Source organism: Sphingobium sp. LMC3-1-1.1 (assembly GCF_040676285.1).
GTDB lineage: Bacteria > Pseudomonadota > Alphaproteobacteria > Sphingomonadales > Sphingomonadaceae > Sphingobium.
The window spans coordinates 57,672-171,500 of record NZ_JBEGHQ010000067.1 but is presented as its reverse complement, the minus strand read 5'-3'; the positions used below and the strand labels follow the sequence as shown (position 1 = coordinate 171,500).

Here is a 113,829-nt window from a genome sequence, read left to right as displayed (position 1 = left end):
GCGAATGACCTCGACCAGCGCCATCACCGGCACCGGGTTGAAGAAATGCACGCCGACGAACCGGCTTGCGTCGGGCGCCGCCTGCGCCAGCCGGGTGATCGGGATGGAGGAGGTGTTGGACGCCAGGATCGCGTCGGGCGCCAGCAGCGCGCCGACATTGCCGAAGATGGCGCGCTTGATCTCCTCCCGCTCGGTCGCGGCTTCGATCACCAGCTGACAGGCGGCCAGTGGCGTGATTTCGCCCGCCGGCGTGATCCGGGCGATGGCGGCGTCGGCATCGGCCTGCGCCAGCTTGCCCTTTTCGACCGCACGGCCAAGCTGGCGGATGATGCTGTCGCGGCCCTTCTGCGCGCGGGGCAGGTCGATGTCGGACAGGATGACCTCATAGCCTGCCTGCGCCGCCACCTGCGCGATGCCCGCGCCCATCTGGCCCGCGCCGATCACCCCCACGGTCCGAATATCCGTCATGGTCGAAAACCCTCCTGCACTGAATCCTCTTCGCCCGCCCCCGTAGCGCCATGACAGGCGGGCTGCCAGTGCTTCCGCGCAACGTCAAAGCGGACGGAAAGCCCCCTGCGGGAGGCGGAGCGCCGATCTTTCTGCGATTTCCCGCTTTGCGCAGCGCCTGCTTGATGGTTAAAAGCCCCGGCATGTCCGTTTCAGACCTGCTGCCCGCGCCGGCGACCGGAAGGTTCATCGCCGCCGTGCATCACTTTCCGCTGCGCGTCTATTTCGAGGACACCGATCTGTCCGGCCTTGTCTATCATGCCAATTATCTGCGCTATATGGAACGGGCCCGATCGGACATGCTGCGCATTGCCGGGATCGACCAGCGCGCCAATCTGGAGGGTGGAGAGGGCGTCTATGCCGTCACCGACCTTCAGCTCCACTATCGCCGCCCCGCCCGGCTGGACGATGAGCTGATGGTCGTGAGCCGCGTCACGAAAGTCGGCGCGGCTTCATGTTCCATTCATCAGACGGTCATGCGCGATGAGGAAATATTGACCCAGGGCGATGTTTCCGTCGCCTTCCTGACACCCCAGGGCCGCCCGCGCCGGCAACCAAAGCCCTGGACCGACATTTTCAGCCGTTTGATGAGAGGGGAAGACATCAACCCATGAGCCTTTCGATGCCCGACGTTGGCCTTGCGGTCGGCAATGCCGCGCAAGCCGCCACCATTTCGCCGCTGGCCCTGTTCCTTCAGGCCGACATCGTCGTGAAGGTGGTGATGCTGGGCCTGCTGCTGGCCAGCATCTGGACCTGGGCGATGATCATCGGCTTCAGCTTCACCCTGCGCAAGGCCAGCCGGCAAAGCCGCGCCTTCGAACAGGATTTCTGGAAGGCGGAGGATATCGACCGCTTCTATGAAGGCCGCGGCAAGGCGGAGTTCCCGGCCGCCAAGGTGATGGCCGCCGGCGTCACCGAATGGCGCCGGTCGACCGCGCAGAAGGTGATCGATCGCGAGGGGACGCGCGATCGGCTGTCCACCGCCATGTCGAGCACGATCGCTGCGGAAATGGACCGGCTGTCGGACCGGCTCAACATTCTCGCCACGATCGGTTCGGTCGCCCCCTTTGTCGGGCTGTTCGGCACGGTGTGGGGGATCATGCGGGCCTTCACCAGCATCGCGGCGGAACAGAACAGCAGCCTGGCGGTCGTTGCGCCCGGCATTGCCGAGGCGCTGTTCGCCACCGCCATCGGCCTGTTCGCGGCGATCCCGGCGGTGATCGCCTACAACCGCTTCAGCCATGGCATCAACCGCATGGAATCGGGGCTGACCCGCTTTGCCGACGGCTTCTATTCGACGCTGAGCCGCGAGCTGGAGACGCAGCGGTGACGAAGGCCGGCATGACGCAGGGGGTGATGTAATGGCGATGTCCGGGCCTCCTTCCAGCCGTAGTGGGCGTGGTCGCGCGCCGATGGCGGACATCAACGTGACGCCGCTGGTCGACGTCATGCTGGTGCTGCTGATCATCTTCATGGTCACAGCGCCCTTGCTGGTGACGGGCGTGCCGGTGAACCTGCCCGAAACCCGCGCCAAGGGGCTGGACCAGGATCAGAAGCCCACCGTGGTCTCGATCGACCGCGACGGCGGCGTCTTCATCGACGACGCGCAGATCAGCGACGCCGAACTGCCCGGCCGCCTGACCGAGATCATGTCCGCCAATGCCGGCAAGGCTGAACCGCCGCAGATCTTTCTGCGCGCCGACAAGGGGCTGGACTATGGCCGGGTGATGCTCGTCATGGGCGAGCTGAACCGCGCGGGACTCAACAAGGTCGCGCTGGTCAGCACCGGCACCGAGGACAGGTCCGCTGTCAGCAGCGGTTCAGAATAGGGGCCATAGGTCTTGGCGATGGATCGTGCGGAGAAAATCGGCCTTGGCGTGGCAACGGCGGGACATGTCCTGCTGTTCGGCCTGCTTTCGTCCGGCTTTCTGGCCACCCCTAACCCCCTGAAGCTCAATTCGCCGCCGATGGACGTCAGCCTGGTGGATGAGGTCGCGCTGAAATCGACGGCACCGCAGGTGTCGACCGCGCCCCCGCCCGCCAGCGTCGCGCCGGAACAGGGCCCGACCGAGGACGCCGCGCCCGCGCCGGAACCCGAACCGGCGCCACGACCCGAACCAAGCCCGGCGCCGCCGGCTCCCCGTCCGGCTCCACCCAAGCAGGCGGCCAAGCCTGCACCGCCCAAACCCGCGCCCGCACCCCCGAAGAAGGATGTGCCGGCCGCCAAGCCGAAGCCCAAGCCGGCGGCGGAAAAGCCCGCACCGGCCAAGGCATCGCAGAAGCCCGCGGCCAAGCCCAAGTCCGATGCGCCCGCGCGCGCCTCCGGCCAGGGCAAGGCGGACAAGCCCAAGGGATCGCTGCTGGGCAAGGACTTCCTGAAGGGCATCGACACCGAGGACGACGCCCCGCGCAAGCCCGCGCCGCCACCGGCGGCCGCCATGGGGCCGGCGCAGAAGGCCGCGCTGGACGCGGAAATCCGTCGCCAGCTCAAGCCCTATTGGAAATCCCCCAGCGGCGCGGACATCGAGCAGCTTCGCACCTTCGTCGACGTGCAGCTTTCCCGCGACGGTTCGCTCCTGGGGCAGCCGCAGGTCGTCAACACCACCGGCATCACCGCCAGCAACCGCACCCAGGTGACGTTGCATCAGGAACTGGCGGTCAAGGCGATCCGCCTCGCCGCGCCTTTCAAGCTGCCGCCCGCTTTGTATGATGGCTGGAAATCCCTCCGCATCTCCTTCGACAAGAGGCTATCGCAATGACCCCATCCTTCAGGACAGGAAAGGCCCGCGCCACGTTCGGGGCCATGCTGGGGGCGCTGCTGCTGGCGCTCGCGCCCGCCGCTTCGGCGCAGCTCAGCGTCGATGTGACGGACGAATCCTCCTCCAACCTCAAGATCGTGGTCCCTGCCCTGCCGGCGCAGGCGGAGGTTTCCACGCCCGCAGGCGGTTCGACCGAGCTGGGCCGCAAGATCGCCGAGGTGATCGCGGCCGACCTCAAGGGGTCGGGCCTGTTCGATCCCTCCGGCCCTGCCGGCATTCCGGCGATCGCCTTTCCCGAAGTGACCAATCCCGTCTATGACAAATGGCGCGCCTATCAGGCGCTGGTGCAGGGTTTCGTGCGCACGACGGGAGGCGAGGCGGACATCACCGTCGGCTGCTATCTCTACGACGTGGCGCTGAAGCAGGAACTGACCCGGCAGGGCTATGTCGTGGCGCCGCGGGACTGGCGGCGGGCCGCGCATAAATGCGCCGACGCCATCTATGCGCGCCTTTCGGGCGAGAGCCCCTTCTTCGACAGCCGCATCGCCTATATCGCGGAGAGCGGCCCCAAGGGGAACCGCACCAAGCGCCTCGCCATCATGGATTCGGACGGCGCGAACCACCGCTTCATCACCAATGGCCAGTCGATCGCGCTGACGCCGCGCTTTTCGCCCGACTACAAGTCGATCGTTTATGTGAGCTACCTCAACAACCGCGTGCGCATCTATATCTATGACATCGGCACGGGGCGGCAGCGGCTGGTGACGGAAAGCAACAATCCCACCTTCGCGCCGCGCTGGTCGCCGGATGGCCGCAACATCCTTTTCTCCATGGCGATCGCGGGTAACACCGACATCTATCGCATTTCCGCCAGTGGCGGCGCGCCGATGCGCCTGACCACGGCACCGGGCATCGATGTGGGCGGCAGCTATTCCCCCGACGGCCGCCAGATCGTGTTCGAAAGCGACCGTTCCGGCAGCCAGCAGATCTATGTGATGAACGCCGACGGTTCGGGCCAGCACCGGATCAGCCATGGCGGTGGCCGCTATGCGACGCCGGAATGGAGCCCGCGTGGCGACCTGATCGCCTTCACCAAGATTTCCGGCGACTTCAAGATCGCGGTCATGACGCCGACGGGTGACAATGAGCGCATCCTGACCAACGGATGGCAGGACGAGCAGCCGAGCTGGTCGCCCAATGGCCGCGTGCTGCAATTCTTCCGCACCACGCCCGGCCGGGAAGGCAGCAGCCAGGTGTGGCAGGTCGACCTGACCGGCGTGAACGAACGGCGCATACCCACGCCGCTTAGCGGGTCGGACCCGGCCTGGGGGCCCTTGCTGCCCTAGGACGCCGACATATGCTGATTCGCATCATGACGGAACCGAATCGTCCCGACTGCGTAACGACCTTCAGACCCTGTTGAGGAGCATCCGATGAAAATTTCCCGTCCTTTGCTGATGGCGACCGCCATCGTGGCCCTTGCCGCCTGCTCCAAGAAGCCGCCGCAGGAATTGCCCCCCGCGCCCGGCGGCGACAGTTCGGCGCAAACCGGCGCTCCTGCCGCCCCGACTGGCCCGGTCAAGGGCAGCCAGGAGGATTTCGTCGCATCGGTCGCATCCGATCGCATCCTGTTCGGCACCGACCAATATGATGTCGACCCGCAGGACCAGCAGATCCTGCAAAGTCAGGCCGCCTGGCTGCAACAGAACCCCAATGTCCGCGTGACCATCGAGGGGCATTGCGACGAGCGCGGCACCCGTGACTATAATATCGCGCTGGGCGAACGCCGCGCCAATGCGGCGAAGAATTATCTCGCTTCGCTGGGCATCGACGCCGGCCGCATCACCACCGTGAGCTATGGCAAGGAACGCCCCGCCGCGCTGGGTTCGGACGAGGCCGCCTGGGCGCAGAACCGTCGCGCGGTAACCGTCACGGTCCAATATTGATCATGTGAAGCTTTCGGGTCGCACCAGCTTCATGGCCCCCGGAATGGCGATCTGATCAGATCGCTGTTCCGGGGGTTTCCTTTCAGGACCAGCCGCCGCCGAGCGCCAGGAAGACGGCAATCTGGTCCTGCACCAACTGCACCCGCGCCGCCGCCGCCGAAGCCTCCGCATTGGCGAGCGAGCGCTGCGCGTCCAGCAGGGACAGGAAATCGCCCCGCCCGAAGCGGAACAGCTTGCTTGCCTGCGCGGCCGAAACCCCCGCGCTATCCCGCGCGCGGTCGAGAGCCGCCGCCTGATCGGCATGGCGACGATAGTTTTCCAGCGCCGTTTCCGTCTGGCGCAATGCCTCCAGCACCGTTCCGTCGAAGCGCGCCAGATCGGCCTGGACCTGCGCATCTGCCTGCGCGATCCGCGCCCTGACGACGGGACGGTTGGGAAAGCTCCAGCTTAACAGCGGTCCCAGGCTCATGCCGAAGCTGGCCCCTGAACCTGCACTTTTGAGCGGTCCAGACAGGCCCAGCGATCCACCAATGCTGATCTGCGGGTAGAGATCGGCGGTCGCCACTCCGACGCGGGCCGTGTCGGCGGCGATGCTGCGTTCCGCCTGCCGGATGTCCGGCCGTCGCCGGATCAGCGCAGCGCCATCGCCCACCAGCAGGGCCGCACCCAGCGCCGGCAGGGTCGCGCAGCTTTCCACATCCTTCGGATAATCGGCCGGCGGCCGGCCCAGCAAGGTTGCCAGCAGATACAATCCACCCTGCCGCTGCGCGTCGAAGGCGGGCAGGCTGGCCTCGCTTGCGTCGACCGCCGCCTGCGCACGGCTGACGTCGAAGGCCGTGCCCCGCCCTCCCCTGAACAGCCGCTGCGTGGCGCCCAGCGTTTCCCGCTGCAGCGCCACGACGCGCCGGTTGACGGCCAGCGAATAATTGGCGGCGCACACCTGCGCATAAGCGCGCGCCGTTGCCGCCGCCACGCTGACCCGTACATAGTCGCGCGCCGCCGCGACCGTTTCCAGATCGGCGGCGCTCGCCTCTATCGCGCGCCTGATCCGGCCGTTGAGGTCGAGCGGATAGGAGGCGGCAAGGCCCAGATCATAGCCGACCACGCCCGGCAGGCTTTCTGCCGTGCCCGAAGGCCGCGAAAGCGTCGCGCCCCCGCTGACCGTCGTGCCGATGGTGCGTGCGGCCTCCGCCTCGCGCAGGACGGCCTCCGCAGCGGTCAGGTTGGCGTCGGCGACGCGCAGGTCGCGATTGGCGACAAGGGCCTGTTCCACCAGCGCGTCCAGCCGGGGGTCGGCATAGAGCCGCCACCAATGATCGGGCAGATCGGCGTTGCTGAAGCGGGCATCCTGCGCCGACAGGAAGGCGCCCTGCGCGGCGGGAGCGGTTGCCGCCGAATTTTCGGATGGACGATAGTCCGGACCCGCCGTGGCGCAGGCGACCAGTGCAAGGGCGAGGACAGGCACCCCCATCCTTGCTCCGCGCCTTCGGCCGGAGGAAGAAAAGGCGCCACTGGCCCGCATCTCACGCATGACGGCACCCCCCGGCCTTCGCATCCTTGCGCGCCGGTTCGATCGTCACGGTGGCTGTACGCCCGGCGATGAGCTTTACCTCCGGGGGCACCTGCGTCAGCTTCACTCGCACCGGGATGCGCTGGGCCAGCCGCACCCAGGAGAAGGTCGGCTCGACCGTCGGCAGCAGATTGCCCGAATCCGATCGGCTGCTGTCATTGATGCCATAGGCGATGCTGTCGACCCGGCCGTGCAGATCCTGCGCCTCCCCCATCAGGCGCACCGTCACGGGCGCACCGATGCAGACCAGCGGCAGCTTGGTTTCCTCGAAATAGCCCTCCACGCGCAGGCTGTCGCGGTCGACCAGCGCCATGGCCTGCTGCCCCGCCGCCACGAAATCACCCGGATGAAGGTCGAGGTTCGTGACCACCCCATTGACCGACGCGACCACCCGTGTCCGCCGGAGGTTGAGGGCGGCGGCATCCCGCGCGCTCATCGCTTCGGCCAGCGCCGCCTCCGCCGTCGCGACGCGGGCGACATTCTGCTCATGCGCTTCCTTCGCCACCAGATCGCCCAGCGCCACGTCGCGGGCCGCCTCCCGCCGGGCCTGGCCGAGCGTCGCCCTGGCGCTGGCGATCTGCGCTTCGGCCTGCTCCACCGCCAGCGCGTAGCGGGGCCGGTCGATCACGAACAGCAGGTCGCCCGCCTTCACCGCCTGATTGTCATGCACCGCGACGGAGGTGACGAGTCCGCCAATGTCGGGCGTCACCCGCACGACGTCGGCCCGCACCCGCCCGTCGCGCGTCCAGGGGCTGCGCTCATAATGATTCCACATCCACAGCGCGACGAGCACGGCTGCGATGACGAGGACGATGGTGGCGGCGCTGCGGGTCAGCGTGGCGACAAAGCGGTTCATAGACGGATTCCAAGGGCGGGAACGAGGATGGCGAGCGCCCCCAGCATCAGCACGAAGATGCTGAGGTCGACCGCCGCGCGATAAGCGAGGAAACGATAGAGGCCGAAGGCGCCGATCAACCGGGTTACGCCCCAGCTCAGGATCAGCGCCGCCAGCGCCAGCAATAAAAGGGTCGGCACATAGACGCCCCCCAGGGCGATTTCTCCGGTCATGCCGGCTGTCCGATCGGCGAGGGTTTCCGATAGCCCTGACTGTCGGGGAAAAGATTGCGGCGCAGGCTGACCAGCGCAAGGATACCCTCCCGCCGGATCGCGGCGTCGGGATTATCGGACAGATGACTGATCGCGCCGTCGATATCGGTCAGCAGCGCCGGACGGGCCGGTTCCGGTGCATCCGGGTCCAGCCCGCGATAATGGGCGCTGACGCCCGTCAGCACATCGGCGAGCGGCGCGGCTTCATCGACGGGCAGGTCGAGCCGCAACTGCCGCAATTCGCCGATGGCGACGCCGGTCCGCAGGTCGCGCAGCGCGTCGTAGAGCGGCTGCCCGCTGTCGGACCGGACGGCGGCCAGCCGGGGCGCCAGCAGCGCGATGCGATCCAGCATCCGGTTGATCCAGCCGCGCAGGTCAGGCGGCGTCATCAGCGTGGCGCGATTGGCGATGTCGTTCCAGCCTGCGCGCACCGTGCGCCGGATCGCCCGCTCCACCCCCGCCGACTGCAGCAGCCCGGCCATGATGATCGCGTACCAAATGCCGACCAGCTGGGCCACGGTGCCATTGGCGTAGCTCGCGAAGGCGCCGACATACCGATCGGACAACAGCACCGGACTGCCCAGTCCCAGCAGCGTCGGCAAGGCGATGCCCATCCAGCGCGGCGAGGCCATCATGGTGCCCAGAAGCAGCAGCATCGGCGCATAGGCGGCGGCCAGCATGGCAAAGCCGTCAAGGCGCGGCATGATGGCATAGCCATAGACCGCGCCCAGCAGCGAAGCGGCGATGGTGCCGATCATGAAACCCTTTAGCGGCGCCAGCGGATTGTCCGACCCCGCGAAGAGCGAAAGGAACACGCCCGCCAGCATGACCGCGCTACCGCCGTCCTTCCATCCGCTGCCGATCCAGAGCGCGCAGCCCAGAGCCACGGTGACGAAGGCCGCGAATGCGCCGCGCGCCGCGCCGCCATAGTCCCTGTGCAGTTCCCGGTTGCGCCGCCCCTCCAGCAATTCGCCGACACGGGCGCTGACCGCCTCCCGCCTGTGGGTCACCATCTGGTCATAGAGGTCGCGGCAGTCGCGATGCGCGGCAATCAGTGCGGCGAGGCGGGCAAAAAGGCTGAGGCGCATCATGTCCGCCCAGCCCATCTCCGCCCGCGCCGCCGGTTCCAGCGCGGAACATTGGGCGATCAGCGCATCCGCCGCTGCATTGCGGACGGCGAGATCTTCGCCGGGGTTGACGATCCAGGCCCGGACATCCGCTATCAATGTTTCGACCTGCCGCGGCACGACGCCGCCGCTGGCCGCCTTCAACATGGCCAGGCGATCCTCCACCGCCGCGCCCAGCGGCAGCAGCAGCGAGAGTTGGTCCTGCATGGCGCGCACCGTTCGCACACGCGGCGCGAGGCGGCTTATGTCGAAGGGCAGATGCACCGACATCTGGTGCAGTTCGGTGATGTCCTGCGCCAGGCGGCGGCGTTCCTGCGCCAGCCCCTCCACCGGCTCCAGCGCGATGGCGTCATGCGACCAACGTTCCGCATCGCGCAGCATGGCCGCCGCGCGCGCGAGCAGCAGATCGGTTATGGAGCCGGGGAAGACGACGCCATGAACCAGGCTGCCGCACAGGATGCCGATGGTGATTTCCTGCACCCGCAGCGTCGCCACGGTGAAGATGGTCTGCGGCGTGTCGACGTCGGGAAAGACGATGAGGCAGGCGCTATAGCCCGCCAGCACGAACATATAGGATCGCGGCGTGCGGTCGAGCAGCGAGACGAAAACGCACAAGGCCAGCCACAGCGCCATGGCGAGCGACAGCAATTCCGGCGCATTGACCAGAGGCGGCACGACGGCAACGGAGAAGATCGCCCCGGTCAGCGTGCCGATGATGCGGAACACCGCCTTGGAAATCACCGCGCCGGCCAGCGGTTGCGCGACGATATAGCTGGTCAGGAATGCCCAATAGGGACGTTCCAGCCCGATGCTGAGCGCGACGTAGAGCGCCAGCATCGCCGCCGCGAAGCATTTGAGGGAAAACAGAGCCGCGGGCCAGCCGACGCGCTCGCCAAAGGCGTTCATGTCAGCGCTCGCATGTCGGACCATTCATGGCGGGTCGTCCCCGTTACGACTGACCCCGCCGCTCGGCCATGCGCCGCTCCAGCAGGTTCAGCAGGTTGACGATGATCTCGATGGCGGCGTCCGGCACACCCTCCAGCAATTCGCGCCGCAAATCCTCCAGCCGCGCCTCTATCCGGCCGATCAGTTCCCGGCCTTCCGGCGTGAAGGCGATTCGGTTGGAACGGCGATCATCGGGATTCGGCACGCGCCCGACAAGTCCCGCCGCCTGCAACTGGTCCAGGGTCCGCACCAGCGAAGGCTGGGTGATCCCCAGTTCCTCGGCGAGATCGGCCTGCCGCGCATCGGCGCCGAGCCGGTCGAGATAGATGAGGCACCAGGCCGCGCTGTTGGAAACGCCGAATTCGGCCAGCGCCAGATCGGCCAATTGCCGCCATTGCCGGGCCACCTGCGGCATTTTATGCGCCAGCGCGCGCTTCAACTCCGATCGGGACATTTTATTTAGATAGCTAACTAATCTCTTGCGTCAAGGGTTTCCGTTCCGCCCCGGCGCAATCGGGAGTATTTTCGGGCCAAGAAAATGGGGCTGGGAAGTCGCGCGCCCAGCCCCTTTCCCAGCCTTCCAACCTCAGCCTGCCGATCCTTCAGGCCCGACGCGTGCCCGAAAAACCCGCCGTGCCGAAGGCGCCAAGCTGCATGGTGCCGGTGATGCTGTCGCCGCTCACTTCCGCCTCGCATTCCAGCGTCATCGGCATGGGCAGCGTCATGTTCATCTTCCAGCTCAGCTTGTTGCCCTCGACCTTGCCTTCTGCCACGTCGAGCGAGCCCATCATGCCGGCGAAGGTACCGTGAAAGCCGTCGCCCGAGCTGATGACGGTCAGCACGCCGTTCTGGTCGCCCATCGGCGTCTTCGCCACGCAATCATAGGCGCCGTCCACTGCTGCCATAGCACTTCTCCTTTACGTAATCGTCAATCTGCCAATGTGCCCATTTCGACCGGAAGTCCGACCGCGTCAAGCTGTGGCTTCACTAGTTTCGCGTCGCCCACCACGACCCAGATCAGCCGGTCGGGATTGATCGCCTCCCGTGCTGCCTTGTCCATGTCCGCCGCCGTCATGGCGCGGTAGACGCCCGGAAGCGTCTCATAATAATCATCCGGCCGCCCGATCATCCGGTTCCGCATCATCGCCCCCAGCAGATCGGACGAGGTTTCGAAACTGCCCGGCAAGGACAGGATCTGGCTGTTGATCGTCTGGTTGCGTTCCGCCTCGGTCGTTCCCTTGGCGGTCAGGAAATCGCCGATGTCCTTCCGCGCGGCGACGATGGACTCGCCGGTCTTGTCGGTCTGCACCGGGGCATAGACCAGCAGCGGGATCGTCTCCTTGACGCCCGGCAGTGCGCTGCCCGCATAATAGGCCCAGCCCTTGGTCTCGCGCAGGTCCATGATCAGGCGGGATGTCGAGCTGCCGCCCAGCACTTCATTGGCGGTCAGCAACGTCACCGGATTGTCGGTGCCCGCCTTGTTGGTCAGCTGCCCGGCAAGGATCATCGACTGGGGGCTTTGCGGCTTGTCGACCAGGATGATCCGCGAAGGCCGCATCATGCGGTCCATGCGGAACAGCTTCGTCCCCTTTGCAACCCTGGGTGCCTTCCAGTCGCCGAAACGCTTTTCCAGCAGCGGCATCACGTCGGCCAGCGTCGTGTCGCCCGTCACGAAGATCGTCGCATTGTCCGGCCGAAGCCATTTGTCATGGAAGGCGACCAGATCGGGCCGCGTCGCCGCCTTCACCCCGCTTTCCGTGCCGGAGCCGGTGAAGGGAATGCCATAGGGGTGCGCCTGTCCATAGAGCAAGGGCGGCAGCAGGCGCTGCGCGATCGGCATGGGTTCGGTCTTTTCCGCCGCGATCCGGGTCAGCACCTGGCCGCGCAGGCGTTCGACCTCCGCCGGCGCGAAGGCCGGGTTGCGGATCACGTCCGCCAGCAGGCCGAGCGAGGCGTCCAGATTCGGCTTCAGCGCATAGAGGCCGACATTGGTCGCGTCCATGCCGTTGCCGGCGCTGATCGACGCGCCCAGCCGTTCCTGCTCCTCGGCGATCTGGATCGAACTGCGCGTTGTCGTGCCCTCGTCCAACAGCGCCGTGGTGAGGCCCGCCGTGCCCAGTTTCGCCTTGTCGTCGGCGGCATTGCCCGCGTCGAAGGACACGGACACCCGCACCACCGGCACCGTCGCCCGGCGCGCGAACACCACCGGGATGCCGTTCTTCAAGGTCGCATGTTCGACCGCCGGAAACTCCAGGTCCTTGACCGGCTCGATCCCCGGCTCCGCGATCCTGGTCGGCGGGGGCGGGGTCGCCGCGACCGGCGCGGGCTTCTTGGGATCGCGGAAATAGGCCGGATGATGGGTGGCGTTGCCGGCCAGCGCGTTGTCCTCCGCCGACCGCTCGCCCGGCGCCACGGTCAGCCGGAAGACCGGCCTTCCCAGCCATTTGCGCGCGGCGTCGCTGACCGACTGGGGCGTCGCCGCGGCATAGGCGGCCAGATCCTTCTTATATTTGCCCGGATCGTTCGAATAGACGGCGCCTTCGGCCAGGGTCACCGCCTTGCCGCTGAAGCCGCCGACCTTTTCCAGCCCGCCGATGGTGCCCGAAAGCTGCTGCGTCGCGGCGCGCTGCACCTCGTCCGCCGTCGGACCCTTGGCAAGATAGTCGGCCAGAAGCTGGTCGAGCCGCTTGCCGACCGCCACCGGGTCCTGTCCCGGCTTCACGTCCACGGTGATCTCCGCGATGGAGAGCTTCTCGAAGGGCTGGATGTTCGCCTTCACGCCCACCGCGACCTTCTCGTCACGCACCAGTATATTGTCGAGGCGGGAGGAATTGAGGCCGCCGAACACCGCCATTGCAAGGTTCAGCGGGACCAGGTCGTCCGAATTCACCCCAGGCACGATCCAGTTGCGGTAGAGCCGGGTGGCGGCGACATTGTCGTGCATCACCTTCTCGACATCCTTGTCGAGCGTGGGCACGGTCGCATCTACATCCTTGGGCGCGGGGCCGGCGGGGATGTTGCCGAACCATTTTTCGACCTTCGCCCTGGCCGTGGGCACGTCGATGTCGCCCGCCAGCACCAGCACGGCGTTGTTCGGGCCATAATGGGTCTTGAACCATGTCTGCACGTCGCCCAGGCTGGCGGCGTTCAGGTCCGCCATCGAACCGATGGTCGAATGGCGATAGGGGTGCCCTTCCGGCAGCATGGCTGCGAGCTGCGCATATTCGACCAGCCCATAGGGCTCATTCTCGCCCATCCGCTTTTCATTCTGCACGACGCCCCGCTGGGTATCGAGCTTGGCCTGCGTCACGGCGCCGAGCAAATGGCCCATGCGGTCGGATTCGAGGAACAGCGCCCGGTCGAGCGCCCCGGTCGGCACCGTCTCGAAATAATTGGTGCGGTCGAACCAGGTCGTGCCGTTCCAGTCGGTCGCGCCGATATCCTCCAGCCGCCCGAAAAAGGGTCCGTCGGCATTTTCCGAGCCATAGAACATCAGATGTTCGAACAGATGGGCGAAGCCCGTCTTGCCTGCCGGTTCAAAGCGCGATCCCACATGATACCAGATCGATACGCCGACCACGGGCGCCTTGCGGTCGGTGTGGACGATGACGCGGAGCCCGTTCTTCAACGTGAACTGCTCATAGGGAATGTTCACCGCCGCCACCAGGCTGGAGAGCGGCGCGGGCGCGCTGGCCGACGGCGCCACCGGAGCGGCCGCCGCCGGCATCGTGGGAACAAGCGCGAGCGAGGACAGGCCGATCATCAACATTATCCGGCGGGAAAAGGGGGAGAAGGTCATGAGCGCCTCATGATGGTCAGTGGATTGGCCGGCAGCATAGCGGGGCGCTTTAGCCGCGCAATACGCTTTCCGCTGGACAGGCGGGATGGGCGCGATAGGCTTTGCCTCCAACCATAAGAAGAGGTCTTCGCACCCGATGCGCCGTCATTCCCTCGCCTTCGTGTCCGCCCTCGGCCTTGTCCTCGCCACGCCCTACCCCTCCTCCGCTGAAACCGCGCCTGCCATCGGTGCGGACGCCATTCGCGCCGATATCGGTTTCCTGGCGGACGACCTGCTGGAGGGGCGCGACGCGGGCACGCGCGGTTATGACATCGCCGCCCGTTATATCGCCGCCCGGTTCGAGGCATTGGGCCTGCGGCAGGTCATTCCCGATAGCTGGTATCAGCCCGTGACGCTCGCCGTGGCACGGCTAGACAAGGCGTCCGCGCCCTCGATCAGCATCGGCGGCAGGCGCTTCGCCAATGGCGAGGATATCGCCATCGGCGCATTTGGACGCGAACCGCGGCAGAGCATGGAGACGCAGGCCGTGTTCGTCGGCTATGGCCTGCAATCCGATCGCGAGAAGATCAACGATTATGCTGGCCTCAACCTCAAGGGCAAGTTCGCGGTTGCGCTGTCCGGCGCCCCGGCCGGCATGCCGAGCGAGATCGGCGCGCATCTCGCCGCCGAAAAGTCCCTGGCCGCGCAGCAGGCAGGCGCCGTCGGCCTTATCACCATACCCACCGCCAGCTATCTGGGCCGCACGCCGTGGGAAAAGATACGCGACCGGGCGCAGCACCCTTCGGCAAGCTGGATCGCCAGGGACGGCCAGCCCTATGTCCGCACGCCTGCCATCCGGGGCACCGCGATGGTGACCGGCGCAGCAGCCGACGCACTGCTCGCAGGATCGGGCAAGAGCCTCGCCGCGATCCGCGCGCAGGCGGAAAGGAAGGGTGCCCGGCCCAGGGGATTCGCGCTGCGACCCACGGTCCGGATCGACCGCACCAGCATCGTCGAAACGGCACCCAGCCGCAATGTGCTGGCGGTCCTGCCCGGCGCCGACCCGGCGCTTTCGCATGAATATGTGCTGCTGATGGCGCATCTCGATCATCTGGGGATGGAGGAGAACGGCAAGGGACCGGACAAGGTCTATAACGGCGCGATGGACAATGCGTCGGGCATCGCCACCCTGCTTGCCGTGGCAAGGGCGTTCGCGGAGAGTGGGGAGCGCCCCAGGCGGTCCATCCTGTTCGCGGCCGTCACCGCGGAGGAAGACGGGCTGCTGGGGTCGCAATATCTGGCGAAGAACCCTGTCCTGCCGGCAGGCGGCAGGCTGGTCGGGGTGGTCAATCTCGACATGCCGATCCTGACCTATGATTTCCATGACGTGATCGCCTTTGGCGCCGATCATTCGACCCTTGGGCCCATTGCGGAGAAGGCGGCCAGGGCGCAGGGCATCTCGCTTTCGCCCGATCCGTTGCCGGCCGAAGGGCTGTTCACCCGGTCCGACCATTATCGCTTCGTCCAGGAAGGGGTGCCGGCGCTGTTCCTGATGACCGGCTTTGCGGGTCCGGGAAGGGAGGCGTTCGAACATTTCCTCAAGACCGATTATCACCAGCTTTCCGATCAGATGAGCCTGCCCTTCAACTGGGATGCGGCCGCGAAGTTCGCCAGGGTGAACTATGCCATTGCGCGGGAGATCGCGGACGAGCCGCAGGCGCCGCGCTGGTACAAGGGGGATTTCTTTGGGGATGCATTTGCGCCGGATGCGCCCAAGGCGACGAAACCATGAACGATCCGGTGAATTGATAGCGCATAAGGATATTTGCGTAGCGCCTCTTGTGTTGCTTTTATGCAACATTACATCGTGAGCAGCTTCACGAAGGGGATAGTATGAACCTCGAAAAATTCACTGACCGCGCCAAGGGCTTTCTCCAGTCGGCGCAGACCGTCGCGATCCGGATGAGCCATCAGCGCATCAGCCCGGAGCATTTGCTGAAGGCATTGCTGGAGGACCAGCAGGGCATGGCGTCCGGCCTGATCAAGGCGGCGGGCGGCGATGCGGGCGTGGCGTTGCGCGAAACCGATGCGGCGCTGGCCAAGGTTCCTGCCGTTTCCGGCAGCGGGGCGCAGCAGACACCCGGCCTCGACAACGACGCCGTGCGCGTGCTGGACAGCGCGGAACAGGTCGCGGCCAAGGCGGGCGACAGCTTCGTCACGGTCGAGCGGCTGTTGCTGGCCCTCACCCTGGCCACCACCACGGCGGCGGGCAAGGCGCTGAGCGCGGCAGGCGTGAAGGCGGAAGGCCTGAACGCCGCGATCAATAATCTGCGCGGCGGACGGACCGCCGACACGGCGGGGGCGGAGGATCGCTATGACGCGCTCAAGAAATTCGCCCGCGACCTGACCGAGGCGGCGCGCGAGGGCAAGCTCGACCCCGTGATCGGCCGCGACGAGGAAATCCGGCGGACGATCCAGATCCTGGCCCGCCGCACCAAGAACAATCCCGTCCTGATCGGCGATCCCGGCGTCGGCAAGACCGCCATCGCCGAAGGGCTGGCGCTGCGCATCGCCAATGGCGACGTGCCCGATACGCTGAAGGACCGCACGCTGATGGCGCTCGACATGGGCAGCCTGATCGCGGGCGCCAAATATCGCGGCGAGTTCGAGGAACGGCTGAAGGGCGTTCTCGACGAGGTGAAGGGCGCGGAGGGCCAGATCGTCCTGTTCATCGACGAGATGCACACGCTGATCGGTGCGGGCAAGTCCGAGGGGGCGATGGATGCGGGCAATCTGCTGAAGCCTGCCCTTGCGCGCGGCGAACTCCATTGCATCGGCGCGACGACGCTCGACGAATATCGCAAATATGTCGAGAAGGACCCCGCGCTCCAGCGGCGCTTCCAGCCCGTCTTCGTGGGCGAGCCGACGGTGGAGGACACCATCTCCATCCTGCGCGGCCTCAAGGAGAAATATGAGCTGCACCATGGCGTGCGGATCACCGACGGCGCGATCGTGTCGGCGGCGACGCTCGGCAATCGTTACATCACCGACCGTTTCCTGCCGGACAAGGCCATCGACCTGATGGACGAGGCCGCCAGCCGCCTGCGCATGGAGGTGGAATCCAAGCCGGAGGAGATCGAGACGCTCGACCGGCGGATCATCCAGCTCAAGATCGAGCGGGAGGCGCTGAAGAAGGAGACGGACAAGGCGTCGCAGGACCGTCTGGCGGCGCTGGAGGAAGACCTGGCCAATCTGGAGCAGCAGTCGGCCGAACTGACGCAGCGCTGGCAGGCGGAGAAGGACAAGATCGCGGGCGAGAGCAAGCTGAAGGAACAGTTGGACGCCGCTCGCGTCGAGCTGGACCAGGCGCAGCGGGCCGGTGATCTGGCAAAGGCGGGGGAACTGGCTTACGGCCGCATCCCCGACCTGGAACGCAAGCTGGAGGAGGCCCAGAACGTCACCCAGGGCGCGATGCTGCGCGAGGAGGTGACGAGCGAGGACATCGCCTCTGTCGTCAGCCGCTGGACCGGCATCCCCGTCGACCGCATGCTGGAGGGCGAGCGGGAGAAGCTGCTCGCCATGGAAGCGGAACTGGGCAAGCGCGTCATCGGGCAGGCCGATGCGGTGAAGGCCGTGGCGACCGCCGTGCGCCGATCCCGGGCCGGATTGCAGGACCCGAACCGGCCGCTGGGATCGTTCCTGTTCCTGGGGCCGACGGGCGTCGGCAAGACCGAGTTGACCAAGGCGCTTGCCGGCTTCCTGTTCGACGACGACAGCGCGATGGTGCGCATCGACATGAGCGAGTTCATGGAGAAGCATTCGGTCGCCAGGCTGATCGGTGCGCCTCCGGGCTATGTCGGCTATGAGGAAGGCGGCGTGTTGACCGAAGCCGTCCGCCGCCGCCCCTATCAGGTCGTGCTGTTCGACGAGGTGGAGAAGGCGCATGGCGACGTGTTCAACGTGCTGCTGCAGGTGCTGGACGACGGCCGCCTGACCGATGGGCAGGGCCGGACGGTGGACTTCACCAACACGATCATCGTGCTGACGTCGAACCTGGGCAGCCAGTTCATCGCTTCGCTGGCCGATGACGAACCGGTGGAGAAGGTCGAGGATCAGGTGATGGACATCGTCCGCGCCCATTTCCGGCCGGAATTCCTGAACCGGCTGGACGAGGTGATCCTGTTCCACCGCCTGGGCGCGAGCCATATGGCGCCGATCGTCGACATCCAGGTGGCGCGGATCGGCAAGCTGCTGAAGGACCGCAAGGTGACGCTGGACCTGACCGACGGCGCGCGGGCGTGGCTGGGGCGGGTCGGCTATGACCCGGTCTATGGCGCAAGGCCGCTGAAGCGGGCGGTGCAACGCTATTTGCAGGACCCGCTGGCCGACCTGATCCTGCGCGGCGAGGTGCCTGACGGGGCGACCGTGAAGGTCGATGAAGGCGATGGGGGGTTGAGGCTGGGGATTGGTTGAGCGTTTCAATCAGGACCGGATGAGACAAACAGAAAGGGCGCTTCCTGATGGAAGCGCCCTTTCCTTATACCCTTTCGGACCCGTGAAGATCAGTAGTTGAACTTCGCGCCGACGCGGAAGTAGCGACCAAGGATACCCTCGCCGCCCTGGACCGGGTTATAGGCATGGGCGCCATAGGTGACCGGATCGATCGGAGGCATCTTGTCGAACACGTTCAGCATGTTGGCATAGAAGGTGAACTGATCCGTCACCTTGACCTGCGCGTTGAGGTCGAAGGTGATGTAGTTCTTCACGCGGCAGGGCACGAAGCGGTCCGGATTCTGGCCGCAATCCTTGTAGCCGTCACCCTGGTCCATCGCCGACAGGTCGTACCCACCGAAGAAGTTGGTGGTGCCGCTGAGCGCGAATTTGCCGAAGTCCAACGTGTTGGTCCAGGTGCCGCGCCACTTGGGCGTGCCCGAACCGGCGGTCAGGTTGAAGTTGCCCAGCGTGCCATCATAGCGCTGCACCGAACCGTCGGGGAACTTGGTTTCCAGACGGATGATGTAGCTGGCCTCCAGCGAGCTGTTCCAGCGGATGCCGTCGCTGATCGGCAGGTCGAGATTGGCGCCGAAGTCCAGGCCTTCCGACTTGATCGTGTCGGCGTTGATGAAGCCGGACTGGACGAAGGCCACGCGCGGCTGACGCGGATCGCCCGGAGCGATGGGCACGTCCTCGATCACGTTGAAGCCCGCCGGGATCGGCAGACCGGCATAATAGGCCTGCAGTGCAGGCGTATTGTCCGCCGTGGTGATCGCGCCCGTCTTCTTGATGTTGTAATAGTCGACGGTGAAGGACAGGCCCCGCATCGGCTCGACCAGGATGCCGGCGGTGAAGCTGCGCGACTTTTCCGGCTTCAGATTGGGATTGGCCAGCGACGTCGCACCATAGGTGCCGCTGCGGATATATTGCGGACAGCTGCTGAAGGTCGCGACCGTACAGCCATATTGAGCCAGATAGGTGTCGTTGAACAGCGTCGCGCCATTGCCCACATAACCGGTCGTCGGGAAGGTCGCATTCGCCTCACCGAAGCTGGGGATGCGGAAGCCCTTCGAATAGGTACCGCGCAACAGCACCTGCCTGATCGGCTTCACCTTCACGCCGATCTTCGGCGAGAAATTGTCGATACCGCCGGAATAGCGGTCATAACGGCCCGACGCGTTGATTTCGACCTGGTCGATGATCGGCGCGTTCAATTCGGCATAGGCCGAATAGACGCGGCGATTGCCCTTCACGGCAAAGCCGTTCAGGCGATAATAGCGCTCCGTACCACCGTTGATATCCGAATTGATCGAGGGCGAATCGACCGCTTCGTAGCGGAACGACACGCCGAAGCCGAGCTGCAGCGGACCACCGGGCAGATCGAGCAGGTCGCCGCTGACATTCGCCTGCGCCTGCACCATGTCGGAGGTCGACGTCGCGATCGCCGTCGGCATCAGATAATCCAGGGTTGCCTGGCTGTTGGCGTTCGGATTGACGAAGTTGTAGCTGCCGTCGGCGATCACGTCCAACAGATGCTGGATATAGATATAGCCGTCCGACTTGCGGCGCAGGTCCATGTGCATCGCGGTCGCGTCGACCTGATAGTTCCACTTGTCGTTGATCGGTCCCTTGATGCCGATCGCGCCGCGATAGGCGCGGGTGCGCGATTCGTCATGCTCGATCGAATTGGAAATGCGACCGATGATCGCGGCGTTCTGACCCGATGCCGCGAAAGGGTTGTTGGGGTTCAACGTGCCGTTGGCGGCGGTGCAGGCCACGGTCGTGCCGCGCGGGCAGACATAAACCGGCAGTTGCAGGATGGTGTTGCCGCCATAATAAGCCACATTGCCCGAGCTGCTGTAGCGCGGGAAATAGAAGGGTGCCGGCGCATTCGCACGAATGGTCGTGGGCAGGCCGTCATAGCTGACATCAGTCTGCAGGAAGTTGAACTGGGCATAGGCTTCGCTCGAATCGCCGACCCGGGCGGTGAAGCGGGCCGAGAAACCGTAGCGTTGAATATCCGGATTGATGACGCCGTAATTCTTGGTCAGGTCTTCCTGACAGACGGTCGACGGCGCACCCGCTGCGAGATTGTCCGCCAGTTCGGCAGGCGTCAGGGAATAGGAGGTGCTGCGGGCATTACAACCAGCGGGATTTAGAAGCTGATAGTTGCCGCTTTGAGTGCCGGTCAGCGAATTCGCGGGTCGGACGAAGAAGTTGCTGCCGGTGTTGGTGACGACCGGACTGAAACCCGGATAATTACCTTCACCGTCCAGGCCATCGACGACGTTGTTGGGGCCGCAATTGCCGTCATGGCAAACACCGCGATAGTCGTCGCTGTTATAGGGATAGCCGCGCTGGCTGTTCTTCAGCTGCTTGCTATTATAATAGAAGCCGCTGACATAGGCGTTATAGCCATTGTCCTCCAGATCGCCGGTGCCGGCGGTCAGCGACAGGCGATATTGCTGCCCGTCGCCGCGGCTGGAGATGCCGCTTTCCACGCGGCCGGCAACGCCCTTGAAATTCTTCTTGGTGATGACGTTGACCACGCCCGCGATCGCGTCCGCGCCATAGCTGGACGAGGCGCCGTCGCGCAGCACTTCGACATGGTCGACGATATCGTCGGGGATGGTGTTGAGGTCGACGAAGTTGCGCGTACCGTCATCCGACAGCGGGTAATAGGCAGCGCGCATGCCGTCGAACAGGACCAGCGTCGAGTTGGTCGACAGGCCGCGCAGCGACACGGCGGAAGCGCCGGCCGCAAATGCGCCATTGGCCGAAAAGCTGTTGGTCAGCGCCGGGCCGTTATTGGCGGCTATGCGCTGCAGACCTTCCTGAACCGTGCTGATGCCGCGCTTGTCGAGATTTTCGACCGAGACGGTGGTGATCGGCGACGGGGTTTCGGCGTCGGTGCGGCGGATGATGGAGCCGGTAACGACGATCACGTCGCCGTTATCTTCAGGCGCTGCGCCCTGCGCCGCTTCCTGGGCGAAGGCGGGTGTGGCGAAAGCGGCAAAACCAGCGCCTGCCAATGCAAGCGCCTGCAGCGCCGCGCTTCCGCGCAGCCACGCGTTATTCGAGTTGGTCTTCACTATCCAGTCCCTTGCTCTGGAGGTTCGCGGATTGGCCCGCGTACTGTTTTAGACGCGTGAAGAGGGCGAAGAGCCCGACAGCAAAACCCTCTTCACGCGTGCTGCGGATTACTCTGCGCAGACGTTTTATGAGTGTAAAGCAGGGGAGAAGGTCAAAAATCGCATTTGATCTTAACTGTATCAATTATGCCACAAACCCGAAAAACTCACATTGAACGGCTGTTTAACAACATTGTTACAGGTCCGAGTTTTCGGGCAAAATTTTACATTTTCGGCGCCGGCAAACGAACGAATAAAATTATAGTTCCGTGAAATATTGCTTCACTGCGGCGGCATTGGGCCGGCGAGCAGAAGCGGGTCGATCCGGGCGTCATTCCACTTCATGGCCCAATGCAGATGGGGTCCGGTCGCCCTGCCGGTGGCGCCGATCGCGCCGATGCGCTGTCCCTGGACCACATGCTGGCCGGGAATCACATCGATCCGCGAGAGGTGCAGGAAGGCGCTGTTCAATCCATGGCCATGGTCGATCATCAGCAGATTGCCCTCCAGCGTGAAAGGGTGATCGGCCGCCAGCGTCACCACTCCATCGGCCGGGGCCACCACCGGCTCGCCCGGGGCGCCCGCTATGTCGACGCCGCCATGATAGGCGCCCGGCTGTCCCTGATAAATACGCTGCGCGCCGAACAGGCCGGAGATGCGGCCAAGACGCGGCCAGATGAACCGCTGGCGCCAGCCCTGCGCGTCGGTCATTTCCTTGCGAGCGGCGGCGATCTGCTCCAGCTCCGGCTTTCGCAAGGCGAGGAAGGCCTGCGTGTTCCTGGTGGGGCGCAACGGCGCATCGACCTGTTCGATCCGCCAATCCCGCGATGCGACGGCCAGGGTGCGCTCGACCATGGTTCCGTCGGCAAGACGCGCCCTCAGCCCGGCCTGCGGCGCGGCATCGCGATCGAAGGCGATCAGGAAGCGGCCATCGGCATCGACCGGCACCAGCTGGTCATCGAAACGCAGTTCGACGGTGCCCCTGGGCGCCGTGCCCAGCAACGGGCCGCCCTGCATGGGGGCGCCGTTCAGAACCAGTTCCGGACCGGCGGGAGCAGCGGACGTCGCGACCGTCATGCCGGCCACCGCCAGTGCCGCCGCGACGATCCAGCGCTTCATCTAGGATCCGCGCGCCTTCAGTTCGGCCTGGGCGGACAGTTCGGCGCTGGCATAAGGTTCCTGCCGCGATATGCTCCAGTAACGCAGGTCGTCCAGCGGAATCTTCCGTCCGCTGACGGCGCAGACCACATGGTCGCCCGCCTGCAGGACGCGAAAGCTGTAGGCCATATAGTGCAGCCGGGCCGGGCGGTCGCGGTTGGACATCAGCATGGGATCACTCGGCCTTTCTCGTACGGCGGCATCGTCAGGAAAACAGGTCCTGCTGCCCGATTTCCTTGCCCTTGCGCGGTTTGCGCGGGGTGCGGGACGGACTCGATATAGCTTCCGCGGACGGCTTCTCAAGGGGGGTGCCGCCCTGGATGCTCGCGCCCACCGCGCCATCGCGGAAGTGCAGGCTGACGACGCCTTCCGCCTGGGCCTGCGCCACGGATTTCACCAGCCGATCCCCGGCCATCACCCGCGCAAATCCGCGTTGCAGCGGCAGATCGGGATCGACCGAGGTGAAAAGCCGCGACACCCGGTCGAAGGCGGTCGCCCGGTCCTGATAGACGCGCTCCAGATAATCCGGGCGCAGCCGCAACCGGTCGACGCGCTCGGCAGCACGGCTGACATATTGGCGGAGCAGCGCAGGCCGCAGCGCGCCGCCCGCCTGGCCGAGATGCGCGCGCGCGTCGGCCACGCGGTGCCGCAGCGCGCCGCCAAGGCCATCGGACAACTGGTCCAGCCTCTGCCGCTGGGGGCTGAGCAGCATGTCGGGCGTGGGCATCAGCCGCGCCTGCATTTCCAGCCGTTCCCGCGCCTGCGCCGCGCCGCGCCGCACGGCCCGGTCCATGCGAAGCCCCTGTTCGGTCAGCATCGCCAGCAATTCGGCCCGCACGGGCACGGCCATTTCGGCGGCGGCGGTCGGCGTGGGAGCGCGCATGTCGGCGGCATAGTCGCAGAGCGTCGTGTCCGTTTCATGTCCCACGGCGGAGATGATGGGGATGGAGCATTCCGCGACGGCGCGGACGACGATCTCCTCATTGAAGCTCCACAGATCCTCGATCGACCCGCCGCCGCGCGCCACGATCACCAGATCGGGCCGGGGCACCATGCCGCCGGGCTGCATCTCGCTGAAGCCGCGCACCGCGCGCGCCACCTGATCGGCGGCGCCGTGCCCCTGGACCAGCACCGGCCAGAGCAGCACCTGGGTCGGGCATCGATCCTCCAGCCGATGCAGGATGTCGCGGATCACCGCACCCGTGGGGGACGTCACCACGCCGATCACGCGGGGCATGAACGGCAAGCGGCGCTTGCGTTCCCGGTCGAACAGCCCTTCCGCCGCCAGCTTCTGCCTGAGCTTTTCCAGCAGCGCCATCAGCGCGCCTTCGCCAGCCAGTTCCATCCGCTCGATCACGATCTGATATTTGGAGCGGCCGGGATAGGTGGTGAGCTTGCCCGTCGCGATCACCTCTACCCCGTCCTGCGGCGCGAAGGGCAGGCGTGCCGCCCCGCCCTTCCACATCACGCCGTCGATCACGGCATTGTCGTCCTTCAGGCAAAGATAGATGTGCCCCGATCCGGCCCGCTTGAAGCCGGAAATCTCCCCGCGAACGCGGACATGGCCGAAACGGTCCTCGACCGTGCGCTTCAACAGGCCCGACAATTCGCTCACGCTGAGCGGCGGCGCGTTGTCCCCCGAGCGTTCCTCGGCTAACAGGCGCCCCGACACATCGAAACCAGCTTCATATTCCGGGGACATGGGCGAATGAACATCCTTCTGTTGGGCGGCGGCGGCCGCGAACATGCTCTGGCGTGGAAGCTGGCGCAATCGCCGACGCTCGACACCCTTTATGCCGCGCCGGGCAATCCCGGCATAGCCCAGCACGCGACATTGGTCGACCTTGATGCCGCGGATCATCGCGCCGTGGTCGATTTCTGCCTGCGCCACAGCATCGGCCTGGTGGTGATCGGCCCGGAAGCGCCGCTGGTCGACGGACTTGCCGACAATCTGCGGGTCAAGGGCTACCCGGTCTTCGGTCCCGGCAAGAGGGCGGCGCAGCTTGAGGGGTCCAAGGGCTTCACCAAGGATCTGTGCAAGCGCGCAGGCATCCCGACCGCCGCCTATGAACGCGTCAAGAGCAAGGACGGCGCCGTCGCCGCGCTGGACGACTTCGCGCTGCCCGTGGTGATCAAGGCGGACGGGCTGGCGGCGGGCAAGGGCGTGATCATCGCGGAAACCCGCGAAGAGGCGCTGGAGGCGCTCGACACCATGTTTTCCGGCGCGTTCGGCGCGGCTGGCGAGGAAGTGGTGCTGGAGGAATTCATGACGGGGGAGGAAGCCAGCTTCTTCGCCCTGACCGATGGCAGCGCCATATTGCCCTTCGGATCGGCGCAGGATCACAAGCGGGTGGGCGACGGCGACACCGGCCCCAATACCGGCGGCATGGGCGCCTACAGCCCGGCCCGCGTGCTGACGCCCGAACTGGAAGCGCAAGTGATCGCGACGATCATCCGTCCCACGGTCGACACGCTGGCCGCCGAAGGAACGCCCTATAGCGGCGTGCTCTATGCCGGGTTGATGCTGACGGCCGAAGGGCCGAAGCTGATCGAATATAATGCCCGCTTCGGCGATCCCGAATGCCAGGTGCTGATGATGCGGTTCGACGGCGATCTGGTTGCGCTGCTGCTTGCCGTGGCGGAAGGAAGGCTGGCGGACCAGGGGCCGGTGCAACTGGCGGACCGCGCCGCGCTCACCATCGTCATGGCCGCGAACGGTTACCCCGGCACGCCCGACAAGGGCGGCGCGATCACCGGCATCGATGCGGCGGAGGCCGGCGGCGCGCGGGTTTTCCACGCCGGGACGACAGAGCGGGACGGCATGATCGTCGCCAATGGCGGCCGCGTGCTCAACGTCACGGCGACCGGTCCGACGGTGAAGGCGGCGCAACAGGCCGCCTACAGCGCGGTCGACGCCATCTCCTTCCCGACCGGCTTCTGCCGCCGGGACATCGGGTGGCGCGAAGTGGCGCGGGAGGAAGCGCAGCGCTGATCCCCTTGCGGCGCGCGCTCAACCGTCCTTAAATAAGGCAAATTCAGACAGGGAGGGACAAGCGATGCAAGAATTCTTCATGGACTATGGCCTGTGGCTGCTGATCGCGCTGCTGGTCATCATCGGCATCGTTTTCCTGCTGTCCGGGCGCAATCGTCCCAGTGAGCCTTCCATTCCCGCCGAGTCGAAGCCGGTGGCGGCGCCTGTTGCCGCTCCGCCGGTTTCCGTGCCGGTCGAGACGAGCGCGCCCGAACCGGCGATGGCCGCTCCGGCCGCCCCCTCGCCCTCGCCCGCGCCGGTCGAACCTTTGGCGCCGGTTCCTGCCCCCGATTCACCGGCGGCTGCCGCGCCGTCCGGCGATGCCGACGACCTGCTGAAGCTGAAGGGGGTCGGCCCCAAGCTCAACACGCTGCTGATCGAACTGGGGGTCACGCGCTATGCCCAGATCGCGGGCTGGAACGATGCCGACATCGCCGCGATCGACGCCAGGCTGGGCAGCTTCAAGGGCCGCCCGGTGCGCGACCAGTGGATCGACCAGGCAAAATATCTCGCCGCCGGGGATGTTGCAGGCTTCGAAGCCAAATATGGCAAGATCTGACGGGTCAGGCCGGCAGCGGCGATGGGGTCAGGGATGGCGCCGCCGGCCCCTGTCGCTGTTGAAGGACGGCAAGCTGGGCGATAATTATCAGGCGGACGGCGTGCATATGAATCCGGCCGGATATCGCATCTGGGCCAATGTCGTGCGCCAGCGGCTGAGCGAAGTGCTGCCGCCCGCGACGATAGACCGCTGCGTCTGTCAAGGAGGCGCGGTGCCCCCCCTCCCGGACCGAGGTGGGTGATCAGAAGATGCCGAGAAACTTCTTTTCCTGACGCCTGTTTTCCCGGACGCTTCCCTTGCCCGCCTCATCCTTGGCCGTGGTGCCGTGGCCGACATCGTCGCGGGGCTTGCCGCCTTTGGTGCGCTGGGCCGCCGCAGTCGCGCCGGCGAGCACTGGGCCGCAGGCGGCGCTCTTTGCGTCCCCGACATCGACAAAGGCAAGGACGGAGGCGAGCGGGGTCGCGGCGATGCCCAGGGCGGCGGCTGCTCCGCCGCGCGCCACCAGTTCGGGGCTGATCACGTCGATGCCGGGTCGGGCGAATGTCCCGTTGATGCCGATGGGTGACTGACCGGAAAACAGGCTGAACTTCTTGCCGTCCGCGCGGAAGGCGAGGTCCAGGCTCTCATTGCGGAAGGAAAAGCCGCCCCGGCCCAGCATCACATTCTTTCGCGTGTCGATGATGATCGGGTCGGCGGCCGCCACGCCGTCGCGCACGGTGAAGGCGATCAGCCCGCAGTTGATCTCCACCGGGTCCTTGAGCTTCTTCTGGAACATCTTGGTGATGAAGGTGCCGATGTCGAGTTCCGACAGCTGGACGTTGCGCGCCCACATCGAACCGGCCGGCAGGATGACCGCGATGCGGCCGTTGGAGGCGCTGAGCGAATCGTGCAGCGTGTTGCCGAGGCCGGTCATCTGGACGCGCGCCTTGATCGTGCCGGTGGTGCCCGATTCCTCGACGCCCCAGCGGGCGAGCAGCTTGCCCATCGGCGTGGGCGACAGGCGGATGTCGTAACTGGTGCGAACCGGCTGTGTCCGGGCGTTGATGCTGATGTCGGAACTGACATGGCCGCCCGACATGTCGAAGGTCAGCGGTGACAGGGTGAGCAGGCTGCGGTCGAGCGAGAGGGTGAGGCCGATATTGGACACGGGCACATTGTCGGCGCGGATGCGGCCTATGTCATAGCGCAGCCGGGCATCGAAATTGCGGAGCGCCTCCACCCGCAGCGGCGCATCGGGAAGAACGCGCGGCGCTCCGTCCACGGTCTGGATCGCGCCGGCCTTGCCCTGCTTCGCCAACCGCTCGGGATCATAGCCGATGAAGGGACCGACATCGACGATATCAAGGCTGCGGGTGGCAAGGGCGGCCTTCAGCAGCAGGCGATCATCCGGCTGCGACACGGTCATGCGTCCCGCCAGATCGCTGTCGCCGAAGCGGCCCTTGAGATGGGTGAAGCGCCACTCGCCATCCACCTTGGTCAGGGCGGAGGTGAACCGATAGGCGCGGGTTTCGGGGATGGCCACGCCCAGGAAATCGAACAGCCGGGCAAGATTGGGTCCGTGGGTGACCAGGCGCAGGTCCGCGCCCTCTATCTCCGTCGCCCCGGGTAGCGTGCCGCTGACCTCCAGCACGGTCGCCCCCGCCTGGGCATGTAGGGCAAGCTGGTTCCTGCCGCCCGTCACCATTTCATCGGGCGAGAGCAGGCCGCCGCGCAATGTGAAGGGGCGGCCCCGCATCGTGCCGGCACCAGAAAAGCGCACATCGCTGGCGAAGCGGGTGTCTTGCGCTTTCACCGTCTCGAAGCCCAGATCGGCGGCAAGCTGCATGCGGGGATCGCGATAGCGCAGCGTCGTCCCGGTCAGCGCGGCGCGACGGATCAGCGGCAGGTTGAGCGGCTCACCCTTCCTGAGGGGGTCACCGAAGGTCCATGTGTTGTTCCTGCCGTCGCGCGACCATTCGAGATCGACAGCGGCGTTGCGCAGTTCCAGCCAGCGCAGTCTGTACCTGTCCCCGAACAGCAGGCTGAGCGGCGCGATGCGGCTGTCGATCAGGTCAGCGCGGAAAAAGGCGGGCCGGCTGGCCCAGCGCGTATTGGCGATGACCATTTGCCGGGCGCGGAACTTGATGGTGACGGGGTCGAAATAAAGCTGGAAGTCGCCGCCGACGCGAACCGGGCGCTCCAGGCGGCTGCTGACGATCCGTTCGAAGGGATGTTTGAGGAAGCGGCCCTTTGTGATGAAGAGGATCAGCCAGAGCGCGAAGAATATGCCGATGATCCAGAGCAGGATGCGCGCCGGCAGGGGGAGCCTTCGCCAGCCCTCGCGCGCGCGCCGGACATAGTGGCGCGTGCCACGGGGATGCGGCGCACCGCTTGCCGGCATGTCCGGCCGGAGGGGATCGGCGTCGGCCATGGCGGTTGAACGCCGATCCGCCTTTTTGGGTCCGAATCGCTTGCGTTCGGCAATGCTTCCGACTATGGGCCGCCCTTCGCGATATTCGGAAGGACCGCCCGGCTAACTAGGGCTGCCGTGGCTGTTCGTAATCGTCGCGCTTTGAAAAGGAGACGAAAATGCCCAAGCTCAAGACCAAGAGCGGTGTGAAGAAGCGCTTCAAGTTCACCGCTTCCGGCAAGGTCAAGCACGGCGTCGCTGGCAAGCGTCACCGCCTGATCAGCCACAATGCGAAATATATCCGCCAGAACCGCGGCACTTCGGTCATGTCCGACGCCGACGTGGCACATGTGCGCCTCTGGGCGCCCTACGGCCTGAAGTAAGGAGTAGAGGCACATGGCACGCGTAAAACGTGGTACGACCACCAAGGCGAAGCATAAGAGGATTCTGGATCAGGCGAAGGGCTATTATGGCCGTCGCAAGAACACGATCCGCATCGCCCGCCAGGCCGTCGAAAAGGCCGGCCAGTACGCCTATCGCGACCGCAAGGTCAAGAAGCGGACCTTCCGTGGCCTGTGGATCCAGCGCATCAACGCCGGCGTCCGCGCCGAAGGCCTGACCTATTCGCAGTTCATGCATGGCCTGAAGCTGGCCGGCGTGGAACTGGACCGCAAGGTTCTGGCCGACATCGCGATGCACGAGGGCGAGGCGTTCAGCGCCATCATCGCCCAGGCGAAGGCTGCGCTGCCCGCGGCCTGAGCCGGAACGGTCGCAAGATCGTCCAAAAAGGGGCGCCGGGGCAGATGCCTTCGGCGCCCCTTTTCGTTTCTGTCACCCTTGAAGGGAGCGTCCCATGTCGCTGCATGTGTGGTGGTTGTATGTCACGGCGGTTTTCCTGATCTCGGCCACGCCGGGACCGAACATGCTGCATGTGATGACCCAAAGCATTCACCATGGGCCGCGACGGGCGATGATGACGATGGCGGGCCTGATGAGTGCGGTGCTGCTCTGCCTGATCGCGTCGGCGCTGGGGCTGGGAGCATTGCTCAAGGCATCGCCCCGACTGTTCGACGTGCTGCGCTATGCGGGCGTGGCCTATCTGATCTGGCTGGGCGTCAAGGCCTGGCGAGCGCCGGTGGGCGACGCGGGCGAGGTGGGCGCGACGCGGGCTGGAGCGAAGTCGGCTGGGGCGCTTTATGGGACCGGGCTGCTGACGGGTCTCAGCAACCCCAAGCTGATCATCTTTGCCGCCGCGCTGTTTCCGCAGTTCATCGATACCGCAAGGCCCTTCAGCGTGCAGCTCGCGATCCTGGTGGTCAGCTTCGTGGTGATCGAAAGCTTCTGGTACAGCGTCTATGCGCTGGGCGGCATGAAGCTGAAGCGCTGGCTGGCGCCTGTGAACCGGCAGCGGCTGTTCAATCGCGGTACGGGGGTGATGTTCATCGGCTTTGGCGGGGCCTTGCTGGGCGCGCGGGCCTGACCGCCATCATCGTTCCCGTGCGCGGGAATCCATCCGGCAGCCCGCATCCGCGCCAGTCATGAAAACGGCACGCTTTGCATCGAAGGGACGTCAAATCGCCTTCAACGGCGGCATCAGCATCGTTCCGGCTTGATTGAAGGCTTCACAAAAGACTACGGCGTGCACCGGCTGATGTGGTTCGGGAACGGCGGTTCGATGGAAGAGGCGATCCGGCGCGGGAAGCAGATCAAGAAGTGGAACAGGCAGGGGACGATCGACCTGATCGAGCGGGATCATCCCGAATGGCGTGATCTCGCCCTTGATCCGGTTTTTGAGCCTCTGGAGCGTCGGGGCGTCGATTGGGCGCCATGAAATTTGAATAGTGCGGGAGATGGGTTCCCGCCTTCGCGGGAACGACTGTGATGAGTGAGACTGCCAATCTGAAAGCCGGCCTGATCGCCGACATCGCCGCCGCCGATACGCTGGAGGCGCTGGAGGCGCTGCGCGTCGGTGCCATGGGCAAGAGCGGCGTGGTGACGGGGCTGCTCAAGACCCTTGGCGGCATGAGCCCGGAGGAGCGGCTGGAGAAGGGACCGCCGATCCAGGACCTGCGCGAAAGCGTGACGGCGGCGCTGGCCGACAGGAAGGCCGCGCTGGAGCAGGCGGCGCTCGATGCGAAGCTCGCGGCCGAGAAGATCGACATGACCTTGCCCGCCGAAACGGGGCCGCAGGGGTCGGTCCATCCGGTCAGCCAGGTGATGGACGAGCTGGCGGAGATTTTCGCGGACCTTGGCTTCTCCGTCGCGACCGGGCCGGAGATCGAGGACGATTGGCATAATTTCACCGCGCTCAACATTCCGGAGACCCATCCGGCGCGGGCGATGCATGATACCTTCTATTTCCCGGATGGGCCCGATGAGAATGGGGCCGGGAAGAAGATGCTGCTGCGCACCCATACCTCCCCCGTGCAGATCCGCACGATGATGAACGCGGCGCCGCCGATCCGCATCATCGCGCCAGGCCGGGTCTATCGGTCGGACAGCGACGCGACGCATACCCCGATGTTCCATCAGATCGAGGGGCTGGTGATCGACAAGGGCATCACGCTCGGCCACCTCAAATGGACGCTGGAAACCTTCCTGAAGGCATTTTTCGAGCGTGACGACATCGTCCTGCGCCTGCGGCCCAGCTATTTCCCCTTTACCGAGCCTTCGGTCGAGGTCGATGTCGGCTATACGCTGGTGAGCGGCCAGCGGGTGATCGGCGGCGACGGCGATGCGCCGGGCGGCGGCTGGCTGGAAGTGCTGGGCAGCGGCATGGTCAACCGCCGGGTGATCGAGGCATGCGGCCTTGATCCGGACGAATGGCAGGGCTTTGCCTTCGGCACCGGCGTCGACCGGCTCGCCATGCTGAAATATGGGATGAACGACTTGCGCGCTTTCTTCGACGGCGATCTGCGCTGGCTGAAACATTATGGTTTTTCGGCGCTGGACGTGCCGACGCTGAGCGGAGGAGTGGGCGCATGAAGTTCACGCTGAGCTGGCTCAAGACGCATCTCAACACCGATGCCGACCTGCCGACGATCCTCAAGGGCCTGACCAATATCGGGCTTGAGGTCGAGGGCGTGGAGAATCCGGCGGAAAAGCTGGGCGCCTTCCGCATTGCGAAGGTGCTGACGGCGGAACGCCATCCGCAGGCGGACAAGCTGCAGGTGCTGACCGTGGACGCGGGCGACGGCGCCCTGCAGGTCGTCTGCGGCGCGCCCAATGCGCGGGCGGGACTGGTCGGCGTGTTCGGGACCGAGGGCGCGGTGGTGCCGGTCAATGGCATGGTGCTGAAAAAGACCGCCATTCGCGGCGTCGAATCCAATGGCATGATGTGTTCGTTCCGTGAACTGGAACTGGGCGAGGATCATGACGGGATCATCGAACTTGGCGCCGACGCGCCGGTGGGACAGGTCTATGCCGAATGGGCCGGGCTGGACGATCCGGTCATCGACGTGTCGATCACGCCCAACCGGCAGGATTGCATGGGCGTGCGCGGCATCGCGCGCGATCTGGCGGCGGCGGGCCTGGGCACGCTGAACGCGCTGATCGTGCCGACGATCGAGGCGGCCGGACCCGGACCGGACGTGCGGATCGAGGATGCCGATGGCTGCCCCGCCTTCTTCGCGCGCACGGTCAGGGGCGTGAAGAACGGCAGTTCGCCCGAATGGATGGCGAAGCAGTTGAAGGCCATAGGGCAGAAGCCGATCAGCACGCTGGTCGACATCACCAACTATATCATGATCGATCTCGGCCGGCCGCTGCATGTCTATGACATGGCGACGCTGAAGGGCGGGCTGGTCGCGCGGCACGGGCGGCCAGGCGAGCAGGTGCTGGCGCTGAACGGGAAGACATACGCTATCGACGACAGCATGACCGTGATCGCGGATGACGAGGCGGTGCACGACATTGGCGGCATCATGGGCGGCGAGCATTCGGGCGCGCAGGACGGCACGACCGACGTGCTGATCGAATGCGCCTATTTCACGCCGGAACGGATCGCGGTGACGGGGCAGAAGCTGGGGCTGACCAGCGACGCCCGCGGACGGTTCGAGCGCGGGGTGGACCCCGCCTTCCTGGACGACGGCCTGTCGATCGCGACCTATCTGGTGACGCATCTGTGCGGCGGCAGCGCCAGCGAGGCGACGCGTGCGGGCAATCCGCCCGTGGTCGCGAAGACCGTGACCTATGATCCGGCGCAATGCCTGGCGCTGGCCGGGGTCGACGTGGCGGACGCCGAGCAGAAGCGCATCCTGGAAAGCCTGGGCTTCGCGGTGGAAGGCCATGACGCCACCTTCGAATATCAGGATGGCGTGCCGGTCACGACCCCGGCCACATGGACCGTGACGGTGCCGAGCTGGCGGCGCGACGTCGACGGCTGGCCCGACATTGTCGAGGAAGTCGTGCGCATCGTCGGGCTGGACCAGGTGCCCTCCACCCCCCTGCCCCGCGCCCCCGGCGTCGCCAAGCCGACCGCCACGCCGGAGCAGGCGATCGAGCGGCGCGTGCGCCGGACGGCGGCGGCGCGCGGCCTTGCCGAAGCGATCAACTGGTCCTTCATCTCGGAAAAGGAGGCCGCTGCGGTCGGTGGCGGGGCATGGACCCTGGCCAATCCGATTTCGGAGGATCTGAAGGTCATGCGGCCTTCGCTGCTGCCCGGTCTGCTTTCCGCGGCGCGGCGGAACGTGGATCGCGGCGCGGCTTCGGTGCGGCTGTTCGAACTGGGCCGCCGCTATCAGGCGGACAAGGAACGGGCGACGGTCGGCTTCGTGCTGGCTGGCGAGAAACTGGCGCGAGGCTGGCAGACGGGGAAGGCGCAGCCCTTCACCGCCTTCGATGCCAAGGGCGAGGTGACGGCGCTGCTCGCCGCGGCGGGCGCGCCCGTCGCCAATCTCCAGAGCTTCGGCGAGGCGTCCGGCGGCTATCATCCGGGCCAGTCGGGCACGTTGCGGCTGGGGCCGAAGACGGTGCTGGCGGAGTTCGGCGTGCTGCACCCCAGCCTGGCGAGGCAGTTCGGGCTGACCGGCACGGTGGTCGCGGGCGAAATCTTCCTGGACGCCATCCCCGCCAAGCGGGCCAATGGCTTCATGCGCGCGCCCTATGCGCCGCCTGCCCTTCAGGCGGTGAAGCGCGACTTCGCCTTCCTCGTCGATGAAGCCGTCGAAGCCGACGCGCTGGTCCGCGCCGTCAGGAATGCGGACAAGAAAGCGATCGTCGACGCGCGGCTGTTCGACGTCTTCGTCGGCCCCGGCGTGGACGAGGGCAAGAAGAGCCTGGCCGTCGAGATCACGCTGCAACCCGGCGAAAAGAGCTTCGCGCAGGAGGAGCTGGACGCGATCAGCGCGGCCGTGGTGAAGGCGGCGGCAAAGCTGGGCGGCACGCTGCGGGGATGAGACTGTTCGCCGGGATGGAGGGGAAAGCGCGGCTCGCCGGCCTTTTCCTTCTCGGCGGCATGGCGGCGCGCGGCGTGGGGGAAGCCATGATCCGCGCCGCACTGGTCGTGCCGGGTTCCGGGCGGGAAACGGCGCGGAACATCAGGGACTTTCCCTGGGCCTATCGCATGGCGGAGGCGAGCGACCTGGTCATGATCTGCGCCATGCTGGCGGCGACCGTGCTGCTTTACGCGCTGTTCGCGCCGGTGGGGAGGCATGTCGCGCGGATGGCGGCGCTGCTGTCCGTCATCGGCATCGCGGCGCTGGCGGCAGGCGGCATCCTCGCCATGGCGCCGATCGTCCTGCTGGATGGGGCGCCGCATCCGGGCATCGGCATGGCGCAGACCTATTCCCTGGTGGAACTGACCCTGCTGCTGCGGGATCAGGTTCAGCATGTCGCGCGCATCCTTCTGGGACTGGGCCTGCTTCTGACCGGGTTGCTGGCCTATCGCTCGCGGTGGTTTCCCCGCGCATTGGGTGCGGCGCTGCTGTTCGGCGGCTCGCTCCAGGCGGTCGTCCGGCTGGTGACCCTGATCGCGCCGGACCTGGCCGACGCGACCGTCATTCAGGCCGACATCGTGGCGGTGCTGGCGGAGGCGGTCTTCGCGCTATGGCTTATTTTTTCGGCTCGTCGGCCTTTTCCTCCGCCGTCGGCGGGGGGCTCATGATCTTGCACCCCTTGGCGTCGGCCAGGCCGCGCAGATAGCCGCGCCGGGCTATGCCGGCCGTGACGGCGGCTTGCAGGCGACGCTCGGCCGGCGCGGCGCCGCTGATTTCCCGCACGAGGCCGCGGAAGGGGATGATCGAGTTGACGATCGTCTTGCCGACTGCCTCCGCGATCTTGCCGGTGCGGTTCTCGTTCGCCTTCTGCCCCACGGTAAAATCAGGGCCAAGCACCAGGTTGAGTTCATCGAGCGAGCCCTTGAGCGCCTTGCAGGTCCGTACGGGCGGGCGCTTATAAGGGTCTTCGACCGCCTGCTGGAGCACGTCGGGAATCTTGTCCTTGTCGATGCCGACATCCCGCGCCGGCTGGGTCGCGATGCTGCCCGCCTTCTTCAACGTATCGTCCTTCTTCTCCTGTTCCTGGGCCAAGGCGCCCGTGGAACAGAGCAGAAGCGCAACCACGCCGATCCATTTCATCCGATTTTCTCCCTGCTGCTTCTTCAACCCCTTGAGATAGGGCGTGGTTCCGCGCCCGCATCGCCGCTATGCGGGAGGGTGAGGAGATTGCGGCATATGGCGGACGAATTCATCACCATCGGGTCGGGCGATATGAGCGCGGCCATCAACCCGCTGGGGGCGGAGCTCTGGTCGCTCAAGGACCGGGAGGGACGCGAACTCATGACCGATGCCGATCCGCGCTGGTGGACCGGCCATGCGCCGCTGCTCTTTCCCTTTGTCGGGCGATCGCGCGGGGACGTCTATCGCTTCGAGGGACGGGATTATCCCATGCCGCAGCACGGCTTTGCGCGGCGCAGGGTCTTCGATGTGGTCGACCGGAGCGGGGACGCCGTGACCTTCCGGCTGGAGGCGGATGCGGAGACGCGGGCGGTCTATCCGTTCGACTTCCGGCTGGACATGCGCTTTGCGGTGGAGGGTGCGGCGCTGCGAATGACCGCCACGGTCGTCAATCGGGGGACGGGCGCCCTGCCCTTCTCCTTCGGCTATCATCCTGCCTTCGCCTGGCCGTTGCCCTATGACGGGGCGGCGGAGGAGCACCGGGTGCTGTTCGAGAAGGCCGAACCCGCGCCGATCCGCAAGGTGGGGGACGAACCGGGCCTGATCGCCCGGGAGAGCATCGCCTCGCCGGTCGAGGGCAATCTGCTGGCGCCTGCCCATGCGATGTTCGAGGGCGACGCGCTGATCTGGGACCGGCTGGAGAGCCGCAGCCTGTTCTGGGGCGTGCCGGGCGGCAAGGGTCTGAGGATCGATTTTCCCGATACGCCCTGGCTGGGACTGTGGCAGAAGCCGGGCGCGCATTATCTCTGCGTCGAGCCGTGGGCGGGGATGGCCGATCTGGTGGGCTTTGCGGGAGATGTCTGGGAAAAGCAGGGGATCATGCGGCTGGCGCCGGGGGCGGAGCGGGCCTTCCGGATGGACGTGACGCTGGTGGACCGCTGATGCCTCTGTTCTTTTCCCTCATTCCCGCGTAGGCGGGGATCGACCCCCCGGCCCAGTTCCCGGCCTGACCGCCTGGCGCCGGCGCGGGGATGACGCATTTCCAGACAGAATGAAATTTCATGACCATTCCTTCCCGCCGCACCTTCGCCATCATCTCCCACCCCGACGCGGGCAAGACCACGCTGACCGAGAAACTGCTGCTGGAGGGCGGTGCGATCCATCTGGCCGGGGAAGTCAAGGCCCGCGGGGCGAACCGGCGCGCGCGATCCGACTGGATGAAGATCGAGCAGCAGCGCGGCATTTCCGTGACCAGCTCCGTCATGACCTTCGAGCGGGACGGGATCACCTTCAATCTGCTCGATACGCCGGGGCACGAGGATTTTTCCGAGGACACCTACCGCACGCTGACTGCGGTGGATTCCGCCGTGATGGTGATCGACGCCGCCAAGGGCATCGAGCCGCAGACGCGCAAGCTGTTCGAGGTGTGCCGGCTGCGCAACGTCCCCATCATCACCTTCATCAACAAGGTCGATCGTGAAGGACGTGACAGCTTCGCGCTGCTCGACGAAGTGGCCGACGCGCTGGCGCTGGACGTGTGCCCGATGAGCTGGCCGGTCGGCATGGGCGGCGAGTTCGAGGGGATTTACGATTTCGCCAGGAACCGCCTGCGCCAGCCTTCGGGCGCGAGCAAGGAATTTGAAGGCAAGGAGGCCGTCTTCTCCGGCGTCGTCGACGACGCCCTGGCCGGGCATCTGTCCGAACAGGGGCTGGCGCGGCTGCGCGAGGAAGCCGAACTGGCAGTGGGCGGCTATGCCGATTTCGACCTTGCCGCCTATCGCCATGGCGACCTGACCCCGGTCTATTTCGGATCGGCGCTCAAGCTGTTCGGCGTGACCGAGTTGATCGACGCGCTGGCCGCCCATGCGCCGCCGCCGCGCGCCCAGCCCGCCGAACCCGCGCCGGTCGAGCCGGAGAACAGCGAAGTCACCGGCTTCATCTTCAAGGTCCAGGCCAATATGGACCCGCAGCATCGCGACCGGATCGCCTTCATGCGGCTCTGTTCGGGCAAGTTCAAAAGGGGCATGAAGCTGACGCCGAGCGGCAGCGGCAAGCCGATCGCGGTGCATTCCCCCATCCTCTTCTTCGCACAGGACCGCGAGATCGCGGATGAGGCCTTTCCGGGCGACATCATCGGCATTCCCAACCATGGCACGTTGCGCGTCGGCGATACGCTGAGCGAGAAGGCGGGGGTGCGCTTCACCGGCCTGCCGAACTTCGCGCCGGAAATCCTGCGGCGCGTCGCGCTGAAGGACCCGACCAAGACGAAGCAGTTGCGCAAGGCGCTGGACGACCTTTCCGAAGAGGGCGTGATCCAGGTCTTCTATCCGGAGATCGGGTCGAACTGGATCGTCGGCGTGGTCGGACAGTTGCAGTTGGACGTGCTGATCTCACGGCTGGAGGCGGAATATAAGGTCGCGGCCGGGCTGGAGGCCTCCCCCTTCGACACCGCGCGCTGGATTTCGGGCGATGATGCGGCCGTCAGGGACCTGGTCGCGTTCAACGGCGCCAATATGGCCAAGGATCGCGACGGCAACATCGTCTTCATGGCGAAAAGCGCCTGGGATATCGGCTATCAGCAGGAACGCCATCCCAAGGTCAGGTTCAGCGCCACCAAGGAGCGGTAAGGCCGCGGGTGCAGGGGGCATGAAGCAGGAGGCAGGCGTGCAGGATTCCATGACGCGACGCGGCGTTCTTTCCGGAGCAGCGACAGCGGGGGCCCTGGCCGGCGCCGCCCCGTTTTCCCTGGCGGCCGCGGCCGACGCGCAGCCAGCGCCGAGACCGCCGCGTACCGAGTGGATCTATGACGCCGTCGTGCTGCTCCAGAAGGAAATACCGCATGGCCAGACGATCCGCGGCAAGCGTTTCCGCGTACCGATCATCGGCGGGGATTTTTCCGGGCCGTCGATACGCGGAAAGATCATACCGGGCGGGTTCGACTGGCAGCTCCTTCGTTCAGACGGCTATTGGGAGATCCAGGCGGAATATTTCATGGAAACGCATGACGGGGCGCAGATCCATGTGCTCAATCGTGGTCTCTGGCACAGCCCGAACGGCGACTGGCCGGCCGACTACAACATTTCCACGCCCCAGTTCGAGGCGCCCGACGGCCCCTATGCCTGGATGAACCAGTTCATCTTCACAGGGACGATCGGCCCGGCCGGAACGGCAGAAGCGCCGGGGGTGAAGCTGTCCATCTTCCGGCTGACCACGGGCTGAGGCCCGCGGGTCATTTCCTGCGCCGGGCGCCGGCGGATCAGAATGTCGAAAGTTTCAGTGTCGCCATGATCCTGCGGCCGGGCATGACGACATCATCCTTGTTGAGCGACGTGGCCAGGCGCTGCACGTCATTGGTGAGGTTCTGGCCGGTGATCCCCAGTTCGATGCCCGGATATCGGGCAAATGGCCTGAACGCGATCTGGCCGTCCAGCGAGACATAAGCCGGCGTCGGCGTATCGAATTGACCCGCCTTGTCCTGCCGTCCGGCATAGATGAGGTTGAAGCCGGCGTCGAGGCGATCACCCGACCAGTTCAACCCTCCCCCGATGCGATAGGGCGGTATGCGCGGCACATTATTGCCGTCATCCAAGGTCGCGCGGGTATAGTCCCCCAGCATGTCGAGGCGGAAGGTGCCATGATCGGTCTTGACCAGATCATAGCTGGCCTCCGCCTCCAGCCCCCGGAAATGGGCGCCCTGCTGCCGATAGTTCAACTCGCGCAGGCCGCCATTGCCGCCCACCGAGCAGATGCCCGTATCATCACAGGTCCGGCCCGTCAGATCGCCATAGATATAATTGCGGAACCAGCTGCTGTAGACGCTCCCGTCCAGGTGGAAGCCGCCGCTGCGGATCCGCAGGGTGCCCTCCAGCGAATTGGCCCGCTCCATCTTCAGGAAAGGATCACCCGTTTCGAAGGTGTCGGGGCCATCATGTCCGCCGCGCGCGAAGAGTTCGGCCATGGCGGGCGCCCGTCCCGTGCTGGAGAAGGTCATGCCCAGCTTGATCGCGGGGCTCACCGTATAGAGCGCGCCGACAGCGCCGCTGATCGGGGTGAATTCCCGCCTTGTGAACAGATCGGATGCCGGCGTACCGCTGATCTTCACATTTTCGATGCGGCCGCTGGTCTCCAGGTGCAGCCGGTCGCCCAGGCGGGTATCGGCGAAGAGATAGCCGGCGAAGCTTTCCATGGTCGAGGGGAAGAGATAGCTGCTGTCATCGCCCACCGCCGAATAGTCGCGATGCTGATATTCCACACCCAGCGCCGAATTGTCGACAAAGCCGATCCGGTTGAGCAGCAATTCCGCCCGGCCGTTATATTCCTTGTTCCTGAAGGTGGTGAGAATGGTGCCATCCGGGTCCTTCTCATCATGCTTGTAGTTCGAATAGCTGCCGTCCAGACTGAGCGACTTGAACAGGCCGCTGCCCAGGCTGAATGACGACTTGGTCATGACCTTGGTCTGCCGCATGTCGATATAGCTGCTGTCGCTCGGTATGCCGTAGCGGGCGTCATATTGCGTCACGGCCACGCCGGCATGGCTGTCATTGCCCGAACCGAAGAAATAGGATCCGCCCAGCGATCCGCCATGTCCGTGAAAGAAGCTGTTCTGCTGGACGCCCAATGGCGTTTCATAATCGCCCGCGTCGCGGATGAAGCCGTCGGCATGCAGGGCGAACTGGCCCAGCGACGCGTCGACCATCCCTGCGCCCTGCCAGAGGTCCGACACGCTGCCATAGCTTCCTTCCACTTGTCCCGAAATCGGGTGTTCGGACAGGGCGTTGGGCACGCGGTTGTTGATCACGTTGACGACGCCGCCAATGGCCTGGCTGCCATAGCGGAGCGTCCCCGCGCCGCGCACGACCTCTATGCTCTGCGCCGCCAGCGGGTCGATGGGGATGCCATGATCCGGCCCTATGTCGGACACGTCGGAAACGCTCGTCCCATCCTCCAGGATGCGAACGCGGTTTGCGTCAAGGCCGCGGATGATGGGGCGGCTGGCGCCCGTCGCGAAACCGCTGGCGGCGATGCCCGGCACGCGCGCCAGCGCATCGGAGATCGTGGCGCCGCCCTGACGGCGTATCTGGTCCGCATCGACCCTGGCGACGATGGAAGGGGTGTCGTCACGTTCGTGCGCGATCGGCGAGGCGGTGACGATGATATTGGCGCCGGGGTTCGTCCCGGCCGAAGATGAAGGCGCGTCATCCGCGAGCGCCGGAAAGGTCATGAACGCAGCCGCCGCTGCGCCCCCGAAAAGCATGGCACGCATGGGAATACTCCAGGAAATCGGTTTGATTCCCCGACAGGCGCGGTCGCTTCGCCGCGCGCAGGGAATATCAGGCGATGAGAACCGGAGATTCCGGCGGCGCGCGGCTGTGCCATATATGACCTGTCGATGCGACGGTCAGGAAATGGAGCGAAACATCGTCATGCCGCACGTGAACCGGCGTCCGATTCGCCATCACGCGAACCGGCAGCGGCGGAGCAGACTCTGCCTGGAATTTCAGGTCGCAGAGCTTGCAATAGCTGAAAAGGAAAGCCGGTTTGCCCGGCTGATGCGCGAACCGCGCCGAATGGGACGGGGCGAGATGGTCGGCATGGCCGATTTCGCGATGGACCTGCACCGCCAGCATGGTGGAGATGCACATGGCCAGGATGGCAAGTATCACCAGGATGCTGGCGCGACTTCTTTCGGAACGGGATGAGCCCGGCGGGTTCAAATGGCTGGTTCCGAATGGTGAAGCACGATCCTGGCTCTACAAAAGGTCGGGGACCGGACACAAATTAAGATTATGTAATATTATCCCATAGCGTCGGCGCCCGCATCTTCAGGGCCGGTTTCGACCTGCCTTCATCCGTTGATCGGGATTTGCATGGACCGGGCAACAAGCCGGCGCAGCCAGAGCAGGGCGGGATCCTGTGACTGGCGCGCGCGCCAGGCCATGTGGATGGCGACGTCGGGAACGGCAACCGGCAACTCATAGACGGCCAGATGGCCCTTCTCCTCCTCCCGAAGAACAGCCGCCGGTACTACCGCGAGGAGGTCCGTCCCGATCACGACGGATGCAACGACCATGAAGTGCGGCACGCGGAGCATGATCCTGCGGCGCAGGCCCATCGTTTCGATCAGGGAATCGACATTCGCGCCCGTGTCATGACCGACGTCGACGCCGACATGTGGCAGCGCAAGGAAGGATTGAAGCGTCAGCCCTCCCTGCAACGCCGGATGCGCCGCATCGGCGATGCAGACCAGCTTGGCGGTCTGGATAACCTCGCAATGCAATCTTTCGGGAAGGTTCGGGAAGACTCCAACGCCGAGATCGGCCGCGCCTGACAGCAGATGCTCTATGCCCTCGCGCGCTCCCGATGCCAGTATGTCGATGTCGATGCCGGAACCCTGCGCGCGAAGACGGGGGATCAGTTGCGGCAGCAGGCGAGCCGCGCTTGCGTCCGACATGGTGAGGGTGAAGCAACGGCTGGCCGTCGACGATTCAAAGGCCGGTTCGGTATCAAGCGCCGAACGCAGGCGGTCGAGGGCCCCACCTATCGGATCGGCAAGCGCCAGCGCGCGGGGCGTGGGCTCCATAACCCCCCGGCGCCGGGTGAAGAGATCATCGCCCAGCACGGCGCGCAGGCGGCGCAGCGCATGACTCATCGCTGGCTGACTAAGCCCGACCCGGTCGCCCGCGCGCGACAAATGACGATCCTTCATGAGCGCGTCGAAAATGACCATGAGATTGAGGTCCATGGAAGCCAGATTGAGCGGTGCCGTCATAGGAGGGATATAGCAGCCGCTGCCTGCAGCCCCAAGGGCATCGACCGGGCCGTTTTCGGGACAGCACCCCCGGCGCGGCATCCAGCGCGCTGTCCCGCATGCCTCAAAAGAAACAATGCAAATCAGGCCACATTATTCATCCTGCGAATAATGCGGTGCGAACATGCGATTTGCCTGCGGCGTACAAGATGGATTTAATCCCGGAACAGAGGCTCAACGAGGGCCCAGGGGAGGATCCATGAAAACATTATTTCTGGTCGGCACCGCGATCGCCGCCATGTCGGCGCCCGTGCCGCTCGCAGCGCAGGAGGCAGCGCCGGATGTTGCCCAATCCCATTCACTTGCTGGCCCGGCACCGTCTTCCGACGCGAATGGCGGGCTTGCGGACATCATCGTGACCGCGCAGCGCCGCGCCGAAACGGCACAGCGCGCAGCGGTCGCGATAGATGTTGTCTCGCCGCAGGAGCTGACCCGCGCGGGTGTCGTCACCGCCACCATGCTCAACGCGACGGTTCCTGCGCTTACGGTGCAGCAGGGAGGCGGCGCAAATACCACCTTCTTTGTTCGCGGTGTCGGCAATTTCACCAACAACGGCTACTCGGACCCGGCGATCGCATTCAACCTGGACGGCATTTATCTCGGCCGGCCGACCTCCACGACGGGCACCTTCTTCGATCTCGAGCGGATCGAGGTGCTGAAGGGGCCGCAGGGGACGCTTTACGGCCGCAATGCCACGGGCGGCGCCATCAACGTCATTCCGGCGAAGCCCCGGTTGGGAGAGCGAACCCTCTCTGTTTCCGGCAGTTTCGGAAATTACGATGCGATCGATGCCGAAGCCGCCGCCAATTTGCCGATCGGTGACAATGCGGCCATACGGATTGCCGGCAAGGTTGTAGACCGGAAGGGTTACAACGAAGACGGCACGTCCGACGAAGTGGGGCAGGCGGTTCGGGCGCAATTGCTGATAAAGCCCAGCCCGGCCGTCTCCATCCGCCTGAGCGGTGATTATTCGCATCAAGGTGGCGCAGGCGTCGGTGCGAGTTATGTCGGCACGGAAAATTTTACGCCCGGCACCCCGGCGACGTCCATCTCGCCGCCAAATTACAGCTTCACGGCTGCTGGCGTCGATCCCTTCAGCGGGCTCCTTTCGCCAGCCGGCAGCGCCTATTTTGGGCATGCCGTCATTCCGGGAACTTTCATCAATCCCGCCCCGCTGGCCTCCCCCTATCTGAATAACAGATATTGGGGACTGACGGCGGAGATCAACGCCGATGTGGCCGGAGGGACGTTGACGATCCTGCCATCCTATCGACGGGCGAAACTGGACAATCTGTTCAATGGTCCTTCATTCAGGGGCTCACTCAACAGTGAGGATGACCGGCAGTTCAGCACGGAGTTACGGTTCCAGGGTCCACGCCTGGGTCCGATAGACTGGCTGGTCGGCGGCTATTATTTCAACGAAACCGTAAAGGGCCTGTACGGGATCAATCAATATCAGATCATTTCCTTCCAGGACTTCACATCGAAGACGAAGTCCTATGCCGCCTTCGGCCGTGTCACGGCGCATCTGAGCGACAGTCTGAGATTCGTGGCGGCGGGGCGCTACACCCATGACGGCAAGGATTTCAACGGCGGGGCGGACACGCTTATCGACCTGTGCACCAATGCGCCGCCCCCATTCGGTCCTGGCTGCTTTGGCGGACCATCGCTACCCGTCGTCCAAACCCTGGCGCAGGTGCCCGGCGCGCCGGCCATGCCCGGCCCAGCCAATGCGGTTCCCTATGGCACCGCCGGCAACATCCTGTTCTACATTCCAAATCAGGTGAATGCGGGGATCGACAAGGGCCGCGTCACCTATCGACTGGCGGCTGAATATGACCTGGCGCCGGCTTCGTTGCTTTATGCCAGCTACGAGACGGGCTATCGTTCCGGCGGCTTTTCCAATGCGCCTGGACACGAAACCTTCGAACCGGAATATGTGGAAGCCTGGACCATCGGGTCGAAAAATCGCTTCTTCGATCGCCGCCTTCAGTTCAATGTGGAACTGTTCCACTGGCGCTACCGCAACCAGCAGGTGTCGCATTACGGGTTGGACGCCAATAACAGCACCAATTATTTTACCGAGAATATAGGACGCTCGACGATCAAGGGCGTCGATGTGGAGGCGCAGTGGCTGCTCACTCCAACGACGCGACTGAGCGGGACGGTCCAGTATCTCGACGCCAGGGTCAAGCGCTATACCTATAACAGCCCCCGCGATGCGACCTCACCGCCACCCGCGGTGGGCTGCGCCGTGACGCCGACGACAGCGAACGGCGCCCCCGTCTATGCGATCGATTGCGCGGGCAAGCCGAGCTACAATTCGCCGCGTTGGTCGCTGAACGGCGGGATCGAGAAAAGCATCGCGCTAGGCGCCCACAAAATCGTCCTGAACGGTGATGCGCGCTACCGTTCCAACAGCGTCATCGGCTTTGAATATCTGCCGCAGCAGAATAGCGGTGCGTTCTGGACATTCGACGCCTCCGCCACCTTCGGCGCGGCGGACGATCACTGGGCGGTCACGGGCTTCGTCCGCAACCTGACCGACAAGGCGGTGCCCCTTTTCACACAGTTCGTCGCTCCGGCCGGCGGGGTCATCTCTTCCATATATGCGCCGCCCCGCACCTATGGCCTGCGCGTCCGATACACATTCTGACAGATCCGGAGAGAGTGCGATGTTGAAAATGATCATTGGCGGCCGCCGCCGCGCCGGAATGACGCACCGCGATTATCTGAACTACGCCCAGCATGTCCATGGCGGGACGGTAGCGCATAATCCCGGTTTCATGCTGGGCTATATCCAGAATCACGTCGTCGACGCGGTATATGGCAGCCGTGGCGAAGGCTGGACGCCGGGACCCGATTTCGACTCTTTCAGCGAAATCAGCTTCCCGGATGGAGCCGCGTTCGCGCGCTCCATCGCCGACCCCTATTATCGCGAGACTATCCAGCCCGACGAGTTGAACTTCGTCTGCCACAGCGCGGTCATCCTGCTTGCCACGCGGGTCGAGGAGGTGGCGGTGACCATGCCGGGCGACGCGCCGGTCAAGGTGATGCGCTTTCTGGCGAGCAACGGTGCGGCGTCCGCCGAGACATTCGATGCGGCCTGGTCGCAGGAAATGGCCCGAATTGCCGATCATCCGACCCTGGGTCCATCGATCCGCCGGATGACCCGCAGCATCAGCATAGCCGGCGAGCCGGACGCGAACCTGCCCGCCAATTTCGTCGCCAACGCGCCGCTCAGCCCCTATGCCGGCGTCGAAAGCCTCTGGTTCGACGGCGATGCAGGGTGGAGCGCCATCGAGGCCTATCGCGCCGTCATCGAAGAAGCTGGATCGCACCTTGCCGGCATGTTGGACCGCCGGAGGGAGGTGCTCTTCATGGTCGAGGAACGCACTATCGTCGCCGATCGCGGGACGACGGACGCAGTTGATACGCGCAGCGCAGTGGAGATGTCATGATGGTCGAATTTCTGGAAAATCGATGGTACCAGCTTGCCTGGGCCGAGGAACTCGCGGATGGCGCAGTACTCAGTCGTCAGGTCGTCGGCATACCCATGGTCGCCTTTCGCACCGAATCTGGCGACATCGCCGTGCTGGACAACCGCTGCCCCCACCGCTTCGCCCCCCTCAATGAAGGCAAGCGGGAGGGGGATACGATCGCCTGCCCCTATCATGGGCTGGTCTTCAATGCCGCAGGGCTTTGCGTTCACAATCCGCACGGCGCGGCGACCAGTTCACTCAGCGTGACCAGCTATCCCGTGCTGGAACGATATAAGGCGGTCTGGATCTGGGTAGGAAAGAACAGCCCGGATGAGAGCGTGCTGCCCGACCTGTCCTTCATTGACGCCGCGCCCGAGATCGCGCAGCTGCGGCTATACACCCTGGTGGCGGCGAATTACGAACTGCTTTCGGACAACATCATGGACCTGAGCCATGCGGATTATCTTCATGCGAACAGTCTGGGCAGCGGGTTCAACACGCGCGCCAAATCGACCATGGAGGAATATCCAGATCATTTTTCGATAGCCTGGCGATCCGACAGCGACGAGCCGCCGCCGGTCTTCCACATGGAGTCCCCGGCAAAGCTGTGGACGGAGGTGGATTGGTATCCGCCGGCGCTGATGGTCCTGCGCGCAGGCGGCCATCCCGTGGGCAAGCCCGAACAGGGCATAGACAGCCTCAATCTTCACAACATGACGCCGGAAACGGAGACAACGACGCATTATTTCACCTGTAACGCGCGCAGCTTCCTGGTCGATGACGCCGATTTCACCGCCATGTTGCGCGATCAGCTCATCCATGCCTTCCAGTTTGAGGACAAGCCGATGATCGAGAAGATCCAGCGCCAGATGGGCACGCCGGACCTGTGGTCATTGGAACCGAAGATGCTGCCGATCGACAAGGGTGCGGTACAGGCGCGACGTCGGCTCGCCAAGCTGATCGAGGCCGCGAAACAGGGCTGAGGAACAGGTCCGGTCCGCTGTCCGTCGGAGAACTCGGGCGGCAGCGGATCAGAGATGCGATGAATCAGGCACGCGCCATTCCGCCCGGATCGAGATTGATAGACATGTCCTGGGCAGGAATAGTGATTCACAAGATGCCGCCGCGCAAATGGGAGAGAGGCTGGGACGTCCGCATGTAGGAGCGCGCCGCTCTCTGGCGCGGCACGCATGCGGGGCTTCGACATGCCGGTAATCCTCTTCCGCGAGTCCTGACGGTTGGGAGAGAGAGCTTGCAGATACAGACGCTTCCCAAGAATGTGCCGGCTGAACTTGTGGTCGATGCCAACATCTATGCCCTGGAAGGCGGCGAGCGCGACCCCCAGATGGCGTGGAAGGCGCTGGACATAGCGGGCAACCCAGGCCTGGTCTGGACGCCTCACAATGGCGGCCACTGGATAGCGACCTCTGCACCGCTGATCTGGGAACTGTTCGCGGATGTAGACCGCCTCTCCGCGCGCAACCTGTCGGTTCCGCCAAGCGACAGCCCGCTCAAGATGATCCCCAACGAGTCGGACGATCCCGAACATCATCATTACCGCAAGATCGTGCTGCCATTCGTCAGCCCCAGGGCGGTAAAGCGCCTGACCGACGACGTGCGCGGCCTCACGGCGGCATTGATCGACGGGTTCCAGCCGCGCGGACGCTGCGAGTTCATGACCGAATTCGCGCGTCATGTTCCCATGCGCATCTTCCTCTCTCTGGTCGATCTGCCCGATGAAGACCGCGAATGGCTGGTCGACGTGGCCGACAAGTCGGTGCGGCCGAAATCCACGCAGGAAAAGGAGGAAAGCCAGAGGTCGATGGCGGGCTATCTGCAGTCGTGGATCGACAAGCGGCGGGCAGATCCGGGCGAGGACCTGTTGAGCGCGATCATTCACGGCACCGTCGGCGACAGGCCGATGAACGAGCTTGAGGTGATGGGCGAGTGCATGGACGTCATGTTTGGCGGGCTCGACACCGTCGCGAGCATGATGGGATTCATCATGAAGTTCCTGGCGACCCATCCGGACCATTATCGCACCCTGGTGGAACAGCCCGAGAAGATCACCTTCGCGGTCGAGGAAATCCTGCGCCGCCATGGCGTCGCGACGGTGGCCCGCCGGGTGACAGCAGATATCGTGCATGAAGGCGTGACCGTGATGGCCGGCGACATGATCGTGCTGCCGACCTGCCTCCATGGGCTGGACGAGAGCCGCTGGCCTGACGCGCTCAACGTGGATTTCGACCGCAAGCGCGAAACGCACTGCACCTTCGGCAACGGCATTCACAATTGCCCGGGCGCGGGGCTGGCGCGCAGCGAGCTGGCGATCATGCTGCACGAATGGACGAAGCGCATCCCCGAATTCACGCTCGATCCGGGGAGCCAACCCCTCGCCGCCACGGGTGCGGTGAACGGGATGGTCCGGCTTGACCTGGTCTGGCCCCGATAGGCTTCGTCCGTAAGGCGCAGGCGGGTTTTCGGGTTGTGGCTGCCTTTCTGCGCAGCGCGGAGGTTCAGGTCCGGACGATCAATGTTCCGGCATTGCGCCCGTTGAAAATGTCGACGAAGGCGTCGGGTATGCGATCGAACCCGTCGCGCACATCATGCCGACTGCGCAGGCGCCCTTCAGCCGCCCAGCGTCGGATCGACGCGATCGCGGACGCATAATCGTCGGCATGGTCGCCAACCACAAAGCCCTGCATCCGGATCCGTCCATAGACCAGCTTCATCATATCCCTGGGGCCGGCCGCCGGACTGTTCGAATCATAGGCGGCGAGCTGACCGCAAAGCACGATCCGGCCATGCGGCGCCATCCGGTCGACGGCAGCCTGCAACACCTCCCCACCCACATTGTCGAAGAAGATGTTTATGCCGTCGGGACCGGCATGCTTCAAAGCCGCCGGAAGGTCCGCCGAACGGTAGTCGATTGCGACTTCCACCCCGGCCTCCTGTGAGAGCCAGCGGCATTTGTCCGGACCGCCCGCCACCGCAATGACCCGGCAGCCCGCGATTCGGGCCATCTGGCACACCATCGCCCCGACCGATCCGGCGGCGCCGGATACCAGCACGGTCATGCCGGGCCTTGGTTCCCCCACCGCGAAGAGACCGAAATAGGCGGTCAGGCTGTTGGGCGAGTAAAGCGTCATCGCGTCGACCGGATCCATCCAGCTCTCGATCGGCGTGACAGGGACAACCGCCTCATCCGGGCGCAGGACGGCATAATCCTGCCAGGGCGCCACGGCCGTGGCCCACTGTCCGGGTTCAAAGCGTGCATGACGAGAGGCAAGCACTTCGACCGCCGCCATGCCCCGGATCGGATCGCCGATGCCGATCGCGCCGCGATAGCTGCGTTCGGGCGGGTTCAGCCAGTTGCGGATCGTCGGCGCGCAGGAAATGATCCGGGTGCGGACGAGAATGTCGCCCTCCTGCAACGCGGGCGTATCGAACGCCTCCTCCCGATAGGCGAAGTCGCTGGACCGCACCGCGCCTTCGGGCCTGTGCGCAAGCACCCAGGAACGGTTGAGGGTCACGACCTGTCGCCGAACCGCCGCCCTCCCTCCGCCAGATGCACGAGCAGCGATGCAGGGCGGAAGGTTTCACCATGCACCGCTTCCAGCCGGCGCATGTCCGCGACGATCCGGTCCAGTCCGACCTGATCGGCCCAGAAGAGCGGCCCGCCGCGATAGACCGGCCAGTTATAGCCAAGCACGGCGGCTATATCGATGTCGGATGCGCGCAACGCGATGCCTTCTTCCAGGATCTTCGCGCCCTCGTTGACGACCGGATAGAGCAGCCGCGCGAGCAGCGCCTCATCGCCCGCCGTGGGGCCGTAAGCGATGCCCTGGGCCGCGGCGACCTCTTTCACCAGGCTGGCTGTCACGTCCGAAGGACGCGATCGCCGCTTCTCATCATAATCATAATAGCCCGCGCCCCGTTTCTGGCCCAGCCGGCCGGCGGCAACCAGGTCGCCCATTACGGTCCGTTCCGTCGCGTTCCGACCGATGACGTCCAGCCCGACCAGATCCATCATCTGGAAATGCCCCATGGCAAAGCCATAATCGACAAGCACGCGGTCGATCTCCGCAATCGGCGTGCCTTCCAGCATCATCGATTCGGCCTGCGCACCACGCGGCGCCAGCAGCCGGTTGGCGATGAAGCCGTCGCACACGCCGCTGAGCACCGCCACCTTGCCTATCCGCTTGGCGAGCCGCATCGCCGTGGCGACCACCGGCTTCGACGTTTCCGCCCCTCGCACCACCTCCAGCAGGCGCATGACATTGGCGGGCGAGAAGAAGTGGAGACCAACGACCCATTCGGGCCGGCTGGTCGCCGCCGCGATGCGATTGAGGTCGAGGAATGAGGTGTTGGACGCCAGGATCGCCCCCTGTTTCGCAATCCGGTCGAGCCGGGCGAAAATGTCCGTCTTGACGTCCATGCTTTCGTAGACGGCCTCGATGACGAGATCCGCGTCGGCAAGCGCAGCCAGGTCGAGGCTGGGTGAGATAAGGCCCATGCGCTGCTCCACCTGCGCCGCCGTCATCCGCCCCTTGGCAGCCGTCGCCTCATAGTTGCGGCGGATGGTGGCGATGCCGCGATCCAGCGCTTCCTGGCTGGTTTCCACCAGCGTGACGGGAATGCCGGCATTCAGGAAGTTCATCGTGATGCCGCCGCCCATCGTGCCCGCGCCGATGACGCCCGCCGATCGGATGTCGATCGCGGATGTATCGGGACCGATGTCGGGAATGCGGGCCGCCCCCCGCTCCGCAAAGAAGACATGGCGCTGGGCGGCGGACTCAGGACTGGCGACCAGTCGTTCGAACAAGGCGGTTTCCTTTGCCAGCCCCTCCTCGAAGGGAAGAGTCACTGCCGCCTCGACAGCCTCGATGATGGCGGCGGGCGCGACAAATCCCTTGAACCGACGGGCGTTTGCGGTGGCGAAGGCGGTGAAAAGCTCCGGGCGATCCCGATCGCCCTGGAGGGCGTCGGCGCGATCGCGTACCCGCGGCTTCGCACCGCCATCGGCCACGATGCGGCGCGCGAAGGCCAGCGCCTCCTCCCGCAAGGCCGCATCATCGACCACCGCATCGACCAGCCCCAGCGAAAGGGCTTCGGTAGCCTTGATCTGCCGCCCGGACGTAATGATTTCGAGCGCTGCCTCCGCACCGACGATCCGGGGCACCCGCTGGGTGCCGCCCGCACCGGGAAGCAGGCCCAGATGCACCTCCGGCAGGCCGACCTTCGCGCTCTGCGCCACCACCCGATAGTGGCAGGCAAGCGCCAGTTCGAACCCGCCGCCCAGCGCCGTTCCGTGAATGGCAGCGATGACGGGCTTGGGCGCATCGTCCAGCATGGCGCACAGGTCGGGCAGGGATGGCGGCTGCCAGGGATGGCCGAACTCGGTGATGTCCGCCCCGGCAATGAAGGTCCGTCCGGCGCAGAGCAACAGGATGGCGCCCACCTCTCCGTCATCGAACGCCTTTTCAAGTTCGGCCTGCAATCCCCGCCGGAGGGACGCGGAGAGCGCGTTCACCGGCGGGTTGTCGAGCGTGATGATGGCGACGCCGTCGGCGACGGCGCTGGTTGCGGTCTGCTTCATGTCATGCGTCCTGTCTGGTGGAAGCAGCCGCGCGCCTGCGGGCGACCTCCTCCACGGCGATGGCGGCCATCGCCTTCTTGTCGAGCTTGCCGGTGGCGGTGACGGCCATCGCATCGACCAGCACCAGATGTTCGGGCCATTTCTTGCGGGACAGGCCCTGCTGAGAGAGATGGTCGAGTAACATGGACAGGTCGATGCTCCCGTCGTCCGTTCGCAGCCGGCAGACGGCGCAGGCCTGCTCCCCAAGCTTGCGTTCGGGCACGGCAACCACCGCCACCTCCGCGATGGCGGGATGGCGCAGCAGGGCCGCCTCCACCTCGGCAGGGTCGATGTTGAAGCCACCGCGAATGATCTGGTCCTTGATGCGGCCGACCACGCGGACGAAGCCGACCTCATCGCGAACGATCTCGTCGCCGGTCAGGTAGAAGCCATCGGGCGTCATGCGTTCCTGCCCCGCCCCCATGCCCTGCGCATAGCCGAGGAAGAGCGAGGGACCACGCACGCCCGCCTGCCCCCGGCTGCCGCGTGGCAGGGCGCGCAGCTCGGCATCGAACGCCTCTTCCTGCGTGCCGGGAAAGGGGATGCCGTCGAAAAGCTGGCGGCGCTCCAGCGAATGGGCCGGGTGGGTGGACGCATGGCCCATGCATTCGGACATGCCGAACATCCGCAGCGCCTTGAGGCCGAGCAGCCGGTCGGCGTCCTCGATCAGTTCGGGCGTCATCGCGCTGCCGCCCACCGCCATGGCGCGAAGCGGAAGGCGACCGGACCATTCGCCGAGCCGGGCCGCCTCCACCATCGTGAAAAGATGCGTCGGAACCGCGATCGCCCAGCCGCACCCATAATGTTCCGCCCGCCGCAGCGCTTCGGCGGGCACCCATGGGTCGACCAGCACAAGCGGATGCCCCAATGACAGCGCGAAATGCGCCGTGAAGGTGAAGCCGGGCGCGCTGTCGAGCGGGACGATGCCCAGGATCGCGTCGTCCGGTTCCAGTCCGGCGATGGCCGCGCAGGCACGGGTGGCATAATTCAGGGCTTCCGGGCCGTGCATCACCCCCTTGGGCACGCCGGTGCTGCCGGAGGTGAAGCCGATGAGCACGGCGTTCCGATCGCGCGGGTCGGTCGACCGTTCGCCGGCCGCAGCGGTCACATCGGGCAAGGTGCTGCCGGTGCCGCTCACCTTGGCGGCATGGCCGAGCAGGGATTCGAGCAGGGCAAGATCGCCCGCTCCAAGCTTTGGCGACACGGGACAGAAGGTCGCCTGCAACGAAGATATGGCAAGCGCCGTGGCGATCGTCGCGGCGTTTTTGTGCGCGGTGACGAGGACGCGATCACCCGGCCCGACCCCTGCCGCCTTCAGCAAGGCCGCGATCTCGATCGCCTGCCCTCTCAACGCCCCGCGGCTCCACAGGCGGTCGCCGCAATCCGCAAGGGCAAGGGCATCCGGTGCGGCGTCGGCAAGACGGAGGAATTGCGGCCAGAGCCGCTCGGCATCCCATTCGAACGCCGGATGGCTTTGCTCTTCACGCAAGGGATTGGCCTCCATCTACCAGGAAGGTCTGACCCGTGATGAAACTGCCCGCTTCGGACGCCAGCAGGGCCAGCGTGCCGGCCACTTCGTCAGGGCGGCCGAAGCGGCGCATCAATATGCCCGCCCGCGTCTTTTCCTGGATGGCGGGGTCGAGCGTCTCTGTCATCCCCGTTTCGATCGAGCCGGGCGCGATGGCGTTGACGCGGATGTTGTGCCTCGCCCATTGGGCGGCGAGATCGCTGGTCAGGTGAACGATCGCCGCCTTGCTGGTGGTATAGGGAACGACCTGCCCTTCGTCCGGCTGATAGGACAGGAATGCGCCAACCGACGCGATGTTGACGATCGCGCCACCGCCCGCCGCGATCATGTGACGCGCGGCGTGGCGGCAGGCGAGGAAGGTGCCCGTCACATTGACGTCCATCACCTTCTGCCAGCCCTTGAGCGGGATATCCTCTGGCAGGCCCCACCAGGACGCGCCCGCATTGTTGATGAGAATATCGAGGCCACCCAGCCGATCGACAGTCGTCGCGATCGCCGCCTCGACCGACGCCTCGTCGGCGATGTTGCAGGAAAGGCCGACAGCCGGAACCCGGAACCGTTCAGCCATGCCCGCCGCCAGATCGGCGCAGTCGGCCTCCGTGCGGGACGCGAGGGCGACCGCGCAGCCAAGGTCGGCCAGTGTCGCGGCCATGGCTTCGGCCAGGGCACCGCGTCCGCCGGTAATGAGCGCGCGCTTGCCGTCGAGACGGAACTGAGCAGCGGTGAAACCAGGGTTCCAGTCAGCCATGATCTTCTCCGGCAAGCAAATCGACCTCATCGGTGATGAGGATGATGCGCCGACCGCCCATACCCTTGGTCTGAGCGGTGGCCGACGTCCATTCGGGCGAAGCGAAGGCGGCGTCGAGCGCCGCCTGATCAGCGAAAGTCAGCACGGCGTGACCGTCCCAGCCCGGTGCATCCGGATTGTCATAATCCTTCGTCACCGCGCCGTGCCGATAGGCCATAAGGCCGGGCAGGACCCTGGCGGCGTCGGCATGGGGGCCGCGCCACCAGGTGGTGAACTGCTCGTGCGTCCAGTCCTGCGGCCGGCTGGCCAGGACGACCATGCTGACCGCCATGGCTTACTTGCCCGTCCAGACCGGCTGGCGCTTCTCGAGGAACGCCGCGACGCCTTCCTTCGCATCGGCGGAATGGTGGACGACGTTGCAGGTCATCGTTTCCAGCGTGATGAGCGAGTTGGTGTCGGCATCCATGCCGCGATTGACCGCCATCTTGGTCATCCACATGCAGAAGGGGCTCTTGTCGATCAGCGGCGCGCAGAAATCCTGGATCAGCTGTTCAAGCTGTTCACTGGGCGCCGACGCGTTGCACAGGCCCCATTCGACGCATTCCTTGCCCGACAGAAGCTTGCCGGTCAGCATCAGCTCCTTCGACTTGCGCATGCCGATATAGCGCGGCAGGCGATAGATCGGGCCAGCACCGCCGAACAAGGCACGACGGATGTGGAAGTCGCCGATCTTGGCGTCGTCGGCGGCGATGCCGAAGTCGCAGGAGATGAAGAGTTCGAACCCGCCGGCGACGGCATAGCCCTCGACGCAGGCAATGGTCGGCTTCTTCATGTTGTAGATCTTGTCATAGGTGCGCGCCGAATCGATCGCGAGCTGAAGCGAGGTGCTGGTTTCGTGCAGCACCGGCCCGACGAGCTGCCCGAGGTCCGCGCCGGCGCAGAAGGTATTGCCGCGACCGCGGAACACGACCGCCAGGACCGAATCGTCCTCGGCCGCCTTGTCCACCGCGACCTCCAGGTCGCGCAGAAGCTGGGGGCTGACGCAATTCTTCACATGGGGGCGATTGAGCCAGATTGTGCAGATACCATTGTCAGCCACTTCATATTGGATGACGTCCTTTTCCGGTTCCATGTAAGTCTCTCCTTGGCAAAGATGTGAAAAATCGGTCGTTTCAGCGGACGATGCCGCCGTCTTCTGGTGGGGCGAGCATCCCGCCCACCGCCATCCAGGCGGCGATCCCCGCCGATGGGACGGCGCAGAGCACCGCTTCGGCAATTTCCTCGTCGCTCGCGCCGGCATTGCGCGCACCGCGCACATGGGTTGCCGCCATGGGGCTGTATCCGGCCGCGAGTATGGTGAGCAGAAGCAGCTCGCCATATTTGGCGGAAAGCGGGTTCGCATCGATGCTGCCCCGCCGCATGAGATAATAGGCGTCCGCCGCTTCGGGCACGAGACGCATCAGCGCGCCGAGCGGCGCCGGGATGCTCCCCGCCCAATAGGCGCGGAAATTGGCCTCCGCTTCTCCCTCCGCCGCCGTCGGCAGCGGTTGCGGGTCCGGCGCCTGGGTGTCGCCAAAGCTCTCTTCAATGATCTGCGCGAAATCGAGCGCCGCAGCCTCGCCACGGAGGCTGGACAGCACGATGAGGCCGGCAGTGGCCTCCTTCGAGGTCAGGCCGAGCGACGCGCCGCGCTCCAGTTCCCGGCGCGCAAGCGACAAATGGCGGCGATCGACGGCAGCCACCGCCGCGAACAGCGCTTTCAAACGAGCGGGCACCGCGCCGTCCGACTCGATCAACGACCGGAAAATGTCGTAGCCGGCAAGCGTGTACGGCGCATGGCCCTGCAGCAGGGCAACATCCATGAGTGGGCTATTCGTCATCGCTTGCTCTCCTGCCGTTCAGATGATCGACCGACTGGTCGGGCGTCAATAAAAAATTTCTCTCCTGACCAGTTTGACAGCCGACCGACCGGTCGACTATTTAACGCTCGACCGATCGGTCGGGCGAGTCTTATAGCAAGAGCGGGCCGGCTCGAATCCGGCGGCATAAGTGGAGCGGATGCGTGGATTTCGAACAGTCGGCAAAATCCAGGGAATGGATGGAACGCGTGCGCGCTTTCATGGAGGAGCACATCGTTCCTGCCGTTCCCGTCTATCACCGGCAGTCCGCCGCGATCGACCGCTGGACCGAAATCCCGCCGGTGTTCGACGAGCTCAAGGACAAGGCGCGGCAGGCGGGGCTGTGGAACATCTTCATGCCGCCATCTGAGCATGATGATGAATTTTTCACCAGCGTCGGCCTTACCAACGTCGAATATGCCCCCATTGCCGAATTGATGGGCCGCATCTCCTTCGCCTCCGAGGTGTTCAACTGCATGGCGCCGGACACCGGCAATTTCGAGGTGCTGCATCGGTACGGCACGGCCGAGCAGAAGCAGCGTTTCATGGTGCCGTTGCGCGACGGGATGACCCGGTCCGCATTCCTGATGACCGAACCGGCCGTCGCCTCCTCCGATGCGCGCAACATCACGACGGACATTCGCCGCGACGGCGGTGACTATGTCATCAACGGCCGGAAATGGTGGTCGTCGGGCGCTGGCCATCCGCGTTGCGACTTCTTCATCGTCATGGGCAAGACCGACCCGGATGCCGCGCCCTACCGGCAGCAGTCGATGATCCTGGTGCCGCGCGACACGCCGGGCGTGACGCTCGTCCGCCACCTCCCCGTCTTCGGTTATGATCATGCGCCGCACGGGCATTTCGAGGTGGCGCTGGAGGATGTCCGCGTGCCGGCGGAGAATATGCTGCTCGGCGAAGGCTGCGGCTTCGAGATCGCGCAGGGGCGCCTTGGTCCCGGCCGCATCCACCACACGATGCGCAACATCGCGACCATGGAAGTCGCGCTGGAGAAGATGTGTCGCCGCCTCCTGTCGCGACGGGCCTTCGGCAAGGCGATTGCCGAACATTCCGTCTGGGAAGAACGGATCGCCCGCGCCCGTTGCGAGATCGAGATGGCGCGCCTGCTCTGCCTGAAGGCCGCGCATATGATGGACACGGTCGGCAACAAGGCCGCCCGCGCCGAGATCGCCATGATCAAGATCGCCGCCCCCAAAATGGCGCAACAGATCGTCGATGACGCCATCCAGGCGCATGGCGGCGGCGGGGTCAGCGACGATTTCGGCCTGGCCGAACTTTGGGCGAACACCCGCATCGTGCGGCTGACGGATGGGCCGGACGAAGTCCACGAACGCCAGCTCGCCCGGATGGAACTCGCCAAATATGCCGAGGGCGCAGCATCATGAGCGCCACGCAGCCTGCCGCGACGATCGGCGCGACGATCGATGTCGCCGCCAACAGTGCGTTCGACGAAACCCGCCTTGCCGCTTATCTGGCGGGCCGGCTCGCCGATTTTTCCGGACCCATGCGCGTGCAGCGGTTCGAGGGCGGACAATCCAACCCGACCTATCTTCTGTCGACGCAGGACCACCGCTATGTCCTGCGGCGCAAGCCCGCGGGGATTTTGCTGAAGTCCGCCCATGCGGTGGACCGCGAATATCGCATTACCAAGGCACTGCACGAAGCCGGCCTGCCCGTTGCCGAGCCGCTGCTGCTGTGCGAGGACGAGGATGTTATCGGCAGCATCTTCTATGTGATGCGCTATGTTCCGGGGCGCAGTTTCTGGGACCCGCTCATGCCCGGCCTCGACCGGGCGGAGCGCGCCGCGATCTATGATAGCGCCAATGAAACGCTTGCCCGCCTGCATCTGGTCGATTTCGCGGCGTTAGGGCTCGCCGACTATGGCAAGCCGGGCAATTATTTCACGCGGCAGATTTCCCGCTGGTCCCGGCAATATGAAGCCTCGCGCACACGCGACATCCCGGAGATGGACCGGCTTGTCGCCTGGTTGCCGGATGCGATTCCCGACACCGAAGAGCGCACCACGATCATCCATGGCGACTATTCCTTCCACAACCTGCTGGTCCATCCGACGGAGCCGCGCGTCTGCGCCGTCATAGACTGGGAATTGTCGACCCTGGGCGATCCGCTGGGCGACCTCACCTATCATATGATGGAGTGGTTCAGGCCGGAGGGCGTGGACGTTCGCGGAACCTTGCAGGGCGCCGATCTTGCCGGGCTGGGGATACCCACGGCTGAAGAATATGCCCGGCGCTATTGCGAGCGAACCGGCCTTCGCTGCGATCCGACGCACCCCTTCTACCGCGCCTTCAACCTGTTCCGCGTCGCTGCCATCCTGCAAGGCATTGCGGGGCGGGCACGGGACGGCGTGCAGACCGCAACAAATGCCGGCGACATCGTCACACGGATCGAGCCACTCGCCAAGGCCGCCTGGCTGGCGGCGCAGGAGGCGGGCGCACGCTGACCTTCTCACTGCATGAAACGAGATTTCGGGGCGAAATACATAACAGCCCTAATCAGAGGGAGAGAGATGATGACAAGATTCAAATTTGGCCGATTGGCGCTCCTTTCGGGATGCGCGATTGCCGGGATCATCGTGCCGGCCCATGCGCAAACCGCAGCGACGGCGGCTACCGAGCCGCAGCCGGTGGAGGATGCCGGCGCGTCGTCCGCGCGAGACATCATCGTCACCGGAACGCGCGTCGTACGCGACGGCTATAACCAGCCGACGCCGGTGACCGTCGCGCCGACCACGGAGCTGGAGAAGGCGACCCCCACCAACCTCGCCGATGCGATCAACAAGCTGCCGCAATTCGCCAACTCGGTCAGCCCGCAGTCCAACAGCCAGTTGCAGGGCAACAGCGGCGAGCATGGCAATCTGCTCAACCTGCGCGGCGTCGGTCCGACGCGGGCACTGATCCTGCTCGACGGCATCCGCGTGCCGCCTACGACTTTCCGTGGCGCGGTGGACGTCAACACCATCCCGCAACTGCTGATCCAGCGTGTCGACGTTGTGACCGGCGGCGCTTCGGCCGTCTACGGCTCCGACGCGGTCAGCGGCGCGGTCAACTTCGTCCTCGACAAGAAGTTCGAGGGCGTGAAAGGCGTCGCGCAGCGCGGTGTGTCGACGCGCGGCGACCTGGGCAACTACCGCATCGGCATTGCGGGCGGCCTCAGCTTTGCGGGCGATCGCGGTCATATCCTCGCCTCGATCGAGCGCTTCCAAAGCGATGGGATCAAGCGCAGCGCGCGCATCTACGGCGACGATGCCTATGCGGCCGTGGGTTCGGTCCCCGGATCGACCGCCGCGCCGGGTCGCCAGGCAAACCCGTTCATCTTCCTGCCGAACCTGCGTTTTACGACGAACGACTATAATAACGGCATCATCCTGACGAGCACCGTGCCCTCGCTCACCAACACTATCTTCCTGCCCGGCGGCGCGGTGCGGCCCATTCAGCGCGGGACGGCCACCGGCACGCCGGGCACCAATGTGGGCGGCGACGGCCTCTATATCCCAGGTTTCAACCAGTTGATCGCGCCGCTGACGACCACCCAGGGCTTCGGCCGACTGTCGTACGACCTTAGCGACGCGCTGACGGCGCACGTCCAGGGCAGCTACTCGCGCAGCGTCACCCGCTACGATACGCAGGCCCAGTCGGTGCTCGGCTTCCGGTTCTTCAGTGGCAACGCCTTCCTGAACCCCGCGGTCCAGGCGCAGATGGGCCCGAACGACAGCTTCACCGTCTTTCGCTTCATCGGCGAACAGGGTCCCATCCCGACGCGCGAGGCGACCAATGCCTATCTGATCAACGGCGGGCTTGAGTGGAACCTGGGGGGCTGGAACATCACCGCCGACTATACCCATGGCAGGTCCGTCACCAAATTCGCCCAGACGCAGATCGAGATTCCCAAGCTTGCGGCAGCCCTGGACGCGGTTCGCGACCCCAATGGTTCGATCGTCTGCCGCGTCACGCTGACCAACCCCGGCCTTTATCCTGGATGCGTCCCGCTCAATGTCTTCGGCGCGGGAACGCCCTCCACAGCCGATCTGCAAACCGTCCTAGGCGTATCCCGCTACCGCGCCATGAACACGACCGACGATTTCGTCCTGTCGGCGCGGGGAGACCTTTTCGAGCTTCCGGCAGGGCCCGTCACGGTCGCCATAGGCGGGCAATATCGCAAGCAGAAGCTGGACCTGACGTCCAATTCCGATCCCGCGGTGCCCGTCGACTTCACCGGGCTGCGGGGCATCCCGGCCAATCGCATGACCCGTTTCAACAACACCAATGTCGGCTCCGCCTTCGGCAAGGTGAACGTGAAGGAAGTGTTTGCCGAAGCGCAGGTTCCGATATTCAAGAACCAGCGCTTCGCCGAGGAACTGAGCCTCAACGGTGCCTTCCGCCTCACCGACTACAGCACCAGCGGAAGCGTCAAGACCTGGAAGGTGGGCGCCGTCTACAAGCCGATCCAGGACATCATGTTCCGAGTCACGCGGTCCCGCGATATCCGGGCGCCTTCGCTGTTCGAACTGTTCGCCGGCGTCCAGACCGCGCCTGTGAACTTCAACGATCCCCACACGGGCACGCCAGGTTCGATCCGTCAGTTCAGTGGCGGCAACCCCGACCTAGATCCCGAAACCGGCGACACCTTTGCCGCGGGCGTGGTCCTCAGTCCGAGTTTCCTGCCCGGCTTTGACCTTTCGGTCGATTATTACGATCTCAAGATCAAGGGCGCCATCGCCACGCAGGGGCTGAACGATGTCGTCAACGAGTGTGAAACGTCGAACGGCACGTCGCCGACATGCGCCCTCATCGAAAGGCCGCTGCCGTTCAGCGATCGCTCGCCCGCCAACTATCCGATTTCGGTGAGCCTCATCACGCAGAATATCAGCTTCCTGCGTACCAGCGGCCTCGACATCACCATGTCATACCGCACCAGGCTCGGCGATGGCGAACTCGCGCTGCGCGCCTCCGGCAATTATCTGGACCGCTACAAGACGCAGACAAACTCGATCGCGCCGGTGATCGATTATGCCGGGCATGGCGTCAACAGCCAGACGGCCTATGCCTATCCCAAGTTCAGGGGCACGCTCAGCGCCAATTACTCCCATGGCGGCCTCACCCTGTTCGTGCAGGAATCGATGATCGGCAAGGTGACCATCGGCAACCTGAAAAACGATCCGACGTCCTTTTATGCTGTCCCGGCGATCAAGCCGGTCTTCTATACCGACGCCACGGCATCCTATAAATTCGACGTCCGCGGGGAGCCGGAGCTGTTCGTGACCGCCACGAACCTGCTGGATCGCAAGCCGCCTTTGGTTGCCGCGGCAGCCGCGCCGGGACTTCTCTACCCCACGCTGTTCACGCTCTACAATGTCGCAGGGCGCACGCTTACGGCGGGGGTCCGTTTCAAGTTCTGATGGATTGCCGCATGGACTGCCCGCAAGGGACGTTCGACAGTCCAGGGAGGCTCGCCCAAGGCGGGCCTCCCTTCAATCCAGGCGCCTTTCAAGAGGTAATCGCATGACCAGCCAGCCCATCGGACTTACCGCCCCGCCGACGACCTCCGCGGCCGGGTTGCGCCGCATGATGCTGGTCATGCTGGGCCTGGTGTCGATGTTCAACTATATCGATCGCACCGTCCTGTCGGTGCTCCAGGAGCCGATCAAGCGTGAACTGGGGTTGAGCGACGGGCAGCTCGGACTGCTCACCGGCCTTGCCTTCGCACTGTTCTACGCGACGCTGTCGCTTCCGATCGCGCGTCTGGCGGACCGCTTCAATCGCCGCAACATCATCGCCGCGTCGCTCGCCACCTGGAGCGGCATGACGGCTCTCTCGGGACTGGCGACCGGCTTTGGCTCCCTGGTCGCGTTCCGCATCGGCGTCGCGTTGGGAGAAGCGGGTTCCGTGCCGGCTTCCCATTCCATCATCGCCGACTATTACCCGCCCGAAAAGCGGGTCACGGCGCTCGCTTCATGGGGGCTGGCGCTCCCGGCGGGGATCATGCTGGGCTATGCATCGGGCGGCTGGATCGCTTCCGCGCTGGGGTGGCGCCTTGCCTTTGGGGTGATAGGCGTCGCAGGGCTGGCGCTGGCGCCACTCGTCCTGCTGCTCGTGCGGGAACCTGCGCGTGCGGGATCGAGCGGTTCGACCCGAACAGAACAAGCGCCGCCCCTCGGCGAGGCCATGCGCTTCCTGTGGCGGTTGCGGACCTATCGCTACATGCTGATCGGCACGACGCTTCATGCCTTCGCCCAATATGCGATGATGAGCTGGTCCGCGCCCTTCTACATGCGCGTCCATCACATGCCGCTTGCGGACGTCGCCTCCTGGCTGGCGCTGATGAACGGGCTGGGCGGCGGCATCGGGATCTATCTGGGTGGCCGCCTGTCGGACGCGGCGGGATCTCGCAACCCGGCGGGTCGCGTCTGGGTGAGCGCCGTTGCGATGCTGCTGATGGTGCCGGCGGCACTGATCCAGTTCCTGACCCCCTCGCTGACGGCATCGCTGGCGTTCGGCTTCGTCGCGACCATGCTGATGTTCTTCTATTACGGCCCGATCATAGGCGTCCCGCAGTCGATCGTCCCGCCCCGCATCCGGGCCTTGACCTCTGCCGTGACCCTGCTCGTCTTCAACCTGTTCGGTCTGGGCCTGGGCCCGGCCGTGACCGGGTTCCTCAGCGATCGGCTGGCAGGCGCCGGGATGCACGACACATCGCTGCGTTTCGCGCTTTCGGCCGTGGTGCTGTTCTCGCTCGCCGGCGCGGGCAGTATCGGATGGGCATCACGCTTCTATGCGTCCGATCTCAAGAAACATTGATGACCCCGTTCGCACCGCTGGCTGATGATGCGCTTTACCGGCCCGCCTGGCTCAGCAGGCTGCGGAACAGCCCGGCATCAGGCCACTGTCCGGCCATTGTCGATCACGATCTCCGCCCCGTTCAAGCGGATCGATTCGTCCGACACCAGGAACAGGACCAGATCGGCAACATGTTCCGGCTGTCCTTCATATTTGCGGGCGGCGTCGCGCAATTCGGGCGCGGCAAAATGATAGGCCTCACGGACCATATGCGTATCATGCGAACCGGGCAGGACGACATTGGCGCGAACGGGGTGGCCCTGCTGCTGGCAATGAACGATCAGGCTGCGCGTCATGGAGAGCACGGCACCCTTGGCCGCGCTATAGGCGAATACCGCCGGATTGCCGCGGATCGCAGCCACGGACGCGATGTTGACGATCGATCCTGCGCCGCTGGCCGCCAGTGCCGGCAGGCAGGTCTTGCATCCCAGGAACGTCCCTTCGGCGGAAACCGACATCACGCGGCGGAACGCCTCCAGCGACGACTGCTCGACCGTTTCAAAGGCGGCGATGCCCGCATTGTTGACCAGCGCGTCGAGGCGGCCATGGGTGCGCATGATCTTCGCCAGGACGGCCTGCCATTGCGCTTCGCAGGTCACGTCCAGGCCCAAGGCCATTGCGGCCGGAAGCGTCTCTGCGACCCGCTGCGCTTCCGCCTCGTCAATGTCGGCGACGACTACCCGCGCGCCCTCGCGCGTCAATGCTTCGGCATCGGCCTTGCCCAGTCCGTGCGCGGCGCCGGTCACGAGGACGACCTTGTCTTCGACCCTGCCCTTCCTGGTCATCGCCGATCCCCTCACGCTGCCAGCGCGGCACGGGCGGCAATTGGGCCGCCATGGAGGCGTGACAGCAACAACAGGCGGCGCAGCCCACGCCCCACCGCGAGTTCATCGGTCACACCCATGCCGCCATGCAATTGCACGGCGTCTTCCGCGAGTTTCAGGGCAGCGTCGCCAATATAGGCCCTTGCCGCCGTCACGGCCCGGACCCGCGCTTCCTCCTCGGCCAGGGCCGCCTTCAAAAGCAGGGAGCGGGATTGCTCCAGCCAGGTGTACATCCGCGCGCAGCGATGCTGCACGACCTGGAAGCTCGCAATCGGCTTGCCGAACTGGTGCCGCTGTCTGACATAATCGACCGTCAGGTCCAGCAGGGTCGCCATCGCGCCAACCAGTTCGGCGACGATCGACAGGCCGGCCAGGCCCTGAGCCTCCGCCCATATGCTCGCCGGAACCGCGAGGGGCACGGCCTGCGCGGCATCGAAACGCACATTGGCTGCCATGCTGCCGTCGACCAGACGGACCGGCATCCTGCGGACGCCGCTATCCTGAGCGTCTACCAGCAAAAGCGCGCCTACATTCGTCTCCACGACGAAGGCGTCGGCATCCATGCCGTCCCGGACAATGGCGGCCGATCCGCAGAGCCCTCCGTCGACAAGCGCGCCGCCCTGCGCAAATGCAAGCAGGACATCCCCCTGCATCAGCCTGGCGCCCCAGCGCGCGGCGGCGGGATCGGCAAGGATCGCTCGTCCGCACAGCAGGATGCCCTCGGCCAGCGGGGTGATCGCAAGGGCGCGCCCCATCTCTTCGGAGATGATCATCACCTCCACCGCGCCGCCGCCCAGCCCGCCTGCCTGCTCCGGCGCCAGCAGGGCAAAAAGGCCGAGTTCCCCCAATGCGCGCCAGTCGGAGGGAGACATCGGCCCTTTCGCCATGGTCGTCGCGTCATATCGGTCCGCCAGGAAGCGGCGGACCATGTCGCGCACCATCACCTGCTCATCGCTGAGCGCGAGGTTCATGGCTCAGAGCACCTCGATGATCGAGGCGTTGGCGATGCCACCGCCCTCGCACATGGTCTGAAGACCATAGCGCTGGCCCCGCGCCTTCAGCGCATGGATGAGCGTCGTCATCAGCTTCGTGCCTGTCGCGCCGAGCGGATGGCCGAGCGCAATGGCCCCGCCATTGACGTTCAGCCTTGCCGGATCGGCGTCGAGCGCCTTCATCCATGCCATGGGGATCGACGCGAAGGCTTCGTTCACCTCGAACAGATCGATGTCCTTCATGGCCATGCCGGCCCGATCGAGAACCCGGCGGGTCGCGGGAATCGGCTCTTCCAGCATGATGACCGGGTCGCCCGCCGTTACCGCCAGGTTGACGATACGGGCGATGGGCTTCAGGCCATGCGCCCTGACCGCCGCTTCGGACGCAATGAGCACGCCGCTCGCGCCGTCGCAGATCTGGCTGGCGGTGGCCGCAGAAAGCGTGCCGCCCTCGCTCAGCAGCTTGACCGAACCGATCGATTCCATCGACGCATCGGCCCGAACCCCCTCGTCGCGGTCATGAATCCCCTGCTCTCCTTCCGCCGTGACGATGGGCACCGGCACGATCTCGGCATCGAACGCGCCTGAATTCATCGCCGCTGCTGCCTTGTGGTGGCTGGCGAGCGCGAACCGGTCATGGTCGTCGCGGGTGAAGCCATATTTGTCGGCGATCATCTGCGCGCCGTGGAACTGGCTGAACATCTCGACTCCGTAGCGCTTCTGGATCGCCCCGGAAAATGGGTTGGCCCCGATGCCGCCCGCCTGGGCCAGCGTGATGGGAGACCCCATCGGCACACGCGTCATGCTTTCGACGCCCCCCGCGATCACGAGGTCCTGAAGCCCCGACATGACCGCCTGCGCCGCGAAATGCACCGCCTGCTGGGATGAGCCGCACTGCCGGTCGATCGTCACCGCCGGCACGCTGTCGGGCAGGCTGGACGCGAGCACGATGTTGCGACCAAAGGCGAAGGTCTGCTCGCCCACCTGGCTGACGCAGCCGATGATCACATCGTCGATCGCGGCGGGATCGACACCCGCGTCGGCGACGAGCGCGTCCAGCACGAGGGCGCCAAGGTCGGCGGGATGCCAGCCGGCGAGGCGACCGTTGCGGCGGCCGCCGGCGGTGCGGCGTGCGGACACGATATAGGCTTCAGGCATGATGCATCCTTCTTTCTTTGTCTAAAGGCCGAGCGCGGCCTTCGCGATGAGTGTCAGTTGTATCTCGCTGGTGCCGCCGAAGATCGACCAGGCGCGAGCGTTGAGATAGCGGGCCGCTGCGACCTGCGCCTGCGCCGAACCAATCGGAGCGGGCATGTCGTCGCCATAAAAGGGGCGCTCGACGGGCAGTTGCAGGCCGGCGAGGCCAAAGGCATCGACCGCCAGCGCCTCCACACCCTGCCGGATTTCGGATGCCAGCAGCTTGGTGATCAGGCTGCGCGGGTCCGGCGCGGCGCCCTGCTCGATCTCGATGAGCGTCCGTAGCTCGGTCATCTCGAGCGCTTCGGCCTCCAGTTGAAGCCGGACGGCGCGGTCCGCCAGTTCGCCGGTCAGCGGCCCCGCCGACATCCGCAAACGGGCAAGATCGGCCAGCAGCGCCGGCGCGAAGCTGGACCCGCCCCGTTCATTCTCCAGCAGAAACTTGGCGATCGACCAGCCCTGCCCTTCCTCGCCGACGCGCTCCGACACCGGCACCCGCACCTCGTCGAGGAAGACCTCGTTCAACTCGTGATCGCCCGATGCGCTGAGGATCGGCTTGACCGTCACGCCCGGCAGGGTCATGTCGATCAGCAGAAAGCTGATGCCCTGTTGCGGCTTCACCTCGGCATCGGTGCGGACCAGCGCGAACAGCCGGTTGGCGTACTGGGCCTGCGTCGTCCAGATCTTGTGGCCGGACACGATATAATGGTCGCCATGGCGGACGGCGCGGGTGCGCAGGCTCGCAAGGTCGGAGCCGGAGCCGGGTTCCGAAAAGCCTTGCGCCCATATATGCTCGGCCGTGCGCAGGCGCGGGAGGTAATGGTCCTTCTGCGCCTGGGTGCCGAATGTGTACAGCACCGGCCCCACCAGCTTCAGCCCCATGCCGGGCAGGATCGGAGCGCCTGCCTCCGCACATTCCTTTTCGAAAATCCAGCGCTGGACAGGCGTCCATCCTGGCCCGCCCGCATGGGGCGGCCAGTGGTAGACGAGCCATCCCTTCGCCTCCAGGATCGCCTGCCATTGGCGCGCGATGTCAGGTTCGGCGAAGACACCGGATGTCAGCGCGGCCCCGCGCCGCAGCGCGGGGGAGAGCGACAAGGCCAGGAAATCGCGCACCTCCTCACGGAATGCGCGCTGCTCCCTGCTAAGCGCGAGGTCCATGGCGTCAGCGCTCCACGATCGCGACAGCAGAGACGCCCGGCGCGCCATAGACATGGCTGTAGCCGAGGCGCAGCTTGCCCGGCACCTGTCGCGCACCCGCCTGCCCGATCAACTGGACATAATTCTCATAGACCTGGCGTAGCCCCGAAGCCCCGATCGGCTCGCCGCAGGCAAGGCATCCGCCATCGGTGTTGACCGGCAAGGTGCCGTCGATCCGCGTGCGTCCCTCGGCAATCCACGCCGTCTGCTCGCCATCCGCGCAGAAGCCGTTTTCGGCCATGTGCATGATCTCCGCCCCGACCTCCGTGTCCTGGAGTTGCGCTATGTCGATGTCCTCGGGACCGACGCCCGCCATTTCATAGGCTGCCTGGGAAGCGAGGCCGGTTGGCGAGCCGCCACGATCGAGATCAAGCGCTGGCGAGAAGACCTCGAATGAACCGGTCGGGCGGGTGCGGACCGCTGCAGCCCGCAGCCGCACCGCCGGCAGGCCGAGTTCGCGCGCTTTCCGGCCGCTCGCCAGCAACAGCGCCACCGCCCCCTCCCCCGGCGAGCAGAACATGAATTTGGTGAGCGGATCGCTGACCATCTGGGATTGGAGGATTGTATCGATATCGACCGCTTCGCGCCGCCAGGCGTGATCGGCGAGAACGCCGTTGGCGAACGCCTTCTCCGCGACCGCGCCCAGCGTGTGCGGCGTGATGCCGTGCAGGCTCATGTAGCGCTGGATCTTCATGGCGAAGAACTGGGTGGTCAGCATCAGCCCGGTCTCGCCATACCAGGCCGGCAGCCCCCAGTCCGCCGGCAGGGGCGAGAAGGAGCCGCGTGGATGCTTGTCGAAACCGACGGCCAGGCCCAGGTCGAACTCGCCGGACTTGATCGTGCTGCAGGCGCCGAACATGGCCGAGCCGCCGGTCGCGCACCCATTGGCGACGTTGATGAAGGGAATGCCGGTAAGCCCCAATTCCGACACCATGGTATCCGCATTCCCGGCGGCATCCGATCCGCCGAACGCGAACTGAACATCGCGCCATTCAAGCCCCGCGCGTTCGAGCGCCTGGCGGACGGCGAAGACGCCCTGCTGAAGGCCCGAAAGGGCAGGCGTGCGGCCGAAAGGATGAATTCCCGCACCGACGATGAAGACGTCTTCGCTCATATGCCAGCGCCCCTGTCCGGCGCGAAGCCAAAGCTGGTGCGCAGCGAGCCATCCGCCAGCAGGAAGGGCAGCGGCACGATCCGCATCGCCATGCCGATGTCCAGATCATCGAACGCCGCATCGACCAGACGCCCTTCGACGATCAGCGCCCCATCCAGCTCGACATAGCCGACCGCATAGGGTTCGAACGCGTCCGGGCCAGCATAAGGCGGCGACTTGGGGCGGAAGCGCTGAACGGTCCACGACCATAGTCGGCCTGTCCGCGGCAGCACGACGCGGTCGTAGCGCGCATCGCTTTCCGGTCGCGCCGGGAAGCAGATCCGGCTGGTCGCGCGCTCACGGGAGGCGAGCAGCGCGATGCCGCCGCTGTCGGAGCAGACAAGGTCATCGGCGATCGGAACGGGCAGGGTGTCGGGCACGGCATATCTCCTTGGAGAGACATAGCGCCCGACCATTCGGTCGGCTTCTGACCAATGCGACAGGAGCTAGAGCGATTTCCAAGCGATCGCAACCGATCGCTGGTTAAGAAATCGCGGAAAACAAGGAAACCAGAGCGGCGATCTGATTCAATCAGATCGAAATCCGCTCTAGTTTATCATTCCAAGAAAGCCGAGCTGCGCCGCCTTGAACATCGTCTGGTCGCGGTTGACGGCGTCCAGCTTCACCGAAGCCGATCGTATGTGGAAGCGCACCGTGGTGCGTTGCAGACCGAGGATGATGCCGATTTCCTCATTCGTCTTTCCAGCAGCCGCCCAACGCAGACACTCCACCTCGCGCTTGGTCAGCGATATACTGCCCAAGCCGGGACGCGCCCGCGCGGTCACCTTGACGTAGCTTTGCACGAAGGCCCGCGCCAGCACGGCCAGCGCGTCCGCGGCGCAGGAATACGCATCGGAAAGGTCGTTGGCCTCTGGCTCTGGCGAGAGGAAACTGGCCGCGCCGATCTGGCCGAACGGCAGGTGGATGGGAACCACGATCGCGGCCGCCGTCATCGCCCGGATGCGGAAATCATGCAGGTCGATCACATCGAGCAGCGGGTTTGGCAAGCGGGTGCGAAAGCCATGCGCGTTGCACCAGAACGGCTCCGCCTCCACCCGGCAGGCGTGAACGATCGGTGAGGAAAGGGCGAGCTGAGGCACCTCCCACCACCGCGCCTCCTCGCCGCGAAAGCCAAAGACCTCGCTGGCGAGCACGGCACCGTTTCCATCGCGCATCGGTTCGCGGGAGGCCACATTATGCGTGACCGCCGTGCGCAGCCCGCAAAGGTCCATCACCGCATCCCGCAGCCGCTCTGCCGACGCTCCTATGCCTCCCGGCTCTGAAAAGCGGACGGCTTCGATCAAGGCAGTTGAGGGCATGGAGCAGGAATGGTCGGTAGCGGGCATGGTCAGCGCCCCTTCAGGCTCAACCCCTCGAAAAAGGGTTGGCAGATCGCATCGGCGACGTCCTCGGGCGATCTGCGCTTCGCCAGGGGGGGGTACCATTTATAGGCCCAGTTGCACATGCCGAGGAAACCGAGCGTGGTGAGCCCTGGGTCGCATTGCCGGAAATGGCCGTTCGCGATCCCCTGCTCGATGATGCCGCGCACCCGTTGCAGATAGGCATTGCGCTGCGCGCGGATATGGTCGCGCATCTTGCCTTCCAGATCTTCATAATGGTCCATGAACGCCCGGACATAACCCGGATGCTCCGCAATCTGGCGCAGGATGTCGATGCATGCCGCGCGCAGGCGCCCGAGCGGATCGTCCGATCCCCCCTCCTCGTCCAGGCCGGCGAGCAGGGCGCTCATATGGGCATCGTGCATCGCGAAGAGGATGGCGTTCTTGCTCGGGAAATAATGGTAGAGCGTCGGCTTGCCAAGGCCAACCTCATCCGCCAGCATCTGCATCGACGCCTTGTGATATCCCACCCGGTCGAACAGCGTCGCGCAATGTCTCAATATCTCGTTGCGCTTTTCGTCATGCGCCTCGGTCGTCTGCCGTTTCTTTGCTGCTTGTCGCGCCATTGCCGGCCCTGTTCCCTGTCTGCGTCCTACCTCTCACAAAGGTAAGTCGACCGTCTGGTCGGTTCCCCCTAGGGATAGGGCTGGATGACAAGAATGCAAGCGCGAGGGAGCGGACTATGCAAGTTGAGGGCAAGACAGCGCTGGTCACCGGGGCAAGTTCGGGTCTGGGCCGACATTTCGCGCGCCTGCTGGCGCGCGAAGGGGCGAGAGTCGTGGTAGCGGCGCGCCGACTCGACGCGCTCTCCGCGCTGGCCGATGAGATTGGTGGGCAGGGCGGCACATGCATCCCCGTCGCCATGGACGTGACCGATCCGGAAGCGGTCGCGACAGCCTTCCGGCAGATCGAGCGCGAGTTTGCGGGATCTCTCTCGATCCTCGTCAACAATGCAGGCGTGGCCCAGACCCGTGCGGCGCTCGACCTCGATGCCTCCGAATGGGCGCAGGTGATCCAGCCCAATCTGACCGGTGCCTTCCTCGTCGCCCAGCAGGCGGCGCGGATGATGCGGCATGGCGGCGGGACGATCGTCAACGTCGCCTCGATCCTGGGAGAGCGCGTGTCCAAGGGACTGGCGGCCTATGCCGCCAGCAAGGCCGGCCTCATCCAGTTGACGAAGGCGCTCGCCCTGGAATGGGCGCCGCTCGACATCCGGGTCAACGCGCTCGCACCCGGCTATATCGAAACCGACCTCAACCGCGACTTTTTCGCATCCGACGCAGGTCAGCGCCTCATCTCGCGCATCCCGCAGAAGCGACTCGGCCAGGTGCATGACCTGGACGGGCCGCTCCTGCTGCTGTGCTCCGACCAGTCGCGCTACATGACCGGCGCGGTCATTGCGGTGGATGGCGGGCATCTCGTCAGCGGCCTTTGACGACAGGCGGCCCTTATGCGTCCATGGCGGTCGCGCCGACGACCCAGGCGGACAGGCCCGCGGTCGGCACTGCGCAGATTACCGCTTCGGCCACGGCTTCCTCGCTGGCTCCGGCGGCTCGCGCGCCCTTGACGTGAACCGACGCCCAGGCGCTGTAGTCGGCGACAAGGACGGTCACGAGCAGCAGCTCCGCATATACAGGCCCCAGCGCCGTCCCCGACAAGGTCCCCTCGCGCATGAGATAATAGGCGTCGGCGCCTAGGGGCTTGACCTCGAACAGCTTGCCCAGGGAAGGCGGCATGGCGCCGAAATATTGCAGGAAATTCGCCTCCGCGGCACCATCTTCCACGACCACGTCGTCGTCAGGCCAGTCGGGATCGGCAGCTTCCGGATAGATCTCCCGGAAAAGATCATGGAAGCGCAGCGACGCCCCCTCCCCACGCACGCTTGCGAGGATTGCGACCGCCGCGCCGGCCTCCGCTTCGGTGAGACCGGCCGACCGGGCCTCGGCCAGTTCCCGCGTCGCAAGTTCCCGATAGCCCTTTATCGTGGCGGCGCAGGCGACGAACAACCTCTTGATCCGCGCCGGGACCGCCCCGTCCGAATCGATGATCATGCGCCAGCGGCGGAATCCCGCGATGGTCTTCGGTGCGTCGCGACGCAAGCGGCCAAGACTGGCGAGCGGGGGCAGAAGGTCAGTCATCGTCTCTCCGTTAATGCATGGACCGTCCGGTCGGTTGAATATGGCTATGCCGCTTCGCGATCGCGGTCAACTTCTGATAAGGAGTTGACGTCCGACCGGACGGTCGACTAAATCGCACCCTTGTACAAGGGTCGATCCCGGATCGGCCGATGCGAGAGGAGCATGCCTGGATGAAGGACTTCAAGGGCAGGACGGCCGTCATCACGGGGGCCGGCAGCGGCATCGGCGCGGCGCTCGCGCATCTCGCCGCAGGCGAGGGCATGAACCTGGTCCTCGCCGACATCAATCTTGCCGACCTGGAGGCGGTGGCCGGCACCATCGAAAGTCCGGCGATCGCGCTGCACAGAACCGATGTGGCCGATCCGGATGCGGTGCAGGCTCTGGCCGACCTTGCATGGTCGCGCTTTGGCGACGTATCCCTGCTGTGCAACAATGCCGGCGTCGTCCCCGGCGGCCGCCACCGGCACGTCTGGGAATATGCGCTGGAGGACTGGCGCTGGGCCTTCGGCGTCAACATGGATGGCGTGGTCAACGGCATCCGCAGCTTCGTGCCCAGGATGCTGGCGGAGGGACGGCCGGGACATATTCTCAATACCGCGTCCGTGGCCGGCTTCGTGAGCGGCGAAGGCTCCGCCGTATATGGCGCGTCAAAGCATGCCGTCGTCCGCATCACTGAAGCGCTCTATGCCGGTCTGCGTGAGCGGAACGCCCCGATCGGCGTCACGATGCTGTGCCCCGGCCTGGTCGCGACCCGCATTTACGAGGCTGAACGATCCCGGCCCGCACATTTGCGATCGGGCGACGGCCAACCGGCGGAAGCCACGGAGTTGCAGTCGATTTCGGACAATCTGTTCCAGAATGCCCCGTCGCCTGAGGAGGTTGCCGCCCAGGCGTTCGAGGGCATCCGCCAGGATCAGTTTTATGTCTTTACCTCGGCGCGGTACGATCAGGTGATCGCGCGGCGGACGCAGGCCATCCTTGCCCGGGAAAATCCCGTGTTCGACAGCCTGATTTCGCTCAGCAAGGGCAAGGCTGACGCAGAAGGGCAAAGAGCGTGAGCAGGCTTCAGGCGCGGATCGCGCTCATCACCGGCGCTGCTTCGGGCATCGGGCTCGCCACCGCCCGGCGCTTCGCGGCGGAGGGCGCGACGCTCATACTGGCGGACCGCAACGGCGACGCGCTGTCGAATGCACGCGAATCGCTGCCGGGCGCCGGGCATGAGTTCGTCATCATGGACGTCACCGAAGAGCAGGCATGGGCCGCGCTGGCAGATCGGGTTGCAGCACGGTCCGGCACGCTTGACATCCTCGTGAACAATGCCGGGTTCGGCAAGTTCACGTCGATCGCGGACACGACGCTGGCGCAGTGGCGGTCGATCATCGCCGTCAATCTCGACAGTGTCTTTCTGGGGACAAAATATATGATGCCATTCCTCGCCGCCTCCGGCCGTGGCGCGATCATCAACATGTCCTCCATCCGGGGCATCGTGGCTGGCGCCGGCACCGGATCCTACAGCGCGGCCAAGGGCGGCGTCCGTTTGTTCACCAAGGCGACCGCACTTGAATGCGCCGCGGCCGGCAATGGCGTGCGCGCGAACTCCGTCCACCCCGGTCACATCGCGACACCGCTGACCGCACCTGCCTATGCCGATGCGGAAATCGCCCGGACCCTGCTGGCGGATGTCCCGCTCGGACGCATCGGACAGGCGGAGGAGATCGCGGATGGCATCCTTTTCCTGGCAAGCGATGAATCCCGTTACATGACCGGGGCCGAACTCGTGATCGATGGGGGGAGCACCGCGCAATGACCGATCGGGCAACTGCCATCGCGTCGAAGGTGGAAGCCTTCGTCCGGAACGTGGTCATTCCCTACGAAAGGGACAGTCGTCTCGGCTTCCATGGGCCGGAAGATGCGCTCGCCTGGGAACTGCGCGCAAAGGCACGCGAGGCAGGCGTGCTGACCCCGCATGTCCTGCACGACGGATCGCATCTGACGCAGCGGGAGACGGCCATCGTCCTCATGAGGACGGGGCTGTCGCCGCTCGGCCCCCTCGCCTGCAACACCGCCGCTCCCGATGAGGGCAACATGTATCTGCTCGGGAAGGTCGGCAACGCCGGGCAGAAGGCCCGATTTCTCGATCCGCTGGTGAGGGGCGAGGCGCGCTCCGCCTTCTTCATGACCGAGCCTGCCGAAACCGGGGGCGCGGGATCCGATCCGTCGATGATGCAGACGACCTGCCGTCGCGACGGCGACCATTGGATCATCAACGGCCGCAAGAAGTTCATCACCGGGGCGGAAGGCGCGCGCGTGGGCATCGTCATGGCCGGGTCGGACGACGGCGCCTGCATGTTCCTCGTCGACCTGCCCGATCCCGCGATCCGGACGGTGCGCGTGATCGACACGATCGACAGTTCCATGCCCGGCGGGCACGCGGAGGTCGACATCGTCGATCTGCGCGTTCCGGCGGACCAGATGCTGGGCGCGAGCGGAGAAGGTTTCGCCTATGCGCAGATACGCCTCAGCCCTGCCCGCCTGTCCCACTGCATGCGCTGGCTCGGCCTGGCAATGCGCGCACAGGAAATCGCAACCGATTATGCCTGTCGTCGCCACGCCTTCGGCAAGCCGCTGGTCGATCATGAGGGCGTCGGCTTCATGCTGGCGGACAACCTCATCGACCTGAAACAGGCCGAACGCATGATCGACTGGTGCGCAGATGTTCTCGACACAGGTTCGCTCGGCACGGCGGAAAGCTCCATGGCGAAGGTCGCGGTGTCGGATGCGCTGTTCCGTGTCGCCGACCGCTGCGTCCAGGTGATGGGCGGCACCGGCGTGTCCGGCGACACCATCGTCGAGCAGGCCTTCCGGGAAATCCGCGCCTTCCGCATCTACGACGGTCCGACCGAGGTTCATAAATGGAGCCTGGCCAAGAAGATCAAGCGCGACTGGAAGGCGGCGCAGGGATGAGCGCTGGACGATGGATGCCGGCCATGCGGCCGATGCTGGCCCTCTTGCCGCTCCTCCTGTCGACCGCTGGACATGCCCAGCCAGCGAACTTCGCAGCGCCCGAGGCCGCTACTTCGCAAGCCGGTTATGGCGAGGACCTGCTGCCCAGGGACGAGAAGGATCGCGCCGCCCTGATTCGGAGCGTCGCGTTCGACGCGACCATCTATGGCATGGCTGCCTATCTGCACTATGAGCAACTCTATCGGCAGGCGTTCGATCGAAGTTCGAGCAATTACACCGGATTCAACCGCTTTGCGCATGAGAGGAACCTTGCGGGGCCGGACTATGCAACCTTCAAGGTGCCCAATACGGACACGCTTTACTCCACGGCCTGGGTAGACCTGAGCAAGGGCCCGGTCGAAATCGACATCCCGGCCACGCAGCTCAAATATTTCACGCTCAATATTTTCGACATTTTCGGCAATCCCAGCAATCTCAGCAATCGTACCATCGGCGTCAAAGGCGGCCGGTTCCTGCTGGTGCCGCGCGGCTGGCGCGGAAACCCGCCCGCCGGGGTCACGGTCTATCCGGCCGCCACGACCCAGCTCTGGATCCTCATGCGCGCCTTCGCCCAGTCCGACGCCGAGGTCCGGACTGCTCGTGCTTTTCAGGATGCGGTCCGGATCATCGCTCCGGAAGAGGAAGGGACGGTGAGCTCTCATGGCGACGTATCGTCACCACCACCACCCGCCGCTGGCGCTATCGGCTATCTCCGCGCGCTCGACTATGTGCTTCGGGCCAATGGCTGGCAGCCGGGCGAGGAAGCGCTCGTGTCGCGCTTCCGACCGCTCGGCATAATGGGCGACCGCCCGTTCGATCCCGACAGGCTTACCCCTGCCACGCGAGCCGCGATCGAAAGCGGTTACTCGGACGCGATGGCTATGCTCACACGCGCCAAGTCGCAATTGGGCGAACCCACCGGCACTGGCTGGATGAAGGTCAACAAGGGCGTCTACGGGTTCAATTATCTGCGCCGTTCCGTCATCAACATGGCAGGCCTCGGCGCGAATGTGCGGGAGGAAAATGCGTCCTACACGACGTTCGCGGACGGCAAGGGTGCTGCGCTGGACGGCGCGTCGTCCCGCTACATGCTCCGGCTGCAAACGCCTCCGCCCGTCAACAGCTTCTGGTCCGTCACCCTCTACGACGCGAAGACCTTCGCTCTCCACCCCAATCCGCTCCACCGCTATCTGGTGAGCGATCGGACAAAGGGCCTGAAGGTACAGAAGGATGGGTCGATCGAAATCCGCATCCAGCGCGCCGCATCATCTGATGGAAACTGGCTTCCCGCACCGGCGGGACCATTTTTCGTCGTGATCCGCGCCTATGGACCGAAGCCCGACATGCTGAACGGCCAATGGCTGCCCCCGCCCATTTCAAGGGATGGCGACGCCCGATGAACGCCCTGGTCGAAGACAATAGCGGTACGGCGACCGTCCGTCCCGGCTATGAGCTGGATTTGGGCGCGCTGGACGCCTGGATGCGCGCCAATGTCGCCGATTATGGCGGGCCGCTCCGGATCGAGCAGTTCAGGGGCGGGCAATCCAATCCGACCTACAAGCTGATCACGCCGGGCAAGGCCTATGTCCTGCGCAAGCAACCACCCGGCCCCTTGCTCAAGGGTGCCCATGCGCTCGACCGCGAGGCGAAGGTGCTCGCTGGCCTGTCGCGAGCGGGCTTCCCGGTCGCCGCCGTCCATGGCCTGTGCACCGATCCCGCCATCATCGGCACGATCTTCTACGTCATGGACATGGTGGAGGGCCGCATCTTCTGGGATGCCGCGCTTCCCGATATGTCCCCCGCGGAAAGGGCAGCGCTCTTCGACGCCATGAACGCGACGATCGCCGATCTCCACAGCATCGACTACGCGGCTGCCGGCCTTGCAGACTATGGCCGGCCAGGAAATTATTTCGAACGACAGATTGCGCGCTGGTCGCGCCAATATCTTGAGGACGCACAGGCGGGGCGCGATCCCTGCATGGACCGGCTGGTGGAATGGCTCCCCGCACACATCCCGCCGGGGGAGGAAACGAGCATCGTCCATGGCGATTTCCGCATCGACAATCTGATCTTCCACCCGACGCAGCCGCGCGTGCTGGCCGTGCTGGACTGGGAGCTCTCGACGCTGGGCCATCCGGGTGCCGACTTCGCCTATCACGCGATGATGTATCGGATGCCGCCGCACATCGTCGCCGGCCTCGGCGGGAGCGACCCCGCTGCGCTCGGCATAGCCGATGAAGAGGCCTATCTCGCCACCTATTGCCGGCGCAGGGGGTTGGCGGACATGCCGGGTTACGACTTCTATATTGCCTTCAACTTCTTTCGGCTCGCGGCCATCTTCCATGGCATCAAGGGCCGGGTCATCCGCGGCAACGCTTCGTCCGCGCAGGCGCGCGAGCGCGTTGCGGTGCTCCCGGAACTCATGCGTCTCGCATGGCAGCAGGCGGAAAGGGCGGGCGCCCGATGAGCAGCCCGGCCATCACGCTCACTGTCGAGGATGGCATCGCCTGGCTGACGCTGGCGCGCCCCGAAAAGCGCAATTCGGTCGATCCCGAATTCGCATTGCGCCTTCATGAACTGGCGGAGCGATGCGCGGCGGACCAGGACATACGCTGCGTCGTGCTCACCGGAAGCGGCAAATTCTTTTGCGTGGGTGGCGACATCGATGCCTTCTCCGCCGCCGGGGAGGATGCCGAAGCGGCGGTCGGCGCCCTCGCACGCAGCTTCCACGCCGGCATCCATCGACTCGCCACGATGGAAAAACCTCTCGTCACGGCTATCAACGGCCCCGCCGCCGGCGCTGGGCTCAGCCTTGCGATATTGGGGGATATTGCGCTCTCGGCCGCCTCCGCGCATTTCACTTCGGCCTATAGCGCTGTCGGGCTGACACCGGATGGCGGCGCATCATGGTGGTTGCCGCGCCTGATCGGGATGCGGCGAGCGCAGGAGATGCTGTTCACCAATCGACGGGTCGGGGCGGAGGAAGCGGCAGGCATGGGCCTTGTGACACGCGTGGTCGCCGACGATGCGCTCCGTGCCGAGGCATCGACCGTAGCATCGGCGCTGGCAAAGGGGCCGATCCGCGCACTCGCCAGATGTCGCGCCTTGCTGATGGGGTCCGTCATCGCCGACCTTCCCACCCAGCTGGATCGCGAAGCCGCCTGGATTGCGGCGTCTGCCGGGGCGTCCGAAGGGCGGGAAGGAGTCGCCGCTTTCCTGGCGAAGCGACCGCCGCGTTTCGTGGCTGTGAGTTGATGGGAAAAAGCGCGCAGTCCGTATCGGCCGCCTGCGAGATTCCGGCCTGACTGCGGTCAGCGTGTGACCATCGATACGACGCTCCAGAGCAACACCAACGCCGCCGCCATCATGATCGGCGAAAAGGCGTCGGACCTGATCCTGGCCGACGCCTGATCAGCGGATAACAAGGATCGGGCCGCGGCAGCCCGCGATACCGGGCGACAAACACCGCAGCACCGCAGACAGCCATGATCCGCGCGGCAAGATCCCGACGCGGTCCGGGCCTTACGAGTTCGTATCTTTCTTGAAGCTTTCCAGATATTCGGTCGACAGTTTCGACCAGCGCAGCGAAGCCTGCATGCCGCCATCGACGAGCAGGTCCGTGCCCGTGATGTAGGATGCCTCGGGACCGGCAAGCCAACAGACGGCGGCGGCAATATCCTCGGCATTCCCCAACCGCGCAATCGGCTGGCTGGCGATGGTCTGGTCGATCGGCGCTCCGTGCTTGCGTTCATGGCGGATCATCGCGGTTGAAATGATGCCGGGGCTGATCGAGAGCAACCGCGCGCCGCGGGCGCCCCAGTCGGCGGCCTGCGCCTGCACGCGAAGCTGGTTGGAGCGCTTGGCAAGCCAGTATGAGCCAATGCCTGTGTCGTGGCCCGCCACGCTCTGCACCACCGCCTTCAGGTCCTCGATCGGGGCCAGCGCGAGTTTTTCCTCCACGTCCAGCGGGACCGGCGAGTAATAGGCGGCGTTGCTGGCGGTGACGAACGCCACCGTGCCGTCCACGGCCAGCGGCTTGAACGCATTCAATATGTGGATCGTGCCGACGAGGTTCACGTTGAAGATCGTCTCCCAGTCCGCCATGCCGGGAGAGACGCCCGCCGTATGCATCAAGGTTGCGAGCCGCCCGGTCCTGGCTACCAGTGCGGCTAGCTCGTTCACGGAATCGGGGTCGGCCACGTTGACCACCGCGGACAGCACCTTGTAGCCATCGTCCTCGAATTGCCGAACCGTGTCGGCCAGAACCTCAGGATTGTTGTCCGCGAGCACAAGCTGTTTGCCAACGCCGAGACGGCGGGCACATGCAAGGCCGAGTCCGCGAACGCCGGTAATGACGACGACATTATCATTCATGTTTCCGCTCCTATGATATTGGGGGTGTTGCGCTTGATGGTTGTTCAATTTCGCGAACGGGCGGTGGCCGCCATTTCGGGCCCTTCGCGGTGTCCAAGGCGGTCACACCCCCCCCCCACGGCTCCGAGCAGCGCGGTTGCTGCATCTTCGTGCATTTCGGGCGAGGGGTAGTAATCGTTGCGGCCGGTGGCCAGCGCGACATATTCGACCCCGCGATTTTCATAATTGGCGGGATCGATCGGCTTGCCAGTCCAGCGGTTGATGAGTGGCGCGCCGGCCCCCCGCTCGCTTACGCAGTTGACCGCGGCGGTGCACATCGCCGCCGCCTCTTTGGCCATCGCCGCGTCGACCAGTTGCGGAAACGCACCGAACATCCGGTGGACCAGCTCGACAGTCGGCCGCCGGCCCACTTCCGCGCGCAGTTCAGGCCAGGCAAGCGCCGCCGGCTTTTGCTGCGAGAACCACAGGAACACCACCGGCACGGTGATCGCAGCGCGCAGCCGCCGCATCGATTCCAGCCAGCTCGCCCGGCTTTCCGCCACGAGGCGGGGCGCGTCATCGGGCGTTTCCTCCAGCACCCGGCTCCACGCGGAAACGGTATCGATGCTGTCACCGCTCACCCGGTCACGCAGATATTCGACATAGCCGTCGGCGGCAAAGCGGCTGTTCGCCTCGTGGCGCGCCGCCATCGCCTGCACGACGACGAAGCGGCCCCGGTTCATCGCGGCGATCAGCGCGGGATATTGGAGATAGAATCCCGGCCCGGCGCCGCCCACCGCGAGGTTGAGGGCGCTGAGGCCAAGACGATCGGAGAGCAGGTCGGGATAGGGACGGTCGACGAAGCAGCCATAGGTCTGCGCCGCGCCGAGGCACGTGAAGAACGACCCCTCGGGCGCGGCCTGCGGATCGATTGCGGGCCCGCGAAACGGGACCGGGCAACCGTCCAGGGTGAACGGACGATAGTCGACGATGTCCGCATCGCGCGTCGGATAGTCGGGGAACCACTGGTGCATCAGCGTCTTTCCAGAGCAATGTCGAAGCGGGCGATATAGTCGCCGAACTGGCGATCGACCGTCGCTTCGGTCAGCGCATAATCGGCAAGGTCATAGAGATGGGCGCCGGCGTGGCCACGCGCTGCCTCATGGGTGGTGATCGCCGCTTCCATCGCCTGCGCCACCACGTCGCTCAGCTCCAGCCCCTCGAACGCATAGAGCGCGCGGATCGTCGCCATCGGGTCGCGGATGAAATCGCGGTAGTGAATGTCGTGAAAGGCATGGTCCGGATGGCGGTCGCGCGCGGCGATCATCCGCTGCGCGCTGGCGGCGAGGATCCCGGAGACCTGATAACCGACCATCGCCAGGTCGACATCGCTGTTGGTCATCGACAGCGGATGGGCATTGAGGCTGCAGGTCGAGCCGAGCGGCTTGATCGGGTCTCGATGGGTGTAGACGATCCGCGAATCGGGATATGTGGCGATGATCTCTTCCACGGCGAGCGCATGCGAGGGGAATTTGAGCGTCCAGGCCCCCGGTGCGGCGCTCTGCAGCACCTGGAGATAGCGGCAGTGCCAAGCATAGGCGGCGGCCATGTCGGCATGATGCAGCCACCATTCGAAATAGTCGGGCACCTGGGTATGGATCAGCAGCGAGAACGACTTGAAGTCCTGCTGCATCTGCCAGAAACACTCGGTGGGCTCGTCGCCGCGCTCGACATGATGGTTGAGCGGCAGGAAACCGCTTTCGATCCGCGCATCGACCTCGCGCACCCGCACCGCGATGCGCGGATCATCGTGCAGGTGGGCGGCCTCGGCCGGGGGCAGTTCGCGATTGCCCTCCCAGTTCCAGTGCATCCGCCGCTGCGGGTCGAGGCTGAGCAGATTGACCAGGAAGGTCGTGCCCGCGCGTGGCATGCCCAGCACGATCAACGGGCGCGTCACTGGCGTCGCGGCCGCCGCCGGATGCGCGGCGTGCCACGCTTCCAGCGCGAACCGGGCTCTGAGCGTCTCCACCAGGAAGGCTTCCGTCCGCTCGCGCGCGCCCGGTCGCATCGTGCGCGAACGCGCCAGATCGGCGAGGAACACCTCCAATCCTTCACGCCAGCTTTTGCCGGCGGGCGGGATGCCCGCTGCCGCCGCCCGGGCGACCAGGCGTTCGACCTCGGCAATCGCCGGGACCATGGTGTTCAAGCCGCGTCCTGCTGCGCGATGGTCCTTGCCAGCTCCACGACGATCGGCGTGCCATTGAAGCTGGCGCAGCCGCTCGGCACGTCGAATTCGGCGTCGTCGCTCAGCCGGTTGTAATTGGCGCCGTCGAGGCTGTGGGCGAGGCCCAGGCGCGAGCCGTCAAGCGCCTCGCTCCAGCCGTGCGGCACGCATACCGTGCCGATCCCCACTTCGTCGGTGATGCGCGCGGGCAGCGTGATCTCGCCAACCCGCGAGCGCAACCGAACCTCGTCGCCTTCGTCGATGCCGAGTCGGATGGCATCGGCCGGACTGATCATCGCCGTACAGCGCTTCGGCCCTTTCACCAGCGGCTGCAGATTGTGCATCCAGCTATTGTTGGAGCGCATCTCGCGCCGACCGATCAGGCGCAGCGTACCGTGCGCGAACCTGCCATCGTCGATCGCCTGCTCCAGCCGGGGAATATCGGCAAGGAACGGAGCGGCCGCCAGCGCGATCTTGCCGTCGGGGGTGGCGATCGCCTGCGGCAGGCGTCCGTGCTGCATCGGCCCGTGGGAAATCCCGGCCGGACTTTCGCGCAGCCGGGCCAGTGACAGGCCGCCGGGATGGCTGCCGAAGCCGTCGCCGTTCTTGCCGCCGCGCAACAGGATATCGAAGATGCGTTCGGGCCAGTCCTCGCCATCAGCGCTGGCCAGGAGCCCGGCCAGGTCCGCCCCGGCGGGCAGGCGCGGCAATTGCGGTGCCTGGCGCGACAGATATTCCACCGCGCAGCGCAGGTCGTAAGCGGCCTCGTCCATGCCGATGAAGCGGGCGGCGAGGCCGTTGATGATGCTCCAGTCGGTGCGTCCGTCGGGATCGGGCGGCAGGATGCGCGGCGACCAGGAGATCACGTCCTCCACCATCCAGTTGTTCCAGATCAGCGTGAACTCGCTGTGGCGCAGGTGATCGCCCGGCGGCAGGATGACGTCGGCAAAGCGCGTCGTCTCGTTGAGGTAGATGTCGACCGCGACCAGGAACTCCAGGCTGTCCAGGGCGGCGGCGACGCGGCCGGCATTGGGGTTGGACAGTACGGGGTTGCCCGCGATGATCGTCATGCCCCGGATGCGACCGGGGCCCGGCGTCTCGACATCCTCCCACATGGCGTGGGTGGGCATGGTGGCGCCCAGTTCCGGCGCGCCCGAGACGCGCGAGTGCCAGCGACCATGGGGCGGCTGATCGCCGACATAGGGATCGCGGGTGAAGACCGGCAGGCTGCCCTCGGGGAAGATCACCCCACCCTCGGCATCGCAATTGCCGGTGAGGATGTTGAGGCAGTCTATCGCCCAGACGCCGAGCGTGCCGAAGCTCTGGGTATTGATGCCGACCCGACTATAGGCGGCGGCACTGCCGGCGGCGGCAAAGTCGCGCGCCAACTGGGTGATGCGCTCCGCTGCGATGCCGGTGAGAGGGGCGACGCGCTCGGCCGGGAATTGCGCCGCGACGGCGCGCAATTCGTCGAGTCCCGACACGTGCCCTTCCAGGCGGCCAAGGCGCACCAGCCCCTCGCGGAACAGCGTGTCGATCAGCGCCAGCGCCAGCAGCGCGTCGGTGCCCGGACGGATGGCGAAGTGGTCGTCGGCCAGTTCGGCAGTGGGCGTGCGGCGCGGATCGACCACCACCAGCCGCCCGCCGCGGGCGCGCAACCGCTTGAGCCGACCGGGCATGCCGGGGGCGCCGAACATGCTGCCATTCGACACGGCCGGGTTGGCGCCGAAGATCAGGAAGAATTCGGTACGGTCCACGTCGGGTACGGGAACATTGCCGATATCGCCATAGAGATAGGCGTCGACCATGTTGCGCGCGAAGTTGTCGATCGCGGCCGCCCCGGTGAGTTGCGCCGGCATGGCGGAGAGCAGCGACCCTCCGACCAACTGCAACGCGGCGACGTGCGCCGTGGGATTGCCCAGATAGATGCCCAGCGCGCTCGACCCATGGTCAGCCACGACGCGCCTGAGCCCGGCCGCCGCAAAGTCCAGCGCCTCTTCCCAACTCGCCTCGCGGAAGCCCTCGCCATCGCGAATCAGCGGCCTCGTCAGCCGGTCGGGATCCTCGCGCAGCGCCTTGATCGCCTGCGACTTCGGGCAGACATAGCCCTTGCTCGACGGATGGGCCGGATCACCGGACACCCGGCCGACCACGCCACTGTCGGGATCGGCTTCGATGACCAACCCGCAGCTGGCCTCGCAGGTCGGGCAAATTCGGGGGAATGTTTGCAGCGCCATCGATTTAATCTCCCAGCCCGGATCATGAACCGGGTGCTGGGCGGTCGCCTCGTCCTTTCGGACAATGCAGGAGTGGCGTGCCGGGTGGGCTTGTCCTTATCAGGAATCGTGGCCTTCTCCTGCCGCGGCCCCTGATGGAGAGGCTGCGCCAAGGATGCGCCGCCATCCGGCCCTGGGCCGCTCGGGCCTGGAGTTTTCTGCCGCGCTCCGGCCTTCGGCGCATCAGTCCTCGATGATCGTGTCCGTGCCCTCGCGTTTCATGCGGGCGAGATTGTCCTTCATCTCCCTGACTTGCTCGGGAGCATGGCCGACCCAATCTTCCAGTTCGCCCGTGATCCGCAGCGGCGCGGTCGATCGGTACGAGGCGGTCATGTTGCCGGGAAACCTCTTGTCGGTGAGGTTCGGGTCATCCTCAAACGGGCCGGTCGGCTCGACGATGAAGATACGACCCCTCCCGTCACCCCTCGCCAGTTCCGCGCCCCATGTGGCCGCTTCGAGCTTCGCCGCGAAATAGACGTGCTTCAGCCCCCGTTCGACGAAATTGCTCTCGAACCCCGGCGCGATCAGGTCGCCGATGACGAGATTGGCCTTGGTTCCGTGATAGAAGATGGTCCCGGCGGGAACGTCCTTGGCGTACATGGCGCGTTCTCAGGCCACATCGGCGGCGGCGAAGTGAGCCATCTGGTCACGATGCGCCTTTTCAAACGCCGGTCGCGCCGTGGCACGGGCGAGGAAGTCGCGACAGGCCGCGTGATCGGACACCCGTCGAACCGATCGACCTGCCGCATCACATCCGCCATGAGCAGGTCAGCAACCGTGAAGCGGCCCGCAACGAGCCATTCGCGATCGACGAGAACCGCATCCATTCGGTCGAGCCGGGCTTTCAGGAATTTGTCGATCATCTTCGCCTCGGGTGCTTCGCCGGGCAATCCCATGAACCGGAACAGGCTCCATGGCTGGCACGGCAGGTCGACCGAATTGAGCGCGGCGATGACCCATGACAGGACTTCGGCCCGACCCGCGCGTCCTGCGGCATCAACGCCGGGCTCTTGTCCGCCAGATGCAGCAGAATCGCGCCGCTCTCGAACAGGGTCAGGTCGCCGTCGGTCAGCCACGGCACCTGGCCGAAGGGCTGCGCCGCGAAATGTTCGGGGCCGCGATCGCGAAACGGCGTGCTTTCCACCCGATAGGGCAATCCTGCCTCTTCGAGCGCCCAGCGCACCCGAAGGTCGCGCACAAGGCCCCGTGGCATCTCCGGCACCCAGTCATATGTGGTCAGGATCAGGTCGCTCATGGGCAATCTCCGGTTCGAAGCCGTGGGTCGATGTTATGCCCGCACCCGCCAATCCTCTTCGCAAGCCGCCGACACAGGACGATCTTATGACCAAAGTCGATGACGTGCTATATTGCGCCAATAATGTATCGCAACCAGACAGTTAGTTGCGAATGTGCGCGGATCATCCTGCCTTGTCGCAATGCATATCAGGTTCATGCGACCCGGGGTTCAACCGATGAGCTTGCGCTTGATTGACCGCAACGGCTGCCGCCGCTTGCCGGCACGCCTCCAGGGGCTGTCGGTGGCGCTGGAAGCCGCGGGCCGGCATGTACGTTTCGACCGCGATCAGCCCCTGTCCAAAGCCGGCGGAAAGATGTACTCTTCGCCTTGGCCATGAGGCGTTTCCTCATGCCGGGACGATGCCCTGGGCAGGCTCCAACATGGACTGCATCGCGCACCGGTCCCGACAGAGGGCAGGACAAGCCGGACGCTCGTCATGGCGAGCTTCAAAGGGAGAGCGGCCATGGCAATTGCTCATCCAGGTGAAAAAGCATCGTCTCGTGACGAATATGAGATTCGCAGGATCGGACTGCCTGATCTGAAGATCGCACTGCAACAGGGCTGGGACGATTTCCAGGCCAAGCGGGGCGACCTGATCTTCATCGGTTTCATCTATCCCGCAGTGGTGCTGATGGCCATATTGATGGCCAGCCGCGTGTCGATACTGCCGCTGCTCTTCCCGCTGGTCGCCGGCTCCATCCTGTTCAGCCCGGCCCTGGCGAGCGGCTTCTACGAACTGGCGCGACGCCGCGAACAGGGACTCGACAGTCGCTGGCGGCATTTCCTGGATGTGGTGCGCGGACCGTCGGCGCCCGCGCTCTTCGACCTTACCAGCATCACCGCCCTGCTGTTCCTGGCCTGGCTCGGTGCAGCGTGGCTCATCTATAACGCCACTGTCGGCCAGCTCGGTCCCCAAGCGGTCAGTTCGGTCGGTGTCTTCCTGAACGCGGTATTCGGCACGGTCGAGGGCTGGAAGATGATCATCGTCGGCAATCTGGTCGGCCTCGGCTTCGCAATCGTGACCCTGGCGGTCAGCGTCGTGTCCTTTCCCATGATCATCGACAAGCGGACCAATTGGGGAGTGGCGCTGCGCACTTCCGTACGGGTCGCCTGGGCCAATCCGGTGACGGTCGCCATGTGGGGGCTGATCGTCGTCGGGCTGCTGATCCTCGGCGCGCTGCCGGGTCTGGTCGGGCTTGCCATCGTGCTGCCGGTGCTGGGCTATGCGACCTGGCATCTCTACACGCGGGCGGTGGTTCGGTAACCCGAACCCGTTCGGGCTGAGCCTGTCCAGGCCCTTCGCTTTTCTGAAGGAAAGGGCTGCGCCTCAACAAGCGCAGCCCGAATGGGCGCTGAAGCGTCGTGCCCTAACTCAGTTCGCGCTCTTCGGCGCTGGCAAAGGCGGCGCTCCATTCCCCAAGGTCGCCAGATAGCGGATCACCGCTGCTCGATCCTCGGGCCGGCGGAGCCCGGCAAAGCTCATCTTCGTCCCCGGCACGTCCCGCCCCGGCGAGGCAAGGAATTCGAACAGCTTGTCATAGCTCCATGCGCCCCCATGCGCCTTCATCGCGGGCGAATAGGCAAAGCCCGCATGGCTCGCCACCGGGCGGGCGACCACGCCCCAGAGATTGGGGCCGATCCGGTTCGGCCCGCCCTGACTGAAGTCGTGGCAGCTGGCGCAGAGCTGGGCCTTCGCCTTGCCCGCATTGGGATCGGCACTGGCGAGCAGCGTTCCCAAATCCGCCGGCGGCGTGGCGGCGGTGGCGCCGGTCCCGGCGCCAGTCGATGGCAGGGAAACCTTCCCGCGCATGTCGCGGTGATAGGCGATCAGCCGATTGCCATCCGCCGGATCATCGAGGCTCGCCGGCCAGTCGCGCTGCACCGATGCCATATCTATGCGCGGCGGCATGTCGTCAGGCTTGTAGGCAAGATCGCCGGCACTGGCATGCGGATAGAGTTGCCCTGAAAACCAGTTGAAGCTCCAGAGCGACGCCGCGGCCCCCGCGACACACAGCCCCGTCACCACCCAACGCATCCGCGCCATGGTTCAGCCTCCCCCGCCCATGAAGATCGCCCTTGTCCAGAAGGCGTAGTTCGCCTCGATCGTCATGATCCGCACCAGCACCAGCAGCACCAGCGGCGGCGTCAGTATCGCGTAGATCAGGGACAGCCGTTCCCATGCGAGATGCATGAATATGGACAGGATCAGCCCCGCCTTCAGCAACATGAACAGCACGATCAACGTCCAGCGGACGATCCCCTGCACATGCATGTAGTCAACCAGATAGGAAAGGGTGCTGAGCAGGAAAAGATAGCCCCAGACCTTCAGATAAAGGCTGATCGGATGATGCACCCCTTCATGCACAGCCCCGACATCGGCATTGGACAGATCCTGCTTCATGGAGCTCACCACAGGTAGAAGAATGCGAAGATGAAGACCCAGACGAGATCGACGAAATGCCAGTAGAGTCCCGCAATCTCGACCGCGCTATAATCGCCCGTGCGATCATAATCGCCGCGCGCGACCTTCGACGCGATGATCAGCAACAGGATGACCCCACAGGTCACATGCAGTCCGTGAAAGCCGGTGATCATGAAGAAGGAGGCACCGAACTGCGGCGCGCCCATGGGGTTGTACCAGGGCCGCACCCCCTCTTCGAAGATCAGCTTGCTCCACTCGAACGCCTGCATGGAGAGGAAGGTGAGGCCGAACAGCGCGGTCAGCAGCATGAGCCCCGCCGTTCTGCGGCGGTCGCGCCGGTAACCGAAATTCACGGCCATGGCCATCGTGCCGCTGGAACTGATGAGCGCGAAGGTCATGATCGCGATCAGGACGAGCGGAATGTCCTGTCCGCCGATGTTGAGCGCGAAAACCTCGGCCGTGTTGGGCCAGGGCAGCACGGCCGAAGCGCGCATTGTCATGTAGCCGGTCAGGAAGCAGGAGAAGATGAAGGTATCCGACAGCAAAAAGATCCACATCATCGCCTTGCCCCAATGGGTATGGCGAAACACCTCCTGATCCGCCGACCAGTCGGCCGCGATCTCGCGCAGGGCTGGGGTGATGACTTCCCTGTCTCTACGATCCTGCGTGGTCTGGAGCATGGCGCAACAACCTCAAGTCAGCAGCAGCAAGACGGCGATCAATATCCAGATGAGCAACAGCAGGTGCCAGTAGAGCGCGCACAGTCGCACCTGGCCCGGGTTCCGCGAGGCCAGCACCCAGCCCGCGGCGCCAAGCCCGCCGATGATATGCAGCCCATGCAGCGCGGTCAGCAGATAGAAGAAGGCGTTGGCCGGATTCGTCGCCAGATAATAGCCCGCCGCCTGATAATGACGCCACAGCATCCACTGTCCGCCGAGGAAGCATAGCCCCAGCACCCCGCCCGCGAGCGACGCCATGCTCGCCCGGCCCCGGATCGCGGCTCGCCGGGCCATTTCCCAGGCAATGCTGCTCATGACCAGCACTGCGCTGTTGATCCACAGCAATGGCGGGTCGGGCATCGCGGCCCAGTCGTCTGCATGACCCATGGCCGCGTGCAGCCCCATGCGCATGACATAGGCCGCCACCAGCAGCGAGAACATGACGGCCATCACCACCGCATAGAGGGTCAGCCCGACCGATCCCGCCGAGGGGCGATGCGACGGGTCCAGCCTGTCGCTCGCCGGTTCCCAGCTCCGTTCGGAAAGGCGCGCGATGAGGTTCATGCGCGCGGCTCGGTCTGCGGGATGAAGTCGCGCTCGGCGCCAGGGACACTGTAATCATAGGCCCAGCGATAGACGACCGGCAGCTTCGGCCCCCAATTGCCATGGGCCGGCGGTGTCTGGGGCGTCTGCCATTCCAGGCTCGCCGCGCCCCAGGGATTGGGATCGGCCTTCGGACCGCGGAACAGGCTCCAGATCATGTTGAAGAAGAACAGGCTCTGCGCCGCGAACACCGCCAGCGCCGCGATGCTGATCCACTGGTTGGCCAAATGCACCGATGGCGGGATGAAGTCGGCCTGCCCCAGCGCATAATAACGGCGCGGCACGCCCAATATGCCAAGGTAGTGCATCGGCAGGAAGATCGCGTAGACGCCGAGGAAAGTGATCCAGAAATGGAGCTTTCCCAGCGTCTCGTTCCACATCCGCCCCGTAATCTTGGGATACCAGTGATAGATCGCGCCGAAGATTACCAGAACCGGCGACACGCCCATGACCATGTGGAAATGCGCCACCACGAAAAAGGTGTCCGACAAGGGTACGTCGACGCTCACATTGCCCAGGAACAGTCCTGACAGTCCGCCATGGATGAAGGTGAAGATAAAGGCGATGGCGAACAGCATCGGCACGCGCATATGGATGTTGCCGCGCCATAGGGTCAGCATCCAGTTATAGACCTTGATCGCGGTGGGAATGGCGATGATCAGCGTCGATGTGGCGAAGAAGAAACCGAAATAGGGGTTCATCCCGCTCACATACATATGATGCGCCCAGACGAGGAAACTCAGCGCGCCAATCACGACGATCGCCCAGACCATCATGCGATAGCCGAAGATATTGCGCCGCGCATGGACACTGATCAGGTCGGACACGATGCCGAAGGCGGGAAGCGCGACGATATAGACCTCCGGATGGCCGAAGAACCAGAAAAGATGCTGGAAGAGCAGCGGGCTGCCCCCCTGTGTCGACGTGATCATGCCGGCCGACTGCATCGCCGGCATGAAGAAGCTGGTACCCGCCAGACGATCGAACAGCATCATGACCGCGGCGACGAACAGCGCCGGAAAGGCCAGAAGGCCCATGACCGAAGCGGTGAAAATGCCCCACACCGACAGCGGCATCCGCATCAGCGTCATGCCTCGCGTCCGCGCCTGCAGCACCGTCGTCACATAGTTGAGGCCACCCATGGTGAATGCCGCAACAAAGATCGCCAGGCTGACCAGCATGGTGACGATGCCCCATTGGTGACCCGGCGTTCCTTCGCTGATCGCTTGCGGCGGATAGAGCGTCCAGCCCGCGCCCGTCGGTCCGCCCGGCACGAAGAAACCCGCCACCAGCACGATCACCGAAAGCAGGTACAGCCAGTAACTGAGCATGTTGACGAAGGGGAAGACCATATCCCGCGCACCGATCATCAACGGAATCAGATAATTGCCAAAGCCGCCGAGCAGCAGGGCCGTGAGCAGATAAACGACCATGATCATGCCATGCATCGACACGAACTGCAGGTAATTGTCCGGCTGGATCGCCGGGAAGGCCCCCGGAAAGCCCAATTGCAGCCGCATGAGCGCCGAAAGGACCAGCGCCACCAGCCCGATGCTGATCGCGGTCACGCTATATTGGATGGCAATGACCTTGTGATCCTGGCTCCAGACATAGCGGGTGACCCAACTATGCGGATGATGCAGCGGGCGCAGATCGTCGGCCAGGGTGGTAGCCATCAGCGAATGCTCCAGGAGGCGGGGACTGAACAGGCGTTCGCCTTGATCAGGAGGATCGACATGGCGGCTGGAGGCGTCTCGGCCAGTATCTGCCCGAAGCTGCTCTGTTGCGCCTGCCACGCGGCGAAGGCCCTGGGCGAATCGACCACCACCTTGCCGCGCATTTCATGATGGCCCGTGCCGCACAGTTCGGCGCAGAGTATATCGAACGTCCCCGTCTTCGTGGGTGTCATCCAGAAATAGGTGACGATGCCGGGCACCAAGTCCATCTTGGCGCGGAATTCGGGTACATAGAAATCGTGCAGCACGTCCTTGGAACGCAGCAGGATCTTCACCGGCTTGCCCACGGGTAGATGCAGGTCGCCCGTTTCGACCAGCAGGTCGTCGCGCCCATAGGGGTCGAGCGGATCGAGCCCCAGCACATTGTCCGGCGTCACATATTTGACCGCTGCGGCACCCAGAACGCCATCGGGACCCGGATAGCGGAACGACCATTGCCATTGCTGCCCCACCGCCTCGATGATCGTTGCCTCCTTGGGCACCGATACATATTTGCCCCAGGCAGCCAGTCCTGGCGCCAGCATCCCGGCGATGCCGATTGCCGTCCAGAAGGTCAGCCGTTTTTCGAGCCGACTATTTTCCGGTTCATAATGGGCGCGGTGTCCGGGCCGGTGCCGATATCGCACCAGCGCCCAGGCCAGGAAGAGGTTGAGAAGGACGAATGCCGCCGCGCAAATCCACAGCGTAACGTCGAGCGCGGAGTCTATCGAACCCCAATTGGTCGCGATCGGTGTCCGCCACCATGGACTGAACAAGTGGAAGGCGACCGAACCAAACACCAGCAAGGCGATGGCGACCGCAATCGGCACAGGCCCTCTCCCACCAATGGTGAGGCGGCTCCGGTCGAACGGCTTGTCGACCTTACGAGTCGCCTTCGGATAATAACCGTTTGCCGCAGTCTACAGAAAAACGCGGCGTTGTGAAAGTGTTGGGCCCGACGATATCGTCCCCTCCAGAATGTCGAGGGATCCTTCATCTTGCCGCGCATCTGATGCGGAAACCTCGCCCCATGCCGCGATTGCCGCGTCTGAGGGGGGATGAGGCGGAGCATCGAGCCCTTCCGGGGGAGCGTGGCTATATGCGCGCAGTATGGAGCCGCGCGGATGGCAATTTCACTCAGGGGCGTGGGGCCAACTGTGCCCGATTGCAGGCAAATAGGAGCGGACGGTCGTCCGCCCCCAGCAGAGTGGCACCGAGCATCTGGCCGGCGCGGGCGCCCCGGGGGCGCTGCACCGGCAGCACCCCCACGCCCTCGCCCACGCCCTCGCCCGGCGTCTTCCCGGATGGATCCATGACGATGGCTTTGACGCCGGACGTCCCGATATCGATGCCGAAGAACCTGGCGAGGGTCCGGTCGATCAGAAGAAGCCGCGTACGGCGAAGGCGATCGTCCGGCTGCGCTGGATGAACGAGCGGAACATGTCGGGATCGACGATATAGTCGCGACGATTGGCACGGGTGAGGTTGGTGCCGGTGACGCTAAGCTCCAGATGCTCGATCGGACGGTAGGAGATGCTCGCGTTGAGCTGACCATATCCCTTGGTGAAGGTCGGCTGCGCAGCACGATCGTTGCCGCCGCCGAGCGCCTGGAAGTAGCTCGACCGATAGGCATAGGCGACGCGGGTCGCGAACGGGCCCTTCTCATAATAGGCGATCGCGTTGGCATTGTGCTTCGATGCCCCCGGGAAGCCGTAGGAGGTGGTCGACGCGGCATTGTCGATGGTGATCTTCGAGTTGATATAGGTATAGTTCGCCTGCACGCCGAACCCGTCCCACGGTGCGGGCAGGAAGCTGAACGGCTGGTTCAACCCGACTTCGGCACCATAGACGCGTCCGTTCGATGCATTGACGGGCTGCGTCACGTCCAGGCGGGTCGCGCCCTGTGCCGGAATGGTGGTGTCGAGGGTCACCGTGCGCAGGATGAAGTCGTCGACCTTCTTGTAGAAGCCGCCGAGATACAGCGCACCGCCGCCGCGGGTGTAATATTCCAGCCCCAGGTCAAGCTGCCACGCCGTCAGCGGCTTCAGCTTCGTATTGCCGAGCGTCGCGGTGCCGCGCTGGCTGGGATCGACGCGCGGATCGTTGGGATCATAGTAGCTGACCGCGTTGCGTGGCGCGGTATCCTCATATTCCGGGCGCGACATCACGCGGGACACGGCCAGACGGACATGCAGCGGGTCGGTGGGATTGAGGTCGAGGTTCGCCGAGGGGAGAAATTCCCAGTAGCGATGCGTGTCGCTGGTCGGCGTCAGCGTCTGGCTGAGCGTCGCGTTCAGGCCGTTGAGGATCGTCGTGCTCTGCGTCGACCGCGAGGTCAGATCGGTGTAGACCGCCCGGACGCCCACATTGCCCTTGACCGGCATATTGCCCCAGGTGCCATTCCCATCGGCCTGCACGTAGAATGCGGTCGTCTTTTCATGCGCGGTGATGGCGAAGGACGCGTCTTCCTTGTCGATCGCCGCGTCACGCAGCGCGGGAACCAGATTGGCGGCCGCCGGATAATCGAGGAACGGGATCGGCACCCCGAAATTGAAGCGTGTCAGGAAGCCGGCATCCTGCCCGTTGAAGATCACGTCGGGCATCTGCTGGGAAATGGCGGTAGTGAAGCCGGTAGCCGCATCGGGAGCCGGCACGAACAGCGAGGTGCTGCGCAGCCTTATGGTCGTGTCCTGATAGCGCACGCCCGCCTTCAGCACGACATCCGGTGCCACGTCATAGGCGATGTCGCCGCGAAGCGCATGGGCATGCGAACGGTTGAAATATTTGCGCCCGAAGAAGCCGTTGAAGACGCCGCCCGGCGGCGTGACGACGTTGGTCACTCCCGTAATCGTCGGCACCATTGGAACGCCGTCAAATTGCACGTTGCGATTCGGCGCGCTGGTGCCGCCGAAGAACAGCCGCAGATCCTGATCATAGCGACCGTTCGAATAGCCATAGTCGACGCTCGCGCGGAAACCGTCGCCGTTATACTTGATGTTGCCGCCGGCGACGATCGCATACTGGTTGTTGAAGAACTTCAGCGGCTGCGGATCCAGCGTGACGCCCGGGCCCGTTCCTCCCGCATAGGCGAGCTTCGACGTATCGAATGCGAGCAGCCGTCCGTCACGGACGGTATAGCCGCCGGGGCTGGCCACCCCGTCATAGACGCTGCTGGCGCCGTTAAGCTGGAGATCGTTGGTCGGCCGGAACTGCTCGTTCAGAAACTTGGAATAGGTTCCGTCGACGTTGATTTCCCATTGATCGCTCGGTTTGAACTGAAGACCGCTGCTGAACGCCAGGCGGCTGATCTTCCCGTCGTTCTTCGACGCCGTGATGCGCGAGGGCACCAGCACGCCGCGCTCGACACGGTCGATGCTGCCGTCGGCATTATCGTCGAACGACAAATCCCGAGTGGCAAAGCGCGAAAACAGTTCGGAGCTGGAAGTGTCGCCGTGCGACCACAGGCCCGACAGATAGACGCCCAGCCGGTTGTCGAGCAATTTGGTGCCGACGACACCGCTGATCCGGGGAATGAAGTTTTTCGTCTGGTCGTCATAGTCGGCACGGACGGTCAGGCTGCCGAACGACGTGCCGCCACCGGGCGCGCGATAGTCGAGCGGCTTCAGCGTCTGGACGTCGATCTCGCCGGCGATGCCGCTTTCGACCAGGTCGGCGGTCGGTGTCTTGTACACCAGCATGCCCGAAATGACCTCTGTCGGCAGCACGTCGAGATTGACCTGGCGCAGTGAGTTGATGCCCTCGTTGCCGCCGGTCAGCGGAACGCGGCCGTTGATCGTGACTTGCGTGTAGCCCGGGCCGAGACCGCGGATCGATGCGCGATCGCCCGCGGTGCCGCTGTCGTTGCGTTCGATCTGAACGCCCGGCACGCGCTGCAGGACGTCGGCGATGTTGACGTCGCTGAAGCGGCCCAGATCCTGGCTGGTGACGGCCTCGACGACGGACGCGGCCTCGCGCTTGACCGCCACGGCACGCTCCGCCGAGGCGCGGTAACCGGTGACGATGATATCCTCGACATTGCTGGCCTGTGCCGGGGCCGTGCCAGCTGCGGCATCAGAGGAGTCCTGCGGCTGTGCCGGCGAGCCGGGGGGCGGCGTGGTCGCCTCACCTCCCGCCTGCGCACAGGCCATCGACGCCTGCATGAGAGACATTGCACCTGCCGTGCACAGGCACATGATCCGGGTGATCTTCATTCATCCTCTCCCTCTTGCGCGATCGGTCGACCGCCGCCCTTGTTCGCCGTGAATGCAGCCAATCGATATTTCATGCAAGCCAAAAACATCATATAATTCATATTTTGATATATCAGTGAGTAAATTTTGTTGAATATACAGGATAATTCAGACCGAAATGCCGCTGTCGGGGCGGGATTACCCCTCTATTGTCGGTGACGGCGCTGTGCCGTTAGGCGTGAATTGCGGCCGTTGAGATCGATTTATCGGCTTGCGCCCGTAAAATTTCTCTGAAATATAGATCTGAAATATCAGATATGACGAAAGGCAAACGAGGATGAGGATTACGGCATATCGGATTACCCGTTTTCACTATCCTCGCGATCGACCGGTCGGCGATTCGCAGGTGCATACGACCGAAATCCATGTGGCCGCGATCGAACTGATCGATTCGGCGGGACATGTCGGCCTCGGCTTCGCGCAATCATTGTTCAACGCCCTTCCCGACGAGCAGGAGATCGAGCGGACCTTCCTCGAACAGGCGTGGCCCGCCCTCGATGGTCAGGAACCGGCGGCACTGGCGCTCGCGGTGCGGCGTCCGCGCGGCGGCAATGTGCGCCGCATGTCGCTGCCGTTCGAGGAGGCGATCCAACAGGCGGTCTGGGACCTGTTCGCACAGCAGCAGGGCCTGCCGCTGTGGCAGATGCTGGGCGCCGATCGGTCAAGCGTTCCCGTCTACGCGAGCGGGCTGGACTTCCATCTGTCGGACCACGCTTTCGTCGAGCTGTTCGGCAACGCCGCGGAAGCCGGCTATCGCGGCTTCAAGATCAAGGTCGGCCATCCCGACCTCGAGCGCGACGTTCACCGGCTGAACCTGTTGCGCAAGACGGTGGGCCAGGACCGCCCGGTGATGGTCGATCCCAACGAGGCGTGGACCGTCGGGCAGGCGATCGACGCCCTGCAGACGTTCGAGCGCGCGGGGCACCGCATCTACTGGGTCGAGGATCCCGTGACCCGCGACGATATCGCGGGGCTGAAGCTGATCCGGCGGACCGGCATCACCCGGGTCAACGCCGGCGAATATCTCGACCTGTCCGGCAAGCGGCGCCTGCTCGAACAACAGGCATGCGACATGCTCAACGTCCATGCCCAGGTCGGGGACGTGATGCGCGCCGGATGGCTGGCCAGCGAGCAGAATGTCGAAGTGACGCTGGGCAACAGTTTCCTCGAGATCGGCGTCAACATGGCGTTGGCGCTGCCAGGCGTGCGCTGGCTGGAATACAGCTTCCAGAATTTCGACCATCTGGTCGAAAAGACGTTTACAATCCGCGACGGCATGATCTTCGGCAGCGATACGCCTGGGCACGGTTTACGGTTGAGCGCGACCGCACAGGAAGATTGCCGGCGACTGACTGCGGCGGCAGCGGCATGACAGCGCCCTTTGCTCCCCCGCCCCGTACGATGGCGACCGGTCGGCGCGACTGGCGACTGATCGTGTCGCTGGGTGTCGTCTTCTTCGTGCTGCTGACGCTGTATGCCGCGGTGCTGGGCGTGCTGCTGCCCAACCAGATCCAGGATATCTCGCCCGCCACCAAGACGAAGACGCTGGGCGTGGTGTTCGCGATCACGTCCGTCTTCAGCACGCTGGCAACGCCAATGGCCGGCGCCTTCTCGGACCGGACGCGAAGCCGGTTCGGGCGACGCACACCGTGGATCGTCATCGGCGCGCTGATCGGCGGCGGCGCCATCATCATGGTGCCTTACGGATCGGGCATCGTCGCGGTGACGGCCCTCTGGGTCGTGGCGGCGATCAGCCTCAATTCGATGCAGCCGGCGATCACGACCATCGTCGCCGACCGGTTCGCGGTGGAGGAGCGCGGCTTCGTGTCGGGCGTGGTCGGCGCGGCAATGACGGCCGGCATTTCCGCCGGCACGATCTACGGCGGACTGCTCGCTCATGATCTGCGGCTCGCTTACGGTCTGCTGGGCGGTGCGATCATCCTCGCCTGCCTGTCGTTCGTGGCGCTCAACCCGGAACCGCGCGAAACGCTGCCGCCGGCCTCGCCGTTTCGCCTCGGCGCGTTCCTGCGCTCCTTCTGGATCGACCCGCGCGAACATCCCGATTTCGCATGGGCGTTCCTCGGGCGCTTCACGATCTACATGGGCTATCAGGCGATCGTCACGTACCTGCTCTATATCCTTCAGGATCACATCGGGTTGAGCCAGGGCGACGCAAATACCACCATCGCGCGCCTGTCGTCGGTAACATTCGTCGCGCTGGTCATCTCCGGCCTCGCCTCCGGCTGGCTGTCGGATCGCTGGCAGCGCCGCAAGCCGCTGGTCTTCGCCGCTGGTATCATCATGGCGCTGGCGGTCGTCGCCCCGCTGGTGCAGCCCAACGCCGCCGGCATGTTCGCCTATGCGGTGCTGATCGGACTCGGCTATGGTGCCTTCATGTCGGTCGACCTCGCATTGATGACGCAGGTGCTGCCGGCCAGCGAAGGCGGTGATGATACGGGCAAGGATCTCGGCATCCTGACCACCGCGGTGAACGTCCCGCAAATCCTCAGCCCGGTGCTCGCTGCGACGCTGCTCAGCGCGACCGGCAACGATTATCCGCTGCTGTTCGTCGTCGCGGGGGCGTTCGTGCTGGCGGGTGCGTGTCTCGTGTTGCCGATCCGGTCGGTGCGATGAGCGGCGCTTCGCTATCCTGCCGAAAGGCTTTGCGGTTGACCCGTCCCGGTGATGAGGCCATTTCGTCTGACTATGCCACGTTCGAAAATCAGCGCCGTGTCGGCGACCGATCCCCCTGCCAGCGAGAAATCCGTCGGCGAGAGAGGAAACGAACCGCCGCTGGCCGAAAAGGCCTATCGTGCGATCCTTCAGGGCTTGTTCGACAGAACCATCCCGGTCGGTGCCGAATTGTCACAGAACGAACTGATGCGATTGCTCGGCCTCACCATCCAGCCGCTGCGCGACGCGTTGCGAACGTTGGAGACGGAGGGCCTGGTCACGATTCACGCGCGATCCTGTATCCGCTTCGTCAAGGCGGATCTGGAACTGTCGCGATCGACCTACCAGTTCCGCTCGCTGATCGAGCGGGCGGGGGCACGGGCTTTCGCGGAAACGGGCGATGCGGCGGAGATTGCGGAGATGATCGCGGCGCATCGCGATCTGATCGCCGATCTGGAGCGTCACGACCTGGGTCCGGCCGAGGAGGATCGGCTGGGGTTGCTGGAGGAGCAGCTGCACGGCGCGCTGATCTCATCGTTGCGCAACTCGCTGATCGAAATGACCGCGCGACGGCTGAAGAATTACGTGACGCTCGTTCGGCTCGACCGACTGGTGACGAGACCGTTGGCGCTGCGTACGCTGCGCGAGCATCTCGACATTCTGGAGGCGTGCGCGAACCGCGATGCGGACGCGGCGGAAGCGGCGCTCGCCGGCCATTTTCAGCAGGCGCTGCAACGGATTCTCGGTATGGCGTGATACCATGCAGGTGATCGACGCGCACCATCACCTTTGGGCGCTCGACACGCCCGGGCACCAGTGGCCGACCGTCGCGGAACCGTCGATTCATCGTGATTTCGCGATGGACGACCTGATCGCCGCGACGGGCGATGTCCGGCTGGCTGCCAGCGTCTTGGTCCAGTCGCAACCGACCGACGCCGATACCGACTGGATGCTGGCCGTGGCGGAGACGAGCCCTGTCGTCGGTGCCGTCGTCGGATGGGTCGATCTCGCGTCGCCGCAGGCACCGGGCAGGATCGCCACGCTCGCGACCGCGCCCAGGCTGCGCGGGTTGCGGCCGATGCTGCAGTCCATCGCCACCACCGACTGGCTGCTCAACCCGGCGCTGGAGCCCGCCATCGCGGCGATGCTGCGGCACGGCCTGCGCTTCGATGCGCTCGTGCAGCCCCGGCATCTGCCGATGCTAGCGCGTTTCATGGATCGCTGGCCGGATCTTCCGGTCGTGATCGACCATGCGGCAAAGCCCTTCATCGCCCAAGACAGGGCCGATCCGTGGCGGACACAGATCGCCGAGCTCGCTGATCGCGGCGCATGGTGCAAGCTGTCGGGGCTGCGCACCGAACAGGTGGCCGGCGCTCCGGCGGACCAACTGCGCCCCTATGTCGACCATCTGCTCGCATGCTTCGGCGATCGGTTGATGTGGGGCAGCGACTGGCCGGTGCTGCGCCTGTCGGGGGACGATTTCGCGCAATGGGTGGCGGATGCCGACCGGCTCACCGGCCTGCACGGGCCGGCGCGGTATCGCCTGTTTCGCGGTGCGGCGGCCGCATTCTACGGCATGAAGGGCTGAGCGATGGGAACGCACCGTGTGGTCCGCATCATGGACCTCGCCACCGATGCCGCGGCGATCGCCGCCTATGACGATGCGCACCGCGTCGGCCGAACGCCGGCTGCGGTCGTCGAGGCGCAGCATCGTCATGGCATCGTCGAGATGGAGATCTTCCGGGCCGGCCACCGCCTGGTCATGATCCTGACGCTGGCCGAGGATTTCGACGCGGAGGGATTGCGGCGGATCGAGCGCGATCATCCCCAGCTCATCGCATGGCAGGCCCGCATGGCCGAGCTTCAACGGGCGCCATTTGCCGATGGCGAACCCTGGCCGGTGGCGCATCGCGTCTTCCGGCAGAGTGATCATCTATCGAATGAGGACAGGATATGAACAGACTGGCGGGCAAGCGCGCCCTCGTGACCGGGGCGGCGCAGGGGATTGGCCGCGCGACGGTGGAATTGTTCCTGCGCGAAAGCGCGGAGGTGATCGCACTGGACGTGCAGGCGGAGGCGCTGGCGACGCTGGCCGGGTGCCGGACGAAGGTGGTCGACCTGCTCGACGCCGTGGCGGTCGACGCCTTGGGCACGGAGGTCGGGACGATCGACGTGCTGGTCAATTGCGCGGGCTATGTCGATGCCGGCGACCTGCTCTCCACCGGGGAACGGGGCTATCGCCTGTCGTTCGACCTCAACGTCGATGCCGCGATGCGGATGATCCGCACCTTCCTGCCCGGCATGATCGCCGCGGGTGGCGGGTCCATCGTCAACGTCGCGTCGGTGGCGGGGGCGATGATCGGCGTTCCTGACCGCTTCGCCTATTGCGTGTCCAAGGGCGCGCTGGGCGGGCTGACCAGATCGGTGGCCGTGGATTATGTGCGGCACGGCGTCCGCTGCAACGCGATCTGCCCTGGCACCGTGCAGTCTCCGTCGCTCGACCAGCGGCTCGCGGCGACCGGCGATGCCGAGGCTGCGCGCGCGGCCTTCATTGCGCGCCAGCCGATGGGGCGGATCGGCACCGCTGAAGAGATTGCCGCACTGGCCCTCTATCTCGCCTCCGACGAAAGCAGCTATATCACCGGGAGCCTGATGGCGATCGATGGCGGCTGGACGATGGCCTGAGCCGCCCGATGACGATCATCGCCTCCATCGACGACTTCCGCACCGCCGCCCGGCGGCGGCTGCCGCGTTTCCTGTTCGACTATGCCGATGGGGCCGCCTTTTCGGAGGTCACCTGCCGCCGCAACGTCGACGACCTGCACGCCACGGTGCTGCGCCAGCGCGTGTTGCAGGACGTGGCCGCGCTCGACCTGCGCACGACGCTGTTCGGTCGCGAGCAGCCGCTGCCGGTGGTACTGGGTCCGATCGGCATCGCCGGCATGTTCCGCCGACGCGGCGAAACGCAGGCGGCGCGGGGAGCGCATCGGCACGGCGTGCCCTTCACGCTGTCGACCGTCGGCATTTGCAGCATGAAGGAACTGCGCGGCGCGACGTCGGACGGGCCGTTGTGGTTCCAACTCTACGTCATCCGCGACCGCGGCTTCATGCGGGAACTTCTGGCGCGGGCGAAAGAAGCGGGCGCGCAGGCGCTGGTGTTTACCGTCGACATGCCCATACCCGGCATCCGTTATCGCGACGCGCATTCGGGCATGTCGGGGCCGGGCGCCGCAATGAAGCGCGTCGCCCAGGCGATCGGCAAGCCAGGGTGGGCATGGGACGTCGGACTGCGTGGTCGTCCGCACCGGCTCGGCAATCTGGAGCCAGTGCTGGGCAATGCCAGCGGCCTGAACGATTACATGGGCTGGCTGGGCGCGAACTTCGACCCCGGCATCCGCTGGAACGACCTCGACTGGCTGCGCGCCGAATGGGACGGGCCGCTCATCATCAAGGGGATCCTCGATCCGGAGGATGCCCGCGCCGCCGCCGATTACGGCGCGGACGGCATCGTCGTGTCGAACCATGGCGGACGACAACTCGATGGCGTGATGTCGACCGCCGCCGCTTTGCCGCGTATCGCCGCCGCAGTAGGCGACCAGTTGACCGTGCTCGCCGATTCCGGTGTCCGCTCCGGCCTTGACGTCGTCCGCCTGCTGGCGTTGGGGGCGAAGGGCGTGCTGCTCGGCCGGGCATGGCTGTGGGCGCTCGCCGCCGAAGGTGAGGCGGGCGTTGCGCGGATGATCGCCATGCTCACGCATGAGATGCGGGTTGCCATGACGCTGACCGGCGTCAATGCCGTTTCCGCAATCGACCACCGCATCCTCGCCAATGTTTCCAACAATTTTTCGACAAAGGAATAGCCATGAAACTCTGCCGCTTCGGCACCACCGGTCACGAAAAGCCGGGCATGATCGATACCGCCGGCCGCATCCGCGACCTGTCCGGGCATGTCGCCGACATCAATCCTGCCGCGATCTCGGTGGAGGGACTGCGTCGCCTCGCCGCGCTCTCCGCCGACGATCTGCCGCTGGTCGATGCGGGGGTCCGCTACGGTCCGCCGGTCACCGGCACCCGCAAGTTCATCGCGATCGGCCTGAACTATGCCGACCACGCCGCTGAATCGAACCTGCCGATCCCGGAAGAGCCGGTCGTGTTCAACAAATGGGTGAACTGCATCCAGGGCCCGAACGACCCGGTCGTCATCCCGCGCGGATCGAAGAAGACCGATTGGGAGGTCGAACTGGGCATCGTCATCGGCACCCCGGCGCACGACGTTCCGGTCGACAAGGCGCTGGATCATGTCGCCGGCTATCTGGTCGTCAACGACGTGTCGGAACGCGAATGGCAGACCGAGCGCGGCGCCACCTGGGACAAGGGCAAGGGCTTCCCGACCTTCGGGCCGATCGGCCCGTGGCTGGTCACCGCCGACGAGGTTGGCGACCCGCAGGCATTGTCGATGTGGCTCGACGTCAACGGCAAGCGGATGCAGACCGGCAGCACCGCGACGATGATATTCCCCATCGCCGAGATCGTCGCTTATTGTTCGCAGTTCATGGCGCTGGAACCCGGCGACATCATCACCACCGGCACCCCGCCGGGTGTCGGGCTCGGCCAGAAGCCCGAGCCCTGCTATCTGAAGGCGGGCGACGTGGTGACACTCGGCATCGAGGGCCTGGGCGAGCAGCGCCAGGACTTCGTCGCCGCGGCGAATGGTTGAACGGGACCGGCGCGATGACCCTTCCGACCCGCCCGCTCGGGCAGACAAAGATCCGGCTGACCGAGATCGGCTTCGGCGCCGCGTCGCTCGGCAACCTCAACCGGCGGATCGACGATGCGACCGGGCGGGCGGCGATCGACGCGGCGATCGCGGCGGGGGTCGGCTTCGTCGACACCGCTCCCTTCTACGGACGGGGCCTGAGCGAGCGGCGCGTCGGCGATGCACTGCGGGAAGCGGATCGCGCGATCATCCTGTCGACGAAGGTCGGGCGGCTGCTGACGCCCGATGCGTCGGCGACCGCGGAGGAAGCGCGCGACGGCTTCCTCTCGCCAATGCCGTTCCGGGTCGTGTACGACTATAGCCGCGATGGCATATTGCGCTCGTTCGAGGCGAGCCTGCACCGCCTCGGGCTCGACCGGGTCGACATGCTGTTCGTCCATGACATCGGTCGGATGGTGCAGGGCGACGCGCACGATCGTCACTGGGCCGAACTGACGACGGGCGGCGGGTTCGACGCGCTGGAGTCGTTGCGTGACCAGGGGGCGATCGGTGCGTTCGGACTGGGCGTGAACGAGGTCGAGGTCTGCATCGACGCGATCCAAGCCGCGCCGATCGACGTCCTCCTGCTCGCCAACCGCTACACGCTGCTCGAACAGACGCCGCTCGACACACTGTTTCCGCTATGCGCGAAGAACGGCGTGTCGGTGATCGCCGGCGCACCGTACAACAGCGGTATTCTCGCGACCGGGACGCGCACCGGCGGTACGCCCTATTACGACTATGGCCCGGCACCGGACGAGATCGTCGCACGCGTCCGGCGGATCGAGGCCGTTGCCGACGCGTGGCAGGTGCCGCTGGCCGCCGCCGCGCTGCAATTCCCGCTTGCCCATCCCTGCGTCGTCAGCGTCCTCCCCGGCATCGGTGATCCGCGCCGGCTGGCGCAGACGCTGGACCTGTATCGCCGTCCGATACCCGGAGGCTTCTGGCAGGCGCTGGTGACGGAGGGCCTGTTGCGAAGCGACGCGCCAGTGCCGACGGCGCGGGACGAAGCGGTTCGGGCATGACAGCGGCGCATCCCTCCATCCGCGTGATGCGCCGGCTGCCGACGGAGGTCGAACGCGTGCTCGCGGAGCGGCTTGGTGCCCGGCTGAACCCGGACGACGTGCCGCTCGACCGGTCGCAGCTGGCCGACGCCATGCGGGACGCCGACATCCTCGTCCCGACGATCACCGATCGCATCGATGCGGAACTGCTGACGGTGCCGGGACGCCGGGTGCGGCTGATCGCCAGCTACGGCGCCGGCGTCGACCACATCGACCTGGCCGCCGCGCGCGATGCCGGGATCGCGGTCACCAACACGCCCGATGCGCTGACCGAGGCGACGGCCGAACTCGCCATCCTGCTGATGCTGATGGCGGCTCGCCGCGCGGGCGAGGGCGAACGCGAGGTTCGCGCCGGCGCGTGGACAGGCTGGCGTCCCACCCATATGGTCGGAAACGGGCTGCACGGCCGCGTCCTCGCGCTCGTTGGCTTCGGCCGCATCGCGCAAGCCACGGCCGCGAAGGCGCGCGGGCTCGGCATGACGATCCGCTACTTCAATCGCTCCCCGGTCGATCCGGCGGTGACGGCGCGGCTTGCCGCGGAGCCGGTCGACACGCTGGTCGATCTGGTCCGAGGCGCAGATGTGGTGTCGCTGCATACGCCGGGCGGCGCGGCGACGCGTCACATGATCGACCGGGGGATCCTGCGCGCGATGCAACCCCATGCGATCCTGGTGAACACGGCGCGTGGGCTGGTGATCGACGAGGCCGCGCTCGTCGAGGCGCTGGAGGCGGGCTGGATCGGTGCCGCCGCCCTGGATGTCTATGCGGAGGAGCCGGTGGTGCATCCCGGATTGCTCGCCCATTCGCGCTCCGTCCTGCTGCCTCATCTCGGCAGTGCGACGATCGAGGCGCGCAACGCGATGGGAATGCAGGCCATCGCCAACATCGACGCATTCCTGTCAGGCAAGGCGCTGCCCAACCGTGTCGCCTGACGATCGGCTGATCGCCGCGATCGAGGCGGCGGCGGCGCAGAGCCCCGACCGTCCGCTGGTCGTGGGCATTTGCGGCGCGCAGGGAAGTGGCAAGTCGACGCTGGTGGCCCGCCTCGCGCAGCGTCTGGACCGTGTCGCCACGCTCTCACTCGACGATCTCTACCTCACGCGGGCGGAGCGCGAGGCATTGGCCCAGGATGTCCATCCATTGCTCCGCACACGCGGCGTGCCGGGCACCCATGACATCGACCTGGGAATGGCCGTGATGGCGTCACTGGATCGCGGCGCCGCGGTTCGGTTGCCCCGTTTCGACAAGGCGATCGACGATCGATCACCGGAAACGTCATGGCCGATGGCAGCCGCAAACACCCGTATCATGCTATTCGAGGGATGGTGCGTCGGCGCGCTGCCGCAGGGAAGCGAGGCGCTAGCGGAACCGGCCAATGCGCTGGAGCGGGAAGAGGATCGCGACGGCACATGGCGCCGATATGTAAACGACATGCTGGCCGGGCCTTACCGCTCCCTGTTCACGCGCATCGACTTCCTGATATTCCTCGCCGCACCAGGCTGGGATGTCGTGCATGGCTGGCGGCTCGAACAGGAAGAGGCACTGCGTCAGAGCGGCGCGTCAGGCGACGCTATCATGACCACAGCGGATATCAGCCGGTTCATCAGCCATTACGAGCGTCTGACACGTCATATATTGGCCGAAATGCCGGAACGAGCCGATATCGTCATGTGCCTGGACGCCAATCGGCATGGCATGGCGATCGACTGGCCTAACCCGTAGGTATAGCTGGTCCTCGGGTCGGTGTTGAATAGTTTCACGATAGCCGAAGCCGACCGGTGAACGATGCCTTCGGCAAGTCGCCTGGGAACCGGTCGGCAATCCGCAAGGGCCCTTTTTATGCGGCGAACATTTCGACTGCGAACAAATACAGCGTCACGCAGGTCTTCATGCTCGGCGGCTGGAGGTCGACGAGCGGACCGGTGGCGTCGTGGACGCCAGCGGCATGACGATAGCCGACGCCTTTTCGGGACGTCGCGCCGGAAGTGCTGCAGCCGAGCGCGGCCTATGATCGACTTCCGCGAATGCGGCCGAGTAGCATCCTGTTCAGACGGCGACCCGTCCGGTGCGTTCGCACGCGAGACACGCAGGACGGTGTCGACGACCGGATTGAGCGGCACCAGATCGATGGACGACAAGATCGCGGCGAAGACGATCTGGAACAGCCAGGCCTGCAGCGATCCGGCCACCTCGAGGTCCGACAGGCGGGGCGTACGCAGGGTTGCGCAAGGCTCCCAAAGACATTGTACCGTGCCGAACGCCCGCGATAGCGTTGTTTGGCGAGGGCCTTAAAGCTTTCGGGCGCTGCCGTTCAGGCGACTGCCCATTACCGCATCTAGGCCACACGGACGATTGCGGCAGGGCGCGGAGCGCGCATCACGGAAGCCGGATGGGAACCGCACGTTTCCGGAGGATGAGCCGATGCGTCAGATCGCGGCCGAGGATTTCATTGCCATCTACAACCTGATGGGCCGCTACGGCCACATCATGGACGAATGTTCCGCCGCCGGCGGTCCGTGGGATCGACTTGGCGAGATCTTCACTCCCGAGGCGGTGTTCGAAGTGGAGCCGTATGGCGTGCGGCTGAATAGCCTGCGCGAGTTGCAGGACGCCTGGGGCGCATCAGTGCACCCCTGGGGTCATCACGTGACCAACCTGGTGGTCGATCCCGACGGGCCGGACGGGGCCCGCTGCGATTCCAAGATCGTGATCGTGCTCGCCGATGCCCGGACGATGACCGGGGTCTATCGTGACCGGTTGACCCGCACCGCCGCCGGGTGGCGGATCACGCATCGCTATTGCGTCATGCGGCTGATCGATCCCGACGCGCCCAAGCCGGTCATGTGATCCGGGCGGCGGGAAGCATGGTGGAGAGGCAGCAAATGACCGACGCGGAAAAGATCGACCGACTGTGCAGGACGGTGGAAGCCCTGCAGGCCGAGGTGCAGCACCTGCACGACCGCATGGAAGTGCGCGACGTGGCGATCCGCCTCGCGCGCGGGGACGACCGGTTGGACAAGGATATCCTGTTCACCGCCTATGCCGATGATGCGATCGACGACCATCTGGGCTTCTGCGGCAACCGCGAGGAATTTTTCGAATGGATCTGGGATTCGCACAAGCGGTCCATCGAAACCACGCTGCATCATACGACCAACCAGACTTGCGAGTTCATCGACGCGGACACAGCGATTACGGAAACCTACTGGATTTTCACCGGCCCGCTGCTCGACGGCAGCAATTCGATCGCGTTTGGCCGCTATCTCGACCGGGTGGAGCGGCGGCCGGAAGGTTGGCGGATCGCCTTCCGCTATGCGACGATCGACGGCTGCTGCAACATTCCTGGGGCGCCGATCCCGTTCCGGTGGGCGCCGGATCGCCTTGCCAACGGCATACCCAGCCAGACGCGCGAGGATCCGTCCTATCGCCGCCCGTTCGTGAACCAGCGCGAACGCTTCGTGCCGCCGGACGGAATCGATTACGACACGGTCCGCGACCTTGCGACCTATTCCCGAGGTCCGCACCCGGCGGGCTGAAGATGCGCCCGGACATTGTCCGGGCGCTGCCGGTTCAGCGCTCCAGCGGAACGTCGTAGGCGCGCACGCAGTCGCCGCTGATGCGGTCGATACCGTTCTCGGTGAAGCCGATGTCGGCCAGCTTGTACTGCTGATGGCGGCGGCATCACAAAACTGACAGGCCGCACAGCTCGCTGGGCTATCGCCCCTCGGCGCCGAAAACGGCTACGCCGCCATCGGCTCCCTCCGGTTCCGCTTCGCTCCACCTTCGGCCCGCCACGGCGCCAGAGGCAACAATGCGCCAACTATCAAAGCAGACCACCCGGCAGGGCCAATCAAGACTGCGCTATGGAATTGCTCAGCAGCGGGATGCTCATGCCACCATCGACGCGGATGATCTGGCCGTTGATGAAAGCGGCGTCATCCGAAAGCAGGAAGGTCGCCGCGCTCGCAATGTCTTCGGGTTCTCCCAGGCGAGGCCCGGCCGTCTGCTTCAGGATGAGTTCGAGGGGCAGCGCATCCCCCATGGCCACCGCATTTTCGACCATTATCATGCCGGGCTGGATGGCGTTGCAGCGGATCTTCTGTTTGCCGAACCGCACGGCGACATGCCTGGTCAGCGCATCGACGCCCGCCTTGGATGCGCAATAGCCCACCATCGCCGAATCGCCGCGTGAAGCCGCCAGCGACGAGGTTTGCACGATGGCACCGCCGCCGGTCTTCAGCATATGAGGGATAGCCGCCCGACATGAAAGAAAATAACCTGTCAGATTGGTCGTCAGCGACCGCGCGAAAATCTCGGGATCGGTGCTAAGAATATCGCCGTCACGATCGAGCAGGTGGAGATCGGCCCCATTGTTGAACAGACCATCGATGCGGCCGTGGTCATGGGCGACGCCGTTCATCAGGTCCAGCAGGCTGTCGCCGTTCGAAAGATCGGCCAATCGGAATTCGGCCCTGCCCCCGCTGTCGTTCAGCTCCTCTGCAAAGGCCTGACCGCGTTCGACGCTTATCCCGCCCAGGATCACGACAGCGCCTTCCTGGGCGAGGCGACGCGACGTTGCAGCACCTATGCCCCGGGTCGCGCCGACCACTATTACGACTTTGCCGTCCATGCGCTTGTTCATCGACATTCCTTCCTTCCTTCCCATGACCTGAAGTTCAGTCGCTTGGCCGGTTGCCCGCCATATGCCCGCCATCGACGGGAAAGATGTGACCCGTCACAAAGGAGGCCGCGGGCGAACAGAGCCATACCGCCGCCTCGGCCTGCTCCTCTGCTGTACCGAACCGCCCGATCGGCTCCACCCATTGCTTGATCATTTCCGGGTTTGTCCTGCTCACTTCCTCAAGCGCGCCGCGCATCATCGGCGTATCGGTAGCGCCGGGGCATATGGCGTTGACGCGGATGTTGCTCGTCGCAAAGTCCAGAGCGGCCGTTTTGGTCAATCCGGCCACACCGTGCTTGGCACTGACATAGGCGCTCATCGCCGGCGTGCCGATCAGACTGGCCAGCGAGCCGGTATTCACGATCGCGCCGCCGCCTGCCTCCAGCATATGGGGTATTTCATATTTCATGCAGAGAAAGCAGGAGACGGTATTGAGAGCATGACATCGCTCGAATTCAGCCAGCGATATGTCGGTGATCTTTCCGATCGGGCCGCCATGACCCACATGATTGTGCGCCATGTCGATCCGACCATAGGTCTCGATCACAAATTCGATCATGTCGCGAACCGATGCCTCGCTCGTCACATCGGCCCCAATGAAGCGCGCTTCGCCCCCTTGACGCCTGATCTCCTCGACCGTGACATGCCCCCCTTGCGCATCGATATCCGCCACAACGACGCGCGCGCCGCGTTCGGCGAAGAGGCGGGCCGATGCGCGGCCAATTCCGGAACCTGCGCCGGTTACGAGGGCAGTACGCCCTTCAAGCATTTTCATCTGCGCGCTCCATGTCATCCTGCTCCATCCCCTGGGTAGGACCGGTTGCGCCTCAACATCCTCGTCTGTTCAGACAGCGCCCCGAAAGATGCATTCGGTGCCACCGTCAATGCTGAATGCGTGAGTTGCCGCACGCCAGCCCTAACGCCTCATAGGAAACGTCCCTGCGCGACCGCCCGCCCCGGATGAAGGTATCCCGGCTTTCGCCATAGGATGGTTCATCGACCATTCCCTGGCGCATCGACGCAGCATGATACGCCACACACCCACCCGCCATTCAAAGCGATCGAGGTAGCGACCGAATATGAATCAGGTTGCGACGCTCATATCAATGGGTCCTGACCCCAGGAATTCTGTCGATGTCTCTGCGGCCTAGTGACCCGAATCTGAAGTTCGTCACACTGCTGGGTAGGCGTTGAACGAACTTCAGATTCATCAGGGTCACTAGTAAATATATGATTTTAGTGTATTTTTTTGATTTGAAATACGCTCCCTACCTAGCCGCTATAATGAGGCGTATTTCAAATCCACCACATTAGTCAGAAGACTGATCGGAAGGTCTCGACAGCGACGAGAGTTGATCGGATTGCCGTACGCGGCGCGGCTCCGAACCGAAGGTGCGACGGAAAACCCCCGCAAAATGGCTTGGATCCTCGTAGCCAACTGCAGCAGCTACGCTTCCTATGGAGAGGTTCGAGTTGCGTAAGAGCTCAAGAGCACGGCGCATCCGTCGGTCCTGTATATAGCGGTAAGGCGGAAAGCCGGTAGCGCGTTTAAACGCGCGGGTGAAATGGAAGAGGCTCTGTCCAGTCAAATTGGCAAGCAGCTCCACTCGCAGCGGAGTATCCAGGTGGTCTTCAACATATCTTCTAACCCGCTTCACATCGACCTCGCTCAAGCCGGAACTACGTCCGCGATCCCCTGGCACCAGCATGTGTTCTGCAACCAAGCGCGTGGCAAAGGCTTCAGCCATCGTGCGAAACTCGAGGAGGCGCTGATCCTCGTTGAAGCCACGCATCGATTCCAATATGGCCCGTGCAAGATAGAAGAGCCCTGGATCGGAGCAGACGAATGGGTCACACCTCAGATTAGCCAAGGCGCTTTGTTGCCTCTGGATCTTCTGCGCCAGGCCCTCAATCCACCAAGAAGGCATGAACATTTGCAAAATGTCGAATCCGTTGGTCACATTTGCCTCAACGCGAGTGCCCGCCGGTAAAAAACAGATGAAAATATCTGGAAGCGGCCCCTCGATGAGCACAGTATCATCAACGACCAAGCGATGTTGAAGGCTATGCTGGAAATAGACGCTGATGACATGAGTCTTCTCCGGCATCACAGCCCTGTAACGCCAGATAGTATCGGGGGGTGCCGCGACGTGACATGCTGACACTCCCGTCTGGTCGTGATCCTCTACAAGCACATTCAACGGCGTGCGAATAAAGTTTCTAATTTGAAAGCCTGGCATTACGGAAGCCTACCGCCGACGTGGCCTACTGGCGAGCTGTTTGTCGCAAGGAGCGCTCCCGCTTACCCCGCCCCTCACCGTCATGCGGTCGCTTTTCAAGTGTCGCGTTTCGATGGTAGGCCGTTGGTAAATAGCTTAGGTTCCATCAACCAAGTTCCGCACGGAGCAGAGGCGATCAAGCCGCCTTCAGAACGCCATGCTGATCTCTGAGATGGTGCCGGTTTTCTGGACAGGATGCTAAGCTAATCCCGAACAGGCGGCATAACCACGACCAGGATGAGCTTAACTCAGCCGCCAAACTGTCCAAGAAGGCGGCACCACCTCAATACAGTCCGAGCTTGCTGAACTTGTACACTGCCGGCCGTCGCCAACATCGCAATGGATGACACTGTCGTCGTACTTATGACTTTCGCCATGTTCTCCCTCCCGCAGATTAATATTCTTTATGGGTCCTCAGCTTTGCAGTGAATCGCCTCCAATGCTCTGAAGAGCATGGGAGCTCGGTCCTCGAGCGCAATTTATCAAAGTGATGGCAAGGCTATTTCACGCTGAAATCTTTTCACGAAGTAGCGCATGCCACAATTCGGGTACGTTGCTGCAATCTTCGGACACGACCCAGGTAGCCATTCGTCGGAGAGCCTCGGTACCGTCGTGCGGGACCGTTAGTGAGTCATAGTTGAGCATGTAGCCGAGATCTGTAACCCGTTGCACACCATGCAGCGCCAACGGCAGGCGCAACTTTTCCCGAAGATGCTCCGGGAAGATGCCAACCGTTTGGACGTCGCGCGTAGTTCGGCGCAATGCAGACTCAAAGCTTTTGATCGGCACGATATTGACGGTACGGTGCGCAAGATCCTCAAAGAAGTCTACCGGTTCGTCGCACAGAGAAAGGATCACGCCGCCGTCCCGTCCGCCGCCGATCAGCTCGAACTCCTCGTCGAGCATGGTGAGCGAGTCAAGTTGTGCCGCGAATTCGCTACTGATGCGGGGAGCCGGTGTACTGATCTGCGCTGGAAGCCGCTGGATCGAATCAAACACAAGCCGGCCGAAGCGGCGCAGCTGTGCCCGACTGGTCGGATCCTCGTCGCACTCGACAAATGCCATGCGCGCATTCGCGCAGCCAATCTGGTTGTTGTAACCGACGTCGGCGGCAAGCCGCATCGCCGCCTCGCGCATTGCGTCTTCGCTTTCCAACGCCTCGCGACCTATGAAGGCTCGGCTATTTTTCGGATCGAACATCACAAGATCGAGCCCAGGGCGCAAGTAGCGCGCGATGTGAGTGATCGAGTTCTTCCCACCCCAGGCCACGACGCGGTCGAAGTTCTTCGGGTGGTAAATCTTTTCTTCAAACCCGGTGTCACCGCCTCGCCAGTAAGCCGCGCTCCATGACTTTGTAAGAGGATGATGGGGATCCATGTCGATCAGCGTTCGACCGATGGCAATCGCGGCGCCCAACTCGTTTGAAGGGATCTTCACAAGCGCATATCCGCGAATGAGAGCGTTGCGAATGAAGGTGATCGTTGCAATTCCTGGCGCATTGCCGGCGATGACGTGAACCGTGGGCACGCCGATCGCACGCACCCCGATCGTCCGACCATTATACTGAGTGGTCGTGGCCCACTGATCGATATGCTCGCGTCCGATCGTGTCGATCACGGCTTCGATCCGCTCGCGAGAAAGCATGCCGTTCTTTCCCGCTATTCCCCGAAAGCTGCCGGCGCAGAGGGACGGCGGCATGTCGGAAAATGCCTCGTTGAGTTCAAGCGCCCACTTCAGATGTGGGTTGGTTTCCAAATCCAGGCGATGTCCCAGTTCGACGAGGAAGTTGACGATATCGTCAATCGACAGATCGTAGAGCTCGCTTAGAGCGTGGCGGGACGGCAGGATCAGCTTATCAAGGTATTTAGCGGCATCGGGCGCACTGAACTCTGTGCCGAACCGTCCGGCGTAAGTCATCTCTGGATCATCAATGATCTCGCCTCTGGCGAAGATCGGGATTGAGTAGGATTTCGTCATCAAGAATTCTCCAGCAGGAATTCAGTCGCGTCATCATGGGCCTGCGCTGATCCGGCGCAGCCGATCTTCTCACCATCCTCCGGAATCTTGCCGATTTCGTTGCTAAGGTAAGCGCCGGTTCGCCCGCAGGCGCATGGGTTCCAATTCAATGTAACCTGGTCGCCAGAGACAAAGCCGCCCCAGTAAGTGCTGGCCAAGAGATCGAAGAAGGCGAACCGCCCGGTTTGACTGCCGCTACGCGGTCGAACCTCGTCGGTATCGACGTCGAGGATGTAGGGAATGGTCGTCGGCGGCAGGTGGTAGTGGCGATGAAGACAGCGGGTAGCGACGCTCATCATCTCTCCCATACCGAAATCTATGTTCATGTTGCGCGCGGGTATACCGAAGGCGGAATACACCTCCTCCTGCCAATTCTCCGGCTCAACCCCATCAGGGAAGCCGCTGCCCACTGAGATCAGCGAGTCCTGAGTGAAAGCACCGGTGGTGCCTTCAGCAAGGAGCTGCCGCGCAAGTGCGTGTACGCTCCCCATCGTACCCAGCACCCAAACGCGCTGCCCGCGATGGGCGTTTATCAATGTGTCCACCCAGGCAGCATATTGCGCTGGGCCATCGGTCTTGATTTGCGCAATCTCATCCTTCCGGGCGAGGAGCCGCGGATTGATGGCGAGCATGCCTTCCTCGCCACGCTTGCTCGCCTCCTGTATGCGCCCGGCCAGCGACATCAAATCGGCGTCCATGTATGCGCTGGGCGCTTTGACGAGGCCTTCGCCGTAGACATCTTCGTAGATGGAGAGATTGATGTTGAAGGGGCGATTGCCCCCTTTTGGCCCGGGGAAGAAGATCGGCACCTTGTCAACGCCGGGTACCAACGGTCGATAGTGAGCCCGCTCCTCGCCAAACGGCTCCAGCCGCCACTGGCCTCCGCGCCAGTACAGCTGCCATTCCGCGACGGTACGAGGCAGAAATGTCATCTTCCCGGACGTCGTGGTCGAATAGCAGACGATTAGATCTGTCTGCTTGGCGAGCGCTGCAAACCATTCCTCGATAAGTTCTACACCGGCCATGTTAACGTGCGACAGATCGACAACCGTCAACTTGTCCAGCCAGCGTGTCAGCCGCTCAAAATCGCCTTTTTCGAGCCAAGATAGTGGATATGAATTGTAGGTTGAGGCTTTGAATAGCAGTGGGGCCAAGTCATCGAGTGTCGCGATTGCGTCGACCCCTTGTCGCGCCGCCAAGGTCTCGAGCATTGCGATCTTGGGTCGCATCTCCGCAAAGCGTCGGCGCGCTCCTTGGATCCACAGCCGCTCGCGCTGTTCATCGGTGATTGAGAAGATCATGTTGTAGGAGGTGTCTACATACCGCTCGGGCGCGTCGATCAGCGTATCGATCAACTCCGAGCGGGGTGGCTCAGTAGGAATTGCGCTCATTTGAGTTGTCCTGTTCCTGGTTCAATCAAACGCCAGTCTGCGAGGTTTGTAAGTGGAGCGCGGCATCGATCCCTGCGGCGCCGAAATCACGGTTGCTGGCACGCCGAGCCTCTCGGAAAGATGGCGCGCAATGGAATCAGCGTCTGGATGCTCGACTTTCAATCGGAGTACGTCGGCCGCGCCTGGCGCTATGCCAAACTCCGGCGCGCCATAAGCCTCCAGTTCCAGTTGGACCTGCACGGGAAGCAGACGCACATCGCCAATCACTGCCATGTCCGCCGTGCGCCCGAGATAGTTCCAACGCATCAGCGTTGATCCAGTTGGGCACGGGTCCGTCCGCTCGACCACAACGTCTTCGGAGTCGAAACGCAGCATGAACTGGTCCATCCCGAACATGGTGACCACGAGATGACCCGGCGTGCCGGGCTCCACCTCGCGCCCGGTGTCCGGATCACAAATTTGCGTGATATAATAATTGACTGGCTGTGCCATACCGGAGTGCGTCTCACCGTCTAATACGGAGAAGCCGATACAGTCTGAAACACCGTAGGTATTGCGGACACGGATGTTGTATGCCGTTTCCAACCGCTTCCGGGGGGTCTCCCATTGCATGCTCGCCTCGATGATTGAGACGATGTTGCCGGACAGCAATTCGGCCAAGTCTAACCCAATTGACCTTGCCGCTTCATCATACAGGTTAAGTTGCGGCAAGGAGAGCATCAGGATGTCGACACCGATTTCCTGCCAAACTCTGATATGGCCGACAGCGTCTTCAACCGAAAAAGGAACGCCAACTGGAATTTCGAGCATGCCCGCATCACGCATGCTGCGCCCACCATTGACGTTGGTCGGATATAGGTTCTGCGGAAAACTGAGTGAGTAATGCATGCCTGGTCGGTAACCGGCGCGCCAATAGATGGTGCGATCGATTTCCCGCATGCGATCTATGTCGTCTATTGTATAGAAGGTATACCACGGGCGACCCGTGGTACCCGATGACCGCGCAATTCGTACTGCATCGGCCAGGTTCACTGCTCGATGGCTGCCGAACGGCGGTAGCGCAGCCTCGTTAGCGCGCAGGTCACTTTTACGGACCATCGGGATGTCGCTA

At 64.7% G+C, this 113,829-nt stretch carries 104 protein-coding genes and 1 pseudogene (2 of these 105 running past the window's edge); 51 read left to right on the top strand and 54 right to left on the bottom strand.

The annotated features are described in order from the left end of the window. Positions 1–468, bottom strand: the 5' portion of a protein-coding gene (locus MRBLMC3_RS20765; protein WP_363832004.1) for a 3-hydroxybutyryl-CoA dehydrogenase. It extends 411 nt beyond the left edge of the window; the window shows 468 of its 879 coding nt (coding positions 1–468); it begins with the start codon at positions 466–468; its stop codon lies beyond the left edge, outside the window. A gap of 182 nt (positions 469–650) precedes the next feature. Here MRBLMC3_RS20765 and ybgC point away from each other — a divergent pair, with 182 nt between their 5' ends. The 6 genes from ybgC to pal all read left to right on the top strand — a co-directional run bounded on the left by ybgC (position 651) and on the right by pal (position 5,212). Continuing rightward, a complete protein-coding gene (gene ybgC / locus MRBLMC3_RS20760) occupies positions 651–1,121 on the top strand; it encodes a tol-pal system-associated acyl-CoA thioesterase (protein WP_133653248.1) in 471 nt (156 codons plus the stop codon). Beyond that, a complete protein-coding gene (gene tolQ / locus MRBLMC3_RS20755) occupies positions 1,118–1,837 on the top strand; it encodes a protein TolQ (protein ID WP_363832001.1) in 720 nt (239 codons plus the stop codon). Before ybgC ends, tolQ begins: the two co-directional genes overlap by 4 nt. Before the next feature lie 31 nt (positions 1,838–1,868). Next, entirely contained in the window at positions 1,869–2,336 is a 468-nt protein-coding gene (gene tolR / locus MRBLMC3_RS20750) for a protein TolR (RefSeq protein ID WP_363831999.1), read from the top strand. 18 nt (positions 2,337–2,354) lie between these two features. Beyond that, positions 2,355–3,266 (top strand): TonB C-terminal domain-containing protein, encoded by a 912-nt coding sequence (locus tag MRBLMC3_RS20745; protein ID WP_363832106.1) that lies wholly within the window; start codon positions 2,355–2,357, stop codon positions 3,264–3,266. Next, positions 3,263–4,612 carry a Tol-Pal system beta propeller repeat protein TolB gene (tolB, locus tag MRBLMC3_RS20740; RefSeq protein ID WP_414714674.1) on the top strand — a complete coding sequence of 450 codons (1,350 nt, stop codon included), beginning with the start codon at positions 3,263–3,265 and terminating at the stop codon, positions 4,610–4,612. The genes MRBLMC3_RS20745 and tolB overlap by 4 nt, the downstream gene beginning before the upstream one ends. Before the next feature lie 87 nt (positions 4,613–4,699). Next, on the top strand, positions 4,700–5,212 hold the full coding sequence (gene pal / locus MRBLMC3_RS20735; protein ID WP_363831996.1) for a peptidoglycan-associated lipoprotein Pal: 513 nt from the start codon (positions 4,700–4,702) through the stop codon (positions 5,210–5,212). Between the two features lie 82 nt (positions 5,213–5,294). Here the strand turns inward: pal and MRBLMC3_RS20730 are convergent, their stop codons facing one another. The 7 genes from MRBLMC3_RS20730 to MRBLMC3_RS20700 form a co-directional block, all read right to left on the bottom strand. Beyond that, positions 5,295–6,683, bottom strand: a complete 1,389-nt coding sequence (locus MRBLMC3_RS20730) for an efflux transporter outer membrane subunit (protein ID WP_363831994.1) — start codon at positions 6,681–6,683, stop codon at positions 5,295–5,297. Positions 6,684–6,735: 52 nt separating this feature from the next. Continuing rightward, positions 6,736–7,638 (bottom strand): efflux RND transporter periplasmic adaptor subunit, encoded by a 903-nt coding sequence (locus tag MRBLMC3_RS20725; RefSeq protein WP_363831991.1) that lies wholly within the window; start codon positions 7,636–7,638, stop codon positions 6,736–6,738. Further along, complete coding sequence (locus MRBLMC3_RS20720; protein ID WP_363831988.1) at positions 7,635–7,850, bottom strand: DUF1656 domain-containing protein; 216 nt, start codon at positions 7,848–7,850, stop codon at positions 7,635–7,637. Before MRBLMC3_RS20720 ends, MRBLMC3_RS20725 begins: the two co-directional genes overlap by 4 nt. Further along, entirely contained in the window at positions 7,847–9,922 is a 2,076-nt protein-coding gene (locus MRBLMC3_RS20715; RefSeq protein ID WP_363831986.1) for an FUSC family protein, read from the bottom strand. The genes MRBLMC3_RS20720 and MRBLMC3_RS20715 overlap by 4 nt, the downstream gene beginning before the upstream one ends. 43 nt (positions 9,923–9,965) lie before the next feature. Next, entirely contained in the window at positions 9,966–10,415 is a 450-nt protein-coding gene (locus tag MRBLMC3_RS20710; RefSeq protein ID WP_363831984.1) for a MarR family winged helix-turn-helix transcriptional regulator, read from the bottom strand. A gap of 148 nt (positions 10,416–10,563) precedes the next feature. Further along, positions 10,564–10,866: a hypothetical protein gene (locus MRBLMC3_RS20705; protein WP_133653240.1), complete on the bottom strand. Its 303-nt coding sequence runs from the start codon at positions 10,864–10,866 to the stop codon at positions 10,564–10,566. Positions 10,867–10,889: 23 nt separating this feature from the next. Then, positions 10,890–13,760 (bottom strand): M16 family metallopeptidase, encoded by a 2,871-nt coding sequence (locus tag MRBLMC3_RS20700; RefSeq protein ID WP_363831981.1) that lies wholly within the window; start codon positions 13,758–13,760, stop codon positions 10,890–10,892. 136 nt (positions 13,761–13,896) lie between these two features. On the opposite strand from MRBLMC3_RS20700, the gene MRBLMC3_RS20695 reads away from it, so the two are divergent. Together MRBLMC3_RS20695 and clpB are read left to right on the top strand one after the other, a co-directional pair. Then, complete coding sequence (locus MRBLMC3_RS20695; RefSeq protein WP_363831978.1) at positions 13,897–15,531, top strand: M28 family metallopeptidase; 1,635 nt, start codon at positions 13,897–13,899, stop codon at positions 15,529–15,531. 101 nt (positions 15,532–15,632) lie between these two features. Beyond that, a complete protein-coding gene (gene clpB, locus MRBLMC3_RS20690; protein ID WP_363737930.1) occupies positions 15,633–18,212 on the top strand; it encodes an ATP-dependent chaperone ClpB in 2,580 nt (859 codons plus the stop codon). A gap of 89 nt (positions 18,213–18,301) precedes the next feature. Here the strand turns inward: clpB and MRBLMC3_RS20685 are convergent, their stop codons facing one another. The 4 genes from MRBLMC3_RS20685 to xseA all read right to left on the bottom strand — a co-directional run bounded on the left by MRBLMC3_RS20685 (position 18,302) and on the right by xseA (position 24,224). Continuing rightward, entirely contained in the window at positions 18,302–21,325 is a 3,024-nt protein-coding gene (locus MRBLMC3_RS20685; RefSeq protein ID WP_363831975.1) for a TonB-dependent receptor plug domain-containing protein, read from the bottom strand. Positions 21,326–21,646: 321 nt separating this feature from the next. After that, a complete protein-coding gene (locus MRBLMC3_RS20680) occupies positions 21,647–22,483 on the bottom strand; it encodes a M23 family metallopeptidase (RefSeq protein ID WP_363831972.1) in 837 nt (278 codons plus the stop codon). Next, a complete protein-coding gene (locus MRBLMC3_RS20675) occupies positions 22,484–22,693 on the bottom strand; it encodes a DUF2093 domain-containing protein (protein ID WP_363737926.1) in 210 nt (69 codons plus the stop codon). Between the two features lie 34 nt (positions 22,694–22,727). Beyond that, positions 22,728–24,224, bottom strand: coding sequence for an exodeoxyribonuclease VII large subunit (gene xseA / locus MRBLMC3_RS20670; protein ID WP_363831970.1), 1,497 nt, complete (start codon positions 24,222–24,224; stop codon positions 22,728–22,730). 6 nt (positions 24,225–24,230) lie between these two features. Between xseA and purD the strand changes: the two genes are divergently transcribed. From purD to MRBLMC3_RS20655, 3 genes are all read left to right on the top strand, one after another. Further along, positions 24,231–25,514 carry a phosphoribosylamine--glycine ligase gene (gene purD / locus MRBLMC3_RS20665; protein WP_363831967.1) on the top strand — a complete coding sequence of 428 codons (1,284 nt, stop codon included), beginning with the start codon at positions 24,231–24,233 and terminating at the stop codon, positions 25,512–25,514. Positions 25,515–25,578: 64 nt separating this feature from the next. After that, positions 25,579–26,112 (top strand): hypothetical protein, encoded by a 534-nt coding sequence (locus MRBLMC3_RS20660; protein ID WP_363831965.1) that lies wholly within the window; start codon positions 25,579–25,581, stop codon positions 26,110–26,112. Next, positions 26,099–26,353, top strand: a complete 255-nt coding sequence (locus MRBLMC3_RS20655) for a hypothetical protein (protein WP_363831962.1) — start codon at positions 26,099–26,101, stop codon at positions 26,351–26,353. The genes MRBLMC3_RS20660 and MRBLMC3_RS20655 overlap by 14 nt, the downstream gene beginning before the upstream one ends. Here the strand turns inward: MRBLMC3_RS20655 and MRBLMC3_RS20650 are convergent, their stop codons facing one another. After that, on the bottom strand, positions 26,354–28,522 hold the full coding sequence (locus tag MRBLMC3_RS20650) for an AsmA family protein (protein ID WP_363831959.1): 2,169 nt from the start codon (positions 28,520–28,522) through the stop codon (positions 26,354–26,356). It lies immediately after the preceding gene. Positions 28,523–28,680: 158 nt separating this feature from the next. On the opposite strand from MRBLMC3_RS20650, the gene rpmI reads away from it, so the two are divergent. The 7 genes from rpmI (at position 28,681) to MRBLMC3_RS20615 (ending at position 34,604) form a co-directional block, all read left to right on the top strand. Beyond that, a complete protein-coding gene (gene rpmI, locus MRBLMC3_RS20645) occupies positions 28,681–28,884 on the top strand; it encodes a 50S ribosomal protein L35 (protein ID WP_007689506.1) in 204 nt (67 codons plus the stop codon). 13 nt (positions 28,885–28,897) lie between these two features. After that, complete coding sequence (gene rplT, locus MRBLMC3_RS20640) at positions 28,898–29,260, top strand: 50S ribosomal protein L20 (protein ID WP_007689504.1); 363 nt, start codon at positions 28,898–28,900, stop codon at positions 29,258–29,260. Between the two features lie 94 nt (positions 29,261–29,354). Next, positions 29,355–29,981 carry a LysE family translocator gene (locus MRBLMC3_RS20635; RefSeq protein WP_363737915.1) on the top strand — a complete coding sequence of 209 codons (627 nt, stop codon included), beginning with the start codon at positions 29,355–29,357 and terminating at the stop codon, positions 29,979–29,981. Positions 29,982–30,140: 159 nt separating this feature from the next. Next, positions 30,141–30,332, top strand: a complete 192-nt coding sequence (locus MRBLMC3_RS20630) for a hypothetical protein (RefSeq protein WP_363831957.1) — start codon at positions 30,141–30,143, stop codon at positions 30,330–30,332. A gap of 50 nt (positions 30,333–30,382) precedes the next feature. Further along, positions 30,383–31,486: a phenylalanine--tRNA ligase subunit alpha gene (gene pheS / locus MRBLMC3_RS20625; RefSeq protein ID WP_363737912.1), complete on the top strand. Its 1,104-nt coding sequence runs from the start codon at positions 30,383–30,385 to the stop codon at positions 31,484–31,486. Further along, on the top strand, positions 31,483–33,897 hold the full coding sequence (gene pheT / locus MRBLMC3_RS20620) for a phenylalanine--tRNA ligase subunit beta (protein WP_363831955.1): 2,415 nt from the start codon (positions 31,483–31,485) through the stop codon (positions 33,895–33,897). The genes pheS and pheT overlap by 4 nt, the downstream gene beginning before the upstream one ends. 14 nt (positions 33,898–33,911) lie before the next feature. Further along, positions 33,912–34,604, top strand: a complete 693-nt coding sequence (locus MRBLMC3_RS20615) for a DUF4386 domain-containing protein (protein WP_363831952.1) — start codon at positions 33,912–33,914, stop codon at positions 34,602–34,604. Here MRBLMC3_RS20615 and MRBLMC3_RS20610 read toward each other — a convergent pair. Beyond that, positions 34,552–35,076, bottom strand: a complete 525-nt coding sequence (locus MRBLMC3_RS20610; protein WP_133653224.1) for a hypothetical protein — start codon at positions 35,074–35,076, stop codon at positions 34,552–34,554. The two genes, MRBLMC3_RS20615 and MRBLMC3_RS20610, sit on opposite strands and share 53 nt — an antisense overlap. A gap of 96 nt (positions 35,077–35,172) precedes the next feature. Here MRBLMC3_RS20610 and MRBLMC3_RS20605 point away from each other — a divergent pair, with 96 nt between their 5' ends. The 3 genes from MRBLMC3_RS20605 (at position 35,173) to MRBLMC3_RS20595 (ending at position 38,334) form a co-directional block, all read left to right on the top strand. Next, on the top strand, positions 35,173–36,057 hold the full coding sequence (locus MRBLMC3_RS20605; RefSeq protein ID WP_363831949.1) for an aldose 1-epimerase family protein: 885 nt from the start codon (positions 35,173–35,175) through the stop codon (positions 36,055–36,057). A 119-nt stretch (positions 36,058–36,176) separates the two neighbouring features. Continuing rightward, entirely contained in the window at positions 36,177–37,742 is a 1,566-nt protein-coding gene (locus MRBLMC3_RS20600; protein WP_363831947.1) for a peptide chain release factor 3, read from the top strand. A gap of 19 nt (positions 37,743–37,761) precedes the next feature. After that, the gene (locus MRBLMC3_RS20595; protein ID WP_363756165.1) at positions 37,762–38,334 is read left to right on the top strand and encodes a DUF3237 family protein; all 573 of its coding nucleotides are present in this window, start codon (positions 37,762–37,764) and stop codon (positions 38,332–38,334) included. A 37-nt stretch (positions 38,335–38,371) separates the two neighbouring features. Here the strand turns inward: MRBLMC3_RS20595 and MRBLMC3_RS20590 are convergent, their stop codons facing one another. The 3 genes from MRBLMC3_RS20590 to MRBLMC3_RS20580 form a co-directional block, all read right to left on the bottom strand. After that, the gene (locus MRBLMC3_RS20590; RefSeq protein WP_363831944.1) at positions 38,372–40,378 is read right to left on the bottom strand and encodes a TonB-dependent receptor; all 2,007 of its coding nucleotides are present in this window, start codon (positions 40,376–40,378) and stop codon (positions 38,372–38,374) included. 67 nt (positions 40,379–40,445) lie between these two features. After that, positions 40,446–40,778, bottom strand: a complete 333-nt coding sequence (locus MRBLMC3_RS20585) for a hypothetical protein (protein WP_363737900.1) — start codon at positions 40,776–40,778, stop codon at positions 40,446–40,448. A 182-nt stretch (positions 40,779–40,960) separates the two neighbouring features. After that, positions 40,961–41,857 (bottom strand): LysR family transcriptional regulator, encoded by an 897-nt coding sequence (locus MRBLMC3_RS20580; RefSeq protein ID WP_363831941.1) that lies wholly within the window; start codon positions 41,855–41,857, stop codon positions 40,961–40,963. 265 nt (positions 41,858–42,122) lie between these two features. Between MRBLMC3_RS20580 and MRBLMC3_RS20575 the strand changes: the two genes are divergently transcribed. The 4 genes from MRBLMC3_RS20575 (at position 42,123) to MRBLMC3_RS20560 (ending at position 47,857) form a co-directional block, all read left to right on the top strand. Further along, positions 42,123–44,579 (top strand): TonB-dependent receptor, encoded by a 2,457-nt coding sequence (locus MRBLMC3_RS20575; RefSeq protein ID WP_363831939.1) that lies wholly within the window; start codon positions 42,123–42,125, stop codon positions 44,577–44,579. 19 nt (positions 44,580–44,598) lie between these two features. After that, entirely contained in the window at positions 44,599–45,384 is a 786-nt protein-coding gene (locus tag MRBLMC3_RS20570) for an EthD domain-containing protein (RefSeq protein ID WP_363831937.1), read from the top strand. Continuing rightward, a complete protein-coding gene (locus MRBLMC3_RS20565; RefSeq protein WP_363831936.1) occupies positions 45,381–46,388 on the top strand; it encodes an aromatic ring-hydroxylating dioxygenase subunit alpha in 1,008 nt (335 codons plus the stop codon). The genes MRBLMC3_RS20570 and MRBLMC3_RS20565 overlap by 4 nt, the downstream gene beginning before the upstream one ends. Positions 46,389–46,657: 269 nt before the next feature. Then, complete coding sequence (locus MRBLMC3_RS20560; RefSeq protein WP_363831935.1) at positions 46,658–47,857, top strand: cytochrome P450; 1,200 nt, start codon at positions 46,658–46,660, stop codon at positions 47,855–47,857. Between the two features lie 64 nt (positions 47,858–47,921). Here the strand turns inward: MRBLMC3_RS20560 and MRBLMC3_RS20555 are convergent, their stop codons facing one another. From MRBLMC3_RS20555 to MRBLMC3_RS20525, 7 genes are read right to left on the bottom strand one after another with little or no spacing between them, the layout of a single operon-like run. Further along, complete coding sequence (locus MRBLMC3_RS20555; RefSeq protein ID WP_363831932.1) at positions 47,922–48,938, bottom strand: NADP-dependent oxidoreductase; 1,017 nt, start codon at positions 48,936–48,938, stop codon at positions 47,922–47,924. Then, entirely contained in the window at positions 48,935–51,004 is a 2,070-nt protein-coding gene (locus tag MRBLMC3_RS20550) for a 3-hydroxyacyl-CoA dehydrogenase NAD-binding domain-containing protein (RefSeq protein ID WP_363831929.1), read from the bottom strand. Before MRBLMC3_RS20550 ends, MRBLMC3_RS20555 begins: the two co-directional genes overlap by 4 nt. A gap of 1 nt (position 51,005) precedes the next feature. Further along, the gene (locus tag MRBLMC3_RS20545; protein WP_363831927.1) at positions 51,006–52,547 is read right to left on the bottom strand and encodes a class I adenylate-forming enzyme family protein; all 1,542 of its coding nucleotides are present in this window, start codon (positions 52,545–52,547) and stop codon (positions 51,006–51,008) included. Beyond that, positions 52,525–53,319: an SDR family NAD(P)-dependent oxidoreductase gene (locus MRBLMC3_RS20540; protein ID WP_363756153.1), complete on the bottom strand. Its 795-nt coding sequence runs from the start codon at positions 53,317–53,319 to the stop codon at positions 52,525–52,527. The genes MRBLMC3_RS20545 and MRBLMC3_RS20540 overlap by 23 nt, the downstream gene beginning before the upstream one ends. After that, positions 53,312–53,650, bottom strand: a complete 339-nt coding sequence (locus tag MRBLMC3_RS20535) for an EthD family reductase (RefSeq protein WP_363831924.1) — start codon at positions 53,648–53,650, stop codon at positions 53,312–53,314. Before MRBLMC3_RS20535 ends, MRBLMC3_RS20540 begins: the two co-directional genes overlap by 8 nt. Positions 53,651–53,653: 3 nt before the next feature. Further along, positions 53,654–54,451: an enoyl-CoA hydratase/isomerase family protein gene (locus MRBLMC3_RS20530; protein ID WP_133653209.1), complete on the bottom strand. Its 798-nt coding sequence runs from the start codon at positions 54,449–54,451 to the stop codon at positions 53,654–53,656. Between the two features lie 40 nt (positions 54,452–54,491). Further along, complete coding sequence (locus MRBLMC3_RS20525; protein WP_363831921.1) at positions 54,492–55,199, bottom strand: carboxymuconolactone decarboxylase family protein; 708 nt, start codon at positions 55,197–55,199, stop codon at positions 54,492–54,494. Positions 55,200–55,381: 182 nt separating this feature from the next. Here MRBLMC3_RS20525 and MRBLMC3_RS20520 point away from each other — a divergent pair, with 182 nt between their 5' ends. The 4 genes from MRBLMC3_RS20520 (at position 55,382) to MRBLMC3_RS20505 (ending at position 62,053) form a co-directional block, all read left to right on the top strand. Then, a complete protein-coding gene (locus MRBLMC3_RS20520; RefSeq protein ID WP_363831918.1) occupies positions 55,382–56,620 on the top strand; it encodes an acyl-CoA dehydrogenase family protein in 1,239 nt (412 codons plus the stop codon). Beyond that, positions 56,617–57,699 carry a phosphotransferase family protein gene (locus MRBLMC3_RS20515; RefSeq protein WP_363831916.1) on the top strand — a complete coding sequence of 361 codons (1,083 nt, stop codon included), beginning with the start codon at positions 56,617–56,619 and terminating at the stop codon, positions 57,697–57,699. The genes MRBLMC3_RS20520 and MRBLMC3_RS20515 overlap by 4 nt, the downstream gene beginning before the upstream one ends. Before the next feature lie 66 nt (positions 57,700–57,765). Then, a complete protein-coding gene (locus MRBLMC3_RS20510; RefSeq protein ID WP_363831912.1) occupies positions 57,766–60,654 on the top strand; it encodes a TonB-dependent receptor domain-containing protein in 2,889 nt (962 codons plus the stop codon). Between the two features lie 103 nt (positions 60,655–60,757). Further along, positions 60,758–62,053, top strand: coding sequence for a spinster family MFS transporter (locus tag MRBLMC3_RS20505; protein ID WP_363831910.1), 1,296 nt, complete (start codon positions 60,758–60,760; stop codon positions 62,051–62,053). 77 nt (positions 62,054–62,130) lie between these two features. Here MRBLMC3_RS20505 and MRBLMC3_RS20500 read toward each other — a convergent pair whose 3' ends face one another. The 8 genes from MRBLMC3_RS20500 to MRBLMC3_RS20465 form a co-directional block, all read right to left on the bottom strand. Continuing rightward, the gene (locus MRBLMC3_RS20500; RefSeq protein WP_363831907.1) at positions 62,131–62,877 is read right to left on the bottom strand and encodes an SDR family oxidoreductase; all 747 of its coding nucleotides are present in this window, start codon (positions 62,875–62,877) and stop codon (positions 62,131–62,133) included. 11 nt (positions 62,878–62,888) lie between these two features. Then, positions 62,889–63,887 (bottom strand): acyl-CoA dehydrogenase family protein, encoded by a 999-nt coding sequence (locus MRBLMC3_RS20495; protein WP_363831904.1) that lies wholly within the window; start codon positions 63,885–63,887, stop codon positions 62,889–62,891. 3 nt (positions 63,888–63,890) lie between these two features. Continuing rightward, entirely contained in the window at positions 63,891–65,066 is a 1,176-nt protein-coding gene (locus MRBLMC3_RS20490) for an acetyl-CoA C-acetyltransferase (protein WP_363831901.1), read from the bottom strand. 21 nt (positions 65,067–65,087) lie between these two features. Then, positions 65,088–66,266, bottom strand: a complete 1,179-nt coding sequence (locus MRBLMC3_RS20485) for an acyl-CoA dehydrogenase family protein (RefSeq protein ID WP_363831898.1) — start codon at positions 66,264–66,266, stop codon at positions 65,088–65,090. 4 nt (positions 66,267–66,270) lie between these two features. Beyond that, positions 66,271–67,419 (bottom strand): thiolase family protein, encoded by a 1,149-nt coding sequence (locus MRBLMC3_RS20480; RefSeq protein WP_363831895.1) that lies wholly within the window; start codon positions 67,417–67,419, stop codon positions 66,271–66,273. Further along, the gene (locus MRBLMC3_RS20475) at positions 67,416–67,838 is read right to left on the bottom strand and encodes a Zn-ribbon domain-containing OB-fold protein (protein WP_363831893.1); all 423 of its coding nucleotides are present in this window, start codon (positions 67,836–67,838) and stop codon (positions 67,416–67,418) included. The genes MRBLMC3_RS20480 and MRBLMC3_RS20475 overlap by 4 nt, the downstream gene beginning before the upstream one ends. Before the next feature lie 168 nt (positions 67,839–68,006). Then, on the bottom strand, positions 68,007–68,804 hold the full coding sequence (locus MRBLMC3_RS20470; RefSeq protein WP_363737863.1) for a helix-turn-helix transcriptional regulator: 798 nt from the start codon (positions 68,802–68,804) through the stop codon (positions 68,007–68,009). A gap of 2 nt (positions 68,805–68,806) precedes the next feature. Then, positions 68,807–69,424 carry a TetR/AcrR family transcriptional regulator gene (locus tag MRBLMC3_RS20465; RefSeq protein ID WP_133653197.1) on the bottom strand — a complete coding sequence of 206 codons (618 nt, stop codon included), beginning with the start codon at positions 69,422–69,424 and terminating at the stop codon, positions 68,807–68,809. A gap of 116 nt (positions 69,425–69,540) precedes the next feature. Here MRBLMC3_RS20465 and MRBLMC3_RS20460 point away from each other — a divergent pair, with 116 nt between their 5' ends. Next, entirely contained in the window at positions 69,541–70,293 is a 753-nt protein-coding gene (locus tag MRBLMC3_RS20460) for an SDR family NAD(P)-dependent oxidoreductase (protein WP_363831890.1), read from the top strand. A 13-nt stretch (positions 70,294–70,306) separates the two neighbouring features. Here MRBLMC3_RS20460 and MRBLMC3_RS20455 read toward each other — a convergent pair whose 3' ends face one another. Beyond that, positions 70,307–70,996 carry a carboxymuconolactone decarboxylase family protein gene (locus MRBLMC3_RS20455; RefSeq protein WP_363831888.1) on the bottom strand — a complete coding sequence of 230 codons (690 nt, stop codon included), beginning with the start codon at positions 70,994–70,996 and terminating at the stop codon, positions 70,307–70,309. Between the two features lie 170 nt (positions 70,997–71,166). On the opposite strand from MRBLMC3_RS20455, the gene MRBLMC3_RS20450 reads away from it, so the two are divergent. Genes MRBLMC3_RS20450 through MRBLMC3_RS20425 form a run of 6 tightly spaced genes read left to right on the top strand, consistent with a single transcriptional unit; the run spans position 71,167 to position 77,254 of the window. Next, on the top strand, positions 71,167–72,054 hold the full coding sequence (locus tag MRBLMC3_RS20450) for an SDR family NAD(P)-dependent oxidoreductase (protein WP_363831885.1): 888 nt from the start codon (positions 71,167–71,169) through the stop codon (positions 72,052–72,054). After that, the gene (locus MRBLMC3_RS20445; protein ID WP_363737855.1) at positions 72,051–72,803 is read left to right on the top strand and encodes an SDR family NAD(P)-dependent oxidoreductase; all 753 of its coding nucleotides are present in this window, start codon (positions 72,051–72,053) and stop codon (positions 72,801–72,803) included. Before MRBLMC3_RS20450 ends, MRBLMC3_RS20445 begins: the two co-directional genes overlap by 4 nt. Beyond that, complete coding sequence (locus MRBLMC3_RS20440) at positions 72,800–73,960, top strand: acyl-CoA dehydrogenase family protein (RefSeq protein WP_363831882.1); 1,161 nt, start codon at positions 72,800–72,802, stop codon at positions 73,958–73,960. The genes MRBLMC3_RS20445 and MRBLMC3_RS20440 overlap by 4 nt, the downstream gene beginning before the upstream one ends. Further along, positions 73,957–75,399, top strand: a complete 1,443-nt coding sequence (locus tag MRBLMC3_RS20435; protein WP_363831879.1) for a DUF1254 domain-containing protein — start codon at positions 73,957–73,959, stop codon at positions 75,397–75,399. The genes MRBLMC3_RS20440 and MRBLMC3_RS20435 overlap by 4 nt, the downstream gene beginning before the upstream one ends. Beyond that, positions 75,396–76,466: a phosphotransferase family protein gene (locus MRBLMC3_RS20430; RefSeq protein ID WP_363831876.1), complete on the top strand. Its 1,071-nt coding sequence runs from the start codon at positions 75,396–75,398 to the stop codon at positions 76,464–76,466. The genes MRBLMC3_RS20435 and MRBLMC3_RS20430 overlap by 4 nt, the downstream gene beginning before the upstream one ends. Beyond that, positions 76,463–77,254, top strand: coding sequence for an enoyl-CoA hydratase/isomerase family protein (locus tag MRBLMC3_RS20425; RefSeq protein ID WP_363737847.1), 792 nt, complete (start codon positions 76,463–76,465; stop codon positions 77,252–77,254). The genes MRBLMC3_RS20430 and MRBLMC3_RS20425 overlap by 4 nt, the downstream gene beginning before the upstream one ends. 267 nt (positions 77,255–77,521) lie before the next feature. Here MRBLMC3_RS20425 and MRBLMC3_RS20420 read toward each other — a convergent pair whose 3' ends face one another. From MRBLMC3_RS20420 to MRBLMC3_RS20390, 7 genes are all read right to left on the bottom strand, one after another. Next, on the bottom strand, positions 77,522–78,373 hold the full coding sequence (locus MRBLMC3_RS20420) for an SDR family oxidoreductase (RefSeq protein WP_363831873.1): 852 nt from the start codon (positions 78,371–78,373) through the stop codon (positions 77,522–77,524). 44 nt (positions 78,374–78,417) lie between these two features. Further along, the gene (locus MRBLMC3_RS20415; RefSeq protein ID WP_363831870.1) at positions 78,418–79,386 is read right to left on the bottom strand and encodes a DUF6473 family protein; all 969 of its coding nucleotides are present in this window, start codon (positions 79,384–79,386) and stop codon (positions 78,418–78,420) included. Beyond that, the gene (locus MRBLMC3_RS20410; protein ID WP_363832101.1) at positions 79,386–80,549 is read right to left on the bottom strand and encodes a sulfotransferase family protein; all 1,164 of its coding nucleotides are present in this window, start codon (positions 80,547–80,549) and stop codon (positions 79,386–79,388) included. Before MRBLMC3_RS20410 ends, MRBLMC3_RS20415 begins: the two co-directional genes overlap by 1 nt. A gap of 5 nt (positions 80,550–80,554) precedes the next feature. After that, the gene (locus MRBLMC3_RS20405; RefSeq protein WP_363756120.1) at positions 80,555–82,813 is read right to left on the bottom strand and encodes a molybdopterin-dependent oxidoreductase; all 2,259 of its coding nucleotides are present in this window, start codon (positions 82,811–82,813) and stop codon (positions 80,555–80,557) included. Between the two features lie 222 nt (positions 82,814–83,035). Beyond that, positions 83,036–83,452, bottom strand: coding sequence for an NAD(+)--rifampin ADP-ribosyltransferase (gene arr, locus MRBLMC3_RS20400; RefSeq protein ID WP_363831867.1), 417 nt, complete (start codon positions 83,450–83,452; stop codon positions 83,036–83,038). Beyond that, positions 83,377–83,679, bottom strand: coding sequence for a glutathione binding-like protein (locus MRBLMC3_RS20395; protein ID WP_363832098.1), 303 nt, complete (start codon positions 83,677–83,679; stop codon positions 83,377–83,379). The genes arr and MRBLMC3_RS20395 overlap by 76 nt, the downstream gene beginning before the upstream one ends. Positions 83,680–83,711: 32 nt before the next feature. Next, positions 83,712–84,107, bottom strand: coding sequence for a glutathione S-transferase N-terminal domain-containing protein (locus tag MRBLMC3_RS20390; protein WP_363831864.1), 396 nt, complete (start codon positions 84,105–84,107; stop codon positions 83,712–83,714). A 505-nt stretch (positions 84,108–84,612) separates the two neighbouring features. Between MRBLMC3_RS20390 and MRBLMC3_RS20385 the strand changes: the two genes are divergently transcribed. Continuing rightward, the gene (locus MRBLMC3_RS20385) at positions 84,613–85,413 is read left to right on the top strand and encodes a DUF2189 domain-containing protein (protein WP_363831861.1); all 801 of its coding nucleotides are present in this window, start codon (positions 84,613–84,615) and stop codon (positions 85,411–85,413) included. A gap of 108 nt (positions 85,414–85,521) precedes the next feature. On the opposite strand, the gene MRBLMC3_RS20380 is transcribed toward MRBLMC3_RS20385, so the two are convergent. The 8 genes from MRBLMC3_RS20380 to MRBLMC3_RS20345 all read right to left on the bottom strand — a co-directional run bounded on the left by MRBLMC3_RS20380 (position 85,522) and on the right by MRBLMC3_RS20345 (position 93,819). Next, the gene (locus MRBLMC3_RS20380; protein WP_363756117.1) at positions 85,522–86,193 is read right to left on the bottom strand and encodes a c-type cytochrome; all 672 of its coding nucleotides are present in this window, start codon (positions 86,191–86,193) and stop codon (positions 85,522–85,524) included. 3 nt (positions 86,194–86,196) lie between these two features. Continuing rightward, on the bottom strand, positions 86,197–86,550 hold the full coding sequence (locus tag MRBLMC3_RS20375) for a cytochrome C oxidase subunit IV family protein (RefSeq protein ID WP_363737833.1): 354 nt from the start codon (positions 86,548–86,550) through the stop codon (positions 86,197–86,199). Between the two features lie 5 nt (positions 86,551–86,555). Further along, complete coding sequence (locus MRBLMC3_RS20370) at positions 86,556–87,251, bottom strand: heme-copper oxidase subunit III family protein (RefSeq protein WP_363737831.1); 696 nt, start codon at positions 87,249–87,251, stop codon at positions 86,556–86,558. Positions 87,252–87,263: 12 nt separating this feature from the next. Beyond that, positions 87,264–87,854, bottom strand: coding sequence for a cytochrome c oxidase subunit 3 (locus MRBLMC3_RS20365; protein ID WP_363737829.1), 591 nt, complete (start codon positions 87,852–87,854; stop codon positions 87,264–87,266). After that, the gene (locus MRBLMC3_RS20360; protein ID WP_133653177.1) at positions 87,851–89,569 is read right to left on the bottom strand and encodes a cytochrome c oxidase subunit I; all 1,719 of its coding nucleotides are present in this window, start codon (positions 89,567–89,569) and stop codon (positions 87,851–87,853) included. The genes MRBLMC3_RS20365 and MRBLMC3_RS20360 overlap by 4 nt, the downstream gene beginning before the upstream one ends. Next, positions 89,569–90,438, bottom strand: a complete 870-nt coding sequence (locus MRBLMC3_RS20355; RefSeq protein WP_363831858.1) for a cytochrome c oxidase subunit II — start codon at positions 90,436–90,438, stop codon at positions 89,569–89,571. The genes MRBLMC3_RS20360 and MRBLMC3_RS20355 overlap by 1 nt, the downstream gene beginning before the upstream one ends. A 307-nt stretch (positions 90,439–90,745) precedes the next feature. Next, positions 90,746–90,922 (bottom strand): hypothetical protein, encoded by a 177-nt coding sequence (locus MRBLMC3_RS20350; RefSeq protein ID WP_363831855.1) that lies wholly within the window; start codon positions 90,920–90,922, stop codon positions 90,746–90,748. 65 nt (positions 90,923–90,987) lie between these two features. After that, on the bottom strand, positions 90,988–93,819 hold the full coding sequence (locus tag MRBLMC3_RS20345; protein WP_363831852.1) for a TonB-dependent receptor: 2,832 nt from the start codon (positions 93,817–93,819) through the stop codon (positions 90,988–90,990). Between the two features lie 316 nt (positions 93,820–94,135). Between MRBLMC3_RS20345 and MRBLMC3_RS20340 the strand changes: the two genes are divergently transcribed. From MRBLMC3_RS20340 to MRBLMC3_RS20275, 14 genes and pseudogenes are all read left to right on the top strand, one after another. After that, on the top strand, positions 94,136–95,230 hold the full coding sequence (locus MRBLMC3_RS20340; protein WP_363737821.1) for a mandelate racemase/muconate lactonizing enzyme family protein: 1,095 nt from the start codon (positions 94,136–94,138) through the stop codon (positions 95,228–95,230). Further along, positions 95,227–96,492, top strand: coding sequence for an MFS transporter (locus MRBLMC3_RS20335; RefSeq protein WP_363831850.1), 1,266 nt, complete (start codon positions 95,227–95,229; stop codon positions 96,490–96,492). The genes MRBLMC3_RS20340 and MRBLMC3_RS20335 overlap by 4 nt, the downstream gene beginning before the upstream one ends. A gap of 72 nt (positions 96,493–96,564) precedes the next feature. Then, positions 96,565–97,287, top strand: coding sequence for a GntR family transcriptional regulator (locus tag MRBLMC3_RS20330; RefSeq protein WP_133653172.1), 723 nt, complete (start codon positions 96,565–96,567; stop codon positions 97,285–97,287). Positions 97,288–97,291: 4 nt separating this feature from the next. Beyond that, positions 97,292–98,119, top strand: a complete 828-nt coding sequence (locus MRBLMC3_RS20325; protein ID WP_363831847.1) for an amidohydrolase family protein — start codon at positions 97,292–97,294, stop codon at positions 98,117–98,119. Between the two features lie 3 nt (positions 98,120–98,122). Further along, complete coding sequence (locus MRBLMC3_RS20320; protein WP_363831844.1) at positions 98,123–98,488, top strand: L-rhamnose mutarotase; 366 nt, start codon at positions 98,123–98,125, stop codon at positions 98,486–98,488. Continuing rightward, positions 98,485–99,216 (top strand): SDR family oxidoreductase, encoded by a 732-nt coding sequence (locus MRBLMC3_RS20315; RefSeq protein WP_363831841.1) that lies wholly within the window; start codon positions 98,485–98,487, stop codon positions 99,214–99,216. Before MRBLMC3_RS20320 ends, MRBLMC3_RS20315 begins: the two co-directional genes overlap by 4 nt. 8 nt (positions 99,217–99,224) lie before the next feature. Next, positions 99,225–100,391: an FMN-dependent L-lactate dehydrogenase LldD gene (gene lldD / locus MRBLMC3_RS20310; protein WP_363831839.1), complete on the top strand. Its 1,167-nt coding sequence runs from the start codon at positions 99,225–99,227 to the stop codon at positions 100,389–100,391. Positions 100,392–100,393: 2 nt separating this feature from the next. Then, entirely contained in the window at positions 100,394–101,248 is an 855-nt protein-coding gene (locus MRBLMC3_RS20305; RefSeq protein WP_363831836.1) for a fumarylacetoacetate hydrolase family protein, read from the top strand. 14 nt (positions 101,249–101,262) lie between these two features. After that, positions 101,263–102,312, top strand: a complete 1,050-nt coding sequence (locus tag MRBLMC3_RS20300) for an aldo/keto reductase (protein WP_363831833.1) — start codon at positions 101,263–101,265, stop codon at positions 102,310–102,312. Continuing rightward, positions 102,309–103,283: a 2-hydroxyacid dehydrogenase gene (locus MRBLMC3_RS20295; protein ID WP_363831831.1), complete on the top strand. Its 975-nt coding sequence runs from the start codon at positions 102,309–102,311 to the stop codon at positions 103,281–103,283. Before MRBLMC3_RS20300 ends, MRBLMC3_RS20295 begins: the two co-directional genes overlap by 4 nt. After that, complete coding sequence (locus MRBLMC3_RS20290) at positions 103,273–104,073, top strand: kinase (RefSeq protein ID WP_363831828.1); 801 nt, start codon at positions 103,273–103,275, stop codon at positions 104,071–104,073. Before MRBLMC3_RS20295 ends, MRBLMC3_RS20290 begins: the two co-directional genes overlap by 11 nt. Before the next feature lie 699 nt (positions 104,074–104,772). After that, the gene (locus tag MRBLMC3_RS20285) at positions 104,773–105,198 is read left to right on the top strand and encodes a nuclear transport factor 2 family protein (protein WP_363737803.1); all 426 of its coding nucleotides are present in this window, start codon (positions 104,773–104,775) and stop codon (positions 105,196–105,198) included. A gap of 35 nt (positions 105,199–105,233) precedes the next feature. Further along, a complete protein-coding gene (locus tag MRBLMC3_RS20280) occupies positions 105,234–105,887 on the top strand; it encodes a nuclear transport factor 2 family protein (RefSeq protein WP_363831826.1) in 654 nt (217 codons plus the stop codon). A gap of 134 nt (positions 105,888–106,021) precedes the next feature. Continuing rightward, positions 106,022–106,165 (top strand): annotated as a pseudogene (locus tag MRBLMC3_RS20275) (IS3 family transposase); the annotation flags it as partial. Between the two features lie 36 nt (positions 106,166–106,201). On the opposite strand, the gene MRBLMC3_RS20270 reads toward MRBLMC3_RS20275, so the two are convergent. The 6 genes from MRBLMC3_RS20270 to MRBLMC3_RS20245 all read right to left on the bottom strand — a co-directional run. Beyond that, a complete protein-coding gene (locus MRBLMC3_RS20270; protein ID WP_363831823.1) occupies positions 106,202–106,999 on the bottom strand; it encodes an SDR family NAD(P)-dependent oxidoreductase in 798 nt (265 codons plus the stop codon). 28 nt (positions 107,000–107,027) lie between these two features. Then, positions 107,028–107,807, bottom strand: a complete 780-nt coding sequence (locus MRBLMC3_RS20265) for an SDR family NAD(P)-dependent oxidoreductase (protein WP_363737797.1) — start codon at positions 107,805–107,807, stop codon at positions 107,028–107,030. Positions 107,808–108,342: 535 nt separating this feature from the next. Next, on the bottom strand, positions 108,343–109,140 hold the full coding sequence (locus MRBLMC3_RS20260) for an AraC family transcriptional regulator (RefSeq protein ID WP_363831820.1): 798 nt from the start codon (positions 109,138–109,140) through the stop codon (positions 108,343–108,345). A 675-nt stretch (positions 109,141–109,815) separates the two neighbouring features. Continuing rightward, complete coding sequence (locus MRBLMC3_RS20255; protein ID WP_363831818.1) at positions 109,816–111,288, bottom strand: acyl-CoA reductase; 1,473 nt, start codon at positions 111,286–111,288, stop codon at positions 109,816–109,818. Next, positions 111,288–112,718, bottom strand: a complete 1,431-nt coding sequence (locus MRBLMC3_RS20250) for a hypothetical protein (protein ID WP_363831816.1) — start codon at positions 112,716–112,718, stop codon at positions 111,288–111,290. Before MRBLMC3_RS20250 ends, MRBLMC3_RS20255 begins: the two co-directional genes overlap by 1 nt. 21 nt (positions 112,719–112,739) lie before the next feature. Next, positions 112,740–113,829, bottom strand: the 3' portion of a protein-coding gene (locus MRBLMC3_RS20245; protein ID WP_363756085.1) for a phenylacetate--CoA ligase family protein. It continues 287 nt past the right edge of the window; only the last 1,090 of its 1,377 coding nucleotides appear in the window; the start codon falls outside the window, past its right edge; its stop codon occupies positions 112,740–112,742.

Bases quoted from the DNA above. Each gene is read 5' to 3' on its own strand.
- ybgC (WP_133653248.1), top strand. From the start codon at position 651: ATGTCCGTTTCAGACCTGCTGCCCGCGCCGGCGACCGGAAGGTTCATC.
- tolQ (WP_363832001.1), top strand. From the start codon at position 1,118: ATGAGCCTTTCGATGCCCGACGTTGGCCTTGCGGTCGGCAATGCCGCG.
- tolR (WP_363831999.1), top strand. From the start codon at position 1,869: ATGGCGATGTCCGGGCCTCCTTCCAGCCGTAGTGGGCGTGGTCGCGCG.
- MRBLMC3_RS20745 (WP_363832106.1), top strand. From the start codon at position 2,355: ATGGATCGTGCGGAGAAAATCGGCCTTGGCGTGGCAACGGCGGGACAT.
- tolB (WP_414714674.1), top strand. From the start codon at position 3,263: ATGACCCCATCCTTCAGGACAGGAAAGGCCCGCGCCACGTTCGGGGCC.
- pal (WP_363831996.1), top strand. From the start codon at position 4,700: ATGAAAATTTCCCGTCCTTTGCTGATGGCGACCGCCATCGTGGCCCTT.
- MRBLMC3_RS20730 (WP_363831994.1), bottom strand. From the start codon at position 6,683: ATGGGGGTGCCTGTCCTCGCCCTTGCACTGGTCGCCTGCGCCACGGCG.
- MRBLMC3_RS20725 (WP_363831991.1), bottom strand. From the start codon at position 7,638: ATGAACCGCTTTGTCGCCACGCTGACCCGCAGCGCCGCCACCATCGTC.
- MRBLMC3_RS20720 (WP_363831988.1), bottom strand. From the start codon at position 7,850: ATGACCGGAGAAATCGCCCTGGGGGGCGTCTATGTGCCGACCCTTTTA.
- MRBLMC3_RS20715 (WP_363831986.1), bottom strand. From the start codon at position 9,922: ATGAACGCCTTTGGCGAGCGCGTCGGCTGGCCCGCGGCTCTGTTTTCC.
- MRBLMC3_RS20710 (WP_363831984.1), bottom strand. From the start codon at position 10,415: ATGTCCCGATCGGAGTTGAAGCGCGCGCTGGCGCATAAAATGCCGCAG.
- MRBLMC3_RS20705 (WP_133653240.1), bottom strand. From the start codon at position 10,866: ATGGCAGCAGTGGACGGCGCCTATGATTGCGTGGCGAAGACGCCGATG.
- MRBLMC3_RS20700 (WP_363831981.1), bottom strand. From the start codon at position 13,760: ATGACCTTCTCCCCCTTTTCCCGCCGGATAATGTTGATGATCGGCCTG.
- MRBLMC3_RS20695 (WP_363831978.1), top strand. From the start codon at position 13,897: ATGCGCCGTCATTCCCTCGCCTTCGTGTCCGCCCTCGGCCTTGTCCTC.
- clpB (WP_363737930.1), top strand. From the start codon at position 15,633: ATGAACCTCGAAAAATTCACTGACCGCGCCAAGGGCTTTCTCCAGTCG.
- MRBLMC3_RS20680 (WP_363831972.1), bottom strand. From the start codon at position 22,483: ATGAAGCGCTGGATCGTCGCGGCGGCACTGGCGGTGGCCGGCATGACG.
- MRBLMC3_RS20675 (WP_363737926.1), bottom strand. From the start codon at position 22,693: ATGCTGATGTCCAACCGCGACCGCCCGGCCCGGCTGCACTATATGGCC.
- xseA (WP_363831970.1), bottom strand. From the start codon at position 24,224: ATGTCCCCGGAATATGAAGCTGGTTTCGATGTGTCGGGGCGCCTGTTA.
- purD (WP_363831967.1), top strand. From the start codon at position 24,231: ATGAACATCCTTCTGTTGGGCGGCGGCGGCCGCGAACATGCTCTGGCG.
- MRBLMC3_RS20660 (WP_363831965.1), top strand. From the start codon at position 25,579: ATGCAAGAATTCTTCATGGACTATGGCCTGTGGCTGCTGATCGCGCTG.
- MRBLMC3_RS20655 (WP_363831962.1), top strand. From the start codon at position 26,099: ATGGCAAGATCTGACGGGTCAGGCCGGCAGCGGCGATGGGGTCAGGGA.
- MRBLMC3_RS20650 (WP_363831959.1), bottom strand. From the start codon at position 28,522: ATGGCCGACGCCGATCCCCTCCGGCCGGACATGCCGGCAAGCGGTGCG.
- rpmI (WP_007689506.1), top strand. From the start codon at position 28,681: ATGCCCAAGCTCAAGACCAAGAGCGGTGTGAAGAAGCGCTTCAAGTTC.
- rplT (WP_007689504.1), top strand. From the start codon at position 28,898: ATGGCACGCGTAAAACGTGGTACGACCACCAAGGCGAAGCATAAGAGG.
- MRBLMC3_RS20635 (WP_363737915.1), top strand. From the start codon at position 29,355: ATGTCGCTGCATGTGTGGTGGTTGTATGTCACGGCGGTTTTCCTGATC.
- pheS (WP_363737912.1), top strand. From the start codon at position 30,383: ATGAGTGAGACTGCCAATCTGAAAGCCGGCCTGATCGCCGACATCGCC.
- pheT (WP_363831955.1), top strand. From the start codon at position 31,483: ATGAAGTTCACGCTGAGCTGGCTCAAGACGCATCTCAACACCGATGCC.
- MRBLMC3_RS20615 (WP_363831952.1), top strand. From the start codon at position 33,912: ATGGAGGGGAAAGCGCGGCTCGCCGGCCTTTTCCTTCTCGGCGGCATG.
- MRBLMC3_RS20610 (WP_133653224.1), bottom strand. From the start codon at position 35,076: ATGAAATGGATCGGCGTGGTTGCGCTTCTGCTCTGTTCCACGGGCGCC.
- MRBLMC3_RS20605 (WP_363831949.1), top strand. From the start codon at position 35,173: ATGGCGGACGAATTCATCACCATCGGGTCGGGCGATATGAGCGCGGCC.
- MRBLMC3_RS20600 (WP_363831947.1), top strand. From the start codon at position 36,177: ATGACCATTCCTTCCCGCCGCACCTTCGCCATCATCTCCCACCCCGAC.
- MRBLMC3_RS20595 (WP_363756165.1), top strand. From the start codon at position 37,762: ATGAAGCAGGAGGCAGGCGTGCAGGATTCCATGACGCGACGCGGCGTT.
- MRBLMC3_RS20590 (WP_363831944.1), bottom strand. From the start codon at position 40,378: ATGCGTGCCATGCTTTTCGGGGGCGCAGCGGCGGCTGCGTTCATGACC.
- MRBLMC3_RS20580 (WP_363831941.1), bottom strand. From the start codon at position 41,857: ATGGACCTCAATCTCATGGTCATTTTCGACGCGCTCATGAAGGATCGT.
- MRBLMC3_RS20575 (WP_363831939.1), top strand. From the start codon at position 42,123: ATGAAAACATTATTTCTGGTCGGCACCGCGATCGCCGCCATGTCGGCG.
- MRBLMC3_RS20570 (WP_363831937.1), top strand. From the start codon at position 44,599: ATGTTGAAAATGATCATTGGCGGCCGCCGCCGCGCCGGAATGACGCAC.
- MRBLMC3_RS20565 (WP_363831936.1), top strand. From the start codon at position 45,381: ATGATGGTCGAATTTCTGGAAAATCGATGGTACCAGCTTGCCTGGGCC.
- MRBLMC3_RS20550 (WP_363831929.1), bottom strand. From the start codon at position 51,004: ATGAAGCAGACCGCAACCAGCGCCGTCGCCGACGGCGTCGCCATCATC.
- MRBLMC3_RS20545 (WP_363831927.1), bottom strand. From the start codon at position 52,547: ATGGAGGCCAATCCCTTGCGTGAAGAGCAAAGCCATCCGGCGTTCGAA.
- MRBLMC3_RS20540 (WP_363756153.1), bottom strand. From the start codon at position 53,319: ATGGCTGACTGGAACCCTGGTTTCACCGCTGCTCAGTTCCGTCTCGAC.
- MRBLMC3_RS20535 (WP_363831924.1), bottom strand. From the start codon at position 53,650: ATGGCGGTCAGCATGGTCGTCCTGGCCAGCCGGCCGCAGGACTGGACG.
- MRBLMC3_RS20530 (WP_133653209.1), bottom strand. From the start codon at position 54,451: ATGGAACCGGAAAAGGACGTCATCCAATATGAAGTGGCTGACAATGGT.
- MRBLMC3_RS20525 (WP_363831921.1), bottom strand. From the start codon at position 55,199: ATGACGAATAGCCCACTCATGGATGTTGCCCTGCTGCAGGGCCATGCG.
- MRBLMC3_RS20515 (WP_363831916.1), top strand. From the start codon at position 56,617: ATGAGCGCCACGCAGCCTGCCGCGACGATCGGCGCGACGATCGATGTC.
- MRBLMC3_RS20510 (WP_363831912.1), top strand. From the start codon at position 57,766: ATGATGACAAGATTCAAATTTGGCCGATTGGCGCTCCTTTCGGGATGC.
- MRBLMC3_RS20505 (WP_363831910.1), top strand. From the start codon at position 60,758: ATGACCAGCCAGCCCATCGGACTTACCGCCCCGCCGACGACCTCCGCG.
- MRBLMC3_RS20500 (WP_363831907.1), bottom strand. From the start codon at position 62,877: ATGACCAGGAAGGGCAGGGTCGAAGACAAGGTCGTCCTCGTGACCGGC.
- MRBLMC3_RS20495 (WP_363831904.1), bottom strand. From the start codon at position 63,887: ATGAACCTCGCGCTCAGCGATGAGCAGGTGATGGTGCGCGACATGGTC.
- MRBLMC3_RS20490 (WP_363831901.1), bottom strand. From the start codon at position 65,066: ATGCCTGAAGCCTATATCGTGTCCGCACGCCGCACCGCCGGCGGCCGC.
- MRBLMC3_RS20485 (WP_363831898.1), bottom strand. From the start codon at position 66,266: ATGGACCTCGCGCTTAGCAGGGAGCAGCGCGCATTCCGTGAGGAGGTG.
- MRBLMC3_RS20480 (WP_363831895.1), bottom strand. From the start codon at position 67,419: ATGAGCGAAGACGTCTTCATCGTCGGTGCGGGAATTCATCCTTTCGGC.
- MRBLMC3_RS20470 (WP_363737863.1), bottom strand. From the start codon at position 68,804: ATGCCCGCTACCGACCATTCCTGCTCCATGCCCTCAACTGCCTTGATC.
- MRBLMC3_RS20465 (WP_133653197.1), bottom strand. From the start codon at position 69,424: ATGGCGCGACAAGCAGCAAAGAAACGGCAGACGACCGAGGCGCATGAC.
- MRBLMC3_RS20460 (WP_363831890.1), top strand. From the start codon at position 69,541: ATGCAAGTTGAGGGCAAGACAGCGCTGGTCACCGGGGCAAGTTCGGGT.
- MRBLMC3_RS20455 (WP_363831888.1), bottom strand. From the start codon at position 70,996: ATGACTGACCTTCTGCCCCCGCTCGCCAGTCTTGGCCGCTTGCGTCGC.
- MRBLMC3_RS20450 (WP_363831885.1), top strand. From the start codon at position 71,167: ATGAAGGACTTCAAGGGCAGGACGGCCGTCATCACGGGGGCCGGCAGC.
- MRBLMC3_RS20440 (WP_363831882.1), top strand. From the start codon at position 72,800: ATGACCGATCGGGCAACTGCCATCGCGTCGAAGGTGGAAGCCTTCGTC.
- MRBLMC3_RS20435 (WP_363831879.1), top strand. From the start codon at position 73,957: ATGAGCGCTGGACGATGGATGCCGGCCATGCGGCCGATGCTGGCCCTC.
- MRBLMC3_RS20430 (WP_363831876.1), top strand. From the start codon at position 75,396: ATGAACGCCCTGGTCGAAGACAATAGCGGTACGGCGACCGTCCGTCCC.
- MRBLMC3_RS20425 (WP_363737847.1), top strand. From the start codon at position 76,463: ATGAGCAGCCCGGCCATCACGCTCACTGTCGAGGATGGCATCGCCTGG.
- MRBLMC3_RS20420 (WP_363831873.1), bottom strand. From the start codon at position 78,373: ATGAATGATAATGTCGTCGTCATTACCGGCGTTCGCGGACTCGGCCTT.
- MRBLMC3_RS20415 (WP_363831870.1), bottom strand. From the start codon at position 79,386: ATGCACCAGTGGTTCCCCGACTATCCGACGCGCGATGCGGACATCGTC.
- MRBLMC3_RS20410 (WP_363832101.1), bottom strand. From the start codon at position 80,549: ATGGTCCCGGCGATTGCCGAGGTCGAACGCCTGGTCGCCCGGGCGGCG.
- MRBLMC3_RS20405 (WP_363756120.1), bottom strand. From the start codon at position 82,813: ATGGCGCTGCAAACATTCCCCCGAATTTGCCCGACCTGCGAGGCCAGC.
- arr (WP_363831867.1), bottom strand. From the start codon at position 83,452: ATGTACGCCAAGGACGTTCCCGCCGGGACCATCTTCTATCACGGAACC.
- MRBLMC3_RS20395 (WP_363832098.1), bottom strand. From the start codon at position 83,679: ATGGATGCGGTTCTCGTCGATCGCGAATGGCTCGTTGCGGGCCGCTTC.
- MRBLMC3_RS20390 (WP_363831864.1), bottom strand. From the start codon at position 84,107: ATGAGCGACCTGATCCTGACCACATATGACTGGGTGCCGGAGATGCCA.
- MRBLMC3_RS20385 (WP_363831861.1), top strand. From the start codon at position 84,613: ATGGCAATTGCTCATCCAGGTGAAAAAGCATCGTCTCGTGACGAATAT.
- MRBLMC3_RS20380 (WP_363756117.1), bottom strand. From the start codon at position 86,193: ATGGCGCGGATGCGTTGGGTGGTGACGGGGCTGTGTGTCGCGGGGGCC.
- MRBLMC3_RS20375 (WP_363737833.1), bottom strand. From the start codon at position 86,550: ATGAAGCAGGATCTGTCCAATGCCGATGTCGGGGCTGTGCATGAAGGG.
- MRBLMC3_RS20370 (WP_363737831.1), bottom strand. From the start codon at position 87,251: ATGCTCCAGACCACGCAGGATCGTAGAGACAGGGAAGTCATCACCCCA.
- MRBLMC3_RS20365 (WP_363737829.1), bottom strand. From the start codon at position 87,854: ATGAACCTCATCGCGCGCCTTTCCGAACGGAGCTGGGAACCGGCGAGC.
- MRBLMC3_RS20360 (WP_133653177.1), bottom strand. From the start codon at position 89,569: ATGGCTACCACCCTGGCCGACGATCTGCGCCCGCTGCATCATCCGCAT.
- MRBLMC3_RS20350 (WP_363831855.1), bottom strand. From the start codon at position 90,922: ATGGATCCATCCGGGAAGACGCCGGGCGAGGGCGTGGGCGAGGGCGTG.
- MRBLMC3_RS20345 (WP_363831852.1), bottom strand. From the start codon at position 93,819: ATGAAGATCACCCGGATCATGTGCCTGTGCACGGCAGGTGCAATGTCT.
- MRBLMC3_RS20340 (WP_363737821.1), top strand. From the start codon at position 94,136: ATGAGGATTACGGCATATCGGATTACCCGTTTTCACTATCCTCGCGAT.
- MRBLMC3_RS20335 (WP_363831850.1), top strand. From the start codon at position 95,227: ATGACAGCGCCCTTTGCTCCCCCGCCCCGTACGATGGCGACCGGTCGG.
- MRBLMC3_RS20330 (WP_133653172.1), top strand. From the start codon at position 96,565: ATGCCACGTTCGAAAATCAGCGCCGTGTCGGCGACCGATCCCCCTGCC.
- MRBLMC3_RS20325 (WP_363831847.1), top strand. From the start codon at position 97,292: ATGCAGGTGATCGACGCGCACCATCACCTTTGGGCGCTCGACACGCCC.
- MRBLMC3_RS20320 (WP_363831844.1), top strand. From the start codon at position 98,123: ATGGGAACGCACCGTGTGGTCCGCATCATGGACCTCGCCACCGATGCC.
- MRBLMC3_RS20315 (WP_363831841.1), top strand. From the start codon at position 98,485: ATGAACAGACTGGCGGGCAAGCGCGCCCTCGTGACCGGGGCGGCGCAG.
- lldD (WP_363831839.1), top strand. From the start codon at position 99,225: ATGACGATCATCGCCTCCATCGACGACTTCCGCACCGCCGCCCGGCGG.
- MRBLMC3_RS20305 (WP_363831836.1), top strand. From the start codon at position 100,394: ATGAAACTCTGCCGCTTCGGCACCACCGGTCACGAAAAGCCGGGCATG.
- MRBLMC3_RS20300 (WP_363831833.1), top strand. From the start codon at position 101,263: ATGACCCTTCCGACCCGCCCGCTCGGGCAGACAAAGATCCGGCTGACC.
- MRBLMC3_RS20295 (WP_363831831.1), top strand. From the start codon at position 102,309: ATGACAGCGGCGCATCCCTCCATCCGCGTGATGCGCCGGCTGCCGACG.
- MRBLMC3_RS20285 (WP_363737803.1), top strand. From the start codon at position 104,773: ATGCGTCAGATCGCGGCCGAGGATTTCATTGCCATCTACAACCTGATG.
- MRBLMC3_RS20280 (WP_363831826.1), top strand. From the start codon at position 105,234: ATGACCGACGCGGAAAAGATCGACCGACTGTGCAGGACGGTGGAAGCC.
- MRBLMC3_RS20270 (WP_363831823.1), bottom strand. From the start codon at position 106,999: ATGTCGATGAACAAGCGCATGGACGGCAAAGTCGTAATAGTGGTCGGC.
- MRBLMC3_RS20265 (WP_363737797.1), bottom strand. From the start codon at position 107,807: ATGAAAATGCTTGAAGGGCGTACTGCCCTCGTAACCGGCGCAGGTTCC.
- MRBLMC3_RS20260 (WP_363831820.1), bottom strand. From the start codon at position 109,140: ATGCCGGAGAAGACTCATGTCATCAGCGTCTATTTCCAGCATAGCCTT.
- MRBLMC3_RS20255 (WP_363831818.1), bottom strand. From the start codon at position 111,288: ATGACGAAATCCTACTCAATCCCGATCTTCGCCAGAGGCGAGATCATT.
- MRBLMC3_RS20250 (WP_363831816.1), bottom strand. From the start codon at position 112,718: ATGAGCGCAATTCCTACTGAGCCACCCCGCTCGGAGTTGATCGATACG.